Source organism: Suipraeoptans intestinalis (assembly GCF_034091795.1).
Classification (GTDB): domain Bacteria; phylum Bacillota; class Clostridia; order Lachnospirales; family Lachnospiraceae; genus Suipraeoptans; species Suipraeoptans intestinalis.
This window is the reverse complement of sequence record NZ_JAXFXH010000011.1, coordinates 1-92,804: the sequence shown is the minus strand read 5'-3', so window position 1 is coordinate 92,804 and position 92,804 is coordinate 1. Positions and strand designations below refer to the sequence as shown.

The 92,804-nt window shown below is 48.5% G+C and carries 101 protein-coding genes, 2 tRNA genes, 1 other RNA gene, 1 pseudogene and 1 other annotated feature; of the genes and pseudogenes, 95 read left to right on the top strand and 10 right to left on the bottom strand.

Going from position 1 to position 92,804, the window contains the following annotated elements; all coding sequences use genetic code 11:
- Positions 1 to 93 (top strand): annotated as a pseudogene (locus tag SOW26_RS09700) (IS3 family transposase); the annotation flags it as partial.
- Between the two features lie 26 nt (positions 94 to 119).
- Here the strand turns inward: SOW26_RS09700 and SOW26_RS03905 are convergent.
- Entirely contained in the window at positions 120 to 323 is a 204-nt protein-coding gene (locus tag SOW26_RS03905) for a hypothetical protein (protein WP_320651918.1), read from the bottom strand.
- Between the two features lie 780 nt (positions 324 to 1,103).
- Between SOW26_RS03905 and SOW26_RS03900 the strand changes: the two genes are divergently transcribed.
- Positions 1,104 to 2,468, top strand: coding sequence for an aldehyde dehydrogenase (locus SOW26_RS03900; RefSeq protein WP_320651917.1), 1,365 nt, complete (start codon positions 1,104 to 1,106; stop codon positions 2,466 to 2,468).
- A gap of 25 nt (positions 2,469 to 2,493) precedes the next feature.
- Here the strand turns inward: SOW26_RS03900 and SOW26_RS03895 are convergent, their stop codons facing one another.
- A complete protein-coding gene (locus tag SOW26_RS03895) occupies positions 2,494 to 3,198 on the bottom strand; it encodes a lysoplasmalogenase family protein (protein WP_320651916.1) in 705 nt (234 codons plus the stop codon).
- A 340-nt stretch (positions 3,199 to 3,538) separates the two neighbouring features.
- Between SOW26_RS03895 and SOW26_RS03890 the strand changes: the two genes are divergently transcribed.
- Genes SOW26_RS03890 through SOW26_RS03880 form a run of 3 tightly spaced genes read left to right on the top strand, consistent with a single transcriptional unit; the run spans position 3,539 to position 7,111 of the window.
- Positions 3,539 to 4,249 carry an ABC transporter ATP-binding protein gene (locus tag SOW26_RS03890; protein ID WP_320651915.1) on the top strand — a complete coding sequence of 237 codons (711 nt, stop codon included), beginning with the start codon at positions 3,539 to 3,541 and terminating at the stop codon, positions 4,247 to 4,249.
- Positions 4,246 to 5,724 carry a COG1361 S-layer family protein gene (locus SOW26_RS03885; RefSeq protein ID WP_320651914.1) on the top strand — a complete coding sequence of 493 codons (1,479 nt, stop codon included), beginning with the start codon at positions 4,246 to 4,248 and terminating at the stop codon, positions 5,722 to 5,724. The genes SOW26_RS03890 and SOW26_RS03885 overlap by 4 nt, the downstream gene beginning before the upstream one ends.
- Positions 5,690 to 7,111, top strand: a complete 1,422-nt coding sequence (locus SOW26_RS03880) for an ABC transporter permease (RefSeq protein ID WP_320651913.1) — start codon at positions 5,690 to 5,692, stop codon at positions 7,109 to 7,111. The genes SOW26_RS03885 and SOW26_RS03880 overlap by 35 nt, the downstream gene beginning before the upstream one ends.
- 103 nt (positions 7,112 to 7,214) lie before the next feature.
- Here SOW26_RS03880 and SOW26_RS03875 read toward each other — a convergent pair whose 3' ends face one another.
- The gene (locus SOW26_RS03875; protein WP_154476743.1) at positions 7,215 to 7,478 is read right to left on the bottom strand and encodes a hypothetical protein; all 264 of its coding nucleotides are present in this window, start codon (positions 7,476 to 7,478) and stop codon (positions 7,215 to 7,217) included.
- Positions 7,479 to 7,623: 145 nt separating this feature from the next.
- Here SOW26_RS03875 and SOW26_RS03870 point away from each other — a divergent pair, with 145 nt between their 5' ends.
- The 10 genes from SOW26_RS03870 to SOW26_RS03825 all read left to right on the top strand — a co-directional run bounded on the left by SOW26_RS03870 (position 7,624) and on the right by SOW26_RS03825 (position 17,717).
- Complete coding sequence (locus SOW26_RS03870) at positions 7,624 to 8,154, top strand: cob(I)yrinic acid a,c-diamide adenosyltransferase (protein ID WP_276958554.1); 531 nt, start codon at positions 7,624 to 7,626, stop codon at positions 8,152 to 8,154.
- 87 nt (positions 8,155 to 8,241) lie between these two features.
- The gene (locus SOW26_RS03865; protein ID WP_154476742.1) at positions 8,242 to 8,898 is read left to right on the top strand and encodes a GTP pyrophosphokinase; all 657 of its coding nucleotides are present in this window, start codon (positions 8,242 to 8,244) and stop codon (positions 8,896 to 8,898) included.
- Positions 8,899 to 8,927: 29 nt separating this feature from the next.
- The gene (locus SOW26_RS03860; protein WP_154476741.1) at positions 8,928 to 9,815 is read left to right on the top strand and encodes a YitT family protein; all 888 of its coding nucleotides are present in this window, start codon (positions 8,928 to 8,930) and stop codon (positions 9,813 to 9,815) included.
- A gap of 332 nt (positions 9,816 to 10,147) precedes the next feature.
- Entirely contained in the window at positions 10,148 to 10,756 is a 609-nt protein-coding gene (yedF, locus tag SOW26_RS03855; RefSeq protein ID WP_276958555.1) for a sulfurtransferase-like selenium metabolism protein YedF, read from the top strand.
- 257 nt (positions 10,757 to 11,013) lie between these two features.
- Positions 11,014 to 12,054: a selenide, water dikinase SelD gene (selD, locus tag SOW26_RS03850; protein ID WP_154476739.1), complete on the top strand. Its 1,041-nt coding sequence runs from the start codon at positions 11,014 to 11,016 to the stop codon at positions 12,052 to 12,054.
- 24 nt (positions 12,055 to 12,078) lie between these two features.
- Positions 12,079 to 13,515: an L-seryl-tRNA(Sec) selenium transferase gene (gene selA, locus SOW26_RS03845; protein ID WP_276960035.1), complete on the top strand. Its 1,437-nt coding sequence runs from the start codon at positions 12,079 to 12,081 to the stop codon at positions 13,513 to 13,515.
- A complete protein-coding gene (gene selB / locus SOW26_RS03840) occupies positions 13,512 to 15,428 on the top strand; it encodes a selenocysteine-specific translation elongation factor (protein WP_320651912.1) in 1,917 nt (638 codons plus the stop codon). Before selA ends, selB begins: the two co-directional genes overlap by 4 nt.
- The gene (locus tag SOW26_RS03835) at positions 15,425 to 16,327 is read left to right on the top strand and encodes a selenium metabolism-associated LysR family transcriptional regulator (protein WP_276959345.1); all 903 of its coding nucleotides are present in this window, start codon (positions 15,425 to 15,427) and stop codon (positions 16,325 to 16,327) included. Before selB ends, SOW26_RS03835 begins: the two co-directional genes overlap by 4 nt.
- 11 nt (positions 16,328 to 16,338) lie before the next feature.
- Positions 16,339 to 17,484, top strand: coding sequence for an aminotransferase class V-fold PLP-dependent enzyme (locus SOW26_RS03830; protein WP_320651911.1), 1,146 nt, complete (start codon positions 16,339 to 16,341; stop codon positions 17,482 to 17,484).
- Entirely contained in the window at positions 17,481 to 17,717 is a 237-nt protein-coding gene (locus SOW26_RS03825; protein WP_276958761.1) for a putative Se/S carrier protein, read from the top strand. Before SOW26_RS03830 ends, SOW26_RS03825 begins: the two co-directional genes overlap by 4 nt.
- 205 nt (positions 17,718 to 17,922) lie before the next feature.
- Here the strand turns inward: SOW26_RS03825 and SOW26_RS03820 are convergent, their stop codons facing one another.
- Positions 17,923 to 18,510 carry a TetR/AcrR family transcriptional regulator gene (locus SOW26_RS03820; RefSeq protein ID WP_154476734.1) on the bottom strand — a complete coding sequence of 196 codons (588 nt, stop codon included), beginning with the start codon at positions 18,508 to 18,510 and terminating at the stop codon, positions 17,923 to 17,925.
- Positions 18,511 to 18,685: 175 nt separating this feature from the next.
- Positions 18,686 to 19,720, bottom strand: a complete 1,035-nt coding sequence (locus tag SOW26_RS03815; RefSeq protein ID WP_154476733.1) for a proline racemase family protein — start codon at positions 19,718 to 19,720, stop codon at positions 18,686 to 18,688.
- Between the two features lie 303 nt (positions 19,721 to 20,023).
- Between SOW26_RS03815 and SOW26_RS03810 the strand changes: the two genes are divergently transcribed.
- The 8 genes from SOW26_RS03810 to SOW26_RS03780 all read left to right on the top strand — a co-directional run bounded on the left by SOW26_RS03810 (position 20,024) and on the right by SOW26_RS03780 (position 26,125).
- A tRNA-Sec gene (locus SOW26_RS03810) sits at positions 20,024 to 20,121 on the top strand.
- Positions 20,122 to 20,421: 300 nt separating this feature from the next.
- Complete coding sequence (gene prdC, locus SOW26_RS03805; protein WP_276958763.1) at positions 20,422 to 21,750, top strand: proline reductase-associated electron transfer protein PrdC; 1,329 nt, start codon at positions 20,422 to 20,424, stop codon at positions 21,748 to 21,750.
- Between the two features lie 138 nt (positions 21,751 to 21,888).
- Positions 21,889 to 23,742 carry a D-proline reductase (dithiol) proprotein PrdA gene (gene prdA, locus SOW26_RS03800; RefSeq protein ID WP_276958765.1) on the top strand — a complete coding sequence of 618 codons (1,854 nt, stop codon included), beginning with the start codon at positions 21,889 to 21,891 and terminating at the stop codon, positions 23,740 to 23,742.
- A gap of 15 nt (positions 23,743 to 23,757) precedes the next feature.
- Positions 23,758 to 24,042 carry a CBO2463/CBO2479 domain-containing protein gene (locus SOW26_RS03795; protein ID WP_154476730.1) on the top strand — a complete coding sequence of 95 codons (285 nt, stop codon included), beginning with the start codon at positions 23,758 to 23,760 and terminating at the stop codon, positions 24,040 to 24,042.
- A 2-nt stretch (positions 24,043 to 24,044) separates the two neighbouring features.
- Positions 24,045 to 24,497: a glycine/sarcosine/betaine reductase selenoprotein B family protein gene (locus tag SOW26_RS09755; protein ID WP_465244900.1), complete on the top strand. Its 453-nt coding sequence runs from the start codon at positions 24,045 to 24,047 to the stop codon at positions 24,495 to 24,497.
- 27 nt (positions 24,498 to 24,524) lie between these two features.
- Positions 24,525 to 24,770, top strand: coding sequence for a hypothetical protein (locus SOW26_RS09750; RefSeq protein ID WP_465244899.1), 246 nt, complete (start codon positions 24,525 to 24,527; stop codon positions 24,768 to 24,770).
- A 104-nt stretch (positions 24,771 to 24,874) separates the two neighbouring features.
- On the top strand, positions 24,875 to 25,642 hold the full coding sequence (prdD, locus tag SOW26_RS03785) for a proline reductase cluster protein PrdD (protein ID WP_276958767.1): 768 nt from the start codon (positions 24,875 to 24,877) through the stop codon (positions 25,640 to 25,642).
- A 12-nt stretch (positions 25,643 to 25,654) separates the two neighbouring features.
- Positions 25,655 to 26,125: a glycine/sarcosine/betaine reductase component B subunit gene (locus SOW26_RS03780; RefSeq protein ID WP_154476728.1), complete on the top strand. Its 471-nt coding sequence runs from the start codon at positions 25,655 to 25,657 to the stop codon at positions 26,123 to 26,125.
- 587 nt (positions 26,126 to 26,712) lie between these two features.
- Here SOW26_RS03780 and SOW26_RS03775 read toward each other — a convergent pair.
- A complete protein-coding gene (locus SOW26_RS03775) occupies positions 26,713 to 27,582 on the bottom strand; it encodes a permease (protein WP_154476727.1) in 870 nt (289 codons plus the stop codon).
- A gap of 295 nt (positions 27,583 to 27,877) precedes the next feature.
- On the opposite strand from SOW26_RS03775, the gene SOW26_RS03770 reads away from it, so the two are divergent.
- From SOW26_RS03770 to SOW26_RS03545, 46 genes are all read left to right on the top strand, one after another.
- Entirely contained in the window at positions 27,878 to 28,048 is a 171-nt protein-coding gene (locus tag SOW26_RS03770; protein ID WP_320651910.1) for a hypothetical protein, read from the top strand.
- Between the two features lie 59 nt (positions 28,049 to 28,107).
- On the top strand, positions 28,108 to 28,668 hold the full coding sequence (locus SOW26_RS03765; RefSeq protein ID WP_320651909.1) for a YcxB family protein: 561 nt from the start codon (positions 28,108 to 28,110) through the stop codon (positions 28,666 to 28,668).
- A 441-nt stretch (positions 28,669 to 29,109) separates the two neighbouring features.
- Positions 29,110 to 29,430 (top strand): 30S ribosomal protein S10, encoded by a 321-nt coding sequence (rpsJ, locus tag SOW26_RS03760; RefSeq protein ID WP_154476725.1) that lies wholly within the window; start codon positions 29,110 to 29,112, stop codon positions 29,428 to 29,430.
- Positions 29,431 to 29,516: 86 nt separating this feature from the next.
- Positions 29,517 to 30,197 carry a 50S ribosomal protein L3 gene (rplC, locus tag SOW26_RS03755; protein ID WP_154476724.1) on the top strand — a complete coding sequence of 227 codons (681 nt, stop codon included), beginning with the start codon at positions 29,517 to 29,519 and terminating at the stop codon, positions 30,195 to 30,197.
- Between the two features lie 28 nt (positions 30,198 to 30,225).
- The gene (rplD, locus tag SOW26_RS03750; RefSeq protein ID WP_154476723.1) at positions 30,226 to 30,846 is read left to right on the top strand and encodes a 50S ribosomal protein L4; all 621 of its coding nucleotides are present in this window, start codon (positions 30,226 to 30,228) and stop codon (positions 30,844 to 30,846) included.
- Entirely contained in the window at positions 30,846 to 31,151 is a 306-nt protein-coding gene (gene rplW, locus SOW26_RS03745; protein ID WP_154475249.1) for a 50S ribosomal protein L23, read from the top strand. Before rplD ends, rplW begins: the two co-directional genes overlap by 1 nt.
- Positions 31,152 to 31,217: 66 nt before the next feature.
- Complete coding sequence (gene rplB, locus SOW26_RS03740) at positions 31,218 to 32,060, top strand: 50S ribosomal protein L2 (RefSeq protein ID WP_154475247.1); 843 nt, start codon at positions 31,218 to 31,220, stop codon at positions 32,058 to 32,060.
- Positions 32,061 to 32,083: 23 nt separating this feature from the next.
- The gene (gene rpsS / locus SOW26_RS03735) at positions 32,084 to 32,365 is read left to right on the top strand and encodes a 30S ribosomal protein S19 (protein ID WP_154475239.1); all 282 of its coding nucleotides are present in this window, start codon (positions 32,084 to 32,086) and stop codon (positions 32,363 to 32,365) included.
- A gap of 27 nt (positions 32,366 to 32,392) precedes the next feature.
- The gene (rplV, locus tag SOW26_RS03730) at positions 32,393 to 32,779 is read left to right on the top strand and encodes a 50S ribosomal protein L22 (protein WP_320651908.1); all 387 of its coding nucleotides are present in this window, start codon (positions 32,393 to 32,395) and stop codon (positions 32,777 to 32,779) included.
- An 11-nt stretch (positions 32,780 to 32,790) separates the two neighbouring features.
- Positions 32,791 to 33,453: a 30S ribosomal protein S3 gene (rpsC, locus tag SOW26_RS03725; RefSeq protein WP_320651907.1), complete on the top strand. Its 663-nt coding sequence runs from the start codon at positions 32,791 to 32,793 to the stop codon at positions 33,451 to 33,453.
- On the top strand, positions 33,447 to 33,884 hold the full coding sequence (rplP, locus tag SOW26_RS03720; protein ID WP_154475243.1) for a 50S ribosomal protein L16: 438 nt from the start codon (positions 33,447 to 33,449) through the stop codon (positions 33,882 to 33,884). The genes rpsC and rplP overlap by 7 nt, the downstream gene beginning before the upstream one ends.
- The gene (gene rpmC / locus SOW26_RS03715; protein WP_320651906.1) at positions 33,874 to 34,077 is read left to right on the top strand and encodes a 50S ribosomal protein L29; all 204 of its coding nucleotides are present in this window, start codon (positions 33,874 to 33,876) and stop codon (positions 34,075 to 34,077) included. Before rplP ends, rpmC begins: the two co-directional genes overlap by 11 nt.
- Positions 34,078 to 34,103: 26 nt before the next feature.
- On the top strand, positions 34,104 to 34,358 hold the full coding sequence (gene rpsQ, locus SOW26_RS03710) for a 30S ribosomal protein S17 (protein ID WP_320651905.1): 255 nt from the start codon (positions 34,104 to 34,106) through the stop codon (positions 34,356 to 34,358).
- 19 nt (positions 34,359 to 34,377) lie between these two features.
- Positions 34,378 to 34,746: a 50S ribosomal protein L14 gene (rplN, locus tag SOW26_RS03705; RefSeq protein WP_154476721.1), complete on the top strand. Its 369-nt coding sequence runs from the start codon at positions 34,378 to 34,380 to the stop codon at positions 34,744 to 34,746.
- Between the two features lie 12 nt (positions 34,747 to 34,758).
- A complete protein-coding gene (gene rplX / locus SOW26_RS03700; RefSeq protein WP_154476720.1) occupies positions 34,759 to 35,070 on the top strand; it encodes a 50S ribosomal protein L24 in 312 nt (103 codons plus the stop codon).
- A 26-nt stretch (positions 35,071 to 35,096) separates the two neighbouring features.
- The gene (gene rplE / locus SOW26_RS03695) at positions 35,097 to 35,636 is read left to right on the top strand and encodes a 50S ribosomal protein L5 (protein WP_154476719.1); all 540 of its coding nucleotides are present in this window, start codon (positions 35,097 to 35,099) and stop codon (positions 35,634 to 35,636) included.
- A gap of 11 nt (positions 35,637 to 35,647) precedes the next feature.
- On the top strand, positions 35,648 to 35,833 hold the full coding sequence (locus tag SOW26_RS03690; protein ID WP_154476718.1) for a type Z 30S ribosomal protein S14: 186 nt from the start codon (positions 35,648 to 35,650) through the stop codon (positions 35,831 to 35,833).
- Between the two features lie 48 nt (positions 35,834 to 35,881).
- Entirely contained in the window at positions 35,882 to 36,283 is a 402-nt protein-coding gene (rpsH, locus tag SOW26_RS03685; RefSeq protein WP_154476717.1) for a 30S ribosomal protein S8, read from the top strand.
- A gap of 229 nt (positions 36,284 to 36,512) precedes the next feature.
- Positions 36,513 to 37,055 carry a 50S ribosomal protein L6 gene (gene rplF / locus SOW26_RS03680; RefSeq protein WP_154476716.1) on the top strand — a complete coding sequence of 181 codons (543 nt, stop codon included), beginning with the start codon at positions 36,513 to 36,515 and terminating at the stop codon, positions 37,053 to 37,055.
- Between the two features lie 17 nt (positions 37,056 to 37,072).
- Positions 37,073 to 37,441: a 50S ribosomal protein L18 gene (rplR, locus tag SOW26_RS03675; RefSeq protein ID WP_154476715.1), complete on the top strand. Its 369-nt coding sequence runs from the start codon at positions 37,073 to 37,075 to the stop codon at positions 37,439 to 37,441.
- Positions 37,442 to 37,455: 14 nt separating this feature from the next.
- Positions 37,456 to 37,965 (top strand): 30S ribosomal protein S5, encoded by a 510-nt coding sequence (gene rpsE / locus SOW26_RS03670; RefSeq protein ID WP_154476714.1) that lies wholly within the window; start codon positions 37,456 to 37,458, stop codon positions 37,963 to 37,965.
- A gap of 11 nt (positions 37,966 to 37,976) precedes the next feature.
- Positions 37,977 to 38,156, top strand: a complete 180-nt coding sequence (gene rpmD / locus SOW26_RS03665; protein WP_154476713.1) for a 50S ribosomal protein L30 — start codon at positions 37,977 to 37,979, stop codon at positions 38,154 to 38,156.
- A 27-nt stretch (positions 38,157 to 38,183) separates the two neighbouring features.
- Positions 38,184 to 38,624 carry a 50S ribosomal protein L15 gene (rplO, locus tag SOW26_RS03660; protein ID WP_154476712.1) on the top strand — a complete coding sequence of 147 codons (441 nt, stop codon included), beginning with the start codon at positions 38,184 to 38,186 and terminating at the stop codon, positions 38,622 to 38,624.
- Complete coding sequence (gene secY, locus SOW26_RS03655; RefSeq protein WP_320651904.1) at positions 38,624 to 39,940, top strand: preprotein translocase subunit SecY; 1,317 nt, start codon at positions 38,624 to 38,626, stop codon at positions 39,938 to 39,940. The genes rplO and secY overlap by 1 nt, the downstream gene beginning before the upstream one ends.
- Positions 39,941 to 39,994: 54 nt before the next feature.
- Positions 39,995 to 40,639: an adenylate kinase gene (locus SOW26_RS03650; RefSeq protein WP_276960235.1), complete on the top strand. Its 645-nt coding sequence runs from the start codon at positions 39,995 to 39,997 to the stop codon at positions 40,637 to 40,639.
- Between the two features lie 2 nt (positions 40,640 to 40,641).
- Positions 40,642 to 41,391 carry a type I methionyl aminopeptidase gene (gene map / locus SOW26_RS03645; RefSeq protein WP_276960236.1) on the top strand — a complete coding sequence of 250 codons (750 nt, stop codon included), beginning with the start codon at positions 40,642 to 40,644 and terminating at the stop codon, positions 41,389 to 41,391.
- A 30-nt stretch (positions 41,392 to 41,421) separates the two neighbouring features.
- A complete protein-coding gene (infA, locus tag SOW26_RS03640; protein WP_004607275.1) occupies positions 41,422 to 41,640 on the top strand; it encodes a translation initiation factor IF-1 in 219 nt (72 codons plus the stop codon).
- A gap of 242 nt (positions 41,641 to 41,882) precedes the next feature.
- The gene (gene rpmJ / locus SOW26_RS03635; RefSeq protein ID WP_005339020.1) at positions 41,883 to 41,996 is read left to right on the top strand and encodes a 50S ribosomal protein L36; all 114 of its coding nucleotides are present in this window, start codon (positions 41,883 to 41,885) and stop codon (positions 41,994 to 41,996) included.
- 253 nt (positions 41,997 to 42,249) lie between these two features.
- On the top strand, positions 42,250 to 42,618 hold the full coding sequence (rpsM, locus tag SOW26_RS03630) for a 30S ribosomal protein S13 (RefSeq protein WP_154476708.1): 369 nt from the start codon (positions 42,250 to 42,252) through the stop codon (positions 42,616 to 42,618).
- A gap of 47 nt (positions 42,619 to 42,665) precedes the next feature.
- Positions 42,666 to 43,061 (top strand): 30S ribosomal protein S11, encoded by a 396-nt coding sequence (rpsK, locus tag SOW26_RS03625; RefSeq protein WP_154476706.1) that lies wholly within the window; start codon positions 42,666 to 42,668, stop codon positions 43,059 to 43,061.
- 58 nt (positions 43,062 to 43,119) lie between these two features.
- A complete protein-coding gene (rpsD, locus tag SOW26_RS03620; protein WP_154476704.1) occupies positions 43,120 to 43,713 on the top strand; it encodes a 30S ribosomal protein S4 in 594 nt (197 codons plus the stop codon).
- 30 nt (positions 43,714 to 43,743) lie between these two features.
- Positions 43,744 to 44,703 (top strand): DNA-directed RNA polymerase subunit alpha, encoded by a 960-nt coding sequence (locus tag SOW26_RS03615; RefSeq protein ID WP_276960237.1) that lies wholly within the window; start codon positions 43,744 to 43,746, stop codon positions 44,701 to 44,703.
- Positions 44,704 to 44,797: 94 nt separating this feature from the next.
- Complete coding sequence (locus SOW26_RS03610; RefSeq protein WP_154476702.1) at positions 44,798 to 45,334, top strand: bL17 family ribosomal protein; 537 nt, start codon at positions 44,798 to 44,800, stop codon at positions 45,332 to 45,334.
- A 246-nt stretch (positions 45,335 to 45,580) separates the two neighbouring features.
- A complete protein-coding gene (locus SOW26_RS03605; RefSeq protein WP_154476700.1) occupies positions 45,581 to 47,413 on the top strand; it encodes an NAD(P)-binding protein in 1,833 nt (610 codons plus the stop codon).
- Positions 47,407 to 49,137, top strand: coding sequence for a [FeFe] hydrogenase, group A (locus SOW26_RS03600; protein WP_320651903.1), 1,731 nt, complete (start codon positions 47,407 to 47,409; stop codon positions 49,135 to 49,137). Before SOW26_RS03605 ends, SOW26_RS03600 begins: the two co-directional genes overlap by 7 nt.
- A 386-nt stretch (positions 49,138 to 49,523) precedes the next feature.
- Positions 49,524 to 50,195, top strand: coding sequence for an L-serine ammonia-lyase, iron-sulfur-dependent subunit beta (gene sdaAB, locus SOW26_RS03595; protein ID WP_154476696.1), 672 nt, complete (start codon positions 49,524 to 49,526; stop codon positions 50,193 to 50,195).
- A gap of 14 nt (positions 50,196 to 50,209) precedes the next feature.
- The gene (sdaAA, locus tag SOW26_RS03590) at positions 50,210 to 51,079 is read left to right on the top strand and encodes an L-serine ammonia-lyase, iron-sulfur-dependent, subunit alpha (protein ID WP_154476694.1); all 870 of its coding nucleotides are present in this window, start codon (positions 50,210 to 50,212) and stop codon (positions 51,077 to 51,079) included.
- 106 nt (positions 51,080 to 51,185) lie between these two features.
- Entirely contained in the window at positions 51,186 to 51,770 is a 585-nt protein-coding gene (locus SOW26_RS03585; protein WP_276960238.1) for a YARHG domain-containing protein, read from the top strand.
- A 19-nt stretch (positions 51,771 to 51,789) separates the two neighbouring features.
- Positions 51,790 to 53,052 carry a hypothetical protein gene (locus tag SOW26_RS03580; RefSeq protein WP_276960239.1) on the top strand — a complete coding sequence of 421 codons (1,263 nt, stop codon included), beginning with the start codon at positions 51,790 to 51,792 and terminating at the stop codon, positions 53,050 to 53,052.
- Positions 53,053 to 53,127: 75 nt separating this feature from the next.
- Entirely contained in the window at positions 53,128 to 54,219 is a 1,092-nt protein-coding gene (locus SOW26_RS03575) for a PTS sugar transporter subunit IIC (protein ID WP_154476688.1), read from the top strand.
- Positions 54,220 to 54,529: 310 nt separating this feature from the next.
- Positions 54,530 to 55,399: a class II fructose-bisphosphate aldolase gene (locus SOW26_RS03570; RefSeq protein ID WP_276960241.1), complete on the top strand. Its 870-nt coding sequence runs from the start codon at positions 54,530 to 54,532 to the stop codon at positions 55,397 to 55,399.
- Positions 55,396 to 56,910: a xylulokinase gene (gene xylB, locus SOW26_RS03565; RefSeq protein ID WP_320651902.1), complete on the top strand. Its 1,515-nt coding sequence runs from the start codon at positions 55,396 to 55,398 to the stop codon at positions 56,908 to 56,910. Before SOW26_RS03570 ends, xylB (SOW26_RS03565) begins: the two co-directional genes overlap by 4 nt.
- 6 nt (positions 56,911 to 56,916) lie before the next feature.
- Positions 56,917 to 57,981: a galactitol-1-phosphate 5-dehydrogenase gene (locus tag SOW26_RS03560; RefSeq protein ID WP_276960242.1), complete on the top strand. Its 1,065-nt coding sequence runs from the start codon at positions 56,917 to 56,919 to the stop codon at positions 57,979 to 57,981.
- A gap of 109 nt (positions 57,982 to 58,090) precedes the next feature.
- Positions 58,091 to 59,026: a 1-phosphofructokinase gene (pfkB, locus tag SOW26_RS03555; protein ID WP_276960243.1), complete on the top strand. Its 936-nt coding sequence runs from the start codon at positions 58,091 to 58,093 to the stop codon at positions 59,024 to 59,026.
- Positions 59,027 to 59,219: 193 nt separating this feature from the next.
- Positions 59,220 to 60,680: a xylulokinase gene (gene xylB, locus SOW26_RS03550; protein ID WP_320651901.1), complete on the top strand. Its 1,461-nt coding sequence runs from the start codon at positions 59,220 to 59,222 to the stop codon at positions 60,678 to 60,680.
- 18 nt (positions 60,681 to 60,698) lie between these two features.
- Positions 60,699 to 61,490, top strand: coding sequence for an SDR family oxidoreductase (locus SOW26_RS03545; protein ID WP_276960245.1), 792 nt, complete (start codon positions 60,699 to 60,701; stop codon positions 61,488 to 61,490).
- A 187-nt stretch (positions 61,491 to 61,677) separates the two neighbouring features.
- Here the strand turns inward: SOW26_RS03545 and SOW26_RS03540 are convergent, their stop codons facing one another.
- The gene (locus SOW26_RS03540) at positions 61,678 to 62,502 is read right to left on the bottom strand and encodes a DeoR/GlpR family DNA-binding transcription regulator (protein ID WP_320651900.1); all 825 of its coding nucleotides are present in this window, start codon (positions 62,500 to 62,502) and stop codon (positions 61,678 to 61,680) included.
- 635 nt (positions 62,503 to 63,137) lie between these two features.
- Between SOW26_RS03540 and SOW26_RS03535 the strand changes: the two genes are divergently transcribed.
- The 8 genes from SOW26_RS03535 to SOW26_RS03500 all read left to right on the top strand — a co-directional run bounded on the left by SOW26_RS03535 (position 63,138) and on the right by SOW26_RS03500 (position 73,084).
- Entirely contained in the window at positions 63,138 to 64,625 is a 1,488-nt protein-coding gene (locus SOW26_RS03535; RefSeq protein ID WP_276960247.1) for a sugar ABC transporter ATP-binding protein, read from the top strand.
- Positions 64,626 to 64,643: 18 nt separating this feature from the next.
- Positions 64,644 to 65,645, top strand: a complete 1,002-nt coding sequence (locus tag SOW26_RS03530; protein WP_276960248.1) for an ABC transporter permease — start codon at positions 64,644 to 64,646, stop codon at positions 65,643 to 65,645.
- 49 nt (positions 65,646 to 65,694) lie between these two features.
- Entirely contained in the window at positions 65,695 to 66,681 is a 987-nt protein-coding gene (locus tag SOW26_RS03525; RefSeq protein ID WP_276960249.1) for a sugar ABC transporter substrate-binding protein, read from the top strand.
- A 117-nt stretch (positions 66,682 to 66,798) separates the two neighbouring features.
- Positions 66,799 to 67,848, top strand: coding sequence for an NAD(P)-dependent alcohol dehydrogenase (locus SOW26_RS03520; protein ID WP_320651899.1), 1,050 nt, complete (start codon positions 66,799 to 66,801; stop codon positions 67,846 to 67,848).
- Between the two features lie 129 nt (positions 67,849 to 67,977).
- On the top strand, positions 67,978 to 68,790 hold the full coding sequence (locus tag SOW26_RS03515; protein ID WP_276960262.1) for an AraC family transcriptional regulator: 813 nt from the start codon (positions 67,978 to 67,980) through the stop codon (positions 68,788 to 68,790).
- Between the two features lie 274 nt (positions 68,791 to 69,064).
- Positions 69,065 to 70,318 (top strand): uracil permease, encoded by a 1,254-nt coding sequence (gene uraA, locus SOW26_RS03510; RefSeq protein WP_154476672.1) that lies wholly within the window; start codon positions 69,065 to 69,067, stop codon positions 70,316 to 70,318.
- Positions 70,319 to 70,684: 366 nt separating this feature from the next.
- Entirely contained in the window at positions 70,685 to 71,986 is a 1,302-nt protein-coding gene (locus SOW26_RS03505) for a hypothetical protein (protein WP_320651898.1), read from the top strand.
- An 18-nt stretch (positions 71,987 to 72,004) separates the two neighbouring features.
- A complete protein-coding gene (locus tag SOW26_RS03500; protein ID WP_276960264.1) occupies positions 72,005 to 73,084 on the top strand; it encodes a hypothetical protein in 1,080 nt (359 codons plus the stop codon).
- A gap of 225 nt (positions 73,085 to 73,309) precedes the next feature.
- On the opposite strand, the gene SOW26_RS03495 is transcribed toward SOW26_RS03500, so the two are convergent.
- Both SOW26_RS03495 and ssrA read right to left on the bottom strand, forming a co-directional pair.
- A tRNA-Ala gene (locus SOW26_RS03495) sits at positions 73,310 to 73,382 on the bottom strand.
- Positions 73,383 to 73,729, bottom strand: a transfer-messenger RNA (tmRNA) gene (ssrA, locus tag SOW26_RS03490).
- A 113-nt stretch (positions 73,730 to 73,842) separates the two neighbouring features.
- On the opposite strand from ssrA, the gene SOW26_RS03485 reads away from it, so the two are divergent.
- The 13 genes from SOW26_RS03485 (at position 73,843) to SOW26_RS03425 (ending at position 84,958) form a co-directional block, all read left to right on the top strand.
- Positions 73,843 to 73,980, top strand: a complete 138-nt coding sequence (locus tag SOW26_RS03485) for a hypothetical protein (protein WP_276960265.1) — start codon at positions 73,843 to 73,845, stop codon at positions 73,978 to 73,980.
- Between the two features lie 51 nt (positions 73,981 to 74,031).
- Complete coding sequence (locus SOW26_RS03480; protein WP_276960266.1) at positions 74,032 to 75,126, top strand: beta-ketoacyl-ACP synthase III; 1,095 nt, start codon at positions 74,032 to 74,034, stop codon at positions 75,124 to 75,126.
- A gap of 49 nt (positions 75,127 to 75,175) precedes the next feature.
- Positions 75,176 to 75,403: an acyl carrier protein gene (gene acpP / locus SOW26_RS03475; RefSeq protein WP_276960267.1), complete on the top strand. Its 228-nt coding sequence runs from the start codon at positions 75,176 to 75,178 to the stop codon at positions 75,401 to 75,403.
- Between the two features lie 28 nt (positions 75,404 to 75,431).
- Entirely contained in the window at positions 75,432 to 76,358 is a 927-nt protein-coding gene (gene fabK / locus SOW26_RS03470; RefSeq protein WP_154476662.1) for an enoyl-[acyl-carrier-protein] reductase FabK, read from the top strand.
- A gap of 1 nt (position 76,359) precedes the next feature.
- Positions 76,360 to 77,298, top strand: a complete 939-nt coding sequence (gene fabD, locus SOW26_RS03465) for an ACP S-malonyltransferase (RefSeq protein WP_276960268.1) — start codon at positions 76,360 to 76,362, stop codon at positions 77,296 to 77,298.
- A complete protein-coding gene (gene fabG, locus SOW26_RS03460) occupies positions 77,295 to 78,035 on the top strand; it encodes a 3-oxoacyl-[acyl-carrier-protein] reductase (RefSeq protein WP_276960269.1) in 741 nt (246 codons plus the stop codon). The genes fabD and fabG overlap by 4 nt, the downstream gene beginning before the upstream one ends.
- Positions 78,036 to 78,044: 9 nt before the next feature.
- Positions 78,045 to 79,283 carry a beta-ketoacyl-ACP synthase II gene (gene fabF, locus SOW26_RS03455; RefSeq protein WP_276960270.1) on the top strand — a complete coding sequence of 413 codons (1,239 nt, stop codon included), beginning with the start codon at positions 78,045 to 78,047 and terminating at the stop codon, positions 79,281 to 79,283.
- A gap of 11 nt (positions 79,284 to 79,294) precedes the next feature.
- On the top strand, positions 79,295 to 79,744 hold the full coding sequence (gene accB, locus SOW26_RS03450; RefSeq protein WP_320651897.1) for an acetyl-CoA carboxylase biotin carboxyl carrier protein: 450 nt from the start codon (positions 79,295 to 79,297) through the stop codon (positions 79,742 to 79,744).
- Between the two features lie 16 nt (positions 79,745 to 79,760).
- Positions 79,761 to 80,189, top strand: a complete 429-nt coding sequence (fabZ, locus tag SOW26_RS03445) for a 3-hydroxyacyl-ACP dehydratase FabZ (protein WP_320651896.1) — start codon at positions 79,761 to 79,763, stop codon at positions 80,187 to 80,189.
- 8 nt (positions 80,190 to 80,197) lie between these two features.
- Positions 80,198 to 81,541: an acetyl-CoA carboxylase biotin carboxylase subunit gene (locus SOW26_RS03440; RefSeq protein WP_320651895.1), complete on the top strand. Its 1,344-nt coding sequence runs from the start codon at positions 80,198 to 80,200 to the stop codon at positions 81,539 to 81,541.
- A gap of 12 nt (positions 81,542 to 81,553) precedes the next feature.
- Positions 81,554 to 83,389 (top strand): acetyl-CoA carboxylase carboxyltransferase subunit alpha, encoded by a 1,836-nt coding sequence (locus SOW26_RS03435; RefSeq protein WP_320651894.1) that lies wholly within the window; start codon positions 81,554 to 81,556, stop codon positions 83,387 to 83,389.
- Between the two features lie 8 nt (positions 83,390 to 83,397).
- Complete coding sequence (locus tag SOW26_RS03430; RefSeq protein WP_320651893.1) at positions 83,398 to 84,447, top strand: NAD(P)H-dependent flavin oxidoreductase; 1,050 nt, start codon at positions 83,398 to 83,400, stop codon at positions 84,445 to 84,447.
- A 61-nt stretch (positions 84,448 to 84,508) separates the two neighbouring features.
- Complete coding sequence (locus SOW26_RS03425; protein ID WP_154476644.1) at positions 84,509 to 84,958, top strand: MarR family winged helix-turn-helix transcriptional regulator; 450 nt, start codon at positions 84,509 to 84,511, stop codon at positions 84,956 to 84,958.
- 80 nt (positions 84,959 to 85,038) lie between these two features.
- Here the strand turns inward: SOW26_RS03425 and SOW26_RS03420 are convergent, their stop codons facing one another.
- Positions 85,039 to 86,457, bottom strand: a complete 1,419-nt coding sequence (locus SOW26_RS03420) for a rhodanese-like domain-containing protein (protein ID WP_276959912.1) — start codon at positions 86,455 to 86,457, stop codon at positions 85,039 to 85,041.
- A 248-nt stretch (positions 86,458 to 86,705) separates the two neighbouring features.
- Positions 86,706 to 86,913 (top strand) — a binding site (T-box leader).
- A 64-nt stretch (positions 86,914 to 86,977) separates the two neighbouring features.
- Between SOW26_RS03420 and proS the strand changes: the two genes are divergently transcribed.
- From proS to SOW26_RS03395, 5 genes are all read left to right on the top strand, one after another.
- Positions 86,978 to 88,420, top strand: a complete 1,443-nt coding sequence (proS, locus tag SOW26_RS03415; RefSeq protein WP_154476640.1) for a proline--tRNA ligase — start codon at positions 86,978 to 86,980, stop codon at positions 88,418 to 88,420.
- Positions 88,421 to 88,674: 254 nt separating this feature from the next.
- Positions 88,675 to 90,033 (top strand): CCA tRNA nucleotidyltransferase, encoded by a 1,359-nt coding sequence (locus SOW26_RS03410; protein WP_418896394.1) that lies wholly within the window; start codon positions 88,675 to 88,677, stop codon positions 90,031 to 90,033.
- Positions 90,034 to 90,055: 22 nt separating this feature from the next.
- Positions 90,056 to 91,798 (top strand): phospho-sugar mutase, encoded by a 1,743-nt coding sequence (locus SOW26_RS03405; protein WP_276959909.1) that lies wholly within the window; start codon positions 90,056 to 90,058, stop codon positions 91,796 to 91,798.
- Between the two features lie 190 nt (positions 91,799 to 91,988).
- The gene (locus SOW26_RS03400; RefSeq protein WP_154476636.1) at positions 91,989 to 92,264 is read left to right on the top strand and encodes an HU family DNA-binding protein; all 276 of its coding nucleotides are present in this window, start codon (positions 91,989 to 91,991) and stop codon (positions 92,262 to 92,264) included.
- 175 nt (positions 92,265 to 92,439) lie between these two features.
- Positions 92,440 to 92,679 carry an RNA-binding S4 domain-containing protein gene (locus tag SOW26_RS03395; RefSeq protein WP_154476634.1) on the top strand — a complete coding sequence of 80 codons (240 nt, stop codon included), beginning with the start codon at positions 92,440 to 92,442 and terminating at the stop codon, positions 92,677 to 92,679.
- Positions 92,680 to 92,804: the final 125 nt, after the last annotated feature.

Here is a 92,804-nt window from a genome sequence, read left to right as displayed (position 1 = left end):
TGGAATAACAGGAGGATCTGCTCTGCTAACGGTGGGCTTCCTCCGATGATCAAGCGCCAGAGATACTACCAATCTCTGGGACTGGCTGCATAGGCAGTGATATCTTTGAGATAAATGTGTCAACCAATATTGACAATATCATCCGGTGACAAAAATGTCATCCCATCACCAAGCAAACTCGATAGAGAATTGTCTGCGCTGTAGTCCCCTGGTTGTAAGGTCTCTGCGTGTGTGTACATAGGTGCAAGTCCCAGCGCGAACGAGGAGGCCAGCACCACACTCAGAACTTTCCATAGTCCTGTCCGATACGTTTGTTTTTTCATAAGTCTTCTCCTTTGATTTGCAAATGATTTCTCTGATGCAAACACATGGCCTGTATGAGAGATATGATTATACCTATATTTTATCAGGGGGGGGTGACGCATGCAAGCGGAAATTTCCGTAAAATGCGGTCTTATCAGGAGTTTTTGATTTACAAAATCTATTGGAAGTCGTTCTGTAAAAACTTTGAAATTAAGGGATTCCGAGTAAGTAGGTCCGTCGCCGGGATTCTTTTTTCTGCGTTTGTAAGTGGTTCTTAGAATTAGGAAATGGATAATTGTAGCTTTTAGGTATATGAAAAATATTATATAATTGTCATATATTAGATTTTATGTCCACAGATTGTAAAAGAATCAGGAGGAGTCGGCAGGATCGCAGTTTGAATAATTGGAACTGTTTTTTACAGCAGGGTTGATAAGCTGTTAGGATTCCTTCCCACGCTAAGATGAGAGATATTTTTTCGCTTTCCCCGATCAGTTATCAGGAAAGCAAAGGAAATGAATATTTTTCTCTTAAAATGCAGACCTATCCGTATATGCTTTGGAAAAGATATACGATAGAGATTCCTTTTTTCCGTGAGGAGAAATCGAATCAATTTGAAGTGTCCGCACAACATACACTTTGGGAATCGTTTGCCAGAATGGACTGCAGCAGTGGGGGAAGAGAGGGAAAGAACGGATTGCCGGTACAGAAAACAGGCAGACGATCTGTGGGATAGAAAGAGTTCAAGGAAGAAAAACAGAGAAGGTCTCAGAAAGAAAAATAAAAAAGTTCAGGAGAGGATGGAGAGAAATATGGTTGAAAAAATAGTAGAGAAACAGCGGGAATTTTTCCATACAGACCAGACGAAGGACATTGGGTTTCGAATCCGGCAATTAAAGAAATTAAAGGATGCGATCCGGCAAAAGGAAGACAGGATTCTGGAAGCATTGTATTTGGATTTGGGGAAGTCCAAAACAGAGGCGTTTATGACGGAAGTCGCAATGGTATACAGCGAGATCGATACGGCGTTGAAACAGGTGAAAAAATGGAGCAGACCCAGGAGGGTGTGGGGGAGTATAGGGACATTTCCCTCTGTTGATTATGTATACAGCGAGCCATATGGGATCGTATTGATCATGTCGCCATGGAATTATCCCTTTAATCTGACCATGTCTCCGCTGGTGGCTGCGATGGCTGCGGGAAACTGTGCTGTGCTTAAGTGCTCCAGAACCAGCCTCCACACCGCAAATGTAATGAAAGAGATTCTGGATGAAACCTTTGAACGTCGTTACATTTCCTGCCTGGAGATAGACACGGCTTATGATGCTGTGCTGCATCAAAAATATGATTATATCTTTTTTACCGGCAGCCCCAGCGTCGGGAAAAAAGTCATGAGCGCCGCCAGCCAACATCTGATCCCGGTTTCGCTGGAACTGGGCGGGAAAAGTCCGTGTATGATCGAAGAAAGCGCGGACATCCGGTTGGCTGCCAAAAGAATCGCCTGGGGGAAGTTTTTAAATGCAGGTCAGACCTGTATCTCTATTGATTATGTTTTGATCCACGAAAGTGTAAAAGAAAAGTTTATCCGGGAGTTAAAAAGGGAACTGGAGGAGCGTTATGATATCGGCAGCAAGACCTACCCCAGGATCATAAACAGACATCATTTTGACAGGCTGTGTGAACTGATACGCACGGAAGAACATGTGATTGGCGGACAGACAGATGAAGCGGCAAATAAAATAGCGCCGACCATCTTTCCCGATTCGGATTTTGACAGGGAAATCATGAAGGAAGAAATTTTCGGCCCTCTCCTGCCTGTCATTTCATATCGCCGTCTGGAGGAGGTAATCAGGAAGGTGAAGGAGCTTGAAAAGCCTCTTGCATGCTATCTGTTTACAAACAGAAAAGAAGTGGCGGATCAGGTGATCCATTCCATTTCCTATGGGGGCGGCTGTATCAACGATGTGGTAGTGCATTTTACAAACCACCGGCTGCCCTTTGGCGGGGTGGGCCTGAGCGGGATCGGAAGCTATCATGGAAAATATGGATTTGATGCGTTAAGCCACAAAAAAGGGGTGGTAAAGAGCATCAGAGGGATAGATGTGCCGTTCCGCTACCAACCCTTTGACGACAAAAAATGGAAGCTGTTTAAAAAAATCTTTTGAAGCGAAACGCTCTTCAAAGCCGCTTTTACAAAAACAAAAGGGAGGAAGCGATCAGGTATTGCGCAGCGTAGTAGGTCACATGGTTTAATATGATCCAGACAGGCGCCTCTTTGCGTCTGGTTCCGAAATAGGTGGCGGAGAGAATAGAATCCGACGCCAGGAAAAACAGGCTTCCCAGAAAGAAAAGCAACAGGGAGGTGTTTTTGAAATTTGTCTGGAAACAGGCCAAAAAGGCGGTCATGGATGCACATAACAGGAGGGAAACATAAATCAGAGAGACTTTTTTGTAAGGCCCGTACTGCAGTTTCATGACCTTTTCCAGAGAAATGACGAGGCATCCCAAAAGAATTCCAAGGATCAGAGAGAACAGAACAAAGAAGAAGTTCATCTGGCTGATGCGGATGATGGCGATGATATAAAACAGGTGTCCCAGCATAAAGGAAACAAAACCGGAATACAGCCACGGCTTTCCATCATGGGTGTAGGTGACTTTAAGATCCAGCCAAATATCGCCCAGCATACCAAATAACAGGCCGATGAGTACAAATTTCACGCCAGGATGGCCGGAGGAGACAAAAGATGCCGATAAGCCGGTGAAGACAAAAAACAGACTGGCAATTGTCTTGGACAGGATTCCGGGAATCCCGCATTTGCAGACTCTTATGACTAAAAAAATCAGGACAGAAAGAATGCCAAATACTAATACAAAAATAAACTTTATATGTTCCATAAAACCCCTCGTGTACGTATTTTCTTATATTATAACTAAAATATTCAAGGGTTTCAATGCGGGGATGAAATCAAATAGAGGAATGGGTTTGTTGGAGATACAATATAAAAATGCCTGGCAAAATGCTTCCTGCCGGCACATGCTTCGCGAACCATTTTACGGATGTCCTACCCGGATGCTCCCTCAGGAGGATCCGGCAGGAAAATGATGACGGTGTGCTTTGGGATGTGCCGGAGTGGCTGTGGAGCGGATCTGAAAATTCAAAGAATCTTAAGAATTTCTAAGGGATAACTTTAGAAATGTATTGTATGCTGAGGGTATTGAAGCAAGGAGGGGGTCTATGAAGCGAGTAATCGAAGTAAAAGAGTTGTATAAGCTGTATCGCGTGGGAGAGGAAGTGGTGCGTGCGCTGAACGGCGTGAGCTTTGAAGTGTATGAAGGCGAGTTTTGTGCGATCGTAGGAACTTCAGGATCGGGAAAATCGACGCTGCTGAATATGCTGGCGGGATTGGAAAAACCCACCAAAGGAGAAGTCGTGATCGCGGGACAGCATATGGAAAAAATGAACGAGGAAGAGCTGGTGCGCTTCCGAAGAGAAAATGTAGGATTTATTTTTCAGTCCTTTCATCTTCTGGGAACGATGGACGCCAGGGAGAATGTGGCGCTTCCTCTGGCATTCCGGGGAGAGGGAAGGGACAGCCGCATGAAAAAGGCGGATCAGATGCTGGATCTGGTGAAGCTGCAGAAGCATAAAAAACATTTCCCGAATCAGATGTCGGGAGGACAGCAGCAAAGAGTGGGTGTGGCAAGAGCGCTGGTGCTGGATCCAAAGATCATCTTTGCGGACGAACCTACCGGAAATCTGGATTCCAGAACATCAGAGGATGTGATGACACTGATGCAGGACGTGGTAAGAAAACAAAACAAAACCTTGATCATGGTGACGCATGACGTACAGCTGGCTTCTTACGCAGATCGGATTTTCCACATCCGCGACGGAAAGATATTAAAAATTGAAGAGAACAGGGAAAAGAGGGGAGAAGAATCATGAAAACACTTAGAAAGAGCGGAGCGATTTTGCTGGCGGCAGTCCTGCTGTGCGTAGGGATACCACTGGTGCCTCTGGCGGCAGACCGGGTGGCGGCGGTAGAAGTAAAAAGCAACAAGGAGTTTACCTTCCAGGCGGGAAGATCTCAGGAGATCAGGGTAGTGGTGACCAACTCTTCCGGGCAGGATCTGGAGGAAGTATCCGTGACGCCGGAGCTGGCAAGTAAAAATGATGTATGGCCGTTTCGGGAGGAGCAGAGCGCAAAGAAGATCGGACTAAAGGCGGGAGAGAAGAAAGAAGTCAACTTTGCCTTCACCCAGAAAGATGAGATGCCTACGGGCACGTCCCGGATCCGATTCCGGATTCGTTCCGGCGGAAATGAAACGGAGTCAGAGACTATTTATATCAATACGACGGCAAAAACACAGGAAATACCGGCTGGCACAACAGCCAATGAAACAAGACAGGCGGCGGAAGCTGCAAAAGGAGGAGAAAGCATGGCAGAAACAGGAGTGAGTAACGCAGAGGCAAGCTATGTCGGCGCAGGAGGCGGCGGAGGCGGAAATACTTCCGTTCCCCGTGTGATCGTGACAGGATTTACCACCAATCCGGGAGAAGTGAAAGCCGGAACGGACTTTACCCTGACGATCCATCTGCGCAACACTTCCAAAACCATGCGGGTCAATAATATGCTGTTCGACCTGAACGCCCCGGCAGAGGGCAGCGAGCAGGCTACCAGCTCCCCGGCGTTTCTCCCGTCCTCCGGATCCAGCTCCATCTATCTGGAAGGGATCCCGGCAGGAGGGACAGCGGATATTTCCATCGCCATGAATGCCAAAGCGGATTTGGTACAAAAGCCCTATAACATTGAACTGAGTATGAAATATGAAGATGCCAATGCGGCGCAGATTCAGGCGACATCGAATCTTTCTATTCCTGTAAAGCAGGAAGCAAGATTTGAGTTCAGCCAGTTTGAGATCAGCCCGGAATCCATTGCGGTTGGAGAAGAAGCGAATGTGATGACGACGCTGTACAATCTGGGAAAGATCAAGCTGTACAACGTAAAGGCTACGTTTGAAGGAGCGGCCATTGAAAAGTCGGAAATATTTGTAGGAAATGTAGAACCGGGCGGAAAAGGCAGCATTGACAGTATGCTGAAGGGAAAAACAGAAACGGAAGGGCCGGCGCAGATCACTATGACGGTCAGCTATGAGGACGAAGCGGGAAATGTTTCTACAGTAACCAAGGAGTTTCAGCTGGAGGTGACCCAGGAGAGCCAGGAAGATATGGCGGCTGGCATGGAAGTGCCGGCGGAGCAGCCAAAATCTCCTGCAAAACTGATAATAGGCGGTGTGGGAGTGCTGGCAGCGGTGATCGCAGCAGTCGTTCTCATAAGGAGGAGAAAAAAGAAACTAAAGGCAAACGAAGAGGAGGGATTGCTGGATGAGGTGGATAGATCTTCTGAGGATAAGCAGTAGCAATCTGAAAAGGCGCAAACTCAGAACGTTCCTGACGGTACTGGGCGTTATCATAGGTACCGCCTCTATCGTAGTCATGATCTCGCTGGGGATGGGAATGCAGCGATCCCTCTATAAGGAAGTGGAGGAATCGGGCGGTCTGACTTCCATCAAGGTGCGGGGGAGCAATGCCGGAGAAGTCATGTATGGAGGCAGAACGGAAGGAGACGGAGGCAGTTCCAAGAAAGAAGAGAAATACATAGACGGGAGACTGTTGAAACATCTGTCGGAAATCCAACATGTAGAAAAGGTGTCTCCTGTCTACCAGATGAACATCCTGCTGTTGAAAGGAATCTACGAAGGGACTGCGGACCTGATCGCCATGAAGCCGGAGGAACTGAAAGAGATGAACATCAAGCTGGCATCCGGCAACCTGCCGAAGCCGGGAAGCTCTCTGGAATTTTTGTATGGCAATGGGATTCCCACTCTGTTTTATGAGAAGGCAACGAATAAAGGATATTATGATACCCGAAGGCTTCCGGATATTAATTTTGCCAGGGATTCTATGTTCGTGATATTTGATCCGGAAAACTATCATTCCGGCAACAACGTCCTGGACAGCATGGTGACGACAGATAAGAATAAGACAGAAAATGCGGCGGAGACCGCATCGCAGAAAGCGAGCAGTAAATATGTAGTCCGCCCCAGCGGAGTGATCGCCGGCGGCATCGAGAAGTACAATATGCATTATGGAAGCGTTTACTGTGATCTGGATTCCCTTCAGAGGATCTTAAAGAAGGAATTTGCCGGCCGCGTCATACCGGGACAGCCCAAAACGAAGTCCGGAAAGCCCTATAAGGAATTTGTCTATACATATGCACAGGTACATGTAGATGAGATCGAGCATGTGGATGCCATTGCCAGCCAGATCCGGGACATGGGATACGAAGTGGAGACCAATGCGGAATATCTGGACGCCATGAAGAGTCAGTTTGCCATTGTCCAGGCTGTTTTGGGAGGGATCGGAGCCGTGTCCCTTCTGGTGGCGGCCATCGGGATCGCCAATACGATGATGATGTCCATTTATGAAAGAACCAAGGAGATCGGAGTGATCAAGGTACTGGGCTGCAGCCTGAAAAATATCAAGCAGATGTTTTTGCTGGAGGCGGCGTTCATCGGACTGCTGGGCGGCCTTTTGGGGAATGCTTTCAGCTTCCTGATATCCGGGACCATCAATTTTCTGGTCAGCGGAGAAAAGATCGGGCTGAATGCCAGCATTTCTTATATTCCCTGGTGGATGGTGCCGGTGTCCATGGGATTTGCCATGCTGGTGGGGATCCTTGCAGGATACTTTCCGGCAAAGCGGGCGATGCAGTTAAGTCCGCTGGAAGCGATCCGTAACAATTAACTATCGTTTGTACGACAAACACCTTTTCGTTACCCTGGTGATAAGAGAAATACCAGGGAGGCGAAAAGGTGTTTTTTTGCGAAAAAGAAGCCGGCAGCATCCTTTATTCTTCGATCACATGGATTTCCAGATAGTCAAAATCGATGGTTTCCACAAAATGATCCTGATGAAAGCGGGTCTTATCCAGTCGCCGGAATTCCGCAATATTAGAATCCAGCCAGATAGGTTTACTCAGATCAAAGGCGATACAGACAGCCTCCAGAGCAGACAGGACTTTCTGCGTGCGGGAAGATGCAGAGTCATCACAGATCACCGTATCTCGGAGCAAACGCCCGTCTTTCATTTCTTTTCCCCATAATCGAAACATAAACAGCCTCCTTCTTTGTTTCCTGCTATCGCCCATTGTACCATATTTTCCTGATTTGTCAGCAGGAAATCAGGTTCTGCTTGTTTTTTTTCGGGATGTGTTGTATGTATTATATAACGTGTGGAATGGAGGGGAAGAAAAAGTGATGTGGGGCACAGGAAGGATCCATCTGTATTACGGAGATGGAAAGGGAAAAACGACGGCGGCGGTAGGACTTGCTGTCCGGGCGGCAGGCAGCGGTCTGAAGATACTGGTGTTCCAGTTTTTGAAGGACAATCAGTCGAATGAAAGAAAAGTATTGGAAGGCATGGAGAACATCACCTGTTTGTACGGGAGAGAACCGGTAAAGTTTGTCAGTCAGATGAACACAGAGGAAAAGCAGGAGTTGTTCCACTATAATAACAAGGCGCTGGATGAGATCGTAAAATTCTGCGGCGTCTCGGAATTTGATCTCCTGGTGCTGGACGAAGCGCTTTGCGCAGTTGCATTGGGCGTGTTGAGTGAAAAAAAACTGCTGAGCTTTTTGCAGCATAAGCCAAGAGGACTGGAGATCGTCCTGACAGGACACAAGGTGTCTGCACAGATGCTGGAAACGGCGGATTATGCTACGGAGATCCGAAAGGTCAAGCATCCTTACGACCAGGGGGTCATGGCGCGGGAAGGGATAGAATTTTAACAAAGAAAATCGGAGAAGTCGTCTGTTGAAAACGAAAATTTTATGCTATACTGAGTCCGAAGCAAGGTGGCTGCCGGAGGAAAATGCATGGAGAAAATAGAGCAGACGATTAAGAATTATGAGGATGTGGACAGTTGGAAGACGATCATGTTTTTGTACACATCGGCGATCAAAACGGTGGAAATGAAGCTGGAGATCTTAAACGATGAGTTTCAGCACGTCCACCAGTACAATCCCATTGAGCATATCAAGACCAGAGTCAAGACGCCGGAAAGCATTGTAAAGAAGCTACGGAAGTATGAAAAGGAAATTTCCGTGGAAAATATGGTGAAGTACGTCAATGACATTGCGGGAGTGCGGCTGATCTGTTCGTTCACCTCGGATATCTATCGTCTGGCCAATATGATCGCAAGCCAGACAGATCTGAAGATCATCGAGATCAAGGACTACAATAAGTCGCCAAAAGACAGTGGGTACAAAAGCTACCATATGCTGGTGTCGGTTCCGGTCTATCTGTCAGACGGGATGGTGGACACCAAGGTAGAGATCCAGATCCGGACCATTGCCATGGATTTCTGGGCCAGTCTGGAGCACAAGATCTACTATAAGTTTGAAGGCAACGCGCCGGCCCATATCAGCAGGGAACTGCGGGAGTGTGCGGATATGGTATCCACCCTGGATGAGAAGATGTTATCGTTAAATGAGGAGATTCTTGCCTGTTCCAGAGAGCAGGAGAGGAAATAGACAAAGGACAGAGAGGACAGCAAAGAAAAATGAACAGCATACTGACAAAAAGAAGAAAAGAATTGTTGACGCAGGCGATCTATGCCATCGGCGGCAGTCTGATGTTTGCCATTGCGGTAAATCAGTTGATCATCCCGCTGAATTTGTACAACGGAGGGTTTACCGGTATTTCCCAGTTGATCAGTTTGTTTTTAAAAGAAAAGCTCCATCTTCCGCTGCCTGCCGGAATGGACATGACCGGAGCTATCTTTTTCACTCTGAATATTCCATTGTTTTACATGGGATATCGGGTATTAGGCAAGAAATTTGCGCTAAAAACGGTGGTGACCGTTACCATGCAGAGTGCGTTTCTTCTTCTGGTCCCCATCGCAAGGACTCCGGTGATCGAAGACTATCTTACCAGCTGTATCATCGGCGGGATCATTGCCGGGATCGGAGTGGGCTTTGTGTTGCGGGGAAGGACCTCGGGAGGCGGCCAGGATATTATCGGTCTGTGCTGTGCCAAGCTGTATCCCAATATCAGCGTGGGACAGATCAATATCATCATCAACATTATGGTGTATGCCATCTGCCTTCTTCTGTTTGATGTGGAGATCGTGGTATATTCTCTGATCTACACGACGGTACAGGCGGTGGCTATCGACAGAGTACATATCCAGAACATCAACATGAGTGTGATGATCTTCACCAAGAAGCTTGGGATTTCCAAGGCGATCATGGAGCAGACAGGGCGAGGGGTGACCAACTGGGACGGAGAAGGGGCGTATACGAAGAAGACGTCCTATATTCTGTTTGTACTGGTTTCCAAATATGAGGTGGCGCAGATCAAACAGATCGTAAAAAGCATCGATCCGGAGGCTTTCATGATCTTTACGGAAGGATGCTCCGTGGATGGCAACTTTGAAAAGAGGCTGTAGGAAGACAGATCGGAAAAAGAGGCACGTAGCGGCGCAAGAGCCGTGAAGAGGTCTGATACGAAAGAAAAAGATATCGGACAAAGAAGAAAAAGGGATTGCCGCAAGAGGCAATCTGACAAGAGAGATTCCCTCCCGGACGGTACAGGAAAGCGACGGATTCCTGTGCGGTTCGGGAGGGAGTCTGCTATTTTGCCCGCAGAAAACGGCGGCGGGAGACCATCTGCGAAATAGTTTTACAAAATGCGGTAAATCCGTTTACCTTTTAACGGTTTAGTGATAGAATATTTCTATAAGTAAACCGTTCAGAAAAGAACAGAAAGGTGGGAAATACAATGATTCAGGTAAATGCAATGGGTGATGCCTGCCCGATCCCGGTGATCAAGGCAAAGAAAGCGCTCCAGGAATTAGGAGGAGCAGGCGTGGTAGAGGTGCAGGTGGACAATGAGATCGCGGTACAGAATGTGACGAAGCTGGGCAGGGAGTCCGGCGGAGAGGTGACTTCGGAGAAGACGGGAGAAGGCGCCTATGTGGTACGCATCCAAGTGGGAGAGGGAAAAGAGGAGCAGATCGCGCAGGCAGAGGTGTCCTGTGACGTAACGGCCAGGAAAAACAAGATCGTGGTAGTATCCTCGGATCGTATGGGGACAGGGAACGACGAGTTGGGCAAGGTTTTGATGAAAGGCTTTTTGTTTGCCGTTTCCCAGCTGGATGAGCTTCCGCAGACCATTCTTTTTTACAACGGCGGAGCAACCCTGACGGCAGAAGGTTCGGACTCTCTGGAGGATCTGAAGGGAATGGAAGCACAGGGCGTAGAGATCAGAACCTGCGGCACCTGCCTGGATTATTACGGATTAAAAGAGAAGCTGGCAGTCGGTACTGTAACAAATATGTACAGCATCGTGGAAACCATGGCGGCAGCAGACGTGGTACTGCGCCCATGATGCTTTCCATGGCAGAGGAAATGGCGGCAGCAGACGTGGTACTGCGTCCATGATGCTTTCCATGGCAGAGGAAATGGCGGCAGCGGATATGGTGCTACGCCCATGATCCCCGGAATCAGAGGGAGGATGGCGGAGACAGGGAATTTGCCGCGCCGGGAGAACAACCGGCAGAAAACGGGAGAAACAAGGCAACACAAAGAGAGACTGAGGAAGAAAAAGGCAGACCATAAGGCTGCCGGAGGAAAAGAGGAGTACGCATGAAATCAGATGTAAGATTGACGCAATTAGCAAGGACTGCCGGCTGAGCAGCCAAGATAGGTCCTGAGACCCTTGCTCAAGTATTGGGCAGATTACCTAAATTTTATGACGAGAACCTGCTTGTGGGGATTGAAACATCTGATGATGCGGCCATATACAAGGTGACGGATGAGATTGCCATGATCCAGACGGTGGACTTTTTTACCCCGATCGTGGATGATCCGTATATGTTTGGTCAGATCGCAGCAGCCAATTCGCTGAGCGACGTATGGGCCATGGGCGGGGAGCCGGCGGTAGCCTTAAATATCGTCGGCTTTCCCAACTGTCTGGACCCTGCCATCTTGGGGGATATCCTGGCAGGCGGGGCAGACAAGGTAAAAGAGGCGGGAGCCGTCCTGGTAGGAGGACATTCCGTGCAGGACGAAGAACCAAAGTACGGGCTCTGTGTGTCCGGCTTTGTGCATCCGGACAAGATCTTTAAAAATTTTGGATGCAGACCCGGAGACGTGCTGATCCTGACCAAGCAGATCGGAAGCGGAGTGGTCAATACGGCCATCAAGGGAGAGATTGCTTCTCCTTCCGCCATCAAAGAAGCGCAGACGGTCATGGCGTCGCTGAATAAAAAGGCGAAGCAGGTGGTAGACCGGTATCGGGTTTCTGCCTGTACGGATATTACGGGCTTTGGCCTTCTGGGACACTGTGTGGAGATGGCTTCGGCAAGCGAGGTGACCTTTGACCTGCGGGTAAGGGATATCGCTTATTTTGAGGATGCTATCGATTATGCCAAGATGGGGCTGATTCCTGCAGGCGCCTACAAGAACAAGGGATATTCGCTTGGCAAGGTGGAGGCAGGAAATATTGAAGAACATTATCTGGATCTTTTGTACGATCCCCAGACGTCAGGCGGCCTGCTGATCAGTGTGGCGCCGGAAGAGGTAAAGCCGATTCTGGAGGATTTTAAAAAGATGAAGATGGATACGACCGTTTCTGTCATTGGGACAGTGGCGGAAAAGAGCGAGCGGCTGATCCGCTTGTGGTAAAAAATAAAGAGGGACAGACAAGACATGGACAAAAGAAAATGGTTCCGCAGGATCCCCAAGGTGGATGTACTTCTGGAAACTGCGGAGATTCAGGGAATGATTCGGCATTACAGCAGAGATACGGTGGTTTCCGCCATACAAAAGAAGCTGGATGAGATCAGAGAATTTATAAAAACGTGTGAGGAGGAGAGTCAGGCGGAAAGAAAGCTTGATCGGCTTCCGGCAGAGATCGAAAGGGAGGTGGCAAAGGTCCACCAGCCCAACCTGAAACCGGTGATCAACGGAACGGGGACGATCCTGCATACCAATCTGGGGCGGGCGCCCATCAGCGACAGGCATATGGAAAGGCTGTCAGCCATTGCCACCGGCTATTCCAACCTGGAATACAACCTGGAAGAAGGAAAAAGAGGGGAACGGTATTCACATTTTGAAAAGCTGCTGTGCAAGATCACCGGGGCAGAAAGCGCCATGGCGGTCAACAACAATGCGGCGGCGGTGATGCTGATCCTCAGCTCCATGGCAAAAGGAGGAGAGGTGGTGGTTTCCCGGGGAGAACTGGTAGAGATCGGCGGGAAATTCAGGATCCCGGATGTGATGGAGCAAAGTGGGGCAAGGCTTGTAGAAGTGGGAACGACCAACAAGACCCACTATCAGGATTATGCAGACGCCGTGACCGAGGAGACGAAGGCGTTTTTGAAGGTACACACCAGCAACTACCGGATCGTAGGGTTTACAGAAACGGTAGAGGTAGGAGAGCTGACCAGGCTGGCAAAAGAATATCAGCTGCCGGTAATCGAAGATCTGGGCAGCGGAGTTTTGATCGACCTGAGCAAATACGGACTGGAATATGAGCCGACGGTGCAGGATTCTGTCCGGCAGGGAGCCGACGTAGTCTGCTTCAGCGGCGATAAGCTTTTGGGCGGCGCACAGGCCGGCATTATCGTCGGAAAAAAAGCCTACATTGATCAGATGAAAAAGAACCCGCTGACCAGAGCGCTGCGGATCGACAAATTTACGGCGGCGACACTGGAACTGGTATTACAGGAATACCTGTCGGAAGAAAAAGCGGTTCAAAGAATTCCGGTGCTGCGTATGATGACGGCAAGGAAAGAAGAAATAGAAAAAGAAGCAAAGGCGCTCCGGCGTATGCTGCGGGCTAAAAAGCTTCCGGCAGAGATTTTTCTTGTGGACTGTGAATCCCAGATCGGGGGCGGGTCGCTTCCTCTGGAGCGGATCCCCAGCGTGGCGGTGGCTGTCAGACCGGAGAAGATCACGGTAGCACAGCTGGAGGCTCGGATGCGTCATCTTCCGATACCGGTCATTCCCCGGATCGCAAACAATCTGCTGCTGCTGGATGTCAGAACCATTGAAAGAAAATGGTTTGCCGAGATCGCAGATCAGTTGGCACAGCTGAAGGTACTGGAAGAAGAACCGGAGATAGAGTTAGGAGAAGAACGATGAATAACATTATTATCGGGACGGCAGGACACATCGATCATGGAAAGACCACTCTGATCCGGGCGCTGACCGGACGGAATACCGACAGGTGGGAAGAGGAGAGGCGAAGAGGGATCACCATAGACCTGGGATTCACGTATTTTGATCTGCCCAATGGAGACCGGGCGGGGATCATAGACGTTCCCGGCCATGAAAAGTTTATCAACAACATGGTGGCGGGGGTAGTAGGGATGGATCTGGTACTCCTGGTGATATCGGCAGACGAGGGAATGATGCCGCAGACCAGGGAACATGTGGATATCCTGGGACTTCTGGGGATCCAGAAGAGTATCATCGTGCTGAACAAGTGCGACCTGGTGGAGGAAGAATGGCTGGAGCTGGTAGAAGAAGAGGTGAGGGAAGAGCTGGAAGGCACTTTTCTTGCGCAGGCCCCCATTCTCCGGGTTTCGGCCGCTACCGGACAGGGGCTTCCGGAACTGGTACAGACGATCGTGGAGCTTACCCGGGAGAAATCCGGGGAAAAGGATGTTTCTACCATCCCCAGACTTCCGGTGGATCGGGCGTTCAGCCTGTCCGGATTTGGGACGGTGATTACAGGGACGCTGATCTCCGGTGCTATTTCCAGAGAGGATACGCTGGAAATGTATCCGGTAGGAAAAAGCTGTAAGATCCGAAGCATTCAGGTACACGGAGAGGATAAGGCTACCTGTTATGCCGGACAGAGAGTGGCCATCAATCTGTCCAACGTGAAGAAGAAAGAGATCTACCGGGGCTGTGTGCTTTCCCGGGAAAACAGCATGAAAAATACGGACTTGCTGGATGTACGTATGCAGGTGCTTCCCTCCTCCATGCGTGTTTTGACAAATCACACCAGGCTGCATCTGTTCACCGGAACCAGTGAGATCCTTTGCCGGGCGGTGCTGCTGGACAAAGAGGAAATCGGACCGGGAGAAAGCGGCTATGTGCAGCTTCGTCTGGAAGAGGAAGTGGCAGTCAGAAGGGGAGACCGGTTTGTGGTACGATTCTATTCTCCCATGGAAACCATAGGGGGTGGAGTGATCTTGGAACCGAATCCTACGATCAAGAGGCGCTTTCAGACGGAAGTGATCGAGGAATTGAAGCGAAAGGAATCCGGATCAACAGCGGATGTCCTGGAGCTGCATATCAGAAAATACAAAGAAACCATGGTCACGGCGGCAGAGCTGGCCAAGGTGACGGCTTTATCTATGGAAGAGGTGGAGACGGATCTGGCAGAACTACAGGAGGCAGGACAAATCCTGACATTTCCCATGCGGAAGGACGTTTATGTATGGCACAGGGCGGACTATCAGACGCAGAAGGATCGGGTCAAAGAGCTTCTAAACGCCTACGGGGAGGCGCATCCTTACCGATATGGCATGAAGAAGGCGGAACTTCAGGGGGCATGCTTCAAGCAGATGAAGCCCATCGTCTTTGATAAAGTGATCGAACAGATGGAAGCAGATGAGGTGCTGAAGCGAAAAGACGAATTTGTAAGCCGTCCCACCTTTGAGATCCGCCGGGACGCGCTCTATGAAAAGACTTCCCGGTTCCTGCTGGAAACCTTTGAACGGGCGGGATATGATTTTCTGCGGTATTCTGAGATCCAGGCGCCGGGAGTGGAGCCTGCCGTGCAGGATGACATTTTAAGCGTGCTTCTGGAGGAGAAGCACGCGGTAAAGGTCATGGAAGATCTCTACACCCTGTTTTCTCTGATGGAAGAAGCGAAAAAGAAGATCCTGGAAAAGCTGAAAGAGGACAGGATGATCACCATTGCGCAGGTAAGAGATATGTTCCGGACCAGTCGGAAAAGTGCAAAGCCGATCCTGGAGTATATGGACGGAATCAAGGTAACCAAGAAAACAGGGGCAGAAAGTGAAAGGGCAGCATATCAATGAATTTAAAACAGCTGGAGGCATTTGTTCAAATTGCAGAAGGGGGAAGCTTTTCCAAGGCGGCAAAAGAACTGTTTTTGACGCAGCCTACCATCAGCGCGCATATTTCCGCTCTGGAAAAAGAATTGGCAGTTCGGCTTTTTGTCAGGAACACAAAAGAGGTGAGCCTGTCGGAGGATGGACAGGCTTTGTATAAGTACGCCAGACAGATGGTGGATCTGGAAAAAAAGATAGAAGAAAAGTTCTGTGCGGAGAAAAAAGAAGGAAAGCGCAGCATCACCATTGCGGCTTCTACCATTCCGGCCCAGTACCTGCTTCCGGAGATTTTGATCCGGTTCAATGAGAAATACCCCAAGGATCAGATCAAGATCATGGAAACAGACAGCGCCAAGGTGGTCATGCGGATCATCGACCAGACGGCGGATGTGGGATTTACAGGAACGGTGCTGGAAAAGAAGCACTGCAAATACATTCCCTTTTATAAGGACGAGCTGGTGATCGTAACCCCCTGTACTTCCAAGTATCAACAGCTTAAGGAAAAAGAGACGGATATTTCCTGGATCCAGAAGGAACATATCCTGATGCGGGAAGAAGGTTCCGGCACCAGAAAAGAGGCGGAAAAACAGCTGAAGGCGGCAGGAGTCGATGTGGGAGCCATGCGGGTGATCGCCAGCATTGAAAACCAGGAAACCATCAAAAAGTCGGTGCAGCAGGGGATGGGAATCTCGGTTCTGTCCAGGCTGGCGGTGGAAGAGGAAGAAAAAAGCGGGAAAATGCTGGTGTTCCACATTCCTACAGAAAACGGAGGAAGAGACATCAACCTGGTCTACAATAAGAACAAAGCCATGACAAAAGCTACGGAGAGATTCGTAGGGGTGGTCAGGGAAGTCTATGGAATCTAGGAGGTGGGAAAGTGATCTATTTTGATAATGCGGCAACTACCATGAAAAAGCCGAAAGAAGTGGTGGAGGCTGTAGTAAACGCATTGACCTCTATGGGAAATGCCGGGAGAGGGGCCAACGAGGCGTCTTTGAGCGCATCCAGATTGCTGTATGATACCAGAGAACGTCTGTGCCGGCTGTTTGGAGGAACGAATCCCAGGCAGATTGCATTTACGGCCAATTCCACGGAAAGTCTGAATCTGGCGATCCAGGGGCTGGTGAAACCGGGAGATCATGTGATCACGACGGAGCTGGAACATAACTCGGTGCTTCGTCCGCTTTATCTGATGGAAAGCAGAGGGGCAAAGCTGACGATCGTGCGCAGCAGGGAAAACGGAGTGTTGGATCCGGCGGCGATTGAGGAGGCCTGCCGGGAAGATACGAAAGTGATCGTCTGCACCCACGGCTCCAATCTGACGGGAAATTATGTAGAGATACAGAAAGTGGGAGAGATCGCAAGAGAACGGGGGATTTGCCTGATCGTAGATGCCTCTCAGACGGCAGGAGTATTTCCCATCTGCGTGGAGGAAATGAAGATAGACGTGCTGTGCTTTACCGGACACAAAGGTCTTTTGGGACCGCAGGGGACAGGAGGACTGTATGTGCGGGAGGGGATCTCCATTCGGCCTCTGAAGGTGGGGGGCAGCGGGATCCGGACATTTGACAGGACGCATCCGGGAGAAATGCCCACCGCTTTGGAAGCGGGGACGCTGAACGGACACGGGATCGCAGGGCTGAATGCGGCGCTCCGATATCTGGAAAAAGAAGGGATCCATACGATCCGGGAACGGGAGCAGTCGCTGATGTGGCGGTTCTATGAGGGAATCAGACAAATCCCGGGCATAAAGGTATACGGAGATTTCACTACCAAAAACAGGTGTCCCATCGTTACCTTCAATATAGGAGACTATGATTCGGCAGACGTAAGCGACGCATTGCTGACAGAGTTTGGAATCTGTACCCGGGCAGGAGGACACTGTGCGCCTTTGATGCATGAGGCTCTGGGGACAAAAGAGCAGGGAGCGGTCCGCTTCAGCTTTTCCCATGAAAATACAGAAGAAGAAGTAGATTTTGGAATACAGGCGGTACGAACGCTGGCAGAAGAGGAAGAAGAATGAGAAAGAAAGAACGAAAGCTGGTTGTCACCTTTTATACAACGGCAGACGCCATGGGAATGGAAAAGCTGTGTAAGGAAGAAGGGCTGCCGGGGCGTATCATCCCGGTTCCCAGATCCATCTCGGCGGGCTGCGGTCTTGCGTGGTGCACGGAACTGGAGCAGAAGGACGTGATCGAGGCAGGGCTGAAACGGGCCGGAATCGAGGCGAGCGCCATTCAGGAATGTATGGTGTAAGGTTTCCGCTCGGTTATTCCGCGACGATAGAGGCGAAAACGGTATACAAAATAAAGAAGTCCAGATGGGTATGGAGCTGCTGCCGGAAAAGGCGAAGGCTCCATACTTTTTTGGTTTCAGGAAAACTGCGCCGTGCAGGACATAAAAAAGAGCCGCCGCAGATGCGTGTACATCCCGGCAGCAAATATGCGTGTTTCAGATCCATCTACACTCCGGTGATAAATGTATCCAAAAGATGCGGCAGAAGCCTGTCACTGTACTGATAAAGGGAATAGCTTCCCTTGGCCAGAGCCCAGTCGTAAAGCAACGCCCGTTCGTACATGGCATATAAATGCATCAGCTCCTCTGCGGAAGAGGATGCTGCAAATTCCTTTTTTTCCAACGCTTCTTCCAGGATCTGTGTAACCCATTCAAAATAAAACCGGTTTTTGTCACTGAGGGACATCTGGCCTTTGGTCACCAGTTGGGAAGAATAAAGCAGAGCCAGAAGCTCCCGGTTGACGTCATGCTCGATCATGTAAAACAGCTCATGATTTAAAAGCAGAAGCTTGTCATAACAAGAAAGAGAAGGATCCATTTCGGCAGCCAGCTCCCGGTATTTGTCGTCAAACAGATCGGACATGGAATTCAGCAAAGACTCCTTGCCTTTGAAATAGTGATAGAAAGAACCGCGGGAAGTTTTGGAGGCGACAATGATATCCTCAACTGTGGTATTATCGTAACCTTTCTTGAAAAACAGGTTCCATGCGGCCTTTACGATTCTGCTTTTGGTGGATTGCCGTTTTCGGGGCATGATAAACCTCCTCCTATCGGATTCTGGATAAACGGAAGTGCCAAAAGGCAGCTCCGGGGGTAAACGGGTGCCGGGGTCTCAGAGCTTCTGAGGCGTCGGCCTACCGCTGTTGCAAAAAGAGCGAGCTCGCGAAAGCCCGCTCTGTAGAAAATATCTGACTTTGATAGATCAAAGACTAGCCTACCTGGAAACCATATTTCAATGGATCCGTAGGATCGATCAGGTAGGTTGCCACACCTGTCAGGTAGCAGGATCCTGTGATCATTGGAACGACAGCGTCAAAGTCGCCAACTTTCGTGGTTTCTTTGATCACGCCCTTGAACAGGCTGCCGATAAAGCTTTCGTAGATGAATTCTTCGCCTACGCCGATCTCGCCCCATTTGTGCAGGGTAGCCAGTTTTGCGCTGGTTCCGGTTCCGCAGGGAGAACGGTCAGCCATGTGCTCACCGAATACAACAACGTTTCTCATGGTTGCCTTGTCCGGATTTGGAGTCGGTCCGTAGAACTCTACCAGGTCTACCGTCGTGATGTCCAGAAGCGGATGCTGTACCGGAATCTCTTTGTTGATGATCTCCATCATCTTCATACCAAGGTCTGTCAGTGCGGGAACGGTCTTGGGATCGATGGAATCGAAGCCGATCTTTGTAGTATCTACCAGTGCAAAGAAGCTTCCGCCGAAAGAAATGGTAAATGGAATCTCTTTTCCGTCTACCACAACGGAGCAGTTCTCTTTATAAACGAAGGAAGGAACGTTTGTCAAAGTAACGCTTTCTACCTTGCCGTCCTTTACTACTGCCTCTGTACGGATGATTCCGGCAGGGGCCTCCAGAACTACCTGGTTCACTCCCTCCTTGCACTCCAGAAGACCTGCTTCCAGGGCAACGGTCACAGCGCCGATGGTGCAGTGTCCGCACATGTTCAGATATCCGCCTGTATCAAGGAACATAACGCCGAAGTCTGCCTCCGGGCTGACCGGCTTGCAAAGGAAAGCGCCGAACATGTCATGGTGTCCTCTTGGCTCAAACATCAGAGCGGTACGTACATGATCGTAGTTTTCTTCCATCCATTTTTTCTTTTCGATCATGGTGTTTCCCTCTGGCTCCGGGAACCCTCCGATCACGACACGACAGAATTCCCCAACGGTGTGAGCGTCCACTACCTGTAATGCAGCTTCAAAACGCTCAAAGTTTACATTTGCTTTCAAGTCCATAATTCTACCTCCTTATAATGTAGGGTTACCTCTCGTTCATAGAAAATATCTATGAATCGTATAAAAACATGGAGAAAGACCGTTATTTTTTCAACCATGTCTTTTTTAAGAAACAAAAAAACGACATAAAATTAACAATCAGAACGCATTCTAGTCAATTGTTCATCTTTCTAATAGCATTATGACCGAAAAGCCAGAAAAAGTCAATGTTTTTTGGGAATATAAAAATATATAAAATTCTGTTAAAATGGTTGAAAAGACCGGGGAAGTGTGATACAGTTGTTGTGCATAAAACCAATGTACGGGGGTAGATGGGTGACTGGTGTGCCTCCTAGTCTTCAAAACTAGTGTAGGGCGTTAGGAGCGTCCTGGGTGGGTTCGATTCCCACATGCCCTCGCCAAAAAATGCCCGAATCACGTTAATTAAATAGCGAAATTGCTACAGAATATTAACGGACAATTATAGATAAAAATTATAAGTGACGCACTCATAGACAGCAACGATTACAGCACGCACGACTTTGAAGGGGACCTGCAGGGAGGACAGCAGGGAGAGTCAGAAGGAAAGTGCTGTATTTGTCACATTTGAAAAAGATAAGTAAACGTACAGAGATGATGCGTTTTTTACTTATGTTTACAGACCGGATCCGTTTCTGCGGGCCGGACTGCAAGACAACTATAAAGAAAAGGAGAGAAAGATCATGGGAAATGTACAGATTTTACTACGTCAGCACGTAGGAGCTCCTTGTGCCCCCATCGTTAAGGCTGGGGACGAGGTGAAAAAGGGAACGTTGATCGCTACCCCTACCGGACTGGGAGCCAACATCTTCTCCAGTGTTTACGGAGTGGTAGAAGAAGTGCTGGAAGATCGGATTGTGATCAAACCGGATGCGGAACAAAAAGATGAGTTTGTTCCCATAGAAGAAGGCAGCAAGCTGGATATGGTAAAGGCGGCGGGCGTCGTTGGAATGGGAGGAGCCGGATTTCCTACAGGAGTGAAGATCGGAACGGACCTGAACGGCGGATATGTACTGGTAAATGCGGCAGAATGTGAGCCGGGACTCCGCCACAATATGGTGCAGCTGGAGGAACAGACAGACATTACCATCCGCGGTTTGAAGTACTGTATGGAAATCTGCAATGCATCAAAGGGAATCATTGCGATCAAGAAGAAAAATGAAAAAGCGGTAGAGATCCTCCGCAAAGCCATTAAGGAAGAAGAGAACCTGACCATCCATCTGCTTCCCGACATCTATCCGATGGGAGAGGAAAGAGCGGTAGTCAGAGAATGTCTGGGAATCCTTTTGGATCCCACACAGCTTCCGTCAGCAGCCAATGCAGTAGTGATCAACTGCGAGACCCTGCTTCGTATCGCAGAGGCCATCGAGCTGAGAAAGCCGTGCTTCTCCAAACATCTGACGGTGATCGGAAAGCTAAACGGAGGTAATGAGCCTCACGTATACCTGGATGTTCCGGTAGGAACCAGCGTAGGCGACCTGATCGAGAGAGCCGGCGGCATTGAAGAGCCTTACGGAGAGATCATCATGGGCGGACCTTTCACAGGAAAATCCACCACGCTGGATGCGCCGATTACAAAGACCACCGGCGGCATCATCGTTACCATAGAGTTCCCGGATCTTCACGGCGCCAATGTAGGACTTCTGGTCTGTGCCTGTGGAGGAAGCGGCGAGCGTATGTATGAGCTGGCAGAGAAGATGAATGGAAAAGTAGTATCCATTGCAGCCTGCAAGCAGGCTGTTTCGCCAAAAGAAGGCGCTCCGCTGAAGTGCGAAAACCCGGGGAACTGTCCGGGACAGGCACAGAAGTGTCTCCAGTTTAAGAAGGATAAGGCAGAATACATCATCATCGGAAACTGCTCCGACTGTTCCAACACAGTTATGGGATCTGCTCCGAAGATGAAGCTTAAGACCTTCCACCAGACAGACCATGTCATGAGGACCATCGGCCATGCGCTTTACAGAAGGCTGACAGTCTCCAAACAGGTGGATCAGTTGCCAAACGGCAAATAACAAAAGCGGTATTACCGTCACGTGTGACAGAATGGGGCCCCCGATCCCTTATTCCAGGTATGTAGGTTGCATGTGGCTGTATATATAATCAAAAGAACCCCAAATGGGAATTCAAAAAGAAACAAGGAGGGAAACAATATGTCAATTACAGCTGAAACAGCAAAAGAACATGCTCATGACCCTGCGGTATTGTGCTGCAGAGCGGAAGCTGGCATCACAATTGAGGCTGCAAATCTGGAAGATCCCGCGATCTTTGATGATTTGGTAGATTCAGGATTACTGAATCTGGATGGAGCATTGACCATCGAGCAGGTTTTGGGAGCGAAGCTTACAAAGACCTGTGACTCTTTGACACCGATCACTGCAGACGTGGTAGAAGGTGCAAAGGCTGCAACTGTTGCAGAAGAAGCAGTGGCAGAGGAAGTAGCAGAAGAGGCGGCAGCACCCGCTGCAGCGCCGGTAGCAACAGCAGCACCGGGCGGAATGCTGAAGATCCACATTGGAGAAGGAAAGGACATCAACCTGGAGATCCCGGTTGGAGGACTTGGAGCAGCAGGAACGGCAGCAGGAGCAGTAGCAGCGCCTGTGGCAGCAGCAGGAACGGCAGCAGCGCCGGCAGCAGATCAGGAGCCGAAGCTGATCAGAAGCCTGACCAGAAAGCACTTTAAGATCACAGAGGTGAAGAGAGGACCGGAGACAAAGATCGAAGGAACGACCCTTTACATCCGTGAAGGAATCGAGCAGGAAGCAATCGATTCCCAGAAATTGGTTTATGATCTGAAGATCGATATCATTACACCGGATAACTATCATACATATTCTGAGACGGTTATGGATATTCAGCCGATCGCTACCAAAGACGGCGACGACGAGCTGGGATCCGGAGCAACCAGAGTGCTTGACGGTGTAGTTGTTGTAGTAACAGGTACAGATGCAAACGGCGTTCAGATCGGTGAGTTCGGATCTTCCGAAGGATATCTGGATGAGAACATGATGTGGGGACGTCCGGGAGCAGCTGAAAAGGGTGAGATCTTCATTAAGACACAGGTAACCATCAAAGAAGGTACCAACATGGAGAGACCGGGCCCGCTGGCAGCTCACTCCGCAACTGACGTGATCACACAGGAAATCAGAGAAGCTCTGAAGAAGCTGGATGAGAGCTTGATCGTTGATACCGAGACATTTGAACAGTACAGAAGACCTGGAAAGAAAAAAGTCGTGATCGTAAAAGAGATCATGGGACAGGGAGCTATGCACGACAACCTGATCCTTCCGGTAGAGCCGGTTGGTATCCTGGGAGGAAAGCCGAACGTAGACCTTGGAAACGTTCCGGTAGCAGTATCTCCGTTGGAAGTTCTGGATGGTTGTATCCATGCACTGACCTGTATCGGACCTGCATCCAAGGAAATGTCCAGACATTACTGGAGAGAGCCTCTGGTACTGGAAGCGCTTCATGACGAAGAAATCGACCTTTGCGGTGTGGTATTCGTAGGAAGCCCGCAGATCAATGCGGAGAAGTTCTATGTATCCAGACGTGTAGGTCAGATGTGCGAGATGCTTGACGTAGACGGAGCTTTCGTTACAACAGAAGGTTTCGGAAACAACCACATTGACTTCGCAAGCCACCATGAGCAGATCGGTATGCGTGGAATCCCGGTAGTGGGAATGTCCTTCTGTTCCGTACAGGGAGCTCTGGTAGTAGGTAACAAGTACATGACTCACATGGTAGACAACAACAAGTCCGAGTCCGGTATCGAAAACGAAGTACTGGCTTGCAACACATTGTGCCATGAGGATGCAGTTCGTGCGATCCAGATGCTGAAGAATGCAATGGGCAAGGAAGAAGTAAAAGCTGCTGAGAAGAAGTGGAATCCGAACGTAAAATCTACGAACGTAGAATTGATCGAAAACGCTACAGGAAAGAAGCTTGAGCTGGTTGCAAATGAGCAGTCCCTGCCGATGAGCCAGAAGAGAAAAGAAAAATACGACTAAGAACAGGTGAAAAACATGAAGTATGGCGACAAGGTTATCAGGATGGAAGGTATCATAGTGGAGGTGTACGACGGCAGTGTAGCCATCGACCTGAAAGGACGCCTGGGATATCTGAAGATTCCCATGCGGATGCTGATCACGGACTATCCGATTCAGGTGGGACAGGAGGTTGCGTGGAACATGAGTTTCATCGAGCAGCTTGGCCCCGAAGCCAATGAAAAATATGTGAGTAATCTGGACACTTATAAGAGGCGTCAGGCAGAAATGCAGAAACAGAACCAGAATAATAAGGAGGTATAACAATGAGTTTAACATTAGTTAAAGGAATGCAATCAGAGATATTCGTTCCTATTACTCCGCCGTCTGTATGGGCTCCTGTTACAAAAGAGTTGAAGGACATGACAATCGCTCTTGCAACAGCAGCAGGTGTGCATCATAAAGACCAGGAGAGATTCAACCTTGCAGGTGACTTTACCTGGAGAAAAGTTACGGATGAGATGCCGTCCAACGAATTGATGGTATCACATGGTGGATATGACAACGGAGACGTAAACAAAGACATCAACTGTATGTTCCCGATCGACAGAATCCATGAGCTGGCAAAAGAAGGCTTTATCAAAGCTTGCGCACCGGTTCACGCGGGATTCATGGGCGGCGGCGGAAACCAGGAGAAGTTTAAAAACGAGACAGGTCCGGCGATCGCAGCAATGTTCAAAGAAGAAGGCGTAGACGGCGTTCTTCTGACAGCTGGCTGAGGAACCTGCCACCGCTCTGCAGTATTGGTGCAGAGAGCAATTGAAGAAGCTGGAATTCCGACGATCATCATCGCAGCTCTTCCTCCGGTAGTTCGTCAGACAGGTACACCGCGTGCGGTAGCGCCGTTGGTACCGATGGGAGCAAATGCCGGTGCTCCGAACAATCCTGAGCAGCAGACTCAGATCGTGAAGCTGGCTCTGGAAAATCTGGTAGAGATCCAGACACCAGGAAAGATCGTTCCATTGCCGATCGAGTACATCGCGAAAGTTTAATAGCAGTGAATCAGTGGCCGAAAGGGTCCAGGAAGCAGCGGGCAGATGTTTTGGCATCTGCCCGTTCTTGTTAAGAAGGAAAAACCTTATTGGGGGTAGAAAAGATGGCAGATGAAGTGAAAGATTTAAGACGACTTGTGATCAAAGCCTTCCATATGAACGAAGTGGTATGGGGGGAATCCGATGATATCACAGTAGACGGGAAAATGACGGTAAGCAATGAGCTTGCAGAAGAACTGGCAGCTTCAGAAGAGTTTATTGAAAAGATAGACATCCAGCTGATCAAGCCGGGCGAACATGACAGATGGACCAATACGATTATGGATATTATTCCCATCTCGACCAAGGTTCTGGGAAAACTGGGAGAAGGGATTACGCATACAGTTACAGGCGTATATGTGATGCTGACAGGAGTAGACGTGGATGGAAAGCAGTGCCACGAGTTCGGATCTTCAGAAGGGAATTTAAAGGAGCAGTTGTATTTAAACAGAGCCGGAACACCGGGGGACAACGATTATATCATTTCCTTTGACGTAACGCTGACATCCGGCATGGGGCAGGAGCGCCCGGGTCCGACTGCGGCGCATAGGGCGTGTGACAAATTTATTCAGAGATATCGGGATAAGCTGAAAAAATTTAAGGGAGAAAAATGCACGGAAAGGCATGAATACCATGATGTGGTACGCCCGGGCAAGAAGAGAGTCCTGATCGTAAGGCAGGTTGCGGGACAGGGGGCGATGTATGATACCCACCTGTTTTCCAAGGAGCCTTCAGGAGTGGAAGGCGGGCGCTCCATTATAGATATGGGGAACATGCCGATCTTGATCACGCCAAACGAGTATCGTGACGGAATTATCCGTTCCATGCAGTAAAGGAGGGAAAATATGGGAATAGGACCATCGACAAAGGAAACATCGCTGCATCATTTCAGAGACCCTCTTTTAGAGGTTGTGGCAGCAGATACCGATCTGGATCTGATGGGGATCGTGATCGTGGGAACGCCGGATGGCAATGAAGAAAAAATGCTGGTGGGAACCAGAACTGCCGTATGGGCAGAGGCCATGAGAGCGGACGGAGTGATCCTGTCCTCGGATGGCTGGGGCAACAGCGACGTGGACTACACCAATACCTGTGAACAGTTGGGAATCCGTGGGATTCCGGTGACCGGGCTGAATTTCAGCGGTACGGTAGCGCAGTTTGTTGTGGTAAATGATTACCTGGACGGAATTGTAGATATCAATAAAAGTGCAGAAGGAGTGGAGACCAATGTGGTGGGAGAAAACAACATGGTGACTCTGGACTGTAGAAAAGCGACGGCTCTCTTGAAACTGAAAATGAGACAGAACGAGAGATAAGAAATGCAAACAAGAAAAAGTGGACGAAGAAAGAGCACGGCAAGGGGATGCCGTGCTCTTTCTTGGTATGTCATTGAGAGGTTTTGTTGCATTGCAGTTTTGTCTTATATACAAAGCTGGGGAATGCTTCTCAAACTGAGATAGTATATATGAATTGAGTACGCCGTACGCAAGGCCACTTGGGGAAATGACCGGCAAAAGCGTAACTGCAATTACAACCGATTCACGATATGGAAGAAAACCTTTTCTTCCATAAAAAGTAGGATGGAAATCCTTCACTTAAAGCCCTTACTTACAGTGTGTGCGTTTAAGTTGAAAACAATATAGCACTTTAAAAGAGAACTGTCAACGAAAGAAAAGAAAGAGAAATAACTTTGGTAAAATGAATAAATTCTCTTGATGTTTTTGAAAGGAAATTGTGTACTTTTACATGTTAACAGATTGGTGCGTTGGTGTGATAAAATATCCACAAAGAAGAGCGAAAAAGAAACGTTTTGAATTCGGACTCCCGGCTGTTTGAATGGAGCGGGGGCATAGAAAAAGGAGACGAGATAAATCTCGCCTCCCTAAAATGCTCGTATGTAAAATTAGCTGTTTCTTGCGTCCTTGAAGAACATCAGAGAAGTGATGATCATAACGACACAAACAACGTAGGTCAGCATCTTCATGTCGATTGCGTACTTCAGCAGGACGTAAGCCAGGGTAACACCGATACAACCGAATATTGCAAGCGCAAGAGCTGCCTTTCTGTCATACTTTCCTTCTTTGATAAACTTGAAGCAAGCTGCGTTCATCAGGAATGCACAGGATCCCATCATGATTGGGAAAGCGGTTCCTACATTCATTCCCAGTGCGGATACCAGCGCCATACACGGAGCATAGAGACCAACACCGATCATCATCAATGCGCCAAGGAAGAAGTTGATCACAACACCGATTACCAGCTTGATTCCGGTCAACCCGGTAGCGGTTCCTACCAGACCGAAAGGTCCGAAGCCGGAGTTCTTGCAGAACAGCACGATAGCCAGAATGATCAGACCAATACCCAAAGCATAACGAACTACCTTCAGATTCCACTTACATACAATGCCTGCTCCGATCACGGCGCCGAGTGTAGCGGCTGCCAGCATAAGAACCAGTGTCAGAGGATCGATATCCACAAATCCAAGGAAGAGGATCGCCTCCAGAGCAACGGGGAAGGTATCTCCGATATTCAGGGTTCCGGGGATCGTCTCATCATTGGTGGATTTGGTGAATTTAAATCCTGCCTGTGTGGTTGCGTAACTTCCGATGCCCCACGTATCAAGGAAGTTGGAGTAGAGACCGATGATGGCAAGAGCAACCCAGTGTTTGCCTTTCAGGTCTTCTTTGTGAGCAAGTAAATCCTTCACAAAATAAAGTAACGATGCTAACGTGAACACAATAAGTACGATACGAATAATTGCTACAACGTTCATAATTCATCCCTCCAGATTAAATTTTTGCTGATGCTAACAGAACTACTAAGTTAACGGAGGCGACACCCCGATTTGCCGCGCTCATTGTTAAAAAAAATACTATCTGTTATTGTTTAATTTTACCAACAAATAGAAAGAAAGTCAATCTTTTTGTTCAAAAACGCATGAAAATGAATGGGCAAAACCGGGGAATTGAAAGAGCAGAGCGGCTTCTTGGAGGGGAAGATTGTGATAGTTTCTGCATAAAAAAGAGAGGCAAAAAGACGGAGGTGCAGAAAACAGCAGGAAAAATGAATTGAAAACAAGAGGATTGGATTGCTGCTATGAAAAAAACGGATTTGAAAGTAAGGGGACGGATCTGTTATGGAATCTTGTGTGCGATCGTGCGTCGGGGTTGGTGGGAAGAGTGGTTTGTTTGATGGGAAGTGACGGTTCAGCTTGCTGTGGTGCGGTGTTTATAATATAATGAAAATAGGTAAGAACACAGCGGACAAAGTTTCCGTGTGAGTGAATGGGGAGGGGCATATGACGGTAGTGTATGAAGCGGTGACGAAACACACGAAGGAGACAGTAAAAGCATTTTTGAGATTTAAGGAGCAGGTGGGAGGGAAGCGCCCCGGCAGGCAACTTTTGATCATAGCGGTGTGCAGTATTATTTTGCGGTTTTTTGCCAGGACGCCGCGGCTGTCCCTGATCTTTACGGTGATCGGGATTGTGATGCTTCTGCTGGCGTTGATCCAGCGCCCGCTTTCTGTGTATAACCTGGGAAAAACGGATCCTTATTACCAAAGCCATGCAGATATCCGTTTTGTCTTTGGCGAAAGAGAGTTCCGAATCCTGCGTCAAGAAGAAGAAATAAAGGTGCAGTATGGAGAAATTGCTTACATCTACGCGGATGAGACCTATTTCTACCTTAGCGTGAATAACAACGACCTGCATATAATAGGAAAGAATGATTTTGTGCAGGGGGAAGCGGAAGGCTTTTACGAATTTTTATCCCATAAGACGGGAAAAACCATTGTGCCGGTGCGGCTGAGCTGGGCAATGAAGTGGGAGATCCTGAAGGAAGCCTGGAAAAACCGCTAGAAAAGAGGAGTCAGACAGGCGAGGCTGAAACGAAAAGGCAGTTGGCGTCTGATTGAAGAAGAGAAAGCGCCGGGAAAAGGAAACTTGTAAAAGAAAACCGACAACAAAAAAGATGGCGATGGAAAGGCGCGGAGAGAGAAGAAAGATTGTACTGAAAAAAGTACAATTTTTCTTGTTTAATGGTTGCAAAGGGAAACTATTTCCTTTATACTGAAAAAGCTGTGGCATGATAGCTATGATACCGGAGGTTGCTGCCCGTTGTGGCAGGTTTTCCGAGGAGCGAATGTCAAGTTAGGAAACTGGCGACAAGTCACTGTACGAACCAACTGACCATTGAAATATGGTAACGACGTGTGAGTTTCTCACGACACACACGGGAGAGTGTACAGTCACCGCTTGTCGTACTGAGTTACAAAGTACGAAAAGGAGGCGACTTTTTTTATGGCAAGTCAACAAGTAATGAGAATCACATTGAAGGCGTATGACCATCAGCTGGTGGATGCATCCGCAAAGAAAATCATCGAGACAGTTAAGAAGAACGGATCGAAGGTGAGCGGACCGGTTCCGCTTCCGACAAAGAAGGAAGTAGTAACGATCCTGCGTGCTGTTCACAAGTACAAAGACTCCAGAGAGCAGTTTGAACAGAGAACACACAAGAGACTGATCGATATCATCACTCCTACCCAGAAGACGGTAGAGGCGTTGTCCAGACTGGAGATGCCGGCAGGTGTGTATATCGACATCAAGATGAAGAACAAGTAAGTTTCAAAAAGCAAAAGCAGTAATTCCTAACATTTAGGATGAACGTCCAGGCGGCGTTCCGCTGTAAATTTAAGGAGGAAATCATAATGAAAAAAGCTATTTTAGCTACCAAAGTTGGTATGACCCAGGTGTTCAATGAAGACGGAAGTCTGACGCCGGTAACAGTCCTTCAGGCTGGCCCCTGTGTGGTAACACAGATCAAGACAGTTGAAAACGACGGATATGATGCGGTGCAGGTAGGGTTTGCTGACAAAAAAGACAAGACAGTCAACAAAGACAAAAATGGAAAGAAAGAGATCGTTCACCGTCATGGTCTGACCAAGGCTTTGCAGGGACATTTTGCAAAAGCGGGCGTTTCCGGAAAAAGATTTGTAAGAGAGTTCCGTTTTGAGAATGTAGCAGATTTTGCGCTGGCGCAGGAGATCAAAGCAGATATCTTTGCGGCAGGGGATAAGATCGATGCAACTGCAATCTCCAAGGGAAAAGGATTCCAGGGTGCGATCAAAAGACATAACCAGCACAGAGGACCGATGACTCATGGTTCAAAGTTCCATCGCCATGCAGGTTCCAACGGAGCTGCTTCTGATCCCAGCAAGGTGTTCAAGGGCAAGAAGATGCCGGGACATATGGGAAGCAAGAGAATTACCATTCAGAATCTTGAGATCGTCCGTGTAGATGCAGACAAGAACCTGATTCTTGTAAAAGGCTCTGTACCCGGACCGAAAAAGTCTCTGGTAACGATCAAAGAAGCGGTAAAAGGGAACTAGGACTTGGTGAAGGAAGGAGGATACGGATATGGCAAACGTAGCTGTTTATAATATCGAAGGAAAAGAAGTTGGAACCATCGACTTAAGCGATGCAGTGTTCGGCGTAGAAGTAAACGAACATCTGGTGCATATGGCAGTCGTAAACCAGCTTGCAAATAAGCGTCAGGGAACACAGAAGGCGAAAACCCGTTCTGAAGTGTCCGGAGGCGGAAGAAAACCATGGAGACAGAAAGGAACCGGTCATGCAAGACAGGGATCCACCAGATCTCCGCAGTGGACAGGCGGTGGAGTGGTATTTGCTCCGGTGCCGAGAGACTACTCTTTTAAGATGAACAGAAAAGAAAAAAGAGCGGCTCTGAAGTCAGCGTTAAGCTCAAAAGTAGCAGAAAACAAGCTGATCGTAGTAGATGAGATCAAGTTTGACGAGATCAAGACCAAGAATTTCGCAAACATCCTGAAGAACCTGAACGTTTCAAAAGCGCTGGTGGTTCTGGGAGAAGACAATAAAAACGCAGAGATCTCCGCAAGAAATATCGCAGGAGTGAAGACGGCAAGAACAAACACGATCAATGTATATGACATCCTGAAATACAACACATTGATCCTGACGAAAGAGACCGTTGCCAATATTGAGGAGGTGTACGCATAATGGCTAATATTCAATATTATGATGTGATCCTTAAGCCGGTTGTGACAGAAAAAAGCATGGGAATGATGGGAGATAAGAAATACACATTCCTGGTACATCCGGAAGCAACAAAAACACAGGTAAAAGAAGCTGTTGAAAAAATGTTCAACGGAACAAAGGTAAAGAGCGTCAACACGATGAACCTTGACGGCAAGAAAAAAAGAGCGCGTGGTTCCATGAAGTACGGAAGAACTTCCAAGACCAAAAAAGCGATCGTGCAGTTGACGGCAGACAGTGCAGACATCGAGATTTTTGAAGGTCTGTAAAAGGAACAGATATACGGTGCAAATCCGTGAAAACAATAATTAGCAGATTTGAAAGGAGAAGTAACCATGGGAATTAAAACTTATCGCCCATATACGCCTTCCAGAAGACAAATGACAGGTTCTGACTTCGCAGAAATTACGAAAAAGACACCGGAGAAGTCTTTGCTTGCTCCAAAGAGCAGACAGGCAGGACGTAACAATCAGGGAAAGATCACAGTAAGACATCGTGGAGGCGGAGCAAAGAAAAAATACAGAATCATCGACTTTAAGAGAAGAAAAGACGGTATTACAGCCAGGGTTATCGGAATCGAGTACGATCCCAACAGAACGGCAAACATCGCTCTGATCTGTTATGAAGATGGAGAGAAGGCATACATTCTGGCGCCGGAAGGACTGAAGGACGGCATGAAGATCATGAACGGACCGGAAGCGGAAGTCAAGGTCGGAAACTGCCTGCCTATGTCGGAGATTCCGGTTGGTACCCAGATCCATAACATCGAGATGCATCCCGGAAGAGGCGGACAGCTGGTTCGTTCTGCCGGAAACAGCGCACAGCTGATGGCAAAAGAAGGGAAGTATGCAACCCTCAGACTTCCGTCAGGAGAAATGAGAATGGTTCCGATCGAGTGCAGAGCGTCTGTAGGAGTAGTCGGAAACGGAGATCATAACCTCATCAACATCGGAAAAGCAGGACGCAAGCGCCATATGGGATTCAGACCTACCGTTCGTGGTTCTGTTATGAACCCCAACGACCATCCGCACGGAGGTGGAGAAGGAAGAACAGGTATCGGACGTCCGGGTCCATGTACACCATGGGGCAAGCCGGCACTGGGTCTTAAGACGAGAAAGAAAAACAAGTCTTCTAACAAGCTGATTGTAAGAAGAAGAGATGGTAAAGCGATCAAATAATTTTCACAAGGAGGTTAGAACCTATGGCACGTTCAGTTAAAAAAGGACCATTTGCAGATGCAAGCCTGCTTAAGAAAATTGATGCGATGAACGAGGCAGGAGACAAGTCTGTTATAAAGACATGGTCACGCCGTTCTACAATTTTCCCGAGTATGGTTGGACATACAATCGCCGTTCATGACGGAAGAAAGCATGTACCGGTGTATGTGACAGAAGACATGGTAGGACACAAGCTTGGTGAGTTTGTGGCTACCAGAACATACAGAGGACATGGAAAAGACGAAAAGAAATCCAGAGTTAGATAAGTAAGAATGTGAAAGGAGGGTTTATCCGTGGCAAAAGGACACAGATCCCAAATTAAAAGAGAGAGAAATGCCAATAAAGATACCAGACCGTCAGCAAAGCTTTCTTACGCAAGAGTATCCGTACAGAAAGCATGCTTCGTGTTGGATGCCATCAGAGGAAAAGATGTGACGACAGCACTTGGTATTTTGACTTATAATCCAAGATATGCTTCCAGCTTAGTAAAGAAGTTGTTGGAGTCAGCCATCGCAAATGCCGAGAACAACAATGGCATGAGCGTGGAAAAGCTTTATGTTGCAGAGGCATACGCAAATAAAGGACCGACAATGAAGAGAATCAGACCAAGAGCACAGGGAAGGGCTTACAGAATCGAGAAGAGAATCAGCCACATCACACTTGTGCTTGATGAAAGATAAGGAGGACAATCATGGGACAAAAAGTTAATCCTCATGGCTTAAGAGTGGGTATTATCAAAGAGTGGGATTCCAGATGGTATGCAGAAAAAGATTTTGCAGACTGCCTGGTAGAAGACCACAAGATCAGAAAATATCTCAAAAAGAGACTGTACAGCGCAGGAATCTCCAAGATTGAGATCGAAAGAGCGTCTGACAGAGTAAAGGTAATCGTATATACAGCAAAACCGGGAGTTGTGATCGGAAAAGGCGGAGCTGAGATTGAAAAAGTAAAGAGCGAGCTTTCCCGTTTTACAGACAAGAAGCTGGTGGTAGACATCAAGGAGATCAAGAGACCGGATAAGGATGCGCAGCTGGTAGCAGAAAATATCGCGCTTCAGCTGGAGAACCGTATTTCCTTCAGACGTGCAATGAAATCCTGTATGTCAAGAACCATGAAGGCAGGAGCTCTTGGAGTAAAGACTTCTGTTTCCGGACGTTTGGGCGGAGCAGATATGGCTCGTACAGAGTTTTACAGCGAAGGAACCATTCCTCTTCAGACATTGAGAGCTGATATTGACTACGGATTTGCCGAGGCAGACACCACATACGGAAAAGTAGGTGTGAAGGTGTGGGTGTACAAGGGCGAAGTTCTTCCCGAGAAGGCGGCAAAGGAAGGGAGCGATAAATCATGTTAATGCCAAAAAGAGTAAAACGTCGTAAACAATTCCGCGGCACGATGAAAGGAAAAGCGCTGCGTGGGAATACAATTTCACATGGTGAGTTCGGTATCGTGGCTACAGAGCCCTGCTGGATTCGCTCCAACCAGATCGAAGCTGCCCGTATTGCTATGACACGTCATATCAAGCGTGGAGGTAAGGTTTGGATCAAGATATTCCCAGATAAACCGGTAACTACAAAACCAGCTGAAACACGTATGGGTTCCGGTAAAGGAACTTTGGAGTACTGGGTAGCAGTGGTAAAGCCAGGCCGTGTGATGTTCGAGATCGCAGGAGTGCCTGAGGACGTGGCAAGAGAAGCGCTTCGTCTTGCAACACACAAGCTGCCATGTAAATGTAAAGTGGTTTCACGTGCAGACTTAGAAGGCGGTGATAACAGTGAAAATTAATGCGTTTGTAGAAGATTTAAAAACAAAATCAGCTGCAGAGCTGAGTGAAGAATTAGTAGCTGCTAAGAAGGAACTTTTCAACTTAAGGTTTCAGAACGCAACAAATCAGTTGGACAATACAAGCAGGATCAAAGAGGTTAGAAGAAATATTGCCAGAATCCAGACCGTGTTAACGGCAAAGTCCGGCGAATAGAACTTCATTTGAAAGGAGTATAGACCGTGGAAAGAAATCTTAGAAAAACACGAGTGGGCAGAGTTGTCAGCAATAAGATGGACAAAACCATTGTTGTGGCAGTAGAGGATCATGTAAAGCACCCACTTTACAAAAAGATCGTAAAAAGAACATATAAGCTGAAAGCACACGACGAAGCAAACGAGTGTAATATCGGCGATAAGGTAAAAGTAATGGAAACAAGACCGTTGTCCAAAGACAAGAGATGGCGCCTTGTGGAAGTCATGGAAAAAGTGAAATAGTATAAGGAGGGGAACCTGCATGATACAGCAAGAAAGCAGACTGAGAGTGGCAGATAACACAGGCGCAAAAGAGCTGTTGTGTATTCGGGTACTTGGCGGTTCAACAAGAAGATATGCCAGAATCGGCGATATCATCGTTGCAAGTGTTAAAGATGCAACACCAGGCGGCGTTGTAAAAAAAGGTGATGTAGTAAAGGCAGTAGTCGTTCGTACCGTAAACAGCACTCGTCGCAAAGACGGATCCTACATCCGTTTCGATGAGAATGCCGCTGTCATCATAAAAGAAGACAAGACACCAAAAGGAACCCGTATCTTTGGGCCGGTAGCAAGAGAGCTGCGTGACAAGCAGTTTATGAAGATCGTTTCGCTTGCGCCGGAAGTACTGTAAGGAGGTGCGAATATGTCGATGCTGAAGATCAAGAAAGGTGATACCGTAAAGGTGATTGCCGGAAAAGATAAAGACAAAGAGGGCAAAGTGACCGCTGTCAACCACAAGACCGGCAGAGTGGTAGTGGAAGGCGTAAACATGCTGACCAAGCACACAAAGCCGAGTGCAGCAAATCAAAACGGCGGAATCATCCATCAGGAAGGTCCTGTGGACATCTCTAACGTTATGTATGTACACAAGGGGAAGGCTACCCGTGTGGGCTTCAAAATGGACGGAGATAAGAAAGTGCGTTATGCAAAATCAACAGGAGAAGTGATTGATTAAGAAAGAGAAGGAAGGAGGTTCCGGTTTTGAGTAGATTAAAAGAGCAGTACCAGAACGAAATCGTAGACGCATTACAGAAAAAGTTCGGTTATAAAAATATTATGGAAGTGCCAAAGCTTGACAAGGTAGTCATCAACATGGGCGTTGGCGAGGCAAAGGATAATGCCAAGATCCTGGATTCAGCGATCGCTGATCTGGAGAAGATCTCAGGACAGAAGGCAGTGATCTGCAAAGCCAAAAAGTCAGTGGCAAACTTCAAGCTGAGAGAAGGAATGGCAATCGGATGTAAGGTAACCTTAAGGGGAGAGAAGATGTACGAGTTTGTAGATCGTCTGATCAACCTTGCGTTGCCCCGTGTCCGCGACTTTAGAGGTGTAAACCCTAACGCATTTGACGGAAGAGGAAACTATGCTCTGGGTATCAAAGAGCAGCTGATCTTCCCCGAAATCGAGTACGATAAGGTGGACAAGGTAAGAGGTATGGACGTTATCTTTGTTACTACAGCAAAAACAGACGAAGAAGCACGTGAACTGCTGACCCAGTTCAATATGCCGTTTACAAAATAAGGAGGGAAATTATGGCTAAGACAGCGATGAAAATTAAGCAGCAGCGTAAGCAGAAATTTTCTACCAGAGAATACAGCCGCTGCAGAATTTGCGGACGTCCGCATGCTTATTTGAGAAAATATGGAATTTGCCGTGTTTGCTTCCGTGAATTGGCATATAAGGGACAGATTCCGGGCGTTAAGAAGGCAAGTTGGTAGAAGTTTGCAGCTGGAAGAAGAACTTCACGATAAGGAGGGAAAAGGATAATGACAATGAGTGATCCAATCGCAGATATGCTTACAAGAATTCGTAATGCAAATACTGCAAAACATGATACAGTAGACGTGCCATCATCCAGAATGAAGCTGGCTATTGCAAACATTCTGCTGGATGAGGGATATATAGAGAAGTATGATCTGATCGAAGAAGACGTTTTCAAGACCATCAGAATTACCCTGAAATACGGTTCAGACAAGAATGAAAAAGTTATCTCCGGTCTTAAGAGAATCTCCAAGCCGGGTCTGCGGGTTTACGCAGGATGCGAAGATGTACCGAAGGTATTCGGCGGACTTGGAACAGCGATCATCTCCACAAACAAAGGTGTGATCACAGACAAAGAAGCAAGAAAACTGGGCGTAGGCGGAGAAGTACTCTGCTTCGTATGGTAGCCCGAAAGCACTTGGCGAGGTATTTCACGAGCCCTAGTGCGAGGGCGTTCTTGGAGCTTAGCGAGGTACCACACGAGCGTTAGCGAGAAGAACATCCACAAGAGGCACTTGGCGAGGTATTTCACGAGCCCTAGTGCGAGGGCGTTCTTGGAGCTTAGCGAATGTAGAAACTGAAAACAGAGCAGACTTTAGCTTCTGCTCCGAAAATTTAAGTTAAGGAGGAACAGGTATGTCACGTATAGGAAGACTGCCAGTTGCGGTTCCGGCGGGAGTGACTGTCGTAATTGCAGAGAATAATAAAGTAACGGTAACGGGCCCGAAGGGAACGTTGGAAAAAGAACTTCCGGCAGAGATGGAGATCAAGCAGGAAGGTGCAGAGATCGTTGTAACCAGACCCAATGACTTAAAGAGAATGAAATCTCTTCACGGTCTTACCAGAACACTTCTGAACAACATGGTAGTAGGCGTTACAGAAGGCTATAAAAAAGTTCTGGAAGTAAACGGAGTGGGTTACAGAGCATCAAAATCCGGAAACAAGCTTACATTGAACCTTGGATACTCTCATCCTGTTGAGATGATCGATCCGGAAGGCGTGGAAACCGCAATGGAAGGACAGAACAAGATCATCGTTCAGGGAATCGACAAAGAAAAAGTCGGTCAGTATGCTGCAGAGATCAGAGATAAGAGAAGACCTGAGCCATATAAGGGCAAGGGAATCAAGTATGCTGATGAAGTGATCAGACGTAAAGTCGGCAAGACCGGTAAAAAATAAGTAAGGAGAGTGTGAAAATGGTTAGCAAAAAAATCAGAAGTGAAGTTCGCAGAAAGAAACACATGAAGTTACGTAACCGTTTTAGCGGTACGGCTGAGTGCCCACGTTTGGCTGTGTTTAGAAGCAACAATCATATGTATGCTCAAATTATTGACGATACCGTTGGAAACACCTTGGTTTCTGCTTCCACTCTTCAGAAAGAAGTGAAAGCAAACCTGGAAAAGACCAACGACGTAAATGCAGCAAAGTATTTGGGTAAGGTGATTGCAGAGAAAGCCGCTGAAAAAGGGATCAAAGACGTAGTGTTTGACAGAGGCGGATTTATTTATCAGGGAAAAGTAAAAGCATTAGCAGACGCAGCAAGAGAAGCTGGGTTGAATTTCTAGGAGGAGGAGCACACATGAGACAAGAACGTATTGATGCTAGTCAATTAGAACTAACAGAAAAAGTAGTGTCAATTAAACGTGTAACCAAAGTTGTTAAGGGTGGCCGTAACATGAGATTCACAGCTTTAGTTGTTGTAGGCGATGGAAATGGCCATGTTGGTGCAGGTTTAGGGAAAGCGACAGAAATTCCTGAAGCGATCCGCAAAGGAAAGGAAGATGCGGCAAAGCATCTGATCTCCGTAGCACTGGATGCACATGGCAGTGTTACGCATGATTATGTGGGAAAGTTTGGCGGAGCAGAAGTTCTTTTGAAAAAGGCTTCAGAAGGTACCGGAGTGATCGCCGGAGGACCGGCGCGTGCCGTGATCGAGATGGCAGGGATCAAAAATATCCGTACCAAATCTCTGGGATCAAACAATAAACAGAACGTAGTATTGGCAACGATAGATGCACTTCGCCACATCAAAACTCCGGAAGAAGTTGCAAGACTTCGCGGAAAAACAGTTGCAGAGATCTTAGGCTAAGGAGGTAAAAAATGGCAAATTTAAAAGTTACATTGGTAAAATCTCCAATTGGTGCTGTACCAAAGCATAAGAGAACGGTGGAAGCGCTGGGGCTCAGAAAACTGAACAAAACAGTAGAACTTCCGGACAATGCAGCAACAAGAGGAATGGTAAAACAGGTGCAGCACCTGGTAAAAGTAGAAGAAGTATAGACAAATCGCGAAGAAGGAGGTGTCACAATGGATTTATCAAACTTAAGACCAGCAGATGGTGCAAAGCAGAGTGATAATTTCAGAAGAGGACGTGGACACGGTTCCGGAAATGGTAAGACAGCCGGAAAAGGGCATAAGGGGCAGAAGGCTCGTTCCGGAGGTACAAGACCAGGATTTGAAGGCGGACAGATGCCTTTGTATAGAAGGATACCAAAAAGAGGCTTCAAGAGCAGAAATTCCAAAGAGATCGTTGGGATCAATCTGGGAGCGTTGGAAGTGTTCGAGAACGATTCTGTTGTTTCTGTAGAAACACTGATCCAGCAGGGGATCGTAAAAAATCCAAGAGATGGGGTTAAGATTCTTGGAAACGGGGAACTTACAAAAAAACTGACGGTACAGGCAAATGCATTCAGTGCCAGTGCAGTAGAGAAAATTGAGGCTTTGGGTGGAAAAACAGAGGTGATCTAATGTTGCAGACATTACGTAAAGCATTTCAGGTAAAAGATCTGCGAGGGCGGATCCTATATACATTCCTGATGCTGATAGTCATCCGGCTTGGGTCACAGTTGCCCACGCCGGGAGTCAATACCAAATACATTCAGGACTTTTTTGCACAGAATACCGGAGAAGCATTTAATCTGTTAAATGCTTTTACCGGTGGTTCTATGGAGAGAATGTCCATCTTTGCACTAAGTATTACTCCCTATATCACATCTTCCATTATCATGCAGCTTCTGACCATCGCAATTCCCAAGCTGGAAGAGATGCAGAAGGATGGAGAAGACGGAAGAAAGAAGATCATGTCCATTACCCGTTATGTGACGGTGGCGCTGGCATTGATCGAATCTACAGCCATGGCGGTGGGATTTGGAAGACAGGGTCTTCTGACTCACTATAACTTTGTAAATGCAGCGATCGTAGTGCTGACATTAACGGCAGGGTCCGCTTTCCTCATGTGGATAGGAGAGAGGATCACGGAGAAGGGTGTGGGCAATGGAATTTCCATCGTACTGGTGATCAATATCGTTTCAAGGATCCCCAGTGATATGACCACACTGTTCCAGCAGTTTGTAAAAGGAAAAACGCCAGCAAAAGCAACGTTGGCAGTTGTGATCATCCTGGCTATCATCGTAGCGCTGGTGGTGTTCGTAGTAGTCCTTCAAGGGGGCGAAAGACGGATCGCAGTGCAGTACTCACAGAAGACTGTGGGAAGAAAAAGCTATGGCGGACAGTCTACCAACATTCCGTTAAAAATCAATACCGCAGGTGTGATCCCGATCATTTTTGCATCATCCCTGATGCAGACGCCGGTGGTGCTGGCTACGTTCTTCGGAAAAGGACAGGGTACCGGGATCGGCAGTGAGATCCTCAGAGGGCTGAACCAGGGGAACTGGCTGAACCCGGCGCAACTGAAATATTCCTGGGGACTGATCGTTTACATTGTACTGACGGTATTCTTTGCATATTTTTACACATCGATCACATTTAATCCGTTGGAAATTGCCAACAATATGAAAAAGAACGGCGGGTTTATCCCGGGGATCCGTCCCGGAAAACCGACGGTGGAATATCTGACGAAGATCCTGAACCGGATCATTTTCATCGGAGCGTGCGGATTGGTGATCCTGCAGGTAGTTCCCATTTTCTTCAGCGGATGGCTGGGAGCAAATGTGTCGTTTGGAGGAACTTCCCTGATCATTATCGTAAGTGTTATCCTGGAAACCCTCAAGCAAATGGAATCTCAATTGCTTGTGCGGAATTACAAGGGATTTTTGAATCATTAACATTTTGACTCGCAGATTTTTCTGCGGGTTAAAATGCTATAAGGAGGAAGAGACATGAAGATTGTTATGCTGGGAGCACCCGGAGCGGGAAAAGGGACGCAGGCAAAAAAAATCGCTGCAAAGTTTGGGATTCCTCATATCTCTACAGGAGATATCTTCCGCGCCAACATCAAAAACGAAACGGAACTGGGCAAAAAGGCAAAGGCGTACATGGATCAGGGACTTCTGGTTCCGGATGAGCTGACGGTCAGCCTGGTAACAGACAGGGTTGTTCAGGAGGATTGTAAGACAGGATATGTGCTGGACGGATTTCCAAGAAACATTCCCCAGGCAGAGGCTTTGACGGAGGCTCTGGACGAAATGGGAGAAGCGTTGGGATTTGCCATTAACGTGGAGGTTCCGGACGCCAATATCGTTCGCCGGATGTCAGGCAGAAGAGCCTGCGTGGGATGCGGGGCAACCTACCATTTGGAATATGCGCCGACGAAAGAGGAAGGGATCTGTGATACCTGCGGAAAAGAGCTGATCCTGCGTGAAGATGACAAACCGGAAACCGTGGAAAAGCGCCTGCGTGTTTACCACGAACAGACACAGCCATTGATCGACTATTACAGAGAAAAAGGAATCTTGTATTCGGTGGACGGCACCAAGGATATTCAGGACGTGTTTCAGAACATACTGAAGCTGCTGGAGGCGTAGAGATGCCGATCACGATCAAATCAGACAGAGAAATCCGGCTGATGGCGGAGGCGGGGCAGATCCTGGCAAAAGTACATGAAGAACTGGAGAAGGCCATTTGCCCCGGAATCACCACCGGCGAGATCGATCGGCTGGGAGAAAAGCTGATCAGAAGTTATGACTGTATTCCTTCCTTTTTGGATTATCACGGATATCCGGCTTCTATCTGCGTTTCCGTAAACAACGAGGTAGTGCACGGGATCCCGTCAGACAGACGGATCCTTCAGGAAGGCGATATTGTGAGCCTGGATGCAGGGGTGATACACAGAGGATACCAATCCGATGCAGCCAGAACGGTAGGGGTAGGCGCCATATCCGATGCGGCAAGAAAACTGATCCATGTGACCCGCGACAGCTTTTTTGCAGGACTGGAGTATGCCAGAGAAGGAAACTATTTGTTCGATATTTCAAAGGCCATCGGAAACTATGCAGAATCAAGAGGATACGGAGTCGTCCGGGATCTTTGCGGACATGGAATCGGAACGGAGCTGCACGAAGCGCCGGAAATCCCCAACTACGATGTAGGGAGAAGGGGCGTGAAGCTGAAGGCGGGAATGACGCTGGCGATCGAACCGATGATCAACACCGGAACCTGGGAAGTGGACTGGCTGGACGATGACTGGACGGTAGTGACCAGAGACGGCGGCCTGTCGGCTCATTATGAAAATACCATTCTGATTACAGAAGGAGATCCTGTGATATTAAGTTTGTGAAAAAAGGAAACCTAAGAGGGAGGAAAATATATGTCGAAAGCAGACGTAATCGAAATTGAAGGAACGGTTGTGGAAAAACTTCCAAACGCCATGTTCCAGGTAGAGCTGGAGAACGGACATCAGGTTCTGGCTCACATCAGCGGAAAGCTGCGGATGAATTTTATAAAGATACTGCCGGGAGATAAGGTGACACTGGAGCTGTCCCCCTATGATCTGTCTAAAGGAAGGATCATCTGGAGAGACAAATAGGCGAGGCAGGAAAAGAGCTCTGGAAACAACCGTGAAAGGGTTGAAAAAGGTCCGGTCAGCGTATTCGGAGAGAAAGCCCGGAAAGGGCTCGGAAAGAACCATAAAAAAGATATTGACTTATAGGAAAATCGAGTGCTATAATGTATAAGCACGTTTTTGGGCATATTTCTGCTTTTTGGGCGGAAAATAGCGAAAAAATGGGTGAAACAACGGCAGAGCAATGGATGAAAGGAGGATTTGACATGAAGGTTAGATCATCAGTAAAACCAATTTGCGAAAAATGCAAAGTAATCAAAAGAAAAGGAAGCGTTCGCATTATCTGCGAGAACCCAAAGCATAAACAGCGTCAAGGTTAATCCTTGGAGTTTGGCAAAGTTATGCAGATGATTTAGGCGGCTGACAGTGGATCCCTACGGGGGGAGACTGTATCAAATATACAAGGAATCCTGCGCGGCTGGTGGACGTCCTCGTATATTGCTTCTAATACCGGCCCGTCATTACCGGAGGCTACCGGTGGCCGGAAAGGGTGTGGATACCGACACACCTGGGATATCATATCCCCAGTTAAAGACAATATTAAACTAAGAAAAGAAAATGGAGGAAATTCACATGGCTCGTATAGCAGGTGTAGATTTACCAAGAGACAAACGTGTTGAGATCGGATTGACTTATATTTACGGGATCGGAAGAGCAAGCTCTAACCGGATTCTGGGAGAAGCAGGAGTAAATCCGGACATTCGCTGCAGAGACCTCACAGACGAAGATGTGAAGAAGATCAGCGCAGTGATCGACGAAAGTCAGATGGTAGAGGGTGATCTTAGAAGAGAGATCGCTTTGAACATCAAGAGATTACAGGAAATCGGATGTTACAGAGGAATCCGTCACAGAAAGGGACTTCCGGTTCGCGGACAGAAGACAAAGACAAACGCAAGAACCAGAAAAGGCCCGAAGAGAACTGTGGCAAACAAAAAGAAATAGGTACTCATAAAACATGATTAAATCAGAAAGTGTAGGTTAGTTTTATTATGGCAAAGAAAGTTACAAAAAAAGTGACAAAAAAACGTGTCAAGAAAAACGTTGAACGTGGACAGGCACACATTCAGTCATCTTTCAACAACACGATCGTTACGTTGACAGATGCACAGGGAAATGCTCTTTCATGGGCAAGTGCAGGTGGTCTGGGCTTTAGAGGTTCAAGGAAATCTACTCCATATGCGGCACAGATGGCAGCAGAGACAGCGGCAAAAGCGGCATTGGTACATGGACTGAAATCCGTGGACGTTATGGTAAAGGGACCGGGATCCGGAAGAGAAGCTGCAATCCGTGCATTGCAGGCTTGCGGAATCGATGTAACCAGCATCAGAGACGTGACTCCGGTACCGCACAACGGATGTCGTCCGCCGAAGCGCAGAAGAGTCTAGTGAATACCCGCAGGCAAGATTGTAATATCCGAATTTCAAACAGGAGGAAAAGGAAAACATGGCAGTAAATAGAGTTCCGGTTCTCAAAAGATGCAGATCACTTGGTATGGATCCTACATACTTGGGAATTGATAAAAAGTCTAACAGACAATTAAAGAGAGCAAATAAAAAGATGAGCGAGTACGGTCTTCAGCTGCGTGAGAAGCAGAAGGCAAAGTTCATCTACGGTGTATTGGAAAAACCGTTTAGAAACTACTTCAAGAAGGCTCAGCGTATGAGCGGTATGACAGGTGAAAACCTGATGGTTATGCTGGAGTCAAGGCTGGATAACGTTGTGTTCCGCCTGGGATTTGCAAGAACCAGACGCGAAGCAAGACAGATCGTAGACCATAAGCATGTACTGGTAAACGGTAAACAGATCAATATTCCTTCTTATCTGATCAAGGCAGGAGACGTGATCGAGATCAAGGAAAACAAGAAGGGCTCTACAAGATACAAAGGGATCGTGGAAGTAACAGCCGGACGTCTTGTTCCGGAGTGGCTGGAGTCTGATCTGGAAGGACTGACCGGAAAAGTAAAAGAGCTTCCAAAGAGAGAAGCGATCGAAGTTCCGGTAGACGAAATGCTGATTGTCGAGTTGTATTCTAAATAATAACCCGTAGCACCACAGGAGGTGGACTTAGTGTTTGATTTTAACAAACCCAATATTGAGATAACTGAGATTTCAGAAGATAAGAAGTATGGAAGGTTTGTAGTAGAGCCTTTGGAGAGAGGATATGGAACGACGCTGGGAAACTCCCTGCGCAGGATCATGTTGTCGTCTCTGCCCGGAGCTGCAGTCAGCCAGGTTAAGATAGACGGGGTACTTCACGAGTTCAGTTCTATTCCGGGTGTTAAGGAAGATGTCACAGAGATCATCATGAATCTGAAGTCACTGGCGATCAGAAACACGTCTGAGACAGATGAGCCGAAGACTGCTTATATTGAATTTGAGGGAGAGGGCGTAGTGACCGGAGCGGATATCCAGGTGGACCAGGATATCGAGATCGTCAATCCGGAAACAGTGATCGCCACCTTGAACGGAGGCACAGACAGCAAGCTGTACATGGAACTGACCATCACAAAGGGGCGGGGCTATGTCAGCGCAGATAAGAACAAAAACGAGGAGCTTCCCATTGCGGTGATTCCTATCGATTCCATCTACACTCCGGTGGAGAGAGTCAACCTGACGGTGGAAAATACCCGTGTCGGTCAGATCACAGATTATGATAAGCTGACGTTGGATGTTTACACCAATGGAACCTTGCTCCCGGATGAGGCCATCAGCCTGGCGGCAAAGGTGCTGAACGAGCATCTGAGACTCTTTGTAGATCTGTCGGAGGTGGCGCAGGCAGCAGAGGTTATGATCGAAAAGGAAGATGACGAAAAGGAAAAGGTGCTGGAGATGAGCATTGATGAACTGGAATTGTCTGTCCGTTCTTACAACTGCCTCAAGCGTGCCGGCATCAACACAGTAGAAGAACTGACCAATCGCACTTCAGAAGATATGATGAAGGTGCGAAACCTTGGACGGAAGTCCCTGGAGGAAGTTCTTGCAAAACTGGACGAATTGGGACTGGGCCTCAGCAGAGGCGAAGAATAAGAAAAATCTGTCAGTAAGTCCGAAGAAGCATGACAGAGCATCGGCAGATAAGTCCGAAGAGCGCTGACGGTGTGAAAGAGATGGAGGAAGAAAAATGGCAAAATACAGAAAACTTGGAAGAACATCCAGCCAGAGAAAAGCATTACTGAGAAATCAGGTAACAGCACTGTTAAATAACGGAAGCATCCGCACGACAGAGGCAAAGGCAAAGGAGATCCGTGGGATCGCAGAAGGCCTGATCGCTCTGGCAGTAAAAGAAAAGGATAACTTCGAAGAGGTAACGGTAAAAGCAAAAGTTGCCCGCAAGGATAAAGACGGAAAGAGAGTGAAAGAGGTAGTAGACGGAAAGAAAGTTACCGTTTACGACGAAGTGGAGAAGACAGTAAAGAAGGATCTTGCTTCCAGACTTCACGCACGCCGTCAGATGCTGAAGGTGCTGTATCCGGTGAAAGAAGTTCCGGCGGCACAGGCAGGAAGAAAGAAAAATACAAAAGAAGTGGATCTGGTTGCAAAGCTGTTTGACGAGGTGGCTCCCAAGTATGAAAACCGTAAGGGAGGATACACCAGGATCGTGAAGATTGGTCAGCGTAAAGGTGACGCTGCCATGGAAGTTCTGATCGAGCTGGTATAAAACAGACGATACAGGATCTGTCAAAGAGAAGGTTGTCGCAAAAAGCGGCAGCCTTTTTTCAGTTTGCATAAAGGTGGAATGAGGAGTTCTATTTTGAAAATAAAAATCATTTATACGAATATTTGTTAAAATGCTGACCAAAATGTTAATTTATCTACTTTACTGAAAAATATTTCAAAAAAGAAGGGAAAATGGTATATTATTACCAATACTGTTTCAAAAATACTTGGAAAAGGGGAGATGAAAATGAGTCGATTAGAAATTGCTTCGCCAAAAAGAGCCAAAATCGTGATGGAGGGGCTGTATAAAGACTTGGAAAGACGGATCGAGTCCAGTCCTCCGGGATTATGTCCGGTGGATATGGCAAGAGCTTTTGTGGAATTGTGTCATGCCCAGACCTGCGGAAAATGCGTGCCCTGCAGAGTCGGACTGGGACAGCTGAATCAGTGCATCAAGGAGGTACTGGACGGAAAGGCGACCATGAAGACACTGGATATCATGGAACAGACGGCGCTGAATGCAATGGAGGCCTCCGACTGTGCCATTGGATACGAGGCTGCCAACATGGTGTATAAAGGCCTGATCGGTTATCGGGACGACTACGAAGAACACATTAAAAACGGCCGGTGTACCTGTACCTATCACCAGCCGGTACCCTGTGTGGCTCTTTGTCCGGCAAGCGTGGATATTCCGGGGTACATTGCCCTGATCCGCGAGGAGAGATATGCAGACGCCATCCGCCTGATCCGGAAGGACAATCCCTTCCCGACCACCTGCGGATTCATCTGCGAGCATCCGTGCGAAGCAAGATGCAGAAGAAATATGATGGATGATGCCATTAACATACGAGGCCTGAAAAGAATGGCGGCGGATTATGCCGGAGAGGTGGATCCCCCTGTCTGTAGTGCGCCCACCGGAAAGAAGGTGGCGGTATTGGGAGGAGGTCCGGGAGGCTTAAGCGCAGCTTACTATCTGCAGCTGATGGGACATCAGGCAACTGTATACGAAATGCTTCCGGAGCTGGGAGGGATGCTCCGCTATGGAATTCCCAATTACCGGCTGCCGAAAGACAGGTTGGATGAGGATATCCGCGCCATTTTGAAGACGGGAGTGGAAGTCAGACATGGTCTGAAGATCGGTCAGGATATCAGTCTGCAGGATCTCAGAAAGCAGTATGACGCAGTGCTGATCACCATCGGAGCGAGCACTGACAAAAAGCTGGGACTGCCGGGAGAAGATGCAGATGGAGTGGTGTCCGCAGTCCAGTTCTTGCGGAGCGTAGGAAAAAATGAACATCCGGATCTGACCGGGAAGGAAGTGGCAGTCATCGGAGGCGGGAATGTATCGATGGACGCAGTCAGGACGGCAAGACGTCTGGGCGCAAAAAAAGTCAGCATCGTATACCGGAGAAGAGTGGCAGATATGACAGCGCTTCCCGCCGAAATTGAAGGGGCAGTAGCAGAAGGAATCGAAGTACAGACACTGATGGCTCCCTCCTCTATCGAAGTGGACGAGCAGAATCATATCAAAGGCATCTATGTGACGCCGCAGATGATCAGCGCCATCCGGGACGGGAGGGCAAGTGTAAAACCCACCGGGGAAGAGGACGTCTATATTCCGTGCGACTACCTGATCGTAGCCATTGGGCAGAACATCGAAACGAGACACTTTGAAGAAGCCGGGATCCCGGTAGAAAAAGGAAAGATCCATACCAAGAGCACAGGAGCTGTAGAACACATGCCGGACGTGTTTGCGGGAGGAGACTGCGCCAGCGGTCCGGCCTCAGTGATCACAGCCATTGCGGCGGCAAAGGTGGTTGCGGCAAATATTGATGAATATTTCGGATATCGCCATGAGATTTCCTGCGATGTGGAAATTCCGGAGCCAAGCCTGGAAGACAAGATCCCATGCGGAAGAGTCAATATGACAGAAAGAGAAGGCTGCGAGAGAGTCCAGGATTTTGCAGGCGTGGAAAATTGTATGACGAAGAACGAGGCACAGCAGGAGGCAGGGCGCTGCCTGAGGTGCGATCATTTCGGATATGGAATATTTAAAGGAGGCAGAGAGAGGTTATGGTAAATCTTATCATTGACGGAAAGAAAATATCTGTGGAAGAGAATACCACCATCATGGAGGCGGCTGAGCAGAATGGGATTCCGATTCCGAGACTCTGCTATCTGAAAGGACTGAATGAGATCGCAGCCTGTCGTGTCTGTGTGGTAGAGATGGAAGGAAAGGAAAAGCTGATCACTTCCTGTAACAATGTGGTAGAGGAAGGGATGGTACTGTATACCAACAGCCCCAAGGTAAGAAGACATCGGAGGACGACGGTAGAACTGATTCTGTCCCAGCACAACAATCAATGTGTGATCTGTTCCAGAAGCGGAAACTGTAGTCTTCAGAAGGTGGCAAACGATCTGAACATCCTGGAGCTTCCCTACAAACAGACGCCGGAGAAACAGGAGTGGAACAAGGAATTTCCATTGATCCGGGATTCCTCCAAATGTATCAAATGCATGCGGTGCATTCAGGTGTGTGACAAGGTCCAGAGCCTGAATGTGTGGGACCTGGAAGGAACTGGCTCCAGAACGACCGTTAATGTTTCCAGGAGACAAAAAATAGAAGAGGCGCCCTGTTCTCTGTGTGGACAGTGTATCACCCATTGTCCGGTGGGAGCCCTTAGTGAAAGAGACGACACAGAACTGGTGTGGGATGCCATCGCAGATCCGGAGAAAATCGTGGTAGTGCAGGTGGCGCCGGCGGTACGGGCTTCCTGGGGAGAGCAGCTGGGGCTGAGTCCGGAGGAAGCCAAGGTAGGAAAGATCCTGGATTCCCTGAAGCGGATGGGAGCAGACTATGTGTTTGATACGGCGTTTTCTGCAGATCTGACCATTATGGAAGAAGCAAGCGAATTTTTGGAACGGTTTACGGCGGGAGAGCTGAAGGAAAGGCCTATGTTTACCTCCTGTTGCCCGGGCTGGGTGCGTTTCGTAAAATCCCAGTTCCCTCATATGGTAAAAGATCTGTCTACGGCAAAGTCACCTCAGCAGATGTTTGGCGCGGTAATGAAATCCTATTTTGCGGAGTCCATTGGAGTGTCGCCGGAAAAGATCTTTTCTGTTTCGGTGATGCCGTGCCTGGCAAAGAAGAGCGAACGGGAGATGGAACTGTTTTACGGAGAATATGCAGGACATGAGACGGACGTGGTGATCACCACAAGAGAGCTGGTAAAAATGATCCGGTCTGCCCATATCAAACCGGACACGCTGGATGATATCCCGGGAGACAATCCCATGAGTGTGGGAACGGGAGCCGGAATCATTTTTGGCGCAACAGGTGGGGTGATGGAGGCGGCTCTTCGTACCGCATATTTTACCCTGAAAAAGGAAAATCCACCGGCAGGCACCTTCAAACAGGTAAGAAGCACAGGCTTCCAGGAAAATAACGGCATACAGGAAGCAGAGTTTGATATCGACGGGGTGAAGGTAAGAACGGCGGTTGTCAGCGGACTGGGCAATACCAGAGAACTGCTAAAGAAGATTGAAAGAAAAGAAGTACAGTATGATTTTGTGGAAGTCATGGCCTGTCCCGGCGGCTGCGTAGGCGGCGGTGGGCAGTTGATCCACGACGGGAAGGAGCTGGCGTTTGAGAGAGGAAAGAATCTCTACTATCTGGACGATCGCTCCGAAGTGCGTTGTTCCCATGACAATCCGGATATCAAGAAGCTGTATGCGGAATATCTGGAAAAGCCATTATCCCACAAGGCACACCTTCTGCTTCATACAGAGCATCAGATGACTTAAGCAGGAAAGCGGCAAAAGCGAGAAAGGCTCCCGCAAAAAGCGAAAGAGAAAACAGATCCCGGGGAAGTGCGGGAGGCACAGTTTGAAGGGACGGTGAATTGCCGGGGATCCGGAAAAGGTTGACCGTTGCTTCATCACAGGAAGATAAAGGGAGGGTGTCCGAACCTATGGAGAAAGCTCCATGGAAAGGGGACATCCTCCTTTTTGCGAGCCATGATCTTTCCCAAGGGAAAAGGAAGGGCTTTCCGACAGATAGGTCTTTTGTAAAGAAGGAAAATGTGATAGTGTATAAAGTAGAGAAAACAGATAGAAATTGAAAAGAAAAAGGAAGAGACGTCACAGAAAACAGAAAGGAAAACCAGAGAGGAAAAGAAGGGAGAGGGAAGATGGCAAACATATTTGATATTTTGGGACCGGTTATGGTGGGACCCAGCAGTTCCCATACGGCAGGCGCCGCGAGGATCGGATTTATGGGAAGAAAGCTGTTCGGAGGACAGCCGGATAAGGTGACGGTGTATCTGCACGGCTCTTTTGCCGCTACAGGAAAGGGGCATGGGACAGATAAGGCCCTGATCGCAGGACTTTTGGGGATGAAGCCGGATGATATGAGGATCCCGGACAGCTTTGAGATCGCAAAGGAAAAGGGAATGGAATTTTCTATTGTCAAGAAAGACCTGAAGGGAGCACATCCCAATACGGCGCTTCTGGTGATGGAAGGAGAAGGAAAAAAGACACTGAAAATACAGGCATATTCCATCGGCGGAGGCAGGATACGGGTCAGCAAGCTGGGAGATGTGGACGTGAATTTCAGCGGAGAGTCGAATACTCTGATCATTCGGAATGTGGATCAGCCGGGGAGGATCACGGAGGTATCCAAAGCTCTCAGCAAAGAAGATGTGAATATCGCCACGATGCAGGTGTTCCGTGATAAGCGGGGAGGACTGGCTGTTATGGTGGTGGAGACAGATCAGAAGGTATCAAAGGAAGCGATCGCAGAACTGGAGAAAAAAGAGGGAATACTCCGGGTTATGTTTTTGGAAGCGTATCACGCAGAGTAAGTGGAGGAAAAGAGATGGCATACCAATCAATAGAAGACATTGCAAAAAGATGTGAGAAAGAAGGGATAGAGTTCTGGAAAGCCATACAACTGGAAGATATGGAAGACAGAGGAGCGTCAGAGGAAGAATCCTGGAACGGAATGTGTGGGATATGGAGGACCATGGAAAGTGCTATTGAGGCGTATGAGGAAGATCAGGTATCTTCGGGAGGCCTTGTGGGCAGCGAAGGAGCGAAAATGGAAGCCTACCAGAAGAAGGGAGAGGCTCTATGCGGAGATTACATGGCAAAAGTCATGACGGTAGCTCTGAAAATGGGCTGCAATAACGCCTGTATGAAAAGGATCGTGGCGGCTCCCACGGCAGGAGCCTGCGGAGTGATGCCGGCGGTACTGGTTCCCTATAAAAAAGAATACGGGATCCCGGAAGAACATATGATAGAGGCCATGTATGTGGCGGCAGGAATCGGGCAGGTGATCGCCAGCCGGGCCTATCTGGCCGGGGCATCCGGTGGCTGTCAGGCGGAGATCGGATCCGGCTCCGGGATGGCGGCAGGAGCCATCTGTTACCTGCGGGGAGGCACCGTAAGCCAGATCGGACATGCCTGTGCCATGGCGCTGAAGAATCTGATGGGACTGGTCTGTGATCCGGTGGCGGGTCTGGTGGAAGTTCCCTGTGTCAAGAGAAATGTGGGCGGAGCCGTCAACGCCATGGCTGCCGCCGATATGGCGCTGGCCGGGATCGAAAGCCAGATTCCGGTGGATCAGGTGATAGACGCCATGAAGGAAGTAGGAGATAAGATGGACAGCAGCCTGAAGGAGACGGGGATCGGAGGAGTGGCAGGAACTGCGGCCGGTCAAGCCGTTGCACAGCGTCTGGGCGTCTGATGGAAAAGAAGAGCTTCCGCAGACCCTGAAACGGCCGGCCGGCAGGGCAAAATCAGGAAAATCTTTTTGACGGTGCTTAAGGCGGGACAGACAAAAGGAGAAAGCTATGACAAGAAAAAAACGCATCCAGGAAATTGCGGCAGTGGCGCTGGGTATCCTCATTTTTCTTATGATAACAGTGACAGTCTATGTACTGTCAAAAGGTTCTGAAAGCGCGTCCAGACAGGAGGCGGTTCTGTCCACGGAAAAGGTGAGAGAGATGAATCTGGCAAGCAACAGGGAGGGAAATCAGGGGACACTTCCGGCGCCGGAAGGAGTTATGGTCACGGCGGTTCCCGAAGTCATGGAATTTTCGAAGGCAGGCCAGAAAGGACAGGAAACGACGGAGCCATCACCAGAGGCAGTCGAGGAACCGGCGGCGGAGGAATCCTTTTGTTTTCCTGCCAGTGATACCACTTTTATCACAGAGGAAGAAGCATCAGCCCTTTCTCCGGAGCAGGCGCAGCTGGCCATCAATGAGATCCTGGCAAGAAGAGGGAGGCGATTTCAGGAGCCGGAGCTGCAGGCATATTTCGACAGCCAAAGCTGGTACATGGGAACCATAGCGCCGGAAGTATTTGATGCCAATCGTACCCTGTATCTCAATGAAGTAGAAATTTATAACGTAAACCTGTTGTCGACGTATCGCTAAGAAAATGGAGAGACGAAGGATGTTTTGGGAAAAGTGGAAGCAGGATAACCGGGCAAGCAGAAAAGAAGAGATCCCAAAAGAAAGCCGGGGCAGCTGTGGCAAAGCAGAATGGGAAGTCCTTGAAGAGACGGTTTACGGGCCTTTTCTCCCGGAAGAGTTTGAATTTGACCAGCTGGAGATAGAAGAGGGGAAAAAGAAAAAGTGGAAGACTCCTACAGTCCTTGCCAGGATCCTGATCCTGGAGGCAGGAGTGGCTGCTCTGACGCTGGTAGTCATGATCCTGGTGCTGACGAATGTGCTGGGGGCAGAAAGCGCAGTCAGGCGCTATGCAGAGGCAAGGTCGGACAAAGACTGGAATGCCATGTACGAGATGTTAGAGTACCGGGATGTCCCGGAAGGCTTTTTGGGAAAGCGGGCCTTTGTGACAGCCATGACGGTAGCAGGAGGCAGGGAGGTAGGAGAGCCAAAAAAGATCCGGAAAGTGGCACAGACGGGAAAGCGGGCGAGATTCTGCATCTGTTATGAGAAAAACCAGGAAGAATTTTGGGAAGAGATCGGAATGGTCCGGAAGGGATTATTCTGGAAGGTAGAAGACAAGGGCCTTTTGATCCGTCAAGTAGACCTGAAGGTGCCCCGGAACGCCGGATTGAGGCTGGATGCCGTGCCTGTCAGTCAGCGGGTAAAGCCGGTCCAGACGGAAACCTGCGATATATACAGAGTGCCGGGAATATTTGGCTATGTGCACTATGTGGAGATCAAACGGGAAGGAATGGAAGATATTCAAAAAATCGTAGATCTGTCCAAAAGAGGCTATGATGAAGTTCAAAATCCGGTAGAGATCGCGGCAGATCCGAATATTTTGCCGGAATCTGTGCAGCAGGTATCTTCACAGGCAGTTCAGGAATTTCAGACGCTGATGGAAGGAAGTCTTAAAAAGGACGAGGTCGGAAAGATCGAAATCCTGGGAAAGATGCATAAAACCTGTAAAAAGATGGTGCATGAGAAATATCGGGGATTTCGGGATCATGTCCTGTGCGGGAAAGAAAAAAATACGGAGGTGGCGACACTGCTGCTGTCCAGTGGGGAAGCGACAGCACGGGCGGAAGAAAGAGGTAAGAAAGGGGAAACGATCATCCGGGTAGATCTTTCCGGGGAATACACCTGCCAATATGAGGAAGGCCAGAATATATCTGCCAAAAAAGGAACCTATGCGGCAGTGCTTTGGTACATACAGCAGGGAGACACATGGAAGATCTATGACATCGCTTTTCCGGATCTTTAGTGAAAGACCGGGAAAAGGAAGAGAGAAAGACAAACAGACAGCAAAGTAGAGCACAGAAGGAAAGAGGAGAAGCAAATGGATACAGTCAAGGAGTTTTTAAGGCGAAAAGATATTGTTATTTCTGTCAAAAGATATGGAATAGATGCATTGGGGGCCATGGCGCAGGGCTTGTTTTGCTCCCTGCTGATAGGAACCATCATCAATACCTTGGGTACGCAGCTGGGAATTTCCTGGCTGACCAGAACCGTTGCCGTTATCAATGAGACAGAATACACGGTAGGGTCTATGGCGTCGGCAATGAGCGGGCCGGCGATGGCGGTGGCCATCGGCTATGCCCTGAACAGTCCGCCTCTGGTGTTGTTTTCTCTGATTACCGTAGGATTTGCATCCAATGCACTGGGAGGCGCAGGAGGGCCGCTGGCTGTGCTGTTTGTGGCGATTTTTGCGGCGGAATGTGGAAAAGCGATCTCCAAAGAAACCAAGATTGATATTTTGATTACACCTCTTGTGACGATCGGAGTGGGGATCCTGCTTTCTGCCTGGTGGGCGCCTGCTATCGGAGGTGCAGCTATCAAAATGGGAAGCCTTATCATGTGGGCGACAGACCTTCAGCCGTTTTTGATGGGAATTCTGGTGTCGGTGCTGGTGGGGATCGCACTGACCCTACCCATTTCTTCCGCTGCTATTTGTGCGGCGTTTGGCCTGACCGGCCTGGCAGGAGGAGCTGCGGTGGCAGGCTGCTGTGCCCAGATGATAGGATTTGCAGTGATGTCTTTTCGGGAAAACGGAGTGGGGGGACTGATCTCACAGGGGGTGGGAACGTCCATGCTCCAGATGGGAAATATTGTGAAGAATCCCAAAATATGGATCCCGCCTATTCTGGCATCGGCCATCACGGGACCTATCGCCACCTGCGTGTTCCGTCTGGAGATGAACGGACCTGCTGTTTCTTCCGGAATGGGGACCTGTGGCTTTGTAGGACAGATCGGTGTCTATACAGGATGGGCTGCCGATGTGGCAAACGGCGTCAAAGAGGGGATCACCGCCATGGACTGGGCAGGAATGGGGTTGATCTGTTTTATCCTTCCGGCCGTGCTCTCCGCAGTATTTTGCTACATCCTGAAAAAATGGGGATGGATCAAAGCGGGAGACATGAAACTGGATTAAAAGCTGTCAGGGATCAACAAAGCCCAGGCAGCAGGAAAAAAGGAGAAGGAGACTGCCGGATAAGACCTACAAGACATCTGAAACGTAAAGGAAACGGTGGAAATCTGATGCAATACAAAGGCGGTAGAAATATCGCCTTTTTTCATTCTCAGAAGATATCATACGGGAGCCGGGGTTCATTCCCATACGCAAAAAGCAGCTGCAGAATTGTTTTTTTATCAGTGCAAAGGGGAAAAAAGTGTTGTATAATGAAAGGGATTTTTTAGGAAGAACAGTAACAAGCAGTTTGAAAAGCAGGGAGGAAAAGGATATGCCATTGGTTACGTCAAAAAACATGCTGGCAGACGCCCAGAGGGGGCAGTATGCGGTGGGAGCATTTAATGTAGAAAACATGGAAATGGTAAAGGCTGTGATCGCGGCGGCAGAGGAATTAAAGGCGCCAGTCATGCTGCAGACTACGGCGTCTACGGTGAAATACGGGACGTTGGAAACCTACTTTGCTATGGTGCGGGCAGAGGCAGAAAAGGCCAGCGTTCCGGTATGCCTGCATCTGGATCACGGAAACAGCTTTGAACTGGCTGTTCGTGCCATAAAGGCAGGGTATACGTCTGTGATGATGGATGGATCCCAGGAAGATTTTGAAGGGAATGTGGCGGTGACAAAACGGGTGGCGGATGTGGCCAATGCCCTTCAGATCCCCATAGAAGCAGAGCTTGGGAAGGTCGGAGGAAAAGAAGATGATCTGGAGGCAGAGGCGGATACCAATACGGATCCCGAAGAGGCCAGGATATTTGTGGAGAGGACGGGCGTCACTTCTCTTGCAGTAGCCATCGGAACCGCCCATGGCTTCTATGCAGGGACACCGGTTCTGGATAAAGAACGGGTTTCCCAGATCCGCAGCAAGGTCTCTGTTCCGCTGGTGCTTCACGGAGGCTCCGGACTTAGCGACGAAGACGTAAAGGACTGCATCGCAAGAGGAATGTGCAAGGTCAACTTTGCAACGGAGCTGCGGGCAGCGTATACGGGAGCGGTGAAAAAGCTGCTGGAAGAGGAGCCGGGAACCATCGATCCGAAAAAGTTGGGACAGGTGGGGATGGAAGCAGTCAAACAGCTGGTAAAAGACCGGATAAAAGTCTGTGGATGCAACGGAAAAGCAAACGAGGGTAAGCGTGCAGAATGAAACAATATTTGTTGGGAATCGATATTGGAACCAGTGCCTGCAAAACGGCACTTTTTACAGAGAATGGGGAAGTAGCTGCCACAGAGAGCGAGGGCTACCCTGTCTATTATCCGAAGAAGGGGTGGGCAGAACAAAACCCGGAGGAATGGTGGGAGGCTGTCTGCAGGGCGGTCAGGAGAATGCTGGAGCGCTCAGGGATAGAAGCTTCTAAGATTGCAGGAATCGGGATCGACGGGCAGAGCTGGTCAGCTATCCCGGTGGACAAAGAGGGGCGCGTCCTGTGTCATACGCCTATCTGGATGGATACCCGTGCAGATGAAATCTGCAGGGAGATCAGGCAGTCGTTCGGAGAGGAACGGCTGTTTGAAGTCAGCGGAAATCCATTTATGCCTTCCTACTCCATGCCCAAGGTGCTCTGGTATAAAAAGCATAGGCCGGAGGTCTATAAACGCACGGAAAAAATCCTGCAGTCCAACAGTTATATTGCTTTTTGCCTGACAGGAGAGATGACACAGGAACTGTCCCAGGGATATGGATGGCAGTGTTTTCATATGCGAAAGGGAACGTGGGAGAAGGAACTCTGCAAAGAGATGGGAATAGACACTTCTTTTTTGCCGGAGATCTTCCCTTGTCATGCCATCATCGGAAACGTTACGAAAAAAGCGGCCCAAGAGTGTGGACTGGTGGAAGGGATCCCTGTAGCGGCAGGAGCGCTGGATGCTGCCTGTGGCACGCTGGGAGCAGGGGTTTTGCAGGAGGGAGAGACCCAGGAGCAGGGCGGCCAGGCAGGCGGCATGAGTATCTGCACCAAAGAGTACCGGGCGGACAGACGATTGATCTTAAGCTACCACGCCACGTCGGATAGCTGGCTGCTGCAGGGAGGAACCGTAGGAGGCGGCGGAGTCCTCCGATGGCTGGAAAGAGAGCTGGGAGATGTGGAGAGGATAGAGGCGAAAAACAGAGGGACTTCTTCGTTTCAGCTGTTGAATGAGATCGCTGACAAGGTTCCGGCAGGAAGTGACGGCCTGATCTTTCTGCCTTACATGGCGGGAGAGCGTTCTCCGATTTGGGATCCGGACGCAAAAGGGGTCTTCTACGGTCTGGATTTTGAAACGACAAAGGGGCATCTGGTGCGGGCTGCCATGGAAGGCGTGGCCATGTCTCTTCGCCACAATCTGGAAACGGCCAAAGAAGCGCATGCAGCCGTCAAGGAGCTTCGGGCCATGGGCGGTTCGGCAAACTCTCTTTTGTGGACGCAGATCAAGGCGGATGTAACAGGAACCAGGATTGTTGTTCCGTCTTCGGATACGGCAACCACGCTGGGAGCAGTCATGCTGGCGGGAGTAGGCATCGGCATGTATAAGAGCTTTGAAGAGGCTGTGAAAAAGACGGTAACATACAGGAGAGTGCATGAGCCGAACCCGAAGCATCGGGCTGTATATGATAAAAATTATGAAACCTATTTGGGCATCTATGAGAATTTGAAAGACCTGATGAAAGGAAAGGGATAAGTTTTGATGAAGGCAGCAGTCGTATGCGGAAATGAAGATGTAAGATATATGGATTATGAGGAACCACAGGTGCAGCCGGGGATGGTAAAGGTAAAGGTCCGGGTATCCGGGATCTGCGGATCGGACATTCCGCGGGTCCTGCACCATGGTGTCCATTTCTATCCTATTGTGCTGGGACATGAATTTTCCGGAGATGTGGTGGAAGTAGGAGAGGGAGTCACAAAGGTCCGCGTAGGAGACCGGGTATCGGGGGCGCCCCTTTTACCCTGTATGGGATGTGAGGACTGCCAGAAAGGAAACTATTCCCTGTGCAGACACTACAGCTTCATCGGTTCCAGACAGCAGGGAAGCAACGGAGATTATGTGGTGATCCCGGAAAAGAATGCAGTCGTGTTTGACCCGTCTGTTTCTTACGAGCAGGGAGCGATGTTTGAGCCGTCCACGGTGGCGCTCCATGGTCTTTTTCAGAATGATTACAGAGGCGGAGAACTGGTAGCCGTCCTGGGAGGAGGTACCATCGGTCTGTTTACCATGCAGTGGGCCAAAATTTTCGGAGCAAAAAAAGTAGTGGTATTTGACATCAGTCAAAAGCGGCTGGAGTTGGCCAAACGACTGGGGGCAGACGAGACCATCTGTTCTTTGGAGGAAGACTATATGGAGCAGGCAGGCAGGATCACCGAAGGAGCCGGATTTGGATACGTGTTTGAAACGGCAGGGCAGACAGCTACCATGGAAGCGGCCTTTTTGCTGGCGGCCAACAAAGCTTCCGTTTGCTTTATCGGAACGCCGCACAAGGATCTGACATTCTCTCCGGCAGTCTGGGAGCAGATGAACCGGAAGGAATTTAAGCTGACCGGATCCTGGATGTCTTACAGCGCGCCGTTTCCGGGGCGGGAATGGGAACTGACGGCCCACTATTTTGCCACGGGACAGCTACGGTTTGATCCGGCGTTGATATTCCAAAAATTCCCCATGAGCCGGGCGCAGGAAGCATTTCAACTGTTTAAGGAGCCGGGAAAGGTAAAAGGAAAGATTCTGCTGGTAAATGAAAGCGGGGAGCAGGAAGCGTAAAAGCATACAAAAGGCAGAAGGCCGGAAAAGAGCGAAAAAGACCTAAAAATAGGAAACTAATAGTTTAACGGACAGGAAGAAGACAGAAGCAGCAGTTGGGAGAGAGAATATGATTTTGACAGTGACGCTGAATGCGGCTATCGACAAGAGGTATGTGATAGAAAACTTCCGGGAGGGGGAAGTGAACCGGGTGAAGGAATGCAGGTATGTTCCCGGCGGAAAAGGTCTGAATGTGTCTAAAACGGCAGTGATCGCAGGGGAACAGGTGGTTGCCTCCGGGTTTGTAGGAGGTCACGCAGGCGCCTACATCGAAGAAGCCCTGGAAAAATATGGGGTGGAGCATGATTTTTTCCACCTGTCGGGAGAAAGCCGTACCTGCATCAATATCTGGGATGAAAAAAAGCAGCTGCAAACAGAATGCCTGGAACCGGGAGCGGCGGTATCACCGGAAGAATTCCGGGGATTTTTAGAGCGGTATCAAAAGCAGCTGCCAAAGGCGGATGTGATCGTATTATCCGGGAGTGTTCCCAAAGGATTGGATGAGAGTACTTACAGAAGACTGATCAGACTGGGAAAAGAGGCCGGGAAAAAAGTGATACTGGATACCAGCGGCAGGCTTCTGGAAGAAGGGATTAAGGAGAAACCATATCTGATCAAGCCCAATATTGACGAGATCCGTATGCTGACGGGGAGTGCGTGTAAGGATCTGGCGGAGATCGGAAAAGCAGCCAGAGCACTGCAGGAAGACGGCATAGAGATGGTGGTGGTATCGCTGGGAAAAGACGGAGCAGTGGCGGCAACAAAAAAGGGAATCTTCCGGCTGACAGTACCGCAGATACAAGCCGTCAATACGGTGGGCTGCGGAGATACCATGACGGCCGGATTTGCAGCAGGACTCAGCAGGGAGCTGGAGCCTGAGGAGATCCTGAAACGGGCAACGGCCATGTCCACAGCCTCTGCGCTGCGGGAAGAAACCGGATATTTTCTGCGGGAGGATATGGAAGACATTCTGAAACAGATCAGCCTCACAGAAATGCAGGCTTAAAAATATCCGAAAGCAGGGGCGGGATCTGAAAAGCAGCGATCGGGAAACGTTGGATCTGCCGGTGTATCCGGATGAAGAGACGGAAGCAGGAAAAAGGCAAAAAAGTGCCATAAGATAGGCAAAAAATTGGTCGTGACGAAAAAGGAAACTTGCTATAATGACGGCAGGAGGGCGGAACGGGAAGGAGGAGACAATGTTTTACATAGGAATTGATTTGGGAACGTCGGCTGTGAAACTGTTATTGATGGATGAAGAGGGGGGGATACACAAGATCGTATCCAGAGAATATCCTATTTTCTTTCCAAAGTCAGGATGGTCCGAGCAGAATCCGGAGGACTGGCTGGATGCGGCGATAGACGGAATAAAAGAGTTGACAGCGGACTGTAAGAAAGAGCTGGTGGCCGGGATCGGGTTCGGGGGTCAGATGCATGGACTGGTGGCCCTGGATCAGAACGATCAGGTGATCCGGCCGGCGATCCTTTGGAACGATGGGAGAACAGGACAGGAGACAGATTATCTGAACCGGGAGATCGGAAAGGAGAAGCTGTCAGAGTGCACAGCGAACATTGCCTTTGCCGGCTTTACGGCGCCCAAACTCCTGTGGATGAAAAAGCATGAGCCGGAGAAATTTGCAAAGATCGAAAAGATCATGCTTCCAAAAGACTATCTGGCTTACCGGTTGTCAGGAGTCTTTTGTACAGATGTTTCGGATGCGTCAGGGATGCTGCTGATGGATGTTAAGAACAGAAAATGGTCCCGGGAAATGCTGGAGGTCTGCCAGATCCGGGAGAGTCAGCTGCCCAGACTGTATGAAAGCTATGAAGTGGTAGGAACGCTGGTTCCTGCTTTTGCAAGAGAGCTGGGACTTCCTGAGACGGTGAAGATCGTGGCGGGAGCAGGAGACAATGCGGCTGCCGCCATCGGAACGGGAACGGTAGGAGAGGGCAGATGCAATATTTCTCTTGGAACGTCCGGAACGATTTTTATTTCCAGCAAGACCTTTGGGGTGGATGCCAATAATGCCCTGCATTCTTTTGCGCATGCAGACGGACACTATCACCTTATGGGATGTATGCTGAGCGCCGGATCCTGTAACAAATGGTGGAACGAAGCGATCCTGCGGACGAAAGATTTTGTAAAAGAACAGGAACAGATCAAAAAGCTGGGAGAAAACCAGGTGTTCTATCTGCCGTATTTGATGGGAGAACGTTCGCCGCATAATGATCCCAATGTAAGGGCGGCATTCCTTGGAATGTCCATGGACACAGCAAGGGAGGATATGACATTGGCGGTTTTGGAAGGAGTAGCCTTTGGCCTGAGGGATTCGTTAGAAGTGGCAAGATCTCTGGGCGTGCCTATCACACGGACAAAGATTTGCGGAGGCGGAGCAAGGAGTCCACTTTGGAGAAAGATCATCGCCAATGTGCTGAATCTGAAGGTGGATGTTCTGGAGAGCGAAGAAGGACCGGCGCTGGGAGGAGCCATGCTGGCTGCGGTAGGCTGCGGAGTCTACAAGGACGTGGAGAGCATTACCCAGAAGCTGGTAAAGGTAACAGATACGGTGGAACCGGAGCCGGAACTGGTGGCAAAGTATGAAGAAAGATACCGTCGGTTCAGGGAGATGTATCCGGCAGTGAAAGGACTGTATCGCTAGAAAAAAAGGAGAAAAGCCATGAACACATACTTAGAAACGTTGTTTGGACTTCAAGGAAAAACGGTAGTGGTAACGGGAGGCGGCCAGGGAATCGGTCAGGTAATTGCCTGCGGTTTCGCGAAAGCAGGGGCAGAAGTGGTGATTCTGGGAAGAACCTCTTCCAAAATTGAAAAAACTGCAGAACTGATTGAAAGAGATGGCGGAAAGGCATATGCAGTAACTGCAGATGTTGCAAATGAAGCAGCGGCGAAGAAAGCAGTAGAAGAGATTGTAAAGAAATCGGGAAAGATAGATGTATTGTATAACTGCGCGGGGATTTGTATGCATCAGACAACGTTTGAGGCTACGGCGGCAGAGCTTAGAGAAGTGATGGATATCAACTGGATGGGCTCTCTGATCATGTGCAGAGAAGTGGCGAAAGAGATGATGAAAAATAGGGAGGATGCAAAAGGCATACGTGGAAGCATCATTAACATGGCATCTATTTCGGGAAGCATTGTAAATATTCCACAGTGGCAGGTTTCATACAATTCTTCTAAAGCGGCGGTAATCCAGATGACCAGATCTCTTGCCCTGGAGTGGATGGAGTACGGGATCCGGGTTAATTCCCTGAGTGCAGGATACATTGCCACACCTATGTCAACGGATCCGTCCATGAGTATGGCTGACGAATGGCTTCCGTTGATACCGGCAGGGAGAATGGCAGATCCAGAGGAACTGATGCCGGGTATCTTGTACCTGGCTTCCAATGCTGCGGCATATGCCACCGGAAGCGATATTGTGGTAGATGGGGGATATACATTAAGATAGCGGTATATTGCAAAGAAAGGATGAATCTCATTTTGTTGAAGATTCATCCTTTTTTTTGTGCGTAAGGCAGAAGGTCTTGTTTTTCGTGTTGCAGTTTTGCAGGAAAATATAGTGCGGAATAAAAATCTGTAGATCAGAAGTATATGTTACATAAAATTTCAAGTCTCTGCGAGTTATGAAAGGCGGTTTAATTGATCAGTATCCGCACATTGTGTTTGGAGGTAATGGTTTCCAGAGTCCTGGAAACGGATTCAGGGTAGTCGTACTTGTCTGTGATGATGCAGTCAATACGATCGTAAGAAGAAAGAAAAAAAGGAGAGGCCGTTTCAAACTTAGTGTGATCTACCAAAAGATAATTTTCTCTGGATTTTTCCATCATAGCTTGCTTTGTATCCACTTCATGCAGACTAATATCAGTCAAAAGCTTGTCCAAAGAGACTCCTGTACAAGAAAAAAAAGATTTATCAGGATAGAATTCAGCAGCGCTTCGGATGGTTCTGGATCCATAGAGAGAATAATTGGTGCAATTATAAAATCCGGCCAAAGAGATCAGGGAAAGATGAGGATTGTCGATCTTGGCAGATTCCAGTAATACATTGATGGAGTTGGTAATAATTGTTAATTGAATATTACGGGGAATGTAATCCATCAAAAAAAGTGTGGTAGAGCTGTTGTCGATAAAAATAGTGTCTTTGTCCTGAATGAGAGAAGCGGCTTTTTGGGCGATCTTCTTCTTAGCGGGAATATTTCTTGCATGCCGTTGGGCAAATGGATATTCGTTGTTCAGTAGAGAGGTATGGTATTTTGCTCCAGCGGATACATGAAGAGGATTAGAATTTAAAATAGCGCCTCCATGAGTGCGGGAAAGGATTCCGTCCGCTTCTAAGTCGGATAAATCTCTTCGGATGGTTTCTTTGGAAGTGCGAAGAGTCTGAGCTAAAACGCTGACACTTACAGAAGTCTGCTGTGTCAAAAGATTAATAATTTCGGCTTTTCTTTCCTGGCTATACATAAGATTTCATCCTTTACAAGTAATTGGTATGATAAAAAGTATGATTTTTCAGATCGTGTTACGAATATGATATATGCTGACAGCAAAAACTACAACCCCATGTTTGCATAAGAAATATTTAGGATAAAACTTTATTGGATCCTCTTTGAAAGCTGCGTCAAGTTTTCCTGAAGCCAAAAGAGATTTTGTTGCGGGGTAAAAAACTGCAGTCAAGAAGTTCTCTTCCTGAAGGAAGAGAAAAAGGATCGCCTCCGGAATGAGAGAAAGATCCCAAATTGTGACAAGACAATCCATGCAGGCATGAGTCTTTCAAAAAAGAAAATAACACAAAAGCAGTCAAAAAACAATATAAAAACAAGAAAGTTAAATAAATAACGGAAGCAATCAAGTGAAATAATAAAAAGAAGGAGGTAGAAATCAAAGAGAAAAGCATAAAAAAGACAAAAAAATGCCATGAAAAGGGCAAAAAAGTGAATTGACTATTGAAAAGTAGAATAGTAATATATATGAGAAATAGTCAAAATGCACAAAATAAACCAGATGAAAACTTAGTTTAAAAGTGAAAATCACAATAAAAACAGGGAAAACAGACAAAAACAAAAAAACAGATAAAAACAAAAGGAGGGAAGGACAAGGTGGGACAAGAAATTAAATTGCGCGTGAGTGGGATCAACAAGTCTTTTCCAGGAGTAAAAGCACTGGATCATATTAATTTCGAAGTGCGAAAAGGAACGCTGCATGCATTGTGCGGAGAAAACGGAGCGGGAAAGTCTACACTGATGAAGATTATCAACGGATTGTACAAGGCTGATTCCGGGAAGATATACATAGACGGAAAGCCGGTTGACATTAAAAACCCGATCCAGGCGAGGGAGTTGGGAATCGCTATGATTGCCCAGGAACTTAATTATGTGCCGGAAATGTCCATTGAAGAAAATCTTTTTCTGGGCAGGCTTCCGATAAATAAATGGGGAAAAGTGAACTGGAAACAGGTACGCGAAGAAACGGTCGCATTATTAAAAAAAGAAGGTCTGCCCTATAGTCCCAAACAAAAGCTGAAGATGCTGACAGTTTCAGATATTCAAATGCTAGAGATCATTAAAGCTATTTCCAATCATGCACAGATCGTTATCATGGATGAACCGACATCGGCGATCACGAATAGAGAAGTAGAAATACTGTTTCAAAAGATTGGTGAATTGAAAAAGCAGGGAGTGAGTATCATTTATATTTCCCATAAAATGGATGAAGTGTTTCAGATTGCGGATGATATCACTATTTTGAGAGACGGGCAGACTGTCTGGACGAAGGCGGCTGCAGAAACAAATTTGGATGATGTGATCACTGCTATGGTGGGGCGGAAAATGGAAAATGCTTATCCAAAAGAAAAGGTTCCCATAGGGGAAGTGATATTGGAAGTCTCCGGACTAGGAAGCAAAGGGGTATTTTCTGATGTAAATTTTACTGCGAGAAAAGGTGAGATTGTAGGATTTGCAGGATTGATGGGAGCTGGGCGAACTGAGACGATGCGGGCTATTTTTGGATTGGATCCTTACGATGCGGGAGAAATCAAAATTCATGGAGAAGCGGTCCGAATCAAAAAGGTAAGTGATGCAATTGGAAAAAGAATGGTAATGTTGTCGGAAGACAGACGGAGATTTGGGATTATTCCCATTAGAAGTGTGATGGAAAATGCAAGTATTTCCAGTTTGGACAAATTTTTTTACGGGGGAAGAAGTCATCCCAGGGAAGAAAAAACGATGGTGGGAGAATATTTTCAGAAAATGAATGTAAAAACTCCAACTATGGAAACGGCGATAGAAGCTTTGAGTGGCGGAAATCAGCAAAAAGTGCTTTTGGCCAAATGGATGCTGCGAAATCCGGAAGTCTTGATCTTGGATGAACCTACCCGGGGAATTGACGTAGGAGCAAAGTTTGAAATCTATAAGCTGATGACAGATATGGTAAAAGAAGGAAAGTCGGTCATCATGGTATCTTCAGAATTACCGGAGCTGATCGGAATGTGCGATCGGATCTATGTGATGAATCAGGGAAGAATAACAGGCTGCCTTGAAAAGGAAGAATTTACGCAGACAACTATCATGAAATATGCGATGTCTTAGGAAGTAGTGGAGGATGAGATGAAAAATAAAAATATCAGCAGATTTGTAGAAAAGTATTCTATTTTTATTGTACTGGCATTCATGGTGGTCTTGTGTTCATTGATGAGTGAAAACTTTTTGTCAGTCAATAATTTTAAAAATGTAGCGAGGCAGCTTTCTGTTTCGATCATCATAGCTTATGGGGAAATGCTTCTGGTAATTGCCGGTCTGATCGATCTTTCTGTGGGATCTGTGCTGGCGTTGTCCGGCATTTTATCTATTGCGGCTTACCAGCATACAGGTTCCCTGGTGATAGGATTTATAGTTGCTATCGTTGTAGGAGTTTTGTGTAATCTGGTCAACGCAGTATTGGTGACCAATTTCAAAATGCCTCCATTTATTGCAACTTTGGCAGTTCAGATGTCCGCGAGAGGCGCGGCTCTATATTATACCCATGGACAGAACCTTCTTCAGTTGAAAAAGTACACGGTATTTGGACAGGGGAGTTTGGGACCGATACCAAATCCGATTATTTTTATGCTGATCATTACGGCAATTACTTGGTATATTGTGAATCACACGAGATACGGAAGGTCTCTGTATGCTATTGGAGGCAATGAGGGAGCTGCCATAGCGTCAGGGATCAATGTAAACAGAAGTAAATATCTTACCTATATTATTAACGGAGTGTTTGCGGGAATTGCAGGAGTGTTGTTTATGTCCAGAGTAAATGCAGGACTGCCCAATGGAGCAGTGGGATATGAAATGGAGGGGCTTACGGCAACCATAGTAGGAGGAACCAGTTTTTCCGGCGGTGTAGGTACGACTATGGGAACCTTGGTAGGAGCGTTCATTATAGGATTTTTGAACAATATTATGAACCTGACAGGAGTAGATTCTTATGTACAGCAAATGGTCAAGGGAGGGATCATTGCGTTTGCCGTTGCATATGACATCCTGTCAAAAAATAAAAAAACAAGGAAAGTGATCGTTGTGGAGGACGACGGGGAGAAAAAGTCCAAACAGCAGACCGGGAATTAGGAATGCATAAAGTGCAGAACTTTTAAACATACAAAAGGAGGATGTGAATATGAAAAAGAAAGTGGTAAGTGTGATGCTTGCAGTAGCTATGACGGCAGCTTTACTTGCAGGGTGTGGGGCAAAAACAGGAAGCGGAGAAAAGGATTCAAAAGAAAAGTATAAGGTGGCGTATGTAGCCCGGGCACAGGAGGATTCCTTTGCGGCATGGCTGGCGGATGAGATGAAGGCGGAATTCAAGAAATATGATGATATGACGCTGGAAGTGTTCGACGGAGAAGCAAATGATGAGAAAGAAAACAGCATTATTGAAAATTGTATTACAAACGGGTATGATGCCATTATTGTTCAGCCTAACAACGGAGAAGCACAATTGCCGTATATTCAACAGGTAGTAGACGCAGGGATTCCTTGTATTACTACAAATCCACGTGTAGACTGTGAAGGCACCGGATCGGTAGATGCGGATCCATATGAGCAGGCAAAAGTGAACTGCGAACTGGCTTTAGAACAGGTTCCGCAAGGAGCAAAGGTTGTTGTACTGAATGGTCCTGCCGGAAACTTTCACAGTACAGAGAGAAGAAAAGCATGGCAGAAGGAATTTTTTGACAAAAGACAGGATGTGGAGATTGTAGCGGAGGATATTGCAAGCTGGAATAAAGATGAAGCAATGGCGCTGATGGAAGACTGGGTACAGGCTTACGGGAAAATTGATGCGGTTATTTCCATGAATGATAATATGGCGGCAGGAGCTATTGAGGTAGTGAAGGACAATGCAGATTACAAAGGAATGTTGGCATATGGTGTAGACGGAACGGCAGAGGCCTGCCTTTTGATCAAAGAAGGACTTATGACTTCTACCGGCCTGCAGTCTGCGGGAGATCTGGCCAAAATGAATGTAGAGTACGTACATAAGGTATTAAAAGGGGAAATAAAAGTGACGGATGTTTATGACAACGTGCCGGCGCCATTGATCACATCAGAAAATGTTGATGAATATATTACAATGTATGAAAAGAATGGGCAGATTAAGAAATAATGCCGAAAGTAGGGACAGGCAACAGAAAAATGCCTGGTAAAAAGCTGGCAGGTCTTTTGGCTTGCCAGTTTGCAATTTGTATAAAAGAAATAGAATGGAACGATCAGGAGGGAATATATGAAAATGAAGGCTGCATATATGAAAGAAACAAACAAAATGGAGATTGGGGAGATAGATCGACCGGTTCCCAAGGCGGGACAAGTACTGGTACAACTGGATTATGTAGGAATATGTGGATCGGATGTCCATTATTTCCATCATGGGAGATGTGGATCCTATGTTGTGACAGAAGAATGCAAACCCTTCGTTCTGGGACATGAATGTGCAGGAACGATTGTTGAAATAGGAGAAGGAGTAAAGACACTGCAGTTGGGGGACCGGGTAGCGATTGAGCCGGGAATCACCTGCGGAACATGTGAATTCTGCAGGTCGGGAAGGTATAATCTTTGCCCGGATGTGGTATTTTTGGCGACACCGCCTGTGCAAGGATGCAATCAGGAATATCTTGTGTTTCCGGAACATCTTTGCTTTAAACTGCCGGAAAATGTAAGTACGATGGAAGGCGCGTTGGTGGAGCCGCTGTCAGTAGGAGTCCATGCAGCGAATCAGGGAGAGGTGACGGGGCAGGATGAGGTATTGATCCTGGGAACGGGTTGTATCGGGTTATGTACGCTTTTGGCCTGCAAAGGAAAGCATGTGAAAAGTATCACGGTAGTAGACGTGGTGGAAAGCCGCCTGCAAAAAGCAATGGAACTGGGAGCAACAAGAACGATTAATGCTTCGGAGAAAGATGCAGTGGAAGAAGTGAGGCGTTTGACGAATGGAATGGGGATAGATAAGGTGTTTGAAACGGCGGGCTCTCCCTTTACTATCAGTCAGACGGCGCATCTGGTGAAGCGAGGCGGCGTGATCGTGCTAGTAGGAATTGCAGCCACAGAAGAAATTTCGTTTAATTTTGCGCAGATCATGGATAAAGAGGCGACTATAAAATCTGTTTTTCGGTACAGAGATACCTATCCGCAGGCGATTCAAGCTATTTCAAAAGGGGAAATTGACGTAAAAAAGATTGTATCTCATGAGTTTTCTTTTGATCAAATTCAAAAAGCTTATGAAAGTGCGATCCAGGATAAAGAGCATGTGATAAAGGCAATTATAAAAATGCATTAAAAGTTGTTTGCACAACGGGATTTGTGTTGATAAAAGAGAGAGTGATCTACAGCGACGGTGAAATAATAGGTGAGAGGAATGCGATCTGAGAGAAAAAGGCGGCAAAGATGAGAAGCGGAGGGGAGACAGATGGAGCATTTTCTTGGAACAAATGAAATACAGCACGAATTTCCATTCAGATTATTGAAAAGGACAGGAAGAGAAGAAAAATCTATCTGGGAAAAGCATGGGCATAATGCTATTGAGATTGTAGCCGTATTTTGTGGAAAGGTAAGATGTTATGTGAATGATAGGGGAAAAGATCTTTCGGAGGGAGAATTCTTGATCGTAAATTCCAATGATATTCATGCAGTGGCAATAGACAGATTCGGTGAAATGATAGTGATACAGATCCCGCTGAACGTGTTTGGAAAATATTTGTCAGAGGATCATCGGATCTGCTTCGAACAAGAGGAAGAAAACAAAGATGAAACTTTTATGAAGCTGATTCGGCAGATGTATCAGGCTTATCAGGAAACAAAAGAAGGATTTGAATTTCGTGTACAAAGCTTGTTTTATCAGATTCTCTATTTGCTGGTAACACAGTATAGGAAAATGACAGAAATAGAGGGGCTGAAAGAAGGGAAACAGACGGGAAGGCTTTCGGAAATTATCACTTACATGGAAGAAAATTACAGCAGGGAGCTGACGTTGGAGCAGTTGGCACAGAAATTTGGGTATTCCGCTACTTATCTATCCCGAATGTTCCGAAAAGACGTAAAGATCAATTATAAAGAATACCTGACAAATATCCGCTTAGAACACGCTTATAGGGATCTGCGCAGTACAAGAATGCCGATCGTAGATATTGCGGTGAATAATGGATTTCCAAATAGCAAGGCATTTTCTAAGGCTTTTCAGAAAATATATGGGACATTGCCAAGTAAATACAGAAAGAGATAGGAAGTGTTTAACAATCAGATCTGCAGGAGAAAAGGCAACATAATTTATACGCTGATTCAAGCCCTTCTTGAAAAAGGAGGGTTTGATAAGGCATATGAATTCTGCTCTGCCAGACGCGTGTTTTCACTTACTTTTTTAATCCGACACAAAGCGGAATAGAATGGAGAACAGACTCTCTTTTGACGATTCTCCAAAAATTTGTTTTCTTCCCCCAGACTGTGTGATAGAATAGTTGAGGCTACAATTTAGGAATGAGATATTAGGAGGGTAAATTATGGGAAATCAGGAAATTATCCAGGTGGAAGACCGGGTACCGGCAAAGCTGTTGATTCCGCTAAGCTTGCAACACATGTTTGCAATGTTCGGAGCATCAGTGCTGGTACCTTTTTTATTTGGGATCAATCCGGCAATCGTTCTGTTTATGAACGGAGTGGGGACCCTGCTGTTTATTGCCATCACAAAAGGAAAAGCGCCGGCCTACCTGGGCTCTAGCTTTGCATTTCTGGCTCCGGCAGGAGTGGTGATCAGTGAAATGGGGTATCCGTATGCATTGGGCGGATTCGTGGTAGTCGGCCTGGGAGGCTGTATCCTGGCTCTCATTATCTATAAATTCGGTTCGGAATGGATCAATGTGGTACTTCCGCCGGCGGCAATGGGACCGGTGGTAGCACTGATCGGACTGGAACTTTCGGGAACAGCCGCACAGAATGCGGGACTTCTGGATGAAAAAATATCCATGGCAAATGTGCTGGTATTTGCAGTGACTTTGGGAGTTGCCGTGTTTGGAACGGTACTGTTCAGAGGATTTTTATCGGTCATCCCGATCCTGATCGCAGTGGTTGCAGGATACGTAACGGCGATCGCAACAGGAATGGTAGACTTTTCGGCAGTCAAAGCAGCTCCTTTCTTCGCTCTGCCAAACTTTCAGACACCAAAGTTCAGTCTGGAAGCTGTTTTGATCATCCTTCCGGTGCTGCTGGTGATCGCTTCGGAACACATCGGACACCAGGTAGTGACCAGTAAGATCGTAGGAAAAGACCTTCTGAAGGATCCGGGACTGCACAGATCTTTGCTGGGAGATAACCTGTCCACCATGATTTCAGGTCTGATTGGATCTGTGCCGACGACGACCTACGGAGAAAACATTGGAGTCATGGCTGTGACGAAAGTCTACAGCGTCAGGGTGATTGCCGGAGCGGCCATCCTTTCTATCATCTGCTCCCTGGTGGGAAAACTGTCCGCCCTGATCCAGACGATTCCCAATCCTGTGATCGGAGGCATTTCGTTTCTGCTGTACGGAATGATCGGAGCATCCGGAATCCGCATTCTGGTAGATTCAAAAGTGGATTATGGAAAATCCAGGAACCTTACGCTGACCTCTATCGTATTTGTGACGGGTCTGTCTGGCGTTATGGTAAAAATGGGCAGCATTCAGCTAAAGGGAATGGTGCTGGCCTGCGTGGTAGGAATGGTGCTGAGCCTGATCTTCCATGTGCTGGATCGGTTAAAACTGACAAATGACAGATAAAGAAACGAGATTTCAGATTCGGAATGTTGTAGGAATCATAGGGAAGAAAGAGAGAAAAGAGGGACGGATTGTATTCCTGCGGGATAGAATCCGTCCCTCTTTTCTGCTCCTTTGGGGAGCGGCAGTTTTGACTGTCAGAGATCCAGAGAACTGCTTGATAGAAGGGGGAATCTGCGTCGGTATTTCTGCCTGCATTATCGGGATTTTCCTATAAGCACATATAGAAAATACCTATAAATGAAGGCCTTATCAGAAAAAACAATAAGTAAAATGGTAGAAAAGAGAAGAGAACATCCGCTATAATGAGAAGGAAGTTTATTTTCGAGAAAATCGAGAGGGAACAAAAACACACGAGGAGGGAAGAACATGAGAAAGAAACTGGTCAGTCTTGTGCTGGCGGGCGTTCTGTTGTTTTCGCAGGGCGGTCTGGCAGTACGGGCGGCGGAACCTGAAGAGTCAGGGGCTGTCACGAATCAGGATCAGTCGATTACAGCTTCCGTAAATCCAACACAGATTGGAGAAGCAGGGGGAGATGTGACGCTGACTCTGAACGGACAGGGGTTGACGGCAGATGCGTGGAATGTAGACGTAAAAACATACACGCAGGACGGAAACATGGAGATGACGGGAAGATATCCGGCGGCAGTAAAGGAAAAAAGAGCGGATGGAGCGACTATTACCATACCGATCAACAAAATGAAAAACGGCCTGGAATATCGCATTTTGGTAACCGATTCAAACGGTAGCGAGATACAGCAGTTAAAGGTCATGCAGGATGGGAAAGCGGCAAGCACCGTTTCGCTGCTGCCTTCCACAGTTGCCATGACAGACGATACAACGGTGGTGGCAACCTTTGAGCAGGATGTGACAGCCGGAGGAGAAGCAGAGAAGATCAAGCCGCTGATCTATCTGGCATCGGATGGAGACGATCAGGCGAACCGCAGGAATCTGGAAGCGGCAGACACTGTGACGGTAGAAGGAAAGACCGTGACCATCAAGCTGGCCCAGAAATACGATGCAAAGGCGGACACGGCTCTCTATGTAAAAGAGGGAGCTCTGAAAACGGCGGACGGAAAGCTTGTGAAAGACTTTAAATGGGCGGTTATGTCAAGACCTCATGTAGATGATATCCAGGTAACACCGGGCATCCTCTCAGCAGAAGGCGGTCAGGTGGTGGCTACCCTGAAGGGCGTTCGGCTGGACACCTTGTCAAAAGATCAGATCCAGGCCAAGTTGATCCGGGGAGCAGAAACATCTCCGGCAGAAATCCCCATTGAAGTAACACCGGGAGCAGAGCCGACTCTGACCTATACATTGCCGGCCAACGAAACAGACAACACCATTAGTTATCTGCTGAAGGTAGAGGTAGACAAAGTGCCGATTTATGAGCCGACGGTGGAAAATCCGGCAAAGGCGGCCGTAGTGTCTGTACTTCCCAAGGGAAAGACCGCCGGGGATCAGACTTTAAGTCATATGAGCATCAGTGTATTATCCGGTTCAGAGGAGGGAGCAACCTCTACCCATGCAGTGGTAACGGTCCGCAAGTCTCTGGGACAACTGAAAGTCCATTTGAAATTAAGCGGAACCAATCTGGATGATACGAAAACAAAGATTCGTGCAGTGGATGAGAACGGCATTGTATGGCCGGTAATCCACGTACCGGAGTGAGATGGCAGCAATCGTTTCTTGGGAATTGCCTACAAGTATAAAACGGGTGTGATCGGTTCAGGGAACACACAGTTGATCGAAATACTTCCGGCAAGATTAGCGGGAACGGATAAAACTTACACACTCCAGGTTGCACTGGATGGAAAAAACTTTTTAGAGAAGCCGGTAGCAACGCTGCAGGTACTCAACAACGGGATTACCGGGGAAACCGGATTCTTCCCGGCAGGAAAAGAGGATATCAGAGAGATCAAGGTACGCTACATAGATGCTGCGACAAAAAAAGATATCGTAGAGCCGGAGATCTTCAGAGGCTACGAATATCATATGATCTCCGAATATCCCATTGAGAAGAAGGAGCTGAAAGGCTATGAGCTTCTCTCAGAGCCGACGATTCCGAAAGGGGATAAAGACTTTATTGGGGCAGGAAGAGAATTTGTATACGAATACAAGAAGATCAAGACCCCGGATGCGGACAACAAAGAAGGCTGGCAGATAGACGGAACCGGCAGATGGTACAGAAATGCAGACGGAAGCTATCCGGCTTCTGCATGGAAGCAGATCGAAGGAGAATGGTACTACTTTGACGCAAGAGGGTATGCCGTGAAAAATCAGTGGCTGCAGGATGGCGGACAGTGGTATTACTTTGAAAACGATAATAAGTCTGCAAAAGGCTGGAAAGCGATCGGCGGCGTCTACTATTTCTTTGACAAAGTGAATAGCAATATGAAGGTTGGCTGGGTCAACGACGGCGGCACCTGGTATTATATGGCAGGAAGTGGAGCGATGCAGACCGGCTGGGTCAACGACGGCGGCACCTGGTACTATATGGCAGGAAGCGGAGCGATGCAAACCGGCTGGGTCAACGCCGGCGGAGCCTGGTATTATATGGCGTCAAACGGAGTCATGCAGACCGGTTGGATCAACGATGGAGGCAACTGGTATTACATGGCAGGAAGCGGAGCTATGATGACAGGCTGGCTGCAGCAGGGAAATACCTGGTATTACCTGACAGGCAGCGGAGCCATGGCAGCGAATGCCACGATCTCAGTGGGCGGACGTAATTACCGGTTTGCAGCCAATGGAGCATGGATCGGGTAAATGCCTGTATCCGACAGATACAGGAGAGGATAAGAGCCTGTGGCTGGTTATATAAAAAAGTAAAAGACAGAGCGAAATGCGAAAACAGAATGTCCCAGGGGCGTGTGGTTCCAAACCGCCCCCGGGGCTTTTTGTTTCCCTTCACCGAAAAGTGCCTCTGTAAAATGAAAAAAGATCAGAAACTCTGTTTTCACAAAATTCCTGACCTTCTGCCTTGTTCATCAATGGAGCATAGGGGATTCGAACCCCTGACCTCCACAATGCCATTGTGGCGCGCTCCCAACTGCGCTAATGCCCCGGATGGACCTGGCGGGAGTCGAACCCGCGTCCGAACATCATTTCATCAAAGCATCTCCCATCACAGTCATTAATCTGACATTCCCTCTGCCGGACACCTAATGACAGGTTTCCGGTTTCAGTAGCTTCATAAGATCTTCCATTTCCTCAAAGCTTTGGAAACGAAGTGCTCCGCCTCGTTGAAGCCGGTACCCAAAGCAGCGGATGACCCTGGACCGACTACTGCCTGTTAGGCAGCGTACGCTAATTTATTATCTGCGTTTATATTTAGATGGAACTTTTAACGTAGTGTCCCGCTACGGATGGCTTCCTCGACTTCCTGATCCCCGTCGAAACCATTACAAGCCCGAATACGGATAGAAGAGATTCCTTCTGTTTCCCATTTCTGATGCAATGATCATTTCTCAGTATAAGAGATAAAAAGAAATCTGTCAATTATCATGGAAAAAAAGGTTGTCGGCATGGAGAAAAAATTACCGACCTGCAGAAAAGAGGGGGCCTATAAGGGTTCTTCGAAAAAGTTCTCAGAGGGGTTCCATGAAAAAGGGCTTGACAAGAAAAGCAGACAGGCATATACTTTGATAGTCAAAATATATTAAAGTAAAAATATATGAAAATCAAAATAAAATCAAATCAACAAGGAGAAAAACATGGCGATCATAGCAGGAACAGGATCCTGTCTTCCAAAGTGCAGGATCACCAATGATCAGATAAGTACCTGGGTGGATACCAGCGACCAGTGGATCCGGGAACGGACCGGGATCCGGGAACGGAGGATCGCAGCAGAAGAAACTACAGTTATGATGGCATATCAGGCGGGGAAAAAAGCGTTGGAACAGGCAAAATGTTCCTCGGAAGAGGTGGATCTGATTCTGGTGGCCACCATATCGGGAGAGCAGGTCTTTCCGGGGACTGCCTGTGGAGTGCAAAAATTGCTGCAGGCACAGCATGCCGCTGCATTTGATATAAATGGAGCCTGTACCGGATTTGTACTGGCATATCATGTGGCAGAAAGTCTTTTGGAAACGGGAGGATATCAGACGGTGCTGGTCATTGGGAGCGAGTGTCTATCCCACATCACCGACTGGACGGACAGAGGAACCTGCATCCTGTTCGGGGACGGGGCAGGAGCCGTCCTTCTTCAAAAAAGCATAAGCTGTCCCTACCTTTCGGTCATCCATTCCGATGGAGAAAAGGGAGAAGCTCTGACCTGCAGAAGCAGGAATGACGGAGTGCATAGTAACCTGTGTCAGACGGAACATCCTTTCCTGGGAGGCGGGAAAGGAAGGGAGCGATTTGCCGTCACAGGAACGAAGAACAGTCTACCGTCGGATAAAGATAGGAACGAAGAGGCGTTTTGTGAGATCCCAAAAGACCGGAAAGAGTCTTTTGCCTACTTTATGAAGATGGACGGGCAGGCCGTCTTTAAATTCGCAGTAAAAAAGGTTCCGGAAGTAATGGAGGAGGTTCTGAGGAAGAATCGTCTGGAAAAGCAGGAGATTCGATATTATGTCCTGCATCAGGCGAATCGTAGGATCGTAGAGGCCGTTGCAAGACGGATGGAGGAACCGATTGGAAAATTCCCCATGAATCTGGACAGATATGGGAATACATCCTCTGCCAGTATTCCCATTCTATTAGACGAAATGAACAGAGACGGAAAGCTCAAGCAGGGAGACAAACTGATACTGGCAGGATTTGGGGCCGGGCTGACCTGGGGAGCCGTTATTGTAGAGTGGAAATAAACCGATCATTTGGTTTATGAATAAATGATACAAAAAAGGAGGAACAAGGATGTTTGAACAAGTAAGAAAGCTGGTAGCAGAAAATTTGGGAGTAGAGGAAGGCAGCATTACACTGGAATCTTCTTTTAAGAAAGATTTGGGAGCGGATTCCCTGGATCTGTTTGAGATGGTGATGGCGTTGGAGGAAGAATACGGGATCGAGATCCCCACAGAAGATCTGGAGCAGATGGACACGGTGGGGGATGTGATGGCCTACATAGAACAGCACAAAGGATAAGAAGAATAAAGGAAAGAGGTTGTAACAGATGCAGACAGAAGTCACCAAGTTGTTAGGAATAAAATATCCCATCGTACAGGGAGGAATGGCCTGGGTAGCGGAGCACCATCTGGCAGCCGCCGTGTCAGAAGCCGGCGGGCTGGGGCTGATCGGAGCCGCAAATGCACCGGCACAGTGGGTAAGGGAACAGATCAAAGCGGCAAGAGAAAAAACGGACTGTCCGGTGGGAGTCAATTTGATGCTGATGAGCCCCTATGCCGACGAAGTGGCAGAAGTAGTGGCGGAAGAGGACGTAAAGGTGGTTACGACAGGGGCAGGAAACCCTGAAAAATACATGAGGCTGTGGAAATCAAAAGGTATCCGGGTTATTCCGGTAGTGGCGTCTGTAGCACTGGCAAAGCGGATGGAACGGTGCGGAGCGGATGCGGTGGTGGCAGAAGGCTGTGAGGCAGGTGGACACATTGGAGAAACGTCCACCATGGCGCTGGTTCCGCAGATCGTGGATGCGGTACAGATCCCGGTCATAGCAGCCGGGGGGATCGCAGACGGAAGAGGGATGGCGGCAGCTTTTCTTTTAGGCGCACAGGGGATTCAGATGGGAACCCGCTTTGTGACGGCAAAGGAGTCACAGGTACATGGAAACTACAAAGAACGGATCCTGAAAGCAAAAGATATTGATTCCAGGGTGACGGGAAGGAGTACAGGACATCCTGTACGGGCTCTGCGCAACGAGATGACGAAAACCTATCTGGAGCTGGAAAAACAAGGAGCTACCCTGGAAGAGCTGGAATATCTGACGCTGGGCGGTCTCAGGAAGGCTGTGGTAGAAGGAGACGTGAAACAAGGCAGTATCATGGCAGGGCAGATCGCAGGATTGATCCGGGAAGAACTGTCCTGCCAGGAGATCTTGGAAGGGATCACACGGGAAGCCAAAAGACTGTTAAAGGGAGAATAGTATGGGAAAGATCGCATTTATCTATCCGGGACAGGGTACGCAGAAAACAGGAATGGGAATGGATTTTTACGAAAAAGGAAATTTTGCAAAAGAGGTGTACGAGGAAGCGTCCCAGGCAATCGGGCTGGATATCAGGAAACTATGCCTGGAAGGGCAGGAGCTTTTGAAAAAGACCGAGTATACCCAGGCAGCTCTCCTTACTACCATGCTTGCCATGACTCGGGAGATAGAAAGCAGAGGAATCCGGCCGGAAGTGACAGCCGGATTGAGTCTGGGAGAATATGCAGCCATTACAGAGGGAAGAGGGCTGACAACGACAGATGCTGTCCGATTGGTCAGGGAAAGAGGCCTTTTGATGGAGAAGGCGGTTCCGGCAGGGGAAGGAGCTATGTGCGCCGTTTTGGGACTGGAGGAAACCCGTCTGGAAGCAGCCTTGTCGTCGGTAGAAGGAGTCACTGTCGCTAATTATAACTGTCCGGGGCAAATTGTGATTACCGGAAAAAGAAAAGCGGTAGAGGAAGCCGCAGAGGTGTTGAAAAAAGCAGGCGCCAGACGGACATTGTTTCTGGAGGTAAGCGGCCCTTTTCATTCTCCTTACATGGAAGAAGCAGGAAGAAGGCTGGAACAGAAGTTGAGAGAAATTCCCATCCAGGACCTGCAGGTTCCTTATATCAGCAATGTGACGGCCAAAAAAGTAACGAAGAAGGAAGAGATCCGTCCGCTTTTGATCCGCCAGATCAGCCATCCGGTTCTCTGGATGCAGAGTATGAAAACTTTGCAGGCAGAAGCTGTGGAGGCTGTGATAGAGATCGGCCCGGGCAACACCTTGGCCGGATTTTTGAAAAAAATGAAAACAGAGATTCCTGTTTATAATATTGCAACATGGGAAGATATGGAGACGATAACAGAAAAAATAGGACAAAGGAGGCAGGAAGCATGACGGACAAAAAAGTGATCCTGATCACCGGAGCATCCAGAGGGATCGGGGAAGCGATTGCAGTCAGGCTGGCAAAAAAAGATACCGTCCTGATCCTGAACTATCAGGGGAACCGGGAAGGGGCGGAAAAAACGGCAGAGCAGGTGCAGGAAAGGGGAGCGGAAGCAAAGATCTGGTCCTGTGACGTTTCTGACTGGAAGGAAACACAAAAAATGCTGGGAATGATTCTGGACACCTATGGCAAGATCGATGTGTTGATCAACAACGCAGGGATCACACGAGACAACCTGCTGATGCGTATGACGGAAGAGGAGTTTGACCGGGTGCTGGAAGTCAACCTGAAAGGAGCGTTTCACACCATGCGGTTTGCAGCTAGAGAGATGGTCCGGAGGCGGGAAGGCAGGATCGTAAATATTGCGTCTGTAGTAGGGATCACAGGAAATGCAGGTCAGGCAAATTATGCGGCGGCAAAGGCAGGACTGATCGGGATGACCAAAACGGCGGCGCAGGAGCTGGCTTCCAGGGGGATCACAGTAAATGCGGTGGCGCCTGGATTTATTGAGACGGACATGACCAAAGACCTTTCGGAAAACGTCAGGGATATGGCGGCAAAGAAAATACCGATGGGAAGATTTGGCCGGCCGGAGCATGTGGCAGCGGCAGTAGAATTTCTCATAGCCAAAGAGGCAGACTATATCACAGGACAGGTGATCCAGGTGGACGGCGGGATCGCAATGTAAGGAGGACGCATGAAAAGAAGAGTGGTGGTAACAGGACTGGGAGCAGTAACCCCGATAGGAAATACGGTGGCAGACTACTGGGACGGCCTGTGCAGGGGCAAAGTAGGGATCGACAGGATCACAAGATTTGACACTGCGGACTATAAAGTAAAACTGGCAGCGCAGGTCAAAGATTTTTCGCCGACAGACAGGATGGATGCAAAGGCGGCAAGAAGGATGGAACTGTTTTCCCAATATGCCGTGGCGGCGGCCAGAGAAGCTGTGGAGGATGCCGGACTTATTATGGAAGAGGAGGATCCGTTTCGCGCAGGGATCATCATCAGCTCAGGAATCGGAAGTCTGACACAGGTGGAAACGGCCTGCGAAAAACTAAAGACAAAGGGTCCCGGCAGGGTAAACCCTCTTCTGGTTCCCATGATGATCTCTAACATGGCAGCGGGCAACGTGTCCATTCAGACCGGCTTTCGTGGAAAATGTACCAGCGTGGTGACGGCATGCGCTTCCGGAACCAACAGCATAGGAGACGCTTTTCGCGCCATTCAGTATCAGGATGCAGACATGATGCTGGCAGGAGGAGCGGAAAGCTGTATCTGTCCCACGGGAGTGGCAGGCTTTATGGCGCTGACTGCCCTGTCAGAACAGGTGGATCCGCTTCGGGCGTCCATCCCTTTCGACAAAGACCGCAGCGGCTTTGTACTGGGAGAAGGGGCTGGCGTGGTACTTCTGGAAGAGCTGGAGCATGCCAAAAAGAGAGGGGCAAAAATCTACGGAGAACTGATAGGTTACGGGGCAACGGCAGATGCATACCATATCACCTCTCCCTGCGAGGATGGAAGCGGTGCAGCCAGAGCAATGGAGCTGGCCATGGAAGAAGGCGGGATAGAAGGAAAGGACGTGGACTACATCAACGCCCATGGAACCAGCACCTACTATAACGACCTGTTTGAGACAAGAGCCATTAAAAAAGCGCTGGGAAAAGGGGCAGATCAGGTAGTGATCAATTCTACCAAATCCATGACAGGCCACCTGTTGGGGGCAGCAGGCGGCATTGAATTTGTGGCATGCATGAAAACTCTGGAAAACGGCCTGATCCATCAGACGATGGGAACCAGGGAAACGGAAGGAGAATGTGATCTGAACTATGCTATTGGAAGTCCGGTAAAAAGAAACGTCCGCTTTGCAATGTCCAATTCTCTGGGATTTGGCGGGCACAATGCAACTTTATTGGCAAAGCAGTATGAAGGGTAGAGGGAAAAGAGATGGAAGTGACACAGCTGCAGCAATTGATTTCTTCCATGTCGGCGTCCGGGCTTTCGGAGCTGGAGTATGAAGAAAATGGAGTGAGACTGCATTTACGGAAAGAAAAAGAACCGATTGGTTTGGAAGAACTGCCGAAAAAGATAACGGAACAGGTCCGGTGGGAGCAGACGACCGGTACGGAAGAAAAGAGGCAGGAGCCGGAAGAAATCCAGGGAAATGTGGTGACCTCTCCCCTGGTGGGAACCTTTTATGCGGCGCCGGCAGAGGATGCCGCTCCCTATGTACAGGTGGGAGACCGGGTCAAAAAGGGACAGATCCTTGGAATCGTCGAGGCAATGAAGCTGATGAATGAAATCGAAAGCGACTGCGACGGACAGATCCTGGAAATCCTGGCAGAGAACGGGAAGCTGGTGGAATATCAGCAGCCGTTGTTTCGGATAAAAAGTTAGGAAGAAGGAGAAAACGATGAACAGACTGAACATTCAGCAGATCAAAGAGATCCTGCCGCACCGCTACCCGTTCCTGCTGCTGGACTATGTGGAGGATTATCAGCCGGGAGAATATGCAGTGGGATACAAGTGTGTTTCCTACGGAGAAGGATTTTTTCAGGGGCATTTTCCGGAAGAGCCGGTGATGCCGGGGGTCCTGACGGTAGAAGCGCTGGCGCAGACCGGAGCGGTGGCTATTTTAAGCTGTGAGGAAAATCAGGGAAAAACCGCTTATTTTGGAGGAATCTCCAAGTGCAGGTTCAAAGGAAAGATCTCCCCGGGAGATAAAGTGCGTCTGGAAACCCGCATCATCCGGAAAAAAGGGCCGGTAGGCGTGGGAGAAGCGGTTGCCAGCGTAGAAGGAAAGACGGTTGTCAGCGCAGAACTGACTTTTGTAGTAGGGTAGGTGATGGAATGAGAAAGCTATTGATCGCAAACCGTGGAGAAATTGCAGTGCGGATCATCCGTGCCTGCCGGGAAATGGGGATCGAGACAGTGGCAGTTTATTCGGAGGCAGACAAAGAGGCTCTTCACACAAAGCTGGCAGACGAGGCTATTTGCATCGGACCGGCGGCCTTAAAGGACAGCTATCTGAATATGGAAGCCATCTTGAGCGCCACCATTGCAAGCGGGGCGGAAGGGATCCATCCCGGCTTTGGCTTTCTGTCGGAAAACAGTAAGTTCGCCGGACTGTGCGAGGCCTGCAAGATCTGCTTTGTGGGCCCCCCTTCCGCTGTGATCGCAAAACTGGGAGACAAGCAGGAAGCAAGGAAAACCATGATGGCGGCAGGAATCCCGGTGATTCCCGGAAGCAAAGAGCCGATCCGGACGGTAGAGGAAGGGAAAAAAGCGGCGAGGAGGATCGGATATCCGGTTATGGTGAAGGCGGCGCTGGGCGGCGGAGGAAAAGGAATGCGGGTCGTATGGGAAGAGGAGGCGTTTTCTTCTGAGTTTCTGACAGCACAGACCGAAAGCCGGCAGGCGTTCGGAGATGATACTATGTATCTGGAGGGCTATATCCGAAAACCAAGACATATTGAATTTCAGATCTTAGCAGACAAATATGGGAATGTGATTCATCTGGGAGAACGGGACTGTTCGATTCAGAGGAATCATCAGAAGATGATAGAGGAGGCACCCTGCGCTACACTGTCGGAGGAGCTGAGAAGAAAGATGGGAAAGATGGCAGTGAAGGCGGCGAAGGCCGCCGGATATGAAAATGCAGGAACCATAGAATTTCTTCTGGAGGAGACGGGAGCGTTTTACTTTATGGAAATGAATACCCGGATCCAGGTAGAGCATCCGGTCACAGAGTGGGTGACCGGGGTGGACCTGATAAAAGAGCAGATTCGGATCGCATCGGGAGAACTGTTGTCGATCTTACAGGAAGATATCCGACTGAAAGGACATGCCATTGAATGTAGGATCAATGCGGAGGTTCCCGAGAAGGGATTTCGCCCGTCACCGGGAGTCATTACCGGTCTCCATTTTCCGGGAGGGATGGGAGTGCGGATCGACACGGCAGTATACAGCGGATATGAGGTGCTGCCTTACTATGATTCCATGATCGCAAAAGTCATCGTGTGGGGGGAAAGCCGGCAGGAAGCCATCTGTCGGATGCAGAGTGCCCTGGGAGAGGTGATCGTAGAAGGGATCGATACAAATGTGGATTACCAGTATGGGATCATGAGCCATCCCCGCTATCTGGCAGGGGAGACGGATGTAGAATTTATTGAGCAGATACAGAAAGACTGGTAAGAGGTGAGTGGGATGAAACTGGATCGCGTATTTAAAAAACCAATTTTTCAGATCGGGAAGAAAAGCCATGTCACACCGGGAAAAAGTCCGACTCCGGAAGTGCCGGAAGGATTGCTGAAAAAATGTCCGAAATGCGGCGGAGCCATCTTAACGGAGGATGTAAAAGAACAGCAGTACATTTGCCCGAAATGTCGGGGCTATTTTCATATCTCTGCGAAAAGGCGGCTGGAGATCACACTGGACAAAGACAGTTTTGAAGAATGGAAAGAGGAACTGCCGGTGTCGGACCCTTTGGAGTATCCCGGATATGAAGAAAAAAAGCAGGAGCTGCAAAAAAGAACGGGACTGACAGAGGCGGTGATCACGGGAAAAGGATCAATTTGCGGACAGCCGGTGGCTGTCGGAGCATTGGACGGACGGTTTTTGATGGCCAGTATGGGCTATGCAGTGGGGGAAAGGATCACCCGACTGGCAGAAAGAGCCACCAAAGAAGGACTGCCGGTAGTACTGTTTACCTGCTCCGGCGGAGCGAGGATGCAGGAAGGGATCGTTTCTTTGATGCAGATGGCAAAGACGGCAGCGGCGTTTAAACGACACAAGGAATCCGGAAACCTCTACGTCAGTGTGCTGACAGATCCCACCATGGGAGGGGTTACGGCAAGCTTTGCCATGCTGGGAGATGTGATCCTGGCAGAGCCCGGGGCACGGATCGGGTTTGCGGGGCCAAGAGTCATAGAACAGACTATAGGGGGGAAATTTCCCGAAGGATTCCAGAAATCGGAATTTCTGCTGGAAAAGGGATTTCTGGACGGAATCGTCAAAAGAGAAGAGATGAGAGAGACCCTTGGGTTTCTCCTGCGGCTTCATGGCAGGAAGGCAGAGGAGGGCACCGTCAAAGAGGTTTTGGGGTCCGGATATGAGGGCGAAGAAAACACAGCCGGGACAGCGACAGGAGAATCAGAAGCAGAGGGAGATCTTGCGGACTTCAGACAAGGAAGCGGCAGGGAAGCTCTTGCGAGATGGGAACGGACAACAGACAGGAAAGAGGAAACGACGGGCAGAAAAAAGGAAGGCGCCTGGGCAAGGGTAAAGCTGTCCAGAAAAAAAGACCGCCCGGTGGCAAGGGACTACATCGATGCTCTGTTTCCGGATTTTTTTGAACTGCATGGAGACCGGGAATCGGGAGAAGACAGGGCGATCCTGGGCGGGATCGCAAGCTTTCTGGGGCGCCCGGTCACAGTGATCGCTCAGGCAAAAGGCAGGACTACCAGGGAAAATGTAGAAAGAAATTTCGGAATGCCCATGCCGGAAGGGTACCGAAAGGTAAGGCGGCTGGCGAAGGAGGCACAGCGGTGCGGCCGGCCCATTGTCTGTCTGGTGGATACGCCGGGAGCCTTTTGTGGGACCTCTGCAGAAGAAAGAGGTCAGGGAGAGGCGATTGCAAGGAACCTGGCAGAGTTTTCGGATCTGGAAGTGCCGGTGGTAGCCATCGTGATAGGAGAAGGCGGAAGCGGCGGGGCCCTGGGAATGGCAGTGGCAGACGAGGTATGGATGCTGGAAAACGCCGTTTACTCCATTCTGTCCCCGGAAGGGTTTGCCAGTATTTTGTGGAAGGATGGAAGCCGGGCAAAGGAAGCGGCCGAAATGATGAAGCTGACGGCAAAAGATCTGTATGCCATGGGAGCGGTAGAAAAAATCATCCGGGAACCGGAATCCTATACTGCCAAAACGATGGAGCCGGTAACGACTGTGCTGCGAAGAGAGCTGCACGACTTTTTTAATCGGCAGGAAAGGCTGAGTGCAGAGGAACTGAGAAAGAGACGATATGAAAGATTTCGGAAGATGTAGGAGAAACTATGGCAAAGCAACTGGAGATTAGAGGGCGAAGAGTGGAACGTCCCTTTTTGCAGGGAGGAATGGGGATCGGCATCAGTCTGGGAGGTCTGGCGGGCGCTGTGGCAAAAGAAGGAGGGATCGGCGTCATATCGGCGGCACAGATCGGATTCCGGGAGGAGAACTTTCGGAAAGAGCCGCAAAAAGCCAATCTGCTTGCCATGGAGCGGGAATACCGGAAGGCAAGGGAAATCGCAGGAAAAGGCTGGATCGGCTTTAATATTATGACGGCCATGTCCTGCTACAGGGAATCTGTGGAAAAGGCAAAAGAGCTTTCAGCAGACCTGATCATATCCGGTGCGGGGCTTCCCATGGATCTGCCGGGATATGTAAAAGACTCCCCGATCTGTCTGGGGGTGATCGTCTCCACAGCCAGATCGGCAGAAATCCTTCTGAAGTACTGGGGAAGGAAATACCGCAGAATGCCGGAGCTTTTAATCATAGAAGGGCCTATGGCCGGAGGACACCTGGGATTTCAGAAGGAGCAGCTTGACCTCTATCAGACAGTGGGATACGAAACGGAGATCCGAAAGATCATGAAAGTGGCGAAGGGCTATGAAAATGCTTACCAGGTTCCTATTCCCGTGATCCTGGCAGGGGGAATCGGAGAAAAAAGTCAGGCAGAGGAAGCGTTTCGTCTGGGAGCAGACGGAATACAGGTGGCCACCAGGCTGATCGCCACCTGGGAATGTGACGCACATCCCCGCTACAAGGAAAGGTATGTGACGGCCGGGAAAGAAGAGGTGGAGCTGATCAAAAGTCCGGTGGGAATGCCGGGAAGAGCCATCTCCAATACCTTGACGAAAAGGCTGAAAACAGAAAGGATTCCGCCCGCCGGCTGTACCCGGTGTCTGAAAAGCTGCCATCCTAAAAGTACGCCTTACTGTATTACCGAGGCGTTGATCCGCGCCGCTGAGGGAGACATAGAAGAAGGCCTTTTGTTTTGCGGAGGAAACGTAGCGTCGGTGAAAAAAATGGAAGGGGTAAAAGAAGTGATTGCTTCTTTGGTGTAAGGGAGAGTATACTATAGACTGCGAAGAGAGGTAAAAGCTGCAGGAGGAGAGGATATTATTCATGGAGGATGCATACAGGACCATCAATGAGGTGTTGGTAAACCTGATCAACGAAATCTGGGAACTGGAGGAAAAGGCGATCATTACGGAAGAATTCAGGGATATCACCAACAACGATATGCACGTGATCGAGGCGATCGGGCTGGGGGAGGACAGCAATATGTCCATGGTGGCCAAAAAGCTGAACATCACGGTGGGCTCCCTGACTACGGCAATGAACAGTCTGGTAAAGAAAAAATACGTAAAACGGGAAAGAAGTGAAACGGACAGACGTGTCGTCTATGTGCGACTGACAGAGAAGGGGCGAAAAGCCTACCTCCACCACGAGGACTATCACCGGCAGATGACCAAAGTAATCCTGGAACGGCTGGACGAGAAGGAGCTTCCGGTGCTGATGAAGACGCTGGACGCACTGACAGAGTTTTTTACAGGCTATGTACCGGCAAAATAAAAAAAGCATCCATTCCACAACCGGAGCAAGAAGACGGTGTGGTTTGAGATGCTTTTTTATTTTGTTTAGGAGCAGGTGTCTTATTTTGTGGGATCTCCGGTTACGTAGGGATTTCCTTCGTTGCTCCATGCGATCCAGCCGTCACTGTAAAGAGACGTATTTTCCAGTCCCATGACTTTGGCGTCCCACAGGATCTCAGCGGCCCGCCATCCGCTTCCGCACATGAACATCAGGTGCTTCTGGGGATCGATCCCGTCTTTTTCCCAAAGCTTCAGGATGTCGGAAGAGGTCCGCATAGTCTTGTCGATATTCCGATAGTAATAGACAGAGCTGGAGCTTCCGATTCCGGCATGGCCGAATACGGCGCCCTCGATCCTTCCGGCAACATCATAGTAGTCGTAGCCGGAACTTTTTCCGATGTATTCTTCCCAGGTACGGTTGTCCACCAGAATGCTGCCGGGATCCTGAAGTCCTTCTTTCGCCTGTTCGATGGTGGTGATCCATTGCGGATTGGCGGGAACCTCCGTGCCGAAGTCACTTTCTGCCTCCGGCTTGTTGGCTTTCTTTTCCAGCTGGTAGCCTTCGCCCCTCCAGGTGACCAGACCGCCGCTCATCACCTGTACATCCTCTACTCCCATATATTTGCAGATTACGGCCATACGGCAGGCTGCCATGGGTTCGGGACCTGTGACGATGACACAGGAATCCTTTGTGATCCCGTTTTTCAGGAGAAGAGCCTCCAGGGTGGCAGGATCGGCCAGTCGCCATTCTTCGATGTCATTGGCATAGACCTTCGGCGGCTCAAAGCTGTCGGTGTTGATGTGCACGGAAGTGGGCACATGTCCATCCAGGTAGCCGCTCTTTTTTTCACTTCCCCAGCTGACATCCAGCACCACGATCTTATCAGAGGCAGTAAAGCCTTCGGGTATGTTGCCGGAAACGATTTCATTTACGACGCTGGCTGGAACATACATATCGTAGTTGAGGTAGGATTCGGTTTCTTTGGAGTCATCGGACAGCCACTGTTTGGCGTCATAGGTGGAAAGCTGTTTGATGCCCTGCTTTGCGAGGTAATCGCAGACTTCCTTGGCATCCTTTCCGTTGGTGTCATAGACGATCACCTGCTTGTCGGAGGTGATGCCTTTGTTTTTTAAAGCTTTTTTCAAAACTTCCTTCCGGGTCAGACCCTCCAGGTTTTCCTTGTCGTCATAGTCACAGGTCAGCCAGAAGGCCGAAAAAAGGTCGGCTCCCGGAATATGTCCTCCGCGTGCATCGCCGTTTAAGGCCCAGCCGCTGTAAGAATCCTGGGAACGGGCGTCCAGCACGATGGTGTTCTCTTCTTTCAGTGCGTTCTCCAGATCCTCTGTGGAGACACTTTCATAAGTGACTTTTTCTGCTTTTTCGGAAGAAGCAGTCTCTTCTTTTTTTCCTGCACAGGCAGATAATAAGCCTACCGTCAGTGCAGCAGCCAGTATCAGGCTGAGCTGTCTTTTTTTCATATAGTCCTCCTCTTACTGTTAAGACATTGCATTTTGCCTAAATAGTATAGCAGAAACAAAAAAGGGAGGAAAATTGATAATTTCTATGAACCATACACAATTATAGAAAAATAAAATAAGACGGAAAAGAGAAGGGTCTGTCTGGAAAAAAAGAGAAAACGGAGAGGAAATAGAAAAACGCAGGAAAGCCACAGGCGGGAAGAATGCTTGACAAACAAGACGGCACCTATTAGAATAAAGCATGATCAAAAACGGCGATGAAGAGGAACAGTACAGGAGAAACCTGCGCCAGAGAGGGAGTCAGATAGGTGAGAGGCTCCCGCAGAAGTCTTTTGGAACCCGCCTTGGAGCCACTGCATGAAAGTGCAGCGTAGATGCCGGCGTTAACGGCAAGCAGAGAGAGCTGCAAAAGTGCAGTTAATTAGGGTGGTACCGCCGAGTCCTTCGGTCCCTTTGGGGAGCGCAGGATTCGGCGTTTTGCGTTTCCTTATCGTATATCAAACAGAAAAGGAGAACAGTTATGGCAAAAGACAAGAAGTTAGTACAAAGCATTACGTCCAGAGACGAGAACTTTGCGCAGTGGTACACAGATGTGGTGAGAGAGGCAGAGCTCTGCGATTATTCCAGTGTGAAGGGCTGTCTGAACTATCTGCCCAACGGTTATGCGATCTGGGAGCTGATCCAGGCGGATCTGGACAGAAGATTTAAGGAAACGGGAGTAGAAAACGTTTACCTTCCTACTTTGATCCCGGAAAATCTGCTGGAAAAAGAAGCGGATCACATAGATGGATTTGCTCCGGAGGTTGCATGGGTGACACATGGAGGAATGGAAAGGCTGCAGGAAAGACTGTGCATTCGTCCGACCTCAGAAACGCTGTTCTGCGACCTGTGGGCAAGAACAGTGCAGTCCTACAGGGATCTGCCGAAGGTATGGAACCAGTGGAATTCAGTGCTTCGCTGGGAAAAGACCACCAGACCGTTCCTGCGCTCCAGAGAGTTTTTGTGGCAGGAAGGCCATACCATCCACGCCACTTATGAGGAGGCAGAGGAGCGGACCATCCAGATGCTGAAAGTGTATGAGGATTGTTATCGTGATACGCTTGCCATTCCTTTTGTTTCAGGAAGAAAGGCGGAGCACGAAAAATTTGCGGGAGCACAGGATACCTACACCATTGAAGCGCTGATGCATGACGGAAAGGCGCTGCAGTCCGCTACCAGTCATTTCTTCGGAAGCGGATTCCCGGATGCGTTTAATATCAAATATGTAGACAAAAACAACGAGCTGCACAGTGTGTATGAGACCTCCTGGGGATGGTCCACCAGAAGTATCGGAGCGCTGATCATGGTACACGGAGACGACAGCGGACTGGTGCTTCCGCCGCATGTGGCACCTGTGGAATGCCGTATTATCCCTATCGCACAGCATAAGGAAGGGGTTCTGGATAGAGCCTACGCTCTGCTGGATGAGCTGAAGAAGGCAGGATACCGGGTGAAGATCGACGATTCCGAGAAGAGCCCCGGATGGAAGTTCTCCGAGCAGGAAATGCTGGGAATCCCCACCAGGATCGAGATCGGACCGAAGGATATCGAAAACAATCAGGTGATCGTAGTCCGTCGTGACAACAGGGAAAAGGAAGTGGTTTCTCTGGATGCCATAAGCGTAAGACTCCGGGAGATCCTGGAGCAGGAGCAGCAGGATATGTATGACCGCGCCAAAGAATTTTTGGACAGCCATATTGACACAGCAGTGACCATGGAAGAGATGGAAGAAAAATTCAAGGCAAACCGCGGATTTGTAAAAGCATGCTGGTGTGGGGATCCGGAATGTGAAGGAGAAGTAAAATATGTAACCGGAGGAGCTTCCACCAGATGTCTGATCGAAGATGAAGAAATGATTTCAGATACCTGTATCTGGTGTGGCAAGCCGGCGAAGCATATGGCATACTGGGGAAAATCCTATTAAGCTTGCCGGATATTACCGAAGGTGCCAAAGCGCATCGCCCGGCAGGAGAAGAGAGAGCCCGGCAGTTTCGGCAAACAGGAATCTGGGGAAGAACCTTGCAAAAAGAGGGGACGGGGAGCAGGAAGACTCTTCCGTCCCCGTATGCTAAGAGGAAAAGTTTCTGGTGTCGGACGGAAAGGGACAAGGGACTTTCCGGGGAGATGGGGGAGGGAAAAATGGAGCAGGAAAAACGGATAGAAACGCCTGTAAAAGAACTGGAGATAGACATACCGGAGAAGGTAAGGCAGATCATAAGCCGGCTGGAGGAAAGCGGGCATGAAGCCTATGCGGTGGGAGGCTGCGTGCGGGATACGCTGCTGAAAAGAAGGCCGCAGGACTGGGATGTGACCACGTCGGCCTCCCCGGAGGAGATAAAGGGGTTGTTTTCCAGAACCATCGATACCGGTATCGAACACGGAACGGTGACGGTGCGGCTGCAAAAAGAGAGCTTTGAAGTAACCACCTACCGGATTGACGGAACCTATTCGGACAGACGCCATCCGGACCATGTGGAATTTACCAAGAGCCTGAAGGAAGACCTGCGCCGAAGAGACTTTACCATCAATGCGATGGCATACAATCCCACAAGAGGGCTGGTGGATTGTTTTCAGGGAATACAGGATCTAAGAGAAGGCAGGATCCGGTGCGTGGGAAACCCCAGGGAACGCCTCAGAGAGGATGCGCTCCGCATTTTAAGAGGGATCCGGTTTGCGGCGCAACTGGGATTTCAGGTGGAAGCGGAAACGGCTTTTGCCATGAAGGAGCTGGCAGAAACTCTCCGGGAGATCAGCGCAGAACGGATCCAGGCAGAATTGGTCAAGCTGGTAACGTCGCCCAATCCGCAAATGATCCTGAAAGGCTATGAGCTGGGGATCACAGGCGCTATCCTGCCGGAGTTTGATGCGATGATGGAAACCGAACAGGAAACGCCGCATCACAACTGCAGCGTAGGGCTGCATACCGTACACAGTATGGAGAACATTTTGCCGGAAAAAAGTCTGCGTCTGACCATGCTGCTGCACGATATCGGAAAACCAGCCAGAAAAACCATGGATGAAAGCGGAGTGGCGCACTTCAAAGGACATGGAGCCGTCAGTGAAAAAATGGCGGAACATATTTTGAAGCGGCTGAAGTTTGACAATGAAACCCGGCAGAAGGTAACGAAACTGATCCGCTTTCATGATGATAGGATAAAGGCGGAGCCTCTTGCCGTCAGGAAAGGAATGCACCGGATCGGGAAAGATCTGTTTTTGGACTACCTGAAGGTCAGAATGGCGGATACCCTGGCACAGAGCAGTTATAAGAGAGAAGAAAAGCTGGAGAATCTGCGGCGGGTTCAGGAGATTTACGAGGATATCATTCAAAAAGAAGAATGTGTATCCCTGAAAGAGCTGGCGGTTTCGGGAAAAGATCTGATAGCGATGGGGATGCAGCCGGGGAAAGAGATGGGAGAAACGCTGGAGTGGATGCTGGAGCAGGTGTTGGAACATCCGCAATGGAATTCCCGGGAAAAGTTGACGGAGCTTGCCGCTCAAAGAAAAGAATCTTTTCAACAGAAAGAGGATGGTATATAATGAACCCACAAGGAGGTGGCCTATGGAAGTGATGAAACAGTATGAAGAATGGCTGAGCCAGCCGTGCTTTGATGAGGAGACAAAAAAGGAGCTGCAGCAGCTGAAAGGAAATGAGAAAGAGATACAGGAGCGTTTCTATAAGGAACTGGAGTTTGGAACGGCAGGATTAAGAGGGATCATAGGAGCAGGAACCAACCGGATCAACGTATATACTGTCAGGAAAGCAACACAGGGACTGGCTAACTACATCAGGAAGAAAGACGGGCAGGAGAAAGGAGTGGCCATCGCCTACGATTCCAGGAGAATGTCTCCGGAATTTGCCCGGGAAGCAGCGCTTTGTCTGGCGGCCAACGGGATCAAGGCCTATGTGTTTGAATCTCTTCGTCCCACCCCGGAGCTGTCCTATGCAGTCAGAACTCTGGGATGTATTGCAGGCATCAACATTACGGCGAGCCACAATCCGCCGGAGTACAACGGCTACAAGGTGTACTGGGAGGACGGAGCACAGATCACGCCGCCCCATGACAAAGGAATCATGGATGAGGTGAACGCCCTTCGGGATTATGATACATTGAAAACGATGGAATTGCAGGAAGCTACGAAGGAAGGCCTGTATATCACCATCGGAAAAGAGATCGACGACGGCTATCTGGCAGAACTGAAAAAACTGATCCTGCATCAGGATGCCATCTGCCGGATGGGAAAAGAACTGAAGATCGTCTACAGTCCTTTGCACGGCACCGGAAATCTGCCGGTGAGAAGGATCCTGGCGGAGCTGGGCTTTGAAAACGTCTATGTGGTCAAGGAACAGGAACTCCCCGACGGGGACTTCCCCACCGTTTCCTATCCGAACCCGGAGGCAAAGGAAGCGTTTGAGCTGGGACTGAAGCTGGCAGAGAAGGTAGATGCAGATCTGGTTCTGGCCACCGACCCGGATGCAGACAGACTTGGCGTCTATGTCAAAGATACGGCGACGGGGACCTATAAGGAGCTGACGGGGAATATGTCCGGCTGTCTTCTGGCAGACTATGAGATCGGACAGAAAAAAGAGAAGCTGGGACTGCCGGAGGACGGATACCTGATCAAGACGATCGTAACCTCCAACCTGGCAGATGCCATCGCCAAGGGATATGGGATCGGCTTGATGGAAGTTCTGACGGGATTCAAATTTATCGGGCAGAAGATCCTGGGCTTTGAAACGAAAGGAAAGGGCAGTTACCTGTTTGGGTTTGAAGAAAGCTATGGCTGCCTGATCGGTACCTACGCAAGAGACAAGGATGCTGTGGCGGCCACCATGGCGCTGTGCGAGGCGGCAGCGTACTACAAGACGCGGGGAAAGACACTGTGGGATGCCATGCTGGATCTGTACAAAAAGTATGGGTTCTACAAAGACGATATCCAGTCTATTACTCTGCAGGGAATGGAAGGATTACAGAAAATACAGGAAATTCTGGGAAGCCTTCGCACCAATCCGCCCAGGCAGGTAGGAGGATATCAGGTGGAACGGGTGCGGGATTACCAGACGTCCGTTATCCTGGACTGCCGAACGGGAGAAACAACAGACACCGGACTTCCGGTATCGAATGTACTGTATTACGAGCTGGAGGGAGACAACTGGCTTTGCGTCCGCCCATCCGGAACAGAACCAAAGGTGAAGTTCTACTATGGCGTAAAGGGAGAGTCCCTGGAAGATGCACAGAACAGATCCGATACGCTGGGAAAAGAAGTTCTTTCCATGATAGACACAATGCTGTCAGAAAAGTAAACAGATAGGAAAACCAGTAAATTTCTTTAAAATCGTGAGACAGGTGAAATTTTCTTGACAAACAGAGGGAAAACAGGTATAACAATACCTATAAGAGTTTCTTTTTTTAAAGGAGCCGATAACATCTCAGAGGATCTGAATATATATTAAGACAGGATTCGACAAGGTAGATAAGAGGAGGATATTTTTCATGAACAAAACAGAATTGATCGCAGCAGTTGCAGAGGCAGCAGGGTTGAACAAGAAAGACTCAGAGAAGGCTTTGAAGGCTTTTGTTGACGTGGTAACAGCAGAACTCAAGAAAGACGAGAAAGTACAGTTGGTTGGATTTGGAACCTTTGAAGTAAGCAACAGAGCTGCAAGAGAAGGAAGAAATCCTCAGACAGGCGAGACCATGAAGATCGAGGCTTGTAAGGCTCCGAAGTTCAAAGCAGGAAAGGCACTGAAGGATGCGCTGAACGCATAATCACTGCATAAGAAGAGAGGAAGGTAGAGAGTGGGGATCCACTCTCTATTTTTTGCAGCGAAATGTAACTTTTGACATTCCGGGAATCTGCGATCACGGGGAGTCAGAATCCTGTGCCTGCGCAGGAGCCTGACGACGGCAGGAATGAGGGAAGACAAGAAGAGGGAGAAGAAAGATGAGGCTAGACAAGTTTTTAAAGGTATCGAGACTGATCAAGCGAAGGACGGTGGCCAACGAGGCCTGCGACGCCGGCAGAGTGACCGTCAATGGGGTGACAGCCAAGGCTTCCGTGAAGGTCAAGGCGGGAGATATTATAGAGATCCAGTTTGGAAATCAGAGTGTTCGGGCAGAGGTCCTGGACATTCGGGACACCTCCAAAAAGGAGGAAGCAAAGGAACTTTTTCGGTACCTGTAAAGGTGTTGTGCATATTTACTATACAAAATTTAGAAAGCATGCAGACGGCCGACACTACAATTTGTGTTTTTGTAGATTTTTTTTAAAGAAAAAAGAAAAAGAAGCCAAAAAAGAAGTAAAAAAAT

Coding starts and splice junctions, on each gene's coding strand:
- SOW26_RS03905 (WP_320651918.1), bottom strand. CDS start 323: ATGAAAAAACAAACGTATCGGACAGGACTATGGAAAGTTCTGAGTGTG.
- SOW26_RS03900 (WP_320651917.1), top strand. CDS start 1,104: ATGGAGAGAAATATGGTTGAAAAAATAGTAGAGAAACAGCGGGAATTT.
- SOW26_RS03895 (WP_320651916.1), bottom strand. CDS start 3,198: ATGGAACATATAAAGTTTATTTTTGTATTAGTATTTGGCATTCTTTCT.
- SOW26_RS03890 (WP_320651915.1), top strand. CDS start 3,539: ATGAAGCGAGTAATCGAAGTAAAAGAGTTGTATAAGCTGTATCGCGTG.
- SOW26_RS03885 (WP_320651914.1), top strand. CDS start 4,246: ATGAAAACACTTAGAAAGAGCGGAGCGATTTTGCTGGCGGCAGTCCTG.
- SOW26_RS03880 (WP_320651913.1), top strand. CDS start 5,690: ATGAGGTGGATAGATCTTCTGAGGATAAGCAGTAGCAATCTGAAAAGG.
- SOW26_RS03875 (WP_154476743.1), bottom strand. CDS start 7,478: ATGTTTCGATTATGGGGAAAAGAAATGAAAGACGGGCGTTTGCTCCGA.
- SOW26_RS03870 (WP_276958554.1), top strand. CDS start 7,624: ATGTGGGGCACAGGAAGGATCCATCTGTATTACGGAGATGGAAAGGGA.
- SOW26_RS03865 (WP_154476742.1), top strand. CDS start 8,242: ATGGAGAAAATAGAGCAGACGATTAAGAATTATGAGGATGTGGACAGT.
- SOW26_RS03860 (WP_154476741.1), top strand. CDS start 8,928: ATGAACAGCATACTGACAAAAAGAAGAAAAGAATTGTTGACGCAGGCG.
- yedF (WP_276958555.1), top strand. CDS start 10,148: ATGATTCAGGTAAATGCAATGGGTGATGCCTGCCCGATCCCGGTGATC.
- selA (WP_276960035.1), top strand. CDS start 12,079: ATGGACAAAAGAAAATGGTTCCGCAGGATCCCCAAGGTGGATGTACTT.
- selB (WP_320651912.1), top strand. CDS start 13,512: ATGAATAACATTATTATCGGGACGGCAGGACACATCGATCATGGAAAG.
- SOW26_RS03835 (WP_276959345.1), top strand. CDS start 15,425: ATGAATTTAAAACAGCTGGAGGCATTTGTTCAAATTGCAGAAGGGGGA.
- SOW26_RS03825 (WP_276958761.1), top strand. CDS start 17,481: ATGAGAAAGAAAGAACGAAAGCTGGTTGTCACCTTTTATACAACGGCA.
- SOW26_RS03820 (WP_154476734.1), bottom strand. CDS start 18,510: ATGCCCCGAAAACGGCAATCCACCAAAAGCAGAATCGTAAAGGCCGCA.
- SOW26_RS03815 (WP_154476733.1), bottom strand. CDS start 19,720: ATGGACTTGAAAGCAAATGTAAACTTTGAGCGTTTTGAAGCTGCATTA.
- prdC (WP_276958763.1), top strand. CDS start 20,422: ATGGGAAATGTACAGATTTTACTACGTCAGCACGTAGGAGCTCCTTGT.
- prdA (WP_276958765.1), top strand. CDS start 21,889: ATGTCAATTACAGCTGAAACAGCAAAAGAACATGCTCATGACCCTGCG.
- SOW26_RS03795 (WP_154476730.1), top strand. CDS start 23,758: ATGAAGTATGGCGACAAGGTTATCAGGATGGAAGGTATCATAGTGGAG.
- SOW26_RS09755 (WP_465244900.1), top strand. CDS start 24,045: ATGAGTTTAACATTAGTTAAAGGAATGCAATCAGAGATATTCGTTCCT.
- prdD (WP_276958767.1), top strand. CDS start 24,875: ATGGCAGATGAAGTGAAAGATTTAAGACGACTTGTGATCAAAGCCTTC.
- SOW26_RS03780 (WP_154476728.1), top strand. CDS start 25,655: ATGGGAATAGGACCATCGACAAAGGAAACATCGCTGCATCATTTCAGA.
- SOW26_RS03775 (WP_154476727.1), bottom strand. CDS start 27,582: ATGAACGTTGTAGCAATTATTCGTATCGTACTTATTGTGTTCACGTTA.
- SOW26_RS03765 (WP_320651909.1), top strand. CDS start 28,108: ATGACGGTAGTGTATGAAGCGGTGACGAAACACACGAAGGAGACAGTA.
- rpsJ (WP_154476725.1), top strand. CDS start 29,110: ATGGCAAGTCAACAAGTAATGAGAATCACATTGAAGGCGTATGACCAT.
- rplC (WP_154476724.1), top strand. CDS start 29,517: ATGAAAAAAGCTATTTTAGCTACCAAAGTTGGTATGACCCAGGTGTTC.
- rplD (WP_154476723.1), top strand. CDS start 30,226: ATGGCAAACGTAGCTGTTTATAATATCGAAGGAAAAGAAGTTGGAACC.
- rplW (WP_154475249.1), top strand. CDS start 30,846: ATGGCTAATATTCAATATTATGATGTGATCCTTAAGCCGGTTGTGACA.
- rplB (WP_154475247.1), top strand. CDS start 31,218: ATGGGAATTAAAACTTATCGCCCATATACGCCTTCCAGAAGACAAATG.
- rpsS (WP_154475239.1), top strand. CDS start 32,084: ATGGCACGTTCAGTTAAAAAAGGACCATTTGCAGATGCAAGCCTGCTT.
- rpsC (WP_320651907.1), top strand. CDS start 32,791: ATGGGACAAAAAGTTAATCCTCATGGCTTAAGAGTGGGTATTATCAAA.
- rplP (WP_154475243.1), top strand. CDS start 33,447: ATGTTAATGCCAAAAAGAGTAAAACGTCGTAAACAATTCCGCGGCACG.
- rplN (WP_154476721.1), top strand. CDS start 34,378: ATGATACAGCAAGAAAGCAGACTGAGAGTGGCAGATAACACAGGCGCA.
- rplX (WP_154476720.1), top strand. CDS start 34,759: ATGTCGATGCTGAAGATCAAGAAAGGTGATACCGTAAAGGTGATTGCC.
- SOW26_RS03690 (WP_154476718.1), top strand. CDS start 35,648: ATGGCTAAGACAGCGATGAAAATTAAGCAGCAGCGTAAGCAGAAATTT.
- rpsH (WP_154476717.1), top strand. CDS start 35,882: ATGACAATGAGTGATCCAATCGCAGATATGCTTACAAGAATTCGTAAT.
- rplF (WP_154476716.1), top strand. CDS start 36,513: ATGTCACGTATAGGAAGACTGCCAGTTGCGGTTCCGGCGGGAGTGACT.
- rplR (WP_154476715.1), top strand. CDS start 37,073: ATGGTTAGCAAAAAAATCAGAAGTGAAGTTCGCAGAAAGAAACACATG.
- rpsE (WP_154476714.1), top strand. CDS start 37,456: ATGAGACAAGAACGTATTGATGCTAGTCAATTAGAACTAACAGAAAAA.
- rpmD (WP_154476713.1), top strand. CDS start 37,977: ATGGCAAATTTAAAAGTTACATTGGTAAAATCTCCAATTGGTGCTGTA.
- rplO (WP_154476712.1), top strand. CDS start 38,184: ATGGATTTATCAAACTTAAGACCAGCAGATGGTGCAAAGCAGAGTGAT.
- secY (WP_320651904.1), top strand. CDS start 38,624: ATGTTGCAGACATTACGTAAAGCATTTCAGGTAAAAGATCTGCGAGGG.
- SOW26_RS03650 (WP_276960235.1), top strand. CDS start 39,995: ATGAAGATTGTTATGCTGGGAGCACCCGGAGCGGGAAAAGGGACGCAG.
- map (WP_276960236.1), top strand. CDS start 40,642: ATGCCGATCACGATCAAATCAGACAGAGAAATCCGGCTGATGGCGGAG.
- infA (WP_004607275.1), top strand. CDS start 41,422: ATGTCGAAAGCAGACGTAATCGAAATTGAAGGAACGGTTGTGGAAAAA.
- rpmJ (WP_005339020.1), top strand. CDS start 41,883: ATGAAGGTTAGATCATCAGTAAAACCAATTTGCGAAAAATGCAAAGTA.
- rpsM (WP_154476708.1), top strand. CDS start 42,250: ATGGCTCGTATAGCAGGTGTAGATTTACCAAGAGACAAACGTGTTGAG.
- rpsK (WP_154476706.1), top strand. CDS start 42,666: ATGGCAAAGAAAGTTACAAAAAAAGTGACAAAAAAACGTGTCAAGAAA.
- rpsD (WP_154476704.1), top strand. CDS start 43,120: ATGGCAGTAAATAGAGTTCCGGTTCTCAAAAGATGCAGATCACTTGGT.
- SOW26_RS03610 (WP_154476702.1), top strand. CDS start 44,798: ATGGCAAAATACAGAAAACTTGGAAGAACATCCAGCCAGAGAAAAGCA.
- SOW26_RS03605 (WP_154476700.1), top strand. CDS start 45,581: ATGAGTCGATTAGAAATTGCTTCGCCAAAAAGAGCCAAAATCGTGATG.
- SOW26_RS03600 (WP_320651903.1), top strand. CDS start 47,407: ATGGTAAATCTTATCATTGACGGAAAGAAAATATCTGTGGAAGAGAAT.
- sdaAB (WP_154476696.1), top strand. CDS start 49,524: ATGGCAAACATATTTGATATTTTGGGACCGGTTATGGTGGGACCCAGC.
- sdaAA (WP_154476694.1), top strand. CDS start 50,210: ATGGCATACCAATCAATAGAAGACATTGCAAAAAGATGTGAGAAAGAA.
- SOW26_RS03585 (WP_276960238.1), top strand. CDS start 51,186: ATGACAAGAAAAAAACGCATCCAGGAAATTGCGGCAGTGGCGCTGGGT.
- SOW26_RS03580 (WP_276960239.1), top strand. CDS start 51,790: ATGTTTTGGGAAAAGTGGAAGCAGGATAACCGGGCAAGCAGAAAAGAA.
- SOW26_RS03575 (WP_154476688.1), top strand. CDS start 53,128: ATGGATACAGTCAAGGAGTTTTTAAGGCGAAAAGATATTGTTATTTCT.
- SOW26_RS03570 (WP_276960241.1), top strand. CDS start 54,530: ATGCCATTGGTTACGTCAAAAAACATGCTGGCAGACGCCCAGAGGGGG.
- xylB (WP_320651902.1), top strand. CDS start 55,396: ATGAAACAATATTTGTTGGGAATCGATATTGGAACCAGTGCCTGCAAA.
- SOW26_RS03560 (WP_276960242.1), top strand. CDS start 56,917: ATGAAGGCAGCAGTCGTATGCGGAAATGAAGATGTAAGATATATGGAT.
- pfkB (WP_276960243.1), top strand. CDS start 58,091: ATGATTTTGACAGTGACGCTGAATGCGGCTATCGACAAGAGGTATGTG.
- xylB (WP_320651901.1), top strand. CDS start 59,220: ATGTTTTACATAGGAATTGATTTGGGAACGTCGGCTGTGAAACTGTTA.
- SOW26_RS03545 (WP_276960245.1), top strand. CDS start 60,699: ATGAACACATACTTAGAAACGTTGTTTGGACTTCAAGGAAAAACGGTA.
- SOW26_RS03540 (WP_320651900.1), bottom strand. CDS start 62,502: ATGTATAGCCAGGAAAGAAAAGCCGAAATTATTAATCTTTTGACACAG.
- SOW26_RS03530 (WP_276960248.1), top strand. CDS start 64,644: ATGAAAAATAAAAATATCAGCAGATTTGTAGAAAAGTATTCTATTTTT.
- SOW26_RS03525 (WP_276960249.1), top strand. CDS start 65,695: ATGAAAAAGAAAGTGGTAAGTGTGATGCTTGCAGTAGCTATGACGGCA.
- SOW26_RS03520 (WP_320651899.1), top strand. CDS start 66,799: ATGAAAATGAAGGCTGCATATATGAAAGAAACAAACAAAATGGAGATT.
- SOW26_RS03515 (WP_276960262.1), top strand. CDS start 67,978: ATGGAGCATTTTCTTGGAACAAATGAAATACAGCACGAATTTCCATTC.
- uraA (WP_154476672.1), top strand. CDS start 69,065: ATGGGAAATCAGGAAATTATCCAGGTGGAAGACCGGGTACCGGCAAAG.
- SOW26_RS03505 (WP_320651898.1), top strand. CDS start 70,685: ATGAGAAAGAAACTGGTCAGTCTTGTGCTGGCGGGCGTTCTGTTGTTT.
- SOW26_RS03485 (WP_276960265.1), top strand. CDS start 73,843: ATGGAGAAAAAATTACCGACCTGCAGAAAAGAGGGGGCCTATAAGGGT.
- SOW26_RS03480 (WP_276960266.1), top strand. CDS start 74,032: ATGGCGATCATAGCAGGAACAGGATCCTGTCTTCCAAAGTGCAGGATC.
- acpP (WP_276960267.1), top strand. CDS start 75,176: ATGTTTGAACAAGTAAGAAAGCTGGTAGCAGAAAATTTGGGAGTAGAG.
- fabK (WP_154476662.1), top strand. CDS start 75,432: ATGCAGACAGAAGTCACCAAGTTGTTAGGAATAAAATATCCCATCGTA.
- fabD (WP_276960268.1), top strand. CDS start 76,360: ATGGGAAAGATCGCATTTATCTATCCGGGACAGGGTACGCAGAAAACA.
- fabG (WP_276960269.1), top strand. CDS start 77,295: ATGACGGACAAAAAAGTGATCCTGATCACCGGAGCATCCAGAGGGATC.
- fabF (WP_276960270.1), top strand. CDS start 78,045: ATGAAAAGAAGAGTGGTGGTAACAGGACTGGGAGCAGTAACCCCGATA.
- accB (WP_320651897.1), top strand. CDS start 79,295: ATGGAAGTGACACAGCTGCAGCAATTGATTTCTTCCATGTCGGCGTCC.
- fabZ (WP_320651896.1), top strand. CDS start 79,761: ATGAACAGACTGAACATTCAGCAGATCAAAGAGATCCTGCCGCACCGC.
- SOW26_RS03440 (WP_320651895.1), top strand. CDS start 80,198: ATGAGAAAGCTATTGATCGCAAACCGTGGAGAAATTGCAGTGCGGATC.
- SOW26_RS03435 (WP_320651894.1), top strand. CDS start 81,554: ATGAAACTGGATCGCGTATTTAAAAAACCAATTTTTCAGATCGGGAAG.
- SOW26_RS03430 (WP_320651893.1), top strand. CDS start 83,398: ATGGCAAAGCAACTGGAGATTAGAGGGCGAAGAGTGGAACGTCCCTTT.
- SOW26_RS03425 (WP_154476644.1), top strand. CDS start 84,509: ATGGAGGATGCATACAGGACCATCAATGAGGTGTTGGTAAACCTGATC.
- SOW26_RS03420 (WP_276959912.1), bottom strand. CDS start 86,457: ATGAAAAAAAGACAGCTCAGCCTGATACTGGCTGCTGCACTGACGGTA.
- proS (WP_154476640.1), top strand. CDS start 86,978: ATGGCAAAAGACAAGAAGTTAGTACAAAGCATTACGTCCAGAGACGAG.
- SOW26_RS03405 (WP_276959909.1), top strand. CDS start 90,056: ATGGAAGTGATGAAACAGTATGAAGAATGGCTGAGCCAGCCGTGCTTT.
- SOW26_RS03400 (WP_154476636.1), top strand. CDS start 91,989: ATGAACAAAACAGAATTGATCGCAGCAGTTGCAGAGGCAGCAGGGTTG.
- SOW26_RS03395 (WP_154476634.1), top strand. CDS start 92,440: ATGAGGCTAGACAAGTTTTTAAAGGTATCGAGACTGATCAAGCGAAGG.